Genomic DNA, 114,186 nt, shown 5'->3' with positions numbered 1-114,186 from the left:
AGCAACGGCAGGAAGGCGGCAAGAGTCGTGGCGGTTGAGGCGATGATCGGCCAGGCCATGCGTTTGGCCGCTTCCGAATAAGCGATGCGCCGATCCAGTCCTTCAGACAGTTTCCGGTCCGCATATTCGGTCACCACGATGGCGCCATCGACCAACATGCCGACCGCGAGGATCAGGCTGAACAGGACGACGATATTCACCGTCAGCCCGAGTGAGGAGAGGGTCAGGATGCCGAGCAGGAATGAGCCCGGGATGGCAATACCCACAAGTGCGGCGGAGCGATAGCCGAGAGCGCCGACAATAACGATCATGACCAGCAGGACGGCACTCAGAACGTTGTTCCGGAGATCGGTCAGCATGGTCCGGATCTGGCCGGATTTGTCCTGGCTGAAGGTCGCGGTAACGCCGGCGGGCCAGGTTTTCTGGGTTTCGGCAACGACGGCGCGAACGTTCTCGACGGTCTCGATCACGTTTGTACCGATCCGCTTTGTTACCTCGATGCCGATCGCGGGTTTGCCCTCAAGCCGGGCGTGGGTCTCCCGATCCTTGAAGCCGCGTTCGACATAGGCGATGTCCCGGACCCGGACCACGGCATCGCCGTTCGTCTTGATCGGCTGATCGAGGATGTCCTGCAGGTTCTCGTAGAGGCCGGGTACTTTGATGGGGAACCGGCCATTGCCGGTATCGAGCGTTCCGGCGGCTACCAGCTGGTTCGAGCGGGCGACGATCTCAAGCACTGACGACGCATCGATATTGTAGCTGTCGAGGCGGAGCGGATCGATGATGATCTCCACCAGTTCCTCGCGCTCGCCGGTGAGTTTCGCCTCAAGCACGGAGGTGATGCCCTCGATCTCGTCACGGAGAGTGCGGGCGAGATGCAGCATCGTGCGCTCGGGCAGCTCGCCAGAGAGAGTCACAACCAGGATCGGGAACAGGCTCACATTGACTTCGTGAACCGTCGGCTCGTCCGTTTCCTCGGGCAACTCCGGTTTGGCGAGATCGACTTTCTCGCGGACGTCCAGCATTGCCTGATCGGCATCGAACCCGGCCGTGAACTCCAGCGTAACGTTCGCGCCGCCCTCAAAAGCGGTGGCGCGCATTTCCTTCACGCCTTCGATGCCGCGCAGCTCGGATTCCATCGGTTTTAACAGAAGTCGCTCAGCATCCTCGGGCGAGATGCCGTCGTGTTTCATCGAAACGTAGACGATCGGGATATTAACGTCCGGATCTGCCTCTTTCGGAATGGTCACATAGGCGACCGCTCCTGAAATCAGGATAAGGACCAGCACCATCAGGGTGGTGCGGCTGCGGTGCAGGGCGGCGTCGATCAGCGCATGCATCGGGCGATCCTCAGCTTGCTTTGGCGCCGTCGGTACCGACGGCGGATTCCGGGACGGCCCGCACGGTCTCGCCATCGGAGACGAATTCCTGACCGACCGAGATCAATAGGGCGCGCTCCGGCAGGCCGGTGACGTAAGCCCAGTCCGCATCGCTATCGAGCACATTCACCTTGTTGAAGCGGACGATGTTGGACGCATCGACTGTCATTACCCCGAGCTGGCCATCGTCGTTCAGCGTGAACACGCCGGCGGTCAGTTTGTGGGCGGTAACTTCCGGCAGCGGCAGGATGACACCGGCCGTGATGCCGAGTTCCAGATTCCGATCCGGATTGAGGACCTCGAGTTCCACCCGGAACGTCCGGGTTTCGGAGTCGGCGGCGGCGGAGATGTAGCGGATGGTTCCGGTGAGATCGGTGCCGTCGAGCAGTTTTGCCTTGCCCGGTTGCCCGACCGCGAGCTTGATCCGTTCCTGCTCGGAGACCTGGGCGACGACGAGTATCGGGTCGAGGTCGTAGAGGGCTGCAACCGGATCACCGCTCTGCAAGACGTCGCCAAGTTCTACATAGACATCGTCGAGCACGGCATCGAATGGCGCTGAAATGGTAAGGCGCCGGATTTCCTCTTCGATCTTGGCGAGTTCGGCCTTGGCCTCCTGCAGGTCCGCAAAGGTTTCGGCGCGGGTGGTCTGTGCCTGAAAGCCCTTGTTGGCGAGCTTGTCGGCGGCATTGAACTGGGTTTCGCGCTGCACGATCCGGGCTTTCGCCATCTGCCGTCTGGCTTCCCGGTCTTCAGGGTCGAAGCGGATGATCGGAGCGCCTTTCTTGACATGGTCGCCGTCCTTCGCGCCGAGCGCGACGACCTTGCCGAGGATCTGCGCTTTCAACTCGATCTCGCGGGAGGGGGCTGTTCGGCCGGTGATAATCACAGCGGAGCGGTAAGGCTCCGCGACGCTTTCGCGGACGCGTACCGCTGCCATTTCAGAGGCTGGTGCCGCAGTCTTGGACTTCGCAGCATCCTCGCCTTCGGTCCGGGCCCCGTTTGCGAACTGGCCTGACAGAATCCATGCGGCGGTACCGACGGCGATGACGGTGGCCAGCAGGATGGAATAGTTGATTCTCATAGGACCTCAGCGGGGCTGTATGGTTTTGGAGCGCACGCGCGCGTTCTGATCGATCGGTGAAGCGGCCTTTTACTCAGCGGCATGTCGCGTCTCCGCGCTGAGCTGGGCCAGAAGCGTGTCGCGATTGGCCCTCATATAGTCGGCGGCGGCGCTGTAGATCGTACTACCGAGACCTCGGACGAAATTCATGCCGGGATCGGCGGCACAGTTCGGATTGAACTCGTCGAGCTCGCATTGTTGGGAATCGTAGAATGCGATCCGTTCATCGATCAGCCGGGCGATTTTCTCCGGGGTCTGATAGCGGGCGAAGAAAATCAGGAAAAATAGATCGGAACGAACCTGGTCCGGCTCCGGCTCGATCTCGCACGCGCGGCGGAGGGCCGTCTTGCCGGCCTCGGTCAGGGAATAGACTTTCTTGTCCGGCCGGCCATCCTGCGCTTCTTCGCTAACCGTTACGAGGCCTTCTCTGGCGGCGCGCGTCAGGGCTGGATAGATGGCGCCAAGAGAGGCTTTCTGGAAATGCGCGAACGGCCCTTCCGCGAACTGCTTGCGGATCTCGTAGCCGGTTGCGTCCCGTCGGCTGAGTACCGCGAGACAGAGAGTCTTTACGTCCATGAACAGGGCCAAACTATATCGGTCTGATATATAACGGACCGATATATGGGGGCTATACCTGTAGATGGAAGGAAAAAGTTTCTGAGCAGCTAGACGATGCAGGATTGCGCACGTTTTGTGGCCTCAGGGCAACAGACCCGGTATCAGAAGGTTTCCTTCCAGGGTCGCAGTTCGATCTCCCAAGCCCAGCTTGAGCGTGGTTGGCGGTGGAATTGCAGGTAGTTTTCGGCGATGGCGTCCGGATCGAGCAGTTTGTCCTCGCCGGGTTTCTCCCGTTGATCGTTTTCGGTCCGGATTCCGCCATCAATCACGAAATGACCTATATGGATGTTCTGCGGGTGCAGTTCGCGCGCCATGGATTGCGCGAGACCCCGCAGCCCGAATTTGCCTATCGCGAAGGGTGCGGATTGCGGGTAGCCCTTGACCCCGGCCGACGCGCCGGTCAGCAGGATCGTCCCGTGCCCGGCCTTCAGCATACGTCTCGCTGCTTGCTGGGCGACCAGGAAGGCGCCGTGACAGGTGACTGTCGTGGCGGCGAGGACGTCGTCCGGATCGAGATCGACAATCGGCCCGCGGGCTCGCTTCGAGGCATTGAACACGACAATGTCAGGCCTGCCGAGCGCGCCATCCATCCAGTCGAACAGGCTGGCGACGCTTGTCTTGTCGGAGACATCGCAAGCCTGCGTCAGGGCGCCGGTCTCTGACGCCAGACCGGCCAGTTTGTCCGTGTCACGGGCCGCCAGCGCGACTTTCATGCCGTTTGCTGAGAAAAGACGGGCGAGGGAGGCGCTGAGACCGGCGCCGGCTCCCACGATCAGGGCTGTTTCGCTCATGGTCCATCCAATCGGTTCGGACGGTGCCGGGCCGGATCGCCGCTACCTCTTCGGTCTCGACGGTCCCGGCCTGATTACCGGCCAGGGTTCGGGAAATTCGCCGACCGGAACCTCGATCAGGGTCGGACGCCCGGCGGCGAAACCTTCCTCGATCTTCGTCCGCAGCTCGGTCGGCGTGGTTGCGCGCAAGCCTAGCGCACCGCAGCTTTCGGCGAGCTTCACGAAGTCGGGATTGGTGAACTCGCTGCCGATCACCCGGTTGTCATAAAGCTCTTTCTGCATCCGCATCACGTTGCCGTAGGCACCGTCTGCGAAAACCACGGCAACGACATTGATGCCGTGATGCACGGCGGTCGCAAGCTCCGGCATGGTGTACATGAAGCCGCCATCGCCGTTGATCGACAGCACCTGCTTGTCCGGGTGTGCGACCTGAACGCCGAGTGCGGTGGCATAACCGTAGCCGAGCGTACCCTGATAGCCGGGCGAGACCAGCGTGCGTGGGCCGTAGGTCGGGAAGCCGACGCGGGAGGCGTAGGCGACCTGGGTAAATTCATCGACCAGGAAACCGTCTTCAGGCAGGGCGGCGCGGATAGCGGCCACCCATTCCATCTGCGGGCCGATTTTGGCTTCGAACTGCGCCTGGAACTCCGCCTTCAGGGCTTCCATTTCCTCGGTGCGTGACGGCCGCGCGCGATTATGTGCCGGGATCTTGCCGAGCAACGCGCGGGTCGCACCCGCCGCATCGGCGACGATGCCGATATCGGGCTTGCCGACGCGGGTCAATTCGGTCGGGTCGATATCGACGTGGATGATGGAGAGCTGTTCATCCGTGCCCCAGGTCATGCGCTCGTGCTGCAGGCGGCAACCGATGGAAATCACCACGTCCGCATCGCCCCAGAGCCGGTTCCCCGCGGGATGGTGCAGGGAAAGCGGATGTCGGTCATCCAGAACGCCCTTGCCGTTCATGTAGGAAACCACGGGCGCTTGCAGCATCTCCGCCAACGCGCGGATCTCTTCGGTCGCTTCGTAGGCACCGCCGCCGACGAAGATCATCGGGTTGCTGGCCTCACCAAGCATCCGGGCGGCATCCGCGATCAGATCCGGATCTGGCTCGGGAGGCTCCGGGACCACAGTCGGCGTGATCGGGCCAACGGGAGCTTCCAGATGCAACTGGTCCAGCGGCATTTCGATACCGACCGGGCGTGGACGGCCGCTCCAGAGCTCCCGGAAGGCCTGATCCATGACGGCGGGGACTTCGGAGGGGTGATTGATCCTGTGGGACCACTTCGTCAGCCGTTCCATCTGGCCGAGCTGATCCGGGATCTCGTGCAGCATGCCAAGGCCAAGGCCGATGGTATTGCTCGGGATCTGCCCGGTCAGCGCGAGGACGCGGGCATTGCAGCCGTAGGCGGTGGAAAGCGCGGCGAAAGTGTTCAGCAGACCGGGACCGGGGACAACCGCATAGGCACCGACTTTGCCTGTCGACTGGGCATAGCCGAAAGCCATGTAGGCCGTACCCTGTTCGTGCCGGGCATTGATCACCCTGAGACTGTTTCGGGCGTCATACAAGGCGTTGAACAGCCCGTCGAGCTGGATGCCGGGCAGGCCGAATACCGTGTCGATACCGTTCTCCGTCAGGGCGCGTACCAACGCCGTGCCGCCGGTCATGGAACTGGATGCGGTCATGTTTCCTCCCTGTGGCCGGTGCCGGTCTATTGCCGGCATTCAGCGGCCTTTATTGCGGATCAGCCTCCATTGTGGATTGCCGTCCAGACCTTTTGTGGCGTCATCGGAATATCGATATGTTTGACGCCGTATCCCGCAAGCGCATCGATCACCGCGTTCATGATCGGTCCCGGCCCGCCAATTGACGGTACCTCACCGACGCCCTTCACACCGAGCAGGCTGTTCGGTGACGGCGATGCTGCCCATGAATGATCGATGAACGGCACGTCGTCGGCGCGCGGGAAGGCATAATCCATCAGAGACCCGGTCAGCAGCTGGCCGGAGTCCGGGTCGTAGACGCTGCCTTCCATCAGAACCTCACCGATGGCCTGGGCAATGCCGCCGGTCACCTGTCCGAAGGCGAGGGGCTCGTTCACGATCCGTCCGAGATCGTCGACACCGACGAAACGGTCGACGGCAACATGGCCGGTGTCCGGATCGACCTCGACCTCAACGACATAAGCGCCGTTCGGGAAGGTGGTGTGCTTGCCTTCGAAATCCATCTCGCCGACGCAGCCGCCACGCAGGCCCGGCTCCAGCGTCTCTGCCGGAATATCGCCCATGCGAGCCATCAACTCAGGGAAAGATATCGCCTTGTCCGTGCCCGCCACTTTGAAGGAGCCGGCCTCGTATTCTATGTCCTGAGATGCGGTTTCCATGAGGAGCCCGGCCAGTTTCTTGCCGTTTTCGACCATCTCGACCGCCGCCCGATGCACGGTGTTGGCCGCGATCGGCATCAGACAGGACCCGCCGGTGCCGCCGCCGACCTGAAGGTCGTCACTGTCACCTTGTTCAACGATGACCTGCGCGGGGTCGATGCCGAGGGTTTCGGCCGCGACCTGCGCCAGTGTCGTCTGGTGACCCTGGCCGGAATCCTGGGTGCCGGTGCGGACCCGGACCTTGCCGTCGTCGGTCAGCTCGACCTTGCTGCGCTCGGCGGTTGAGCCGCCGGTCGCATGTACATGGATGCCAAAACCGATGCCGCGTTTCTTGCCGGCAGTCTCGCTCGTCCTGCGGCGGTCGGCGTAGCTCGTGTAGTCTGCCTTGGCGAGCGCTTTCTTGAATATCTCGGGATAGTCGCCGCCATCGTAATCCTCGCCCATCGGCGTGTGGAACGGCAGGTCGGCAGGCGTCATCAGGTTCTTGGCGCGAATCTCCGCCCGGTCGAAACCGTGCTTGTCGCAGGCATAGTCGATCAGACGTTCCAGCGTGCCTGCGCTCTCCGGTTTTCCGGCGCCGCGATAGGCATCGGTCGGCGTGGCGTTCGTGAACACGGCCTTTACCCGGTATTCGGCGGCTGTGATCTTGTAGCAACTGGTGAAGACCCGGACAGCGCCCTTGGTGACGATAGAGGGGTTAACCGCGTTGAGAAACGCGCCCATATCGGCCAGCGCATCGATCCGGAAAGCGGTGATCGTGCCGTCCTTTTTCAGTGCCAGCGTCGCCCGGTCGAGGCGGCCGCGGCCCGGTGCGTCGGCAACAAAGCTCTCGGTGCGGTCCGCTATCCATTTCACGGGCCGTCCTGTCAGGCGGGCGGCGAGCAGGCAGAGGATCTGCTCCGGATAGGGCCAGATTTTTACGGCAAAGCTGCCACCGACATCGTTGGTGATCACCCGCATCTGGGTTTCGTCGACGCCGAGCGCTTCGGACATGGCCGCGCGCAGCATGACGACGCCCTGGCTCGGTGTGTGGAGTGTGTATTTTCCGGTCTCACTGTCGAACGCGCCGACGCAACCGCGCGGTTCGACCGGCGCAATCACGGCGCGCGGATGGTCGACGGTCAGTTCCACGACATGGTCGGCAGCGGCGATCGCTTCATCGACTTCGCTGCCATTGCCGATACGCCAGTCGAAACTGACATTGCGCGGCGCCTCGTCCCAGATCTTGGGAGCGCCGTCCGAGACGGCATGGGCGAGATCGGTGACGGGCTCCAGATCCTCATAGTCGATATTGACCAGCTCGGCGGCTTCGAGTGCGGCGGAAATCGTTTCGGCAACGATGAAGGCAACCGGTTGACCTGCGTATTTGGCAACACCCTTCGCCAGCGCCGGGCGTTCTGGCTCGATCATCGGCTTGCCTTCGTGCCCGACCATGGGCATGCGGGACCGCATCGGCCCGATGTCTTCGCTGGCCAGATCGTCCGCAGTTAGAACGGTCAGAACGCCGGGCACGGCCTTTGCGTCTTCGACGGCGACAGAAAGGAGTCGGGCATGCGCCATGGCAGAGCGTACGACGACCGCATGCGCGGCGCCTTCCGGGAACAAATCATCCACATAGCAGCCGTGCCCGGTGAGCAGCCGGTCATCTTCGCGTCGCAACATGTCTCTATGATCTCGTTAATTCGTGGCTGGACTGTCATTATGTCACACGCAAATATACATGCGATCCAGCATTTCTTAACATCGCAATAGTAAGGCTTGGTTGTGAGCACAGAGAATATCGGTGAATTAGAGCATGGGTGATTCGGACAATAGTTCAGCAGCGCTGGATGCTCTGCGGGCGCAATTCGATCAGGCGATGTCGGAGCCGGATACGGTTAAGCGTTTCCGCGTCCTGTTGGATGTCACGGACGGAGCGCGGCATCTGCGGTCGAAAGTCGACAAGAGCCTGAAGGAACACCAGAAATCAGAAACCTTTCTGGAAGTTGAAAAGCGGTTCGTGACCAAGCACGAGACCAAGCTGGACGCTCTTGCCCAGGGGTTCTTCAATTGTTATGCGACTCCCGGGAAAGCACGCGCAGCGCTGGATCAGCTTTGTGACAATTACGATACCCAGTATGTCCTCGACGTGGTTGCTCTTGGTGTCTGGCGGCTCTCGAAGCCGCTTGGATTCGATCTGTTCGGGATCAAGAGCGAGGCTCGCCAGGTGGCCGAGGCATTCTATGAGAAAAATCTGCATCCGGCGCTTGAGCAAGCCATACCGGATCACGGAGATTATCTGAAACTGAAGCGTCTCAATGTGGAGGAGCGCTACGGAAAAGTCCTTGAGGATATCGAGATGTGCCGGAAGGCCGCGGCGGCGATCGAGGTGGTTCTGAAAAAATACCGGGACCGGTTCGCAACCGAAGCGAAGTCAATGTCCGAGGAAGATGTCGAAAAGCTTTCGCCTGCGGAGGCGGTCGAACGGGTGAAGGCTCTCCCCCTGAAAATGCAGGAAGCGATCTTTGAAGCGCAAAAAGAGGCTCTCGCCGCCAAGCCTCGCGCCGCGCACTAACCCTGGCGCCTGCCCCGGGTGAGTTCCTGGACCCGGTCGAGAGGAACCTCGACCGGCAAGTCCAGAAGCATGAAGGACAGGGTCTTGCCATGCAGATCCAGGTTGAGCGTGCTGTTCACACCGCCTTCGAGCGCATCGTCGATAACGAAATTCAGTGCCGGAAGGTTGGGCAGCTCATAGCGGGTGACAGCGCTCGCTCCCTTGTGCGCGAAGAGCGCGAGGACCCGCTCCTCGGTAACCTGATCCAGCAGTAGGGAATAGGCCGCTTCCGTATAGGGGATGACGCTGATGTTCGAGCGGTTTCCCTTGTCGCCGCTGCGCCCATGCGCAATGTCGTGCAGGCGAAGGCGGAGGGTGTCGAGAACCACGGTCATGCGCCGGCTCCGATAAACTGAACGCTGGGCGAAAGCCTGTTCCTGTCGACCAGGATTGATGCGGTGTGGATCTGTGCCGTGATGTTGCGTCTGAAGCCGCCACCGCCGGCGGGGCCGGAGCAATAGAGGCTCAGCACCTCGTCCGCGAGATCTTCGGCAACCTCGCGGGAATGACAGGAAACAGCGGCACGGACCCGGTAATCGCCGTCCGCTGCGGCTGTACCGGCGCCGGGGTAGGGCGCGCTGCCACCATCGAAAGTGCTTGATGTGCCAATGATATCGAAACGGTACTCGGCATTGCTTCCGCGTTCGCGGGCCCGCTCGCTCAGGACTTCCCTGGCAAGCTCTGCGCGGGCCAGAGCGTTCGGCCCCGCATAACTGATCTCAGCCTCGCCGAGCCAGCCGCCATCGAAACTGATCGTGGTCTTCAATGTATCCGGCCGGGCCTTGCCGCGTGCGCCGGAGACAGCGACAACGTTCTCGCTCGCTTGCTCGACTGACACTCCTGAGATGTCGAGCACAACGTCCGCCGTCAGATAGGCGGAGGGATCGTGCATCTCGTAGAGGATCTGTTCCTTGACGGTCGCCGGTGTCACGCAGCCGCCTGTATTGTCCGCCTTGCCAACCCGGATTGCGCCCTCGCGGGAGATCGTGGCGATGGGAAAGCCGACATGGGCAAGGTCGGGTACGTCCTTGAAACCGGGGTCGGCGAAATAGGCGCCGGTTACCTGGGCTCCGCATTCCAGCAGATGTCCGGCCAGCGTTCCGGCGGCGAGTGCGTCCCAATCCTCTTCCGTCCAGCCGAATTCGTGGATCAGTGGGCCGAGTACCAGGGCCGGGTCCGTGGTCCGTCCGACCACGACGATATCGGCGCCGCCTGCCAGTGCCTCGGCGATCGGGCGAGCGCCGATATAGGTGTTGGCTGCGACAATCCCGTCACCGATAGGCAGCCCTTCGATGGTCTTGTGGCTGCGGATTTCTTTTTCGTCCATCACGGACAGAAGGTCGTCGCCGGAGACGACGGCGATGCGCGGGTGGCGGCAGCCGATCTCTTTGGCGATCTCCAGGATCCGCCTGGCGCCTCCGGCCGGGTTCGCGGCTCCAAAGTTGGAGACGATGCGGATGTTATTTGCAAGGCAGCGCTCCAGCACCGGCCGGACATAGGCCTCCAGGAACGGTGAGTATCCACGCTCCGGATCGCGTTGTTTCTGCTTCTGCGCAAGCGCCAGAGTGCGTTCCGCAAGTGTCTCGAAAATAAGGTATTTCGGGCCGTCGCGGGTAGCGAGTGTATCAACCACGGGGCCGCCGGCATCCTTCCGGTCGCCGGCAAAGCCGGCGCCACAGCCGATATGAACGAGATTTTTGGTCATCAGTCTTTCGCTTGGCAGGGTGGGGGGCAGACTGTAGCGTCTGCCGGACGATTTTTACCAGTCTTCAAATCAACCAGTGCGGGGAGAGCGGTTATGCCGGGACGCGCAGATCGCGTCAGAGAGAGTGCTGCCGCAGGTCCGTTTCGCGATTTTCCCGAGCAAGGCGCGGTGGTTGTTTTCGATCTTGAAATCACAGCCTGGGAAGGCTCGCTCGCCCGGGGCTGGAGCAAGCCCGACGAATTCATGGAAGTCGTCCAGATTGGTGCGGTAAAGATCGACGCTGCGATGCCGATGGCGGAGCTGGCGAGCTTCGAGATTCTGGTGAAGCCCGAGAAAAATCCGGTGCTCTCCGACTATTTCATCGAATTGACGGGGATCACCAATGCGGATCTCTCTCGTCACGGCGTGCCGTTCCAGGATGCTCTGACCCGGTTCGCCGATTTTATCGGCGATACCGGCCTCGTTGTGTCGAACGGAAATGACTGGTGCGATCTCGTCCAGAATGCAGATTGGGCCGGTATGGCATGGCCGTTCAAGGATGATCTTTTCGCCAATATCCGTCCGCGTATTGCCGGGGCGTTGGGGCTGCCAGAAAGCCAGACCGTGAGTTCGACCTTGCCTCAGCATCTCGGCCATAAGGCCATGCCGGGCGCCCATACCGGGCTCGGTGATGCGCGGGCTATTGCTCACACAGTTCGAGATCTCAGAGCACAGGCGCGTCTCTGAGTCGCGGGACGCCGTTTGTGTTCTTAATCCTTTCACCTGCAGTCGGCAGGCGCATACTATGCGAGAGCACTATGCATGGGACTGATTGGGGCAGATGATGAGTTCGGATAATTTCGATTTGGGCGGCGGTTCCGTCAACGCGGACGAGATCGGCCGGATCGGGCTGTTTCTGGATCTCGGGGAAGAAGAGCGTGCGGCAATAGCGTCTCTTTGCCGTAAACGACGGTTCGTGGCAGGCGAGGTTGTTATCGCCAGGGAAGGCGATGACCACGACGTCTATTTCATGTTGGAAGGCTCCGCCGACGTCCAGAATCACACGATTATAGGCGATGCGCTGAGGCTCGACCGGCTCGGGGCCGGAGCTTATTTCGGTGAGCTTTCGGCACTGGATGGCGGTCCCCGGTCTGCCGAGGTCCGGGCGACAAGCGATTGCGTCGTTGCGGCGATGTCACCGAGCGACTTCCGAAGCATGTTGTCGGAATATCCCTCGGTGCTGGTTCTGGTGCTTCACAATCTGGCCCAGATGATCCGCAACTCGAACCTTACGGTCCTGCAGCACGCGACCATCTGAGTAGTTGCGGTCAGCTCTCGTCTTCGGCGGTATCGTCGTCGCGACGACCGTCGGCCGAGCGGGTGAGGCGTCCCATCAGCTGCTCAAGGGCAGCGTGCAGGTTGCGCACGCCCGAGCGGGACATGATCATGCGGGACACGACGGCATGCTCGACCTGAGAGCCGTCGATGTTGAAACGTGTGTTCACCAGATTGATCCGAACGACACCGTCCCGCACCATGGCACCGATGACTCCGTCGACGAAGATATCCTGGCATTCCGGGGCAATCACGATGTTCGGCTGCTGTCCTGCCGCCTGACCGCCGGTGGTAGTGTTCGAAGTATCGCTCATTGAAATTCGCCCGACATAATTTTGTGCCAAATTCGATCTAATACCGATAACACGTTGCCACCGTTGGCGGAAGATCGTTAGGGCAATTCCCGGACGATTGCGCGAGGATTGCCAAATAATCCTCTGCGGCGCAGACTCTGGACCACTTTGACTGCTACGTCCCCCGCCTTGGAGAAAACCCATTCTTCCGCAGTCTTTTCTGGACTGGCGCGTCCTGCTTTTGACGTCCGTGTGGGCCGGCTCCGTTGCCGGGCTCTTCCTTTCCGTCCCCATGCTCGATCATATCGTTGCCGGTGGCCTGTTGCTTTTTGTGCTTGGCACGTTGCCGCAAGCCCGGTTGGAGACGAAAGTACTCGTCGGCATCGGCACGGTCGCGACGCTGATCCTGATTTCCACCGTTGCCGATCCAGAAGCCGTCTGGCGCGGGCTTGAGCGCACGCTGATTTTCGCCGGGCTGCTACCAACACTGAAGATGACGCGGGAAGTCGCCCGGCTGATGCCGTCCGTGCGGGCGAGCCAGAACAGACTGGCAGCGCTACCGGACAGCGCTGCGGATGTTGGCATCACCATCGGGGCGACGGTCTTCGGTGCGGTTCTGAATACCGGCTCTTTCGCCCTGGTCTCCGCAGTGGTACCTGCCAATGCAAGCAAGGAACGCCGCCGTTCTGCGGCGTGCGCATCGATGCGGGGGATGAGCATCGCCGTGCTTTGGTCGCCCTTTTTTGTCGGGTTTGCCGTGGCCGGTACCTATCTGCCGATGGTCGAACTCTGGGAGATCATTCCACTCGGCTTCGTCTGCGTTGCCATATCCGTCTCAATCGCACTTGCCATGTTCGCCCGGCCATTCAGCTTTGCGGCGGTCGGCGCTGCCCTTGCCTGCCTGAAGCCGATTGCATCGCGATTGGGGATTGCCGCCGGTACGGTCATTCTGGTCGGGACCGTCACGCCGCTCTCGACACTCGGCTCCATTCTGGTGGTGATGCCGTTGCTGTGCATGTTGCAATTCTTCCGCCGGCCGGACGCTTTACGCCCGGTTCTGGAGAAAACGGCGGAAGGGATGAAGGAGCTCGGGGACGACCTGGCACTTGTCGCCGTTGCCATCGTGGTCGGCACCGTTGCGGGAGAGGCCGATGCGGTGATTGTCCATGTCGCGCCGCTGCTTGAAGGCGGATTGCCGGCGCCGGTCCTGTTGGCCCTGATGATCGGCATACAGCTTGTGCCGGCCATAATCGGCATTCATCCGATCATCACCGGGACCATCTTCCTCGCCGCCCTGACGAGTCTGGATCACGGTGTGCTGCCGCTGGCTCTCTATGAAGCCATGCTCGCGGGATGGGGGCTCGGGGCCATGGTGTCCATAGCCTCGCTCTCCGTGGTCACGGCGAGCTCTATGTTTGATGTGCGGCCGACGCGCGTCGCTCTTGGTCCGAACCTCGCATATGTTTTCGTCGTCTGGGCCGTACTGGTGCCGATCCTCAGTATCCTGCACTACACCCTGATCTGAGGTGCTCTTATCCGAAACTGGGGCAGGCTATTTCGCCCGGCGCGTCATCACCAGGAAGACAGCGGAGACCACGGCTACGAGGGCGGCATAATCGACAATTCCGGGGACGGTGCCGAAGATCAGCGCATCTGCGGCAACGCCGACAACCGGGACCATCAGTGTGCCGACGGTGGAGACAACAACCGGCAGCATGGTCACCACGTTGAAATAGGCCCAGTAACAGAAGATGCCGGTGATCGTCATGTTGTAGACGAGGCCGAGCGTGGGCACGAGGGTGACACTCTCCGGCATGTTCTGATAGTCCCAGAGAAGCGCGATCACGGCGATGGGCAGCGCGCCGAGCATCTGCTGCCAGCCGGTAAGCACGGTCACGGACATGGAAAAACGGAAGTATTTCACCGCCGCCGTGCCGGTGCCCCAGCTGATCGCGGCGAGGACGACAAGCGCCGGGCCAAGCGGGTCGCCCGATATGGCGCGGTCGTCGCCGAAAAATAGCAGGCACATGCCGACAAGGCCGAGCCCAAGTGCGAGAATCGATCGGGCGCGCAAGGGCTCCTTGACGAGCCACGCGCCGGTCAGGGTCGCCCAGAGCGGCATGGTGTAGGCCAGAATGGCGGCGCGGCCTGATTCCATCAGATCGACGCCATACAGCACTGCAATGTTCCATACGGACATATTGAGCAGCGAGACGATTACCAGTCCCTTCCATTCCGCACGCGGCACGCGGAGTGTCCGGCCATTGGCTTTTGCCATGGCGAACAAGCCCAGAGCCGCCGAAATTCCCGCAATGGCGCGGAAAACGAAGGGCGGGTATTCGGCAAGGGATAGTTTCATCACCGGCCAGTTGAGGCCCCAGAGCAGGGCCAGCATGGCCAGCAAAAAGATCGCGAATGGCGGGATCGCTGCCGTTTTATGCGGCAAGGGTTGGTTCACGGGCGAAGAGCCCCTAACTGTGTGAAAGGCGAAAGAAGATAAAGTTTGCTAACCCATTTGTTGCTTGAGTGCCAGACTTCTAAACCCCTAACATCCGCGCGAGAGATTTCGGCCGCTGCGCCCGCAACGGCCTGACGAGGAGGGACTACATGGTAAAATTCGGCATTGGTCAGGCGATCAAACGCGTTGAGGACCAGCGGCTGCTGACGGGGCAGGGCAATTACACGGATGATGTCACGCCCGACGGCACGGCCCGGGCCTTCATCCTGCGCTCGCCTTATGCTCATGCGCGGATCAACGGGATCGACACGGCGGACGCGGAAGCGGCCCCCGGTGTCATCGCCGTTCTGACCAACAAACATGTGAAGGAAGACGGGCTGGGCGATCTTCCCAGTCTGGCGCCTGCACCGAACAAGGATGGAAGTGCGCGAGCCGATACGCCGCGTCCGATCCTTGAAGGCGATACGGTCCGTCATGTCGGCACACCCGTCGCCATGGTGATCGCGAAAACGCTGGATCAGGCACGCGATGCGGCAGAGCTGATCGATGTTGATTACGAGCCGCTGCAATCCGCAACCGATACCGAAGGCGCCACCAAGCCGGGTGCGGCCCAGCTCTATGAGCATATCCCGCACAATGTCTGCTTCGACTGGCACAAGGGCGACCTTGAGACAGCCGAGGCCGCTTTCATCCGGGCGAAGCAGGTCGTTCGCACCAAGGTCGTCAATAATCGCATCATCGTGAATTCCATGGAGCCGCGTGGCGCCATCGGCCTTTACGATGCGGAGACAGACCGCACGACGCTCTACAGCTCCACTCAGGGTCCGAGCTTCATCCATCCGATCCTCGCCGACGCGGTGTTGAAGATCGATAAGGAGAAGCTGCGCTGCATCACCACCGATGTCGGTGGCGGATTCGGTATGAAGATCTTCCTATATCCGGAACAGTGCCTGCTTGCCTGGGCCTCCCGCCGCCTGAAGATGGCGGTGAAATACACGCCGGAACGCTCCGAAGCCTTCATGAGCGACACCCAGGGTCGGGACAATGTCAGCTATGTCGATGCCGCGCTCGACGAGAACGGCAAGATCATCGGCATGAAGGTTGAGACATTCGCCAATCTTGGCGGTTATCTCTCGAACTTCGGCCCCTTCATACCGACTGAAGCAGGCACCCACATGCTTTCGGGTGTCTACGACATTCCGGTGATCTACGTGAATGTGAAGGGCGTGCTGACCAACACCACGCCGGTAGACGCCTATCGCGGCGCGGGGCGGCCGGAAGCGGCCTACCTGATCGAGCGGGTGATGGATAATTGCGCTGCGGAAACCGGTCTCGGCCGGGACGAAATCCGGCGCCGGAACTTCGTCACGCCGCAGCAGATGCCCTACAGCACCACGCTCGGCAACGTTTACGACACCGGCGAATTCCAGATCGTCATGGAGAAATGCCTCGCGAAGGCGGACTGGAAAGGATTCGCCGCCCGCAAGGCCGTGTCCGAGAAGGCCGGCAAGCTGCGCGGTATCGGTCTTGGCTACTACATCGAGAAATGCGGTGGCGGGAACCCGGAGACGGCGGATATCCGCTTCACCGAGGACAACAAGATCGAGATCTATATCGGCAACCAGTCGAACGGGCAGGGGCACGAGACCGCCTATGCCCAGGTGCTGGGCGACGTGCTCGGCATCGACGGTGAGGATATAAGGATCATCCAGGGTGATACCGACCGTACGCCTCCCGGTCTGACCGGCGGCTCCCGTGCTCTGCCTGTGGGCGGCGTCGCCGTGCTGCTCGGCGGCCGCGAGATCGTCGAGAAGGGCAAAAAGGTCGCGGCTCGGGTTATGGAAGCGGCGATTGAGGATATCGAGTTCACCGACGGCACCTTCACGGTCGCCGGGACCGACAAGACCATGTCGCTCTTCGACGTGAACCGCGAAGCCAAGACCGACGAGGAAGAGGGGCTCGACACGGTGCACAAGCGCACGCCGGAAGCGGCGACCTTCCCGAACGGCTGCCATGTCTGCGAGCTGGAGATCGATCCGGATACCGGCATCGTCGAGATCCGGAAATACAGCGTGGTCGACGATTTCGGCTCGGTCATCAACCCGAACCTGCTGGCGGGCCAGGTGCATGGCGGCGTCGGCCAGGGCCTCGGCCAGGCGCTGTACGAGCACACGATCTATGACGAGGAAAGCGGCCAGCTCGTGACCGGCTCGTACATGGATTACACCCTGCCGCGCGCGGACCATGTGCCGTGGGTCGATTTTGAAACCCACAATGTCTGGTGCACGACCAACCCTCTCGGCATCAAGGGTTCCGGCGAGGCGGGTGCCATCGGTGCACCGCCGGCGGCGATCAGCGCGGTCTGCGATGCGCTCGGCGTCACCAATATCGACATGCCGGCGACGCCGGAGAAAATCTGGGCAGTGGCCAACGCGGGCAAACTCGCGGCGGCCGAATAGGTCTCATTCTGAAAAGACGGTTGCGGAAACGCACCCGTCTTTTCTTGTATGACAGTTCAAGAATTCAAAAGGGGGGAAGCCATGACGGCACCGATCGAATGCTACACGTGGAAGACGTCGAACGGCCGCAAGATCACGATCATGCTGGAAGAGTGCGGTATTCCGTACAACCTGCACCCGATCAATATCGGTGAGGACGATCAGTTCACGCCTGAATTCATCGCGATCAACCCTAACTCGAAGATCCCGGCGATCATCGATCCGGACGGCCCGGGAGGGAAGCCCTACACGGTCTTCGAATCCGGCGCGATCCTGATGTATCTGGCGGAGAAGACCGGCAAGTTCATGCCGACCGACATGGCCAAGCGCTATGAGGTCATCCAGTGGCTGATGTTCCAGATGGGCGGCATTGGCCCGATTTTCGGCCAGGTGCATCATTTCAAGCGCGCCGCGAAAGAGAAGGTGCCTTACGGCATCGAGCGGTACGGCAAGGAATGCCTCCGCCTTTACGGCGTGCTGAACAGCCGCCTCGAAGGCCGGGATTATCTCGCCAATGACGAGGTCTCCATCGCCGATTTCGCAACCCTGCCCTGGGTGTTCCGCCATGAGTGGCAGGAAGTGGATCTGAACCAGTTCCCGAACGTGAAGCGCTGGTACGACGCGATGATGGCGCGTCCGGCCCTCAGCCGGGGTATGGAACTGCCCTGATCCGATACCGGATTCATGGTTAAAAAACGGGGTCGCGGCGGTATCGTCCGGCCCCGTTTCTGCATATAGTGCCGCCGCCCGCGCATTCCTCGGGAGGGAGGCGACAGGCTCGAAATTCACACCAGGAGGAGAAGGCCATGACCATCCGGCTTGGCGACATAGCGCCTGATTTCACGCAGGACTCCACGGACGGCAAGATCAATTTCTACGATTATGCGGGCGACAACTGGGTCATCCTGTTCTCGCACCCGAAGGATTTTACCCCGGTCTGCACCACCGAGCTCGGCTACATGGCCGGCCTGAAGCCGGAATTCGACAAGCGCGGCGTCAAGGTGCTCGGCCTTTCCGTCGATGGTCTCGGCGACCATGAGAAATGGGCCGACGACATCAAGCAGACCCAGGGCAACAGCCTGAATTTCCCGCTGGTTGCCGACCACGACAAGACGGTCGCCGGTCTCTACGACATGATCCATCCGAACGCGAATGACACGCTGACGGTGCGCTCTGTCTTCGTCATCGACGGCAACAAGAAAGTCCGCCTGATCCTGACCTATCCGGCCAGCACCGGACGGAATTTCGACGAGATCCTGCGCGTGGTCGATTCCCTGCAGCTGACCGACAAGCACAAGGTGGCGACACCGGTGAACTGGACCAGCGGCGACAAGTGCATCATCGTCCCGGCTCTGTCGAACGACGATGCCAAGAAGCTGTTCCCGGGCGGCTGGGACGAACAGCGCCCCTATCTGCGTGTGGTTGATCAGCCGGGCGCGTAATCAAAGACATATCGAGGAAAAGGGCCGGTTTGACCGGCCCTTTTTTTGTTTTTTGCATCATGATGGTGTTGTCACCCTGGTGAAGGCCGGGGGTCAGGAGATCATACGGCGGAGCACATGTTCTATGGATACCGGCCTCCGCCGGTATGACGATCGAATAGGTCTAGGTGAGGAGAAGGATTGTGAGCCAAATGAACCAGCCTATCCGCACGGCAGCGGATTTCGCCGTCGGTTTCATCGGCCTCGGCGGCATGGGGCGGGGGGTGGTGAAGAACATGCTGGCCGGAGGGGCGTCGGTCTCGGTGCATGATCTCGACCCGGAGGCGGTGGCGCTGGCCGTCTCACAGGGGGCGGTGGCCGAGCCGGACCTGGCGGCGATGGCGGCCAGCGTTGACGTTCTTGGAATCTGCATCACCACGGCGGAGGCGGTCCAGAAACTCGCTCTCGGGCCGGACGGCCTACTCTCCCGTATGAAGAAGGGTGCGGTCTTTCTCGATCACACGACGGTTTCTCCTGATCATGTAGACAAGATGCGGGAGGCCTGCGCCGCGCGCGGTATCGTTTATTGCGAGGCTCCAATGACCCGGACACCGGTCCATGCGGACCGGGGCGAGGTGAATATCCTGTTCGGCGGCACTGAGGAATTGCTGGAGCGGTTGCGTCCGCTGTTCGAGACCTATGCTGAGAACATCTTTCATGTCGGCCCCGCCGGACATGCGATCCGTCTGAAACTGATCCACAATTACATCGCTTTCGCCAATGTCGCTTCCTGGTGCGAGGGGTTCGCGCTCGCCGCCCGCGAAGGGCTCGACATGGACAAGGTGATCGGCATCATCTCGGCTGCCGGAGGCAAGTCCGGCATGATGGATCTCTACGGCGAGGCCACCCTGAAAAGGGACTTCACGCCGCTGATGTCGCTGGCTAACGCCCAGAAAGATGTCCGTTATTACGCGCAATGGCTAGAGCAGGCCGGGCTGCCGGGGTTCATGGCGGAGTCGGTGCACCAGACCTACGCGCTGGCATCCATCATGGGCTTCGAGGACGAAAGTTGCACGGCGGTAATCAAGGCTTATGAAAGACTGACCGGCGTTGAAGCGCGTTTGCCGGGGGCTTCGGAGGAGTAGGCTTGGCTTTCTCCTTCCCTTCCCAAACTCGTCATTTCCGCGTGTGCGGGAACCCAGGGAAGGCAAGTGCGGCCTTATGATCTTCTCGGTCCCGGCTCTCCGGCCGGGATGACGACTTTGGAAGAGCGGGGGGGCGCATGGAAACATCTCGCTCACGATAGTTTTTGCTGCGCGCGGAAGCACAAGGGACTAGGCCTTCCCTGTAGGGTTTTGTGCGTCTTCAATAAGGCGGAGATGATGGGGCAAGATAAGGCAGCAACGGACAGCGCGCGGGCGTTCTGGTCTCTCGGCGATGGCCAGGGCGAGATCAGGGCGGCGGTGCTCGACGCGCCGGGGCCGGATGACGTGGTGGCGGAGACCGTCTATTCAGCGGTCAGCAAAGGCACGGAGAGTCTTGTCTTCCGGGGCGGTGTGCCGGAGTCCGAGTGGGGCCGCATGGGCTGCCCGTTCCAGGAGGGCCAGTTTCCGGGTCCGGTGAAATACGGCTATGCCGCCGTTGCCCGTATCGCTGGCGGTACTGCACTGGAGCCGGGCACGCTGATCTTCGCACTCTATCCGCATCAGACCCGCTTCGTGTTACCCGCCGCCGCGGCTATCCCGGTGCCGGAAGGCGTAACGCCGAAGCGGGCCGTGCTGGCCGCAAATATGGAGACGGCGTTGAACGCGGTCTGGGATGCCGAAGCTGCACGCACCGGCCGGATTGCCGTCATCGGCGGCGGCATGGTCGGCTTGCTCACCGGCTATCTCGCCCACCGGTTCTGGGGGGCGGAGGTTTCTGTGTTCGATCCGGTGGAGAGCCGCGCCGCTATATGCGATGCTTTGGGGCTCCACTACGCGGAGACGGGCACGCAGCCGGAGAAATTCAGCCTGCTTTTCCATGCCAGCGCGACCGAGGCCGGATTGCGCACGGCTCTTGAGCTTTCGGCTTTCGAAGCGACCATTGTCGAGCTGAGCTGGTACGGGGACCGGGAAGTCTCCTTGCCGCTGGGCGGGGCTTTCCATTCTCAACGCCTGACCATCAAGGCGTCCCAGGTCGGCGCTGTGGCGCCGTCCCGCCGGGAGCAGGCGCGGCATGCCCAGCGTCTGGCCGAGGCGCTCACCCTGCTGGACGATCCGGCGCTCGACGTTCTTATCACCGACGAGAGTCCCTTTGAGGCTTTGCCAGACGTGCTGGCGGGACTTGTCTCCGGAGCACCGGAAACTCTCTGCCACCGCATCCGTTATTCTGACTGACCGGAGTTTTTCAATGTACGCACTCACCGTTCGCGACCACGTCATGATCGCGCACAGCTTCAATTCCGAAACTTTCGGGCCGGCCCAGCGGCTGCATGGCGCGACCTATGTGATCGATGTGGAGTTCCGCCGTGCCGCGCTGGACGCGGATAATCTGGTGGTCGATATCGGCGCCGCTTCGGAGCGGCTGAAGGCGGTGCTGGAGCCGCTCGGCTACCGCAATCTGGACGATCTGCCGGAATTCGCCGGTGAGAACACAACGACCGAATTCCTGGCCCGACACATCTTCGACCGGATGGCCGGCGCCATCGAGGCGGGAGAGCTTGGTGAGGGTGCGAAGGAACTCGCTTCCATGAAGGTGACTTTGCACGAGTCCCACATCGCCTGGGCCTCCTATGAGGGGGCGCTGTGAGCGCGGATCCTTTCAAAGGCTCGGAGCCGCCGGTTCATTTCATCGTGCCGGGTCCGCTGGAGACGCTGACCGGCGGGTTTATCTACGACCGGCACATGGTGGAGGGGCTGGAGGCAGCCGGACGCCTTGGCATGGTGCACGAGCTGGAGGGCAATTTTCCAAGGGCGGCTCCGTACGATGTCGCGGCCGGTGCGGCGGTGCTCTCCGGCTTGCCGGACCGGGTGCGCTGCGTCATTGACGGACTTGCCCTGACATCTCTCGGGCAGGCGGTTTTCCAGCATGCGCCAAGGCTCGATATCGTGGCCATGATCCACCATCCACTGGCCGACGAAACGGGTCTCAGCGAGGCGGAACAGACAGCGTTCTTCCAGGCGGAGAAAGCCGTGTTGCAGGAAGTGGCGAGGATCGTCGTTTCCAGCCGCCGGACGGCCGAACGGCTTGCCGATTTCGGCGTGCATCCATCTTCTGTCCATGTGGTTGAGCCTGGCATTGCCGATTGGGTTTCGTCGGTCGAGAACAAGCCGGCGGAGGGACCGCTGCGCATTCTCTCGGTCGGCACGATGACCCGGCGTAAGGGGCATGACATTGCTTTGAAGGCTCTCGCCGGCTGCCGGGATCTTGACTGGCAATTCGATATCGTCGGTGGCGCCCGCGATCCTGTTCACGCGGCGGAACTGGCGGCGCTTGTTGGTGAGCTGGAACTGGATGACCGTGTGTCTTTGCACGGTGAGATCCCGGAAGAGGATCTGGTGCACATGCACGCCGCGTCCGGCCTGTTCCTTTCTGCGTCTCACCATGAGGGGTTCGGCATGGCGCTTGCCGATGCGGTTGCCGCTGGTTTGCCGGTGCTGACGACTGACGCAAGCGCAGTCGCAGCCCCTGTCCGCGAGGCCGCGCAGATGGTTCCTGCAGGCGAGGTTGCAGTCCTCTCGGAAACGCTCCGGGGGCTGCTGCAGGACCCTGCTGCCAGACAGGAGCTGGCGGACCGGTCCCGGGCAGCGGCTATGAAGCTCTCGGACTGGGAACGTGCTGCGTCGGCATTTCAGCGGGCGGTGGATGGGGTGATCCTGCAGTGAGCGGGTTCTCGGATACCTGGCTCAGTGCCCGCGCGGCCTGGGACGGACCGGCCCGGAGCCGGACGGTTCAGGATGCTGTGATCGACTGGACCGGCAAACGCGCGCCGGACGGACAACGTCTGCGGATCGTCGATCTCGGGGCCGGGAACGGAAACAACCAGCGCCACCTCGCGCCATTGTTCGCGCAGCCGGTGGATTGGGTGCTGATCGACAGCGATCGGGATTTGCTGACTATTGCGGGGAGGAAGGCTCATCTGAACGTTGATGACACGCTGAATACCGACGTGTCGGACCTGGCGAGCGCCGACCTGGCAAAGCTCATCGCCGGGGCCGATCTCGTCACGGCGTCGGCTTTGTTCGATCTGGTCGCGCAGGGCTGGCTGGACCGTCTGCTCAATGCTCTGGCGGACGAGGGAGCTGCCCTGCTAGCCGTCCTGACCTATGACGGACGAATCGAGGCTGGCTCGGATGACGATGCTGTGCTGGCGGTTGTCAGGGATCTGGTCAACAAGCATCAACGGACGGACAAGGGGTTTGGCCCCGCGCTTGGGCCGGGCGCGCCGGAGGCGTTGTCCGCCGGTCTCGCCGCGCGTGCGTACGACGTACGGGAAGGGCAGAGCGATTGGATCGTCAGCGCAGGAGATCCGGGCGCATCGGCGCTGGTCGCCGGCTGGGCGGCTGCCGCATCCGAACTGGCGCCGGAGCGGGTCGATCAGCTTGCGGCCTGGGCAGAGGACTTGCTTGCGCGCCGGGCTTTGTCCATCTGTGTCGGCCATTGCGACCACTTCGCCGCGCCGCGGGCTAGTTGAGGCGACAATCGAACAGGGTGTCCACGCCGAGCGCGTATGTGCGGGTCTCGAAACGCCGTGCGTCCGCGAGTGTTTCGATTTCCGGCAAGTCAAGGCCGGGGCGGCCGGAGCCGATCAGCATGGGAGCGACGGCGATGTGAAGCCGGTCGATCAGGCCGGCGGTCATAAAGCGCGAAATCGTATTGCCGCCGCCTTCGATCAGGATTGTGCGCAGACCCTTTTTACGAAGCTGTTCCAGAAGCACGTTCGGAGAGACCTGTTCGGCATCGCCTTCCGGGGTAAGGACGGAGCAGTGTGGCGGCAGGCCGGATACACCGTGGCTGGTTACCAGAAAAGTTTCGGCGTCGGGCTCCGCCAGCAAGGCGTGATCCGCCGGCACGCGCCTGTTCGGATCGATTACCACACGGACAGGGTTTGGTCCGGAGACGCGTCGGGTCGTCAGTCGGGGATTGTCCAGTACGGCGGTATTGGCGCCGACAATCACGGCATCGGCGATGGCCCGAAGGCGGTGCAGATGGTCGAGACTCTCGGGACCATTGATGTAGTGGGAATGCCCGCTGGCCGTGGCGATCCTGCCGTCAAGACTCTGCCCAATCTGGGCGATGACGAGGGGCCGCTCCATGCAGTCCCGGGCAAGATCGTGGTAAAGCCTCCAGGGCACTCCACCGCTATCTGCTGCGTCCGCGTGGTCCGCACCGCTATCCTTGCCGAGCAAGGCAAGGATGCTGGACCAGTCACCGCTCATGGCGCCGCGCCGAAGATTTCGCCCTCTGGCAGCGGCCAGTCCGCAACATCGACGATCAGTTCGGCAAGCTGATCCGCATAGGCGGCGAGCAGGGTCGCGCCCTGTTCCGCTGTGGCCCGGCTGGCATTGCCGGTCGCACCGGCCGGGTTCAGATCCTCGGCATTCCAGGCGTAGCCTCCGGCACCGCTGAGGCCGAGACGCCGCGCCGTGCGAGCGCGCTGCGCCGCGTTGTTCGGAAAGTTCGCAACCTGGTCCAGACGCACCAGATCCGGGTGGAGCGCCAGCATCAGGGCGGTTTCGATCTGGCCGCCATGCAGGCCGAAGGCCCGCTCGTCCTCGGCGATCAGTTCCGGCGGCAGGTCGAAGCGGAAGCTGTTCGCGCGCACGGCCAGCATGCTCGCCTCAGTGCGGAGCCTTTGTGTCGTCAGGTCGACGATTTGCGGCTGGCCGCCATGGCTGTTCAGAATGATCAGCTTGCGCAAACCGGCCGCCGCAACCGAAAGGCCGATCTCCGTCCAGGTGGCGAGCAGGGTCTCGGCTTCATGCGTAAGGGTGCCGGCAAAACTCATATGTTCCGGGCTAAGGCCGACGGACTGGGAGGGGAGCTGGAGCAAATCGATATTCGGTGCAACCCGTTCGGCGGCCGCCGCGAGGATGCCTTCGCTAATCAGGATATCGGTCGCCAGCGGCAGATGTGGGCCGTGTTGCTCGATAGCGCCCACGGGGAGCACTGCGACGGTGCGCGCCGGGTCGAGCGCCGCTATATCAACGGTTGTCAGATGGCCCCACGTCCTGATTGGCATCCTGTTGATATTCCGGCTGTTTCGCCTGTGATGGTGGTTAGAACACATACTGCCGAGGCTGGTCCTGTCAAGTCGATGCACGGCAGCGTGATTCAGCATTTGTCATATATATGAAGCTGAACCGTCACGATCCAGAAGCAAAAGATTCAAACAAAAGAGTCTCCTTATTGTATGTTTGATAATTACTGGTAGTAAAAAGTAAATAATAATCCGTTATATTGTTGGTTGCGTGAATGAATGTTGAATTCATGGCGTTGTTATTGGCATGTCTTGGCACGGCAGGCGTTGGAACAATGTTAAGCTCACCTTTCCTTGCGGGAGCATATCTCGGCGTGCGGCGCCGCTGACGGGCATAAGGCCCGGCATCAGCGCTGCATGCTAGGGAACACCTAGTGCTTGTCGCAGGCTGGCGGCTCAAGCGCCCGGTCGTCCGCGCCGTGAATACGGACCAGAATTCGGCGCGGCAAGCTGCGCTGCTGGCGACTGCGCAGCTTCTCGTCGCGGCTGCGGTCGAGAGGTTTCGCTTTCAGCGGGTCTACGCTGTCGGTATCCACGGTCCGGATGCCCTGGCCAAGATCGTCGAACCCGATCAGATGCAGCGTCCAGCCTGCCTTCCGCCAGGTGATCCGAGCCTCTGCTGGTGTGGCCTGCGGCGTCAGACAGGTCTCATCCGGCTCTCCGAATGTGGTGACCAGGTTGTTTTGAATATTCCCGGCGCTTTGCCTGGTTGCGGTCGCATGCCGCCGTTCGAGCAGAATTTGCTGCAAAGTATCGGCATGATCGAACTGCAGATAGATGCGGAAGCTGGAGCTGAACGCCTCGGCCTCCGGCACGACCAGCAGGCCTTTCAGGCGGCCGAAATTAATGCCGGGAACCAGTTTCTCAGCCTGTGGCATTGCATTCGTCGCATCGCTCACCGTCATACCGAAGGTAAGGCGCGAGAGGGGCGGCGGCAGGCCCGGGCCCGGTCTCTCGGCTGCTGCGGGCTGGCTCGCCATGATCAGTGCGAGAGACAGAAGCGCGGCGGCAACCGGCCGCATCTTATCTGAGACCGGCGCGCATCAGGCCGCGCTTCAGACCGCTGAACTGGCCAATGGCGGCGAGACCTGCCTGACGGATCAGTTTCTGCGGTCCGGCCGGACGGGTGGCGACACCGGCAAGTGCGCCGATGGCGGAAAGGCGGCTGGCAACGTCCACCTGGCGGCGGGGCGCATAGGCGTCGAGCACATCCTGGCTGCCGATATCTTCGCCATTGGCGGCGGCAGTGGCGAGGAGTGACCTCAAGGTCATGATGTCCCGAACGGACATATTCCAGCCCTGGGCGGCGATTGGCGGTGCAATATGCGCGCTTTCGCCGATCGCAATGACTCGTTCCCGTGCCGGTTGAGGCGTAAAGCCGAGCGCCAGGGGGAAGACGGCTTTCTGACCGGTGAACGCGATATGGCCGAACGTGTCCTGCCGGCGTGTCAGTTTGCGCTCGATCGCCTCGTCGGAATGGGCGGCGAGGGCGGCGATCTCGCCCGGAGAGGCGATGGTGATCAGGGAGGCGTCATGTTCCGCGACGGGGATCAGGGTGAGGGTGCCGACGTCGTCATAGCGCTCGATACAGAGGCGCTCGTGCGGGTGTTCAAGCCGGACCGGCACGCAGAGGGCGCTACGCCCGAGCGGCTTCTTGCGCATCCGGATGCCGGCGGCCTCTCGCGCGATGGATTGCAAACCATCGGCGGCAACCACCAGCCGGGCTCTGATTTCCCGGCCGTCGTCCGTTTCGATCCGGACGCTGTCTGCCGACGTCTGGACCCCGGTAACCGTGGCTTTGTGTTGCCGCACATCCGGCATGACATCCATCAGATCCCGGATGAACAGGTTCTGGGCCAGGAATGGCTCGCCTGCATCCGCCGCCGTGAACAGTTCCGAGACCGTGCCAAACGGTCCGGTTGTCTCAATCCTAAGATCCAGAAGCGGGGTCGCCTTTGTTCGGACATCGATACCCAGCGTATCCAGTGAATCGACGCTCGACGGCATCAGAGCCGTGGTGCGCGGGTCGGCTGTACGGTCTGCATCCGGTCCGACCATCACCACATCCCCCCCGCAGTCGCGAAGCGCATGGGCGGCGAGACGGGCGGTTGGGCCATTCCCTATGACGGCGATATCGACGAGCATTGCAGTTCCTTTGTAGCGTTCGCCAGTTTCGGCCCGGAGTCAGTAATCTGCAAGTATTCGCGACATGATCCACTCAATCCCGTAATGGTTGATATTAATAGGATAATTTTAAGGTATATTTAGTGCGCATCAGGTGCGAAACTCGCACTGAGAGCCGTTTTTGCAGTCAAAAGCAATAAATTGAATGTCGCTAAAAATCCACCTATGACGATCACGGGAAAATTGAATGTTTCGGCGCAACATGGTATGGTTGCTTATCTGAACGCCAATTGCCCAAATCAATAAAGGCAGCGACGCAAAGCTTCGGCGGAGCAGTACGCATCACGGCGGTGCTGAATTCGGCACAGCAGAAAGCTTTTAGACACTGCGGTTCATTCTGAAGGGAAAGGGATTCCCTGTCCGGATAGTCGCGTGGATACACAAACTTTCGATTCTGGGACGTTAACACGGCATGGGGGTGTGGATATGAAGAACGCGGCCAATCGTCAGATCGACGACTTGTCTGAGGACGCAACGTTGACGACGGATAGGGATGACGCGGATCGGGGCAAGACAACCTCGAATAACCCGGTCGACGTGTTCGTGGGTGCCCGTCTGCGCCGCCGACGTAAGGAAATGGGGATGACCCAGCGCATCGTTGCGCAGAAGATCGGCGTTACCTCCCAGCAATATATGAAATATGAGCGCGGGGATAACCGGATTAGCGCATCGCGTTTGTTCGATGTGGCCTCCGTTCTGAATACACCGGTTTCTTTTTTCTTCGACGAGATGGACGAGCAGACGATTGCCCAGTCCCCAGCGCGCCTGATGGGTGCCGAAGGCATGGCGCCGCCAATGGCCAGCACGCACGATGTCGAGGTTGATTCACCGCTGGCACGCCGTCAGGCGAATGAGCTTGTCCGGCTCTGGTGTGACCTGCCGGAGCATGCGCGGACCCGCATTGTCGATCTGGTGCGGACGATGTCCGAGCTGGCCGATCAGGGTGGCGATACCGACCGGGTTTGATACGAGCTCCGGCGTTGAACATGTAAATGATTAAAGAAATTGCCGCCTTGGCGGCAATTTCTGTTTTCGGGTACTGCCGTCGCTAACCGGATCGGCCTGTAACGCCGGCTCAGTCTGCAATGATGGTGTATGCGTCTGCCAGGTGATGCTCTTCCAGATTGTCGCCGGGACCGACCCGATCAACGATCAGGAAGTCAGTCGGTCCCGTCAGCGGTGCCAGCACGCCGTGCCAGCAATTCATCTTGTACTGGATGCCCTGGCTGCCATTCGTCAGGAACGCGCGCGGTGTGCCGGGCGTGCCGTCCCTGTCTTCGGCGACGATAACCAGAAACCGGGTGCCGGCCATCGGCACGAAAGCCTGGCTGCCATGGGGGTGCCGCTCCATCATGCCGAGGGAGAGCGGCAGGGCGACGGCCTCGCTGCGTCCGACGCTCAGGCTGACAACACCGTCCGTATCCGTCTCCGGCCGGGCGAGATCGTGATGGCGGCCGCAGAGCCCGGCATTGATCATGAAGTCGGGCGTACCTGTTGCTTCCAGCACGGCGCCGAACGGTGCGAAAGCCTTCGCCGTCAATGGCTCGGCCCGGATGGTCCGGCTCATAGCCCGAACCCACCGACGCCGGTCAGCTTCGGATGCCGGTGCATGTCCTTGTAGAGCAGATAGCGGAACGGCTCCGGCCCGGCCGCGTAGCAGGCCTGCGGGCAGAAGGCACGCAGCCACATATAATCGCCCGCCTCGACCTCCACCCAGTCCTGGTTCAGCTTGTAGACGCCCTTGCCGTGCAGCACGTAGAGGCCGTGCTCCATGACGTGGGTTTCCTCGAACGGAATGGTGCCGCCCGGCTGGAATGTGACGACGGTGATATGCATGTCGTGCCGCAGATCTTCCGGGTCGACGAAACGCGATGTCGCCCAGCGGCCTTCGGTATCGGGCATGGCATTGGGGGTGATGTCCCGGTCATTCGCGAACAGCGGCTCAGGAGTATCGAGCCCGTCCACGGCCTCGTACATCTTCCTGATCCAGTGAAACTTCGCCGTCTCGCTTCCCCGATTGTGCAGGGACCAGCCCGATGACGGCGGCAGGAAGCCGAAACCGCCCGGCTCCAGCACATGGTCCGCTCCGCCAATGGTGACCGTGACCGCGCCTGAAACCACGAACAGCGCGCCCTCTGCGCCGGCTTCCGGCTCCGGTCTGTCCGAGCCGCCGCCGGGGCCGACTTCCATCACATAATGCGAGAATGTCTCACTGAAACCGGAGAGCGGACGGGCTATGATCCAGCCGCGTGTGTCCTCCCAGAAGGGAAACCGGCTGGCGACGATATCGGTCATGACGCCCTTCGGGATCACTGCATAGGCGTCGGTGAAGACCGCCCGGCCGGTCATCAGCTCGCGCTGACCAGGCAGACCGCCTTCGATGGCGAAGTAGGACCCTGCGTCCTGTTTTTTGGTGCTCATGGCAGCAGATCCTTCAATCTCAACTCGGTGATGCGTTCGACCTGGCGGCAGGCCTCGGCCATTTCCGTCTCCCGGTCATTGCCGATGCGGCGCTGAAAGGCGGCGAGGATGCCCGCCTTGTCATGATCGCGGACGGCGATGATGAACGGGAAGCCGTGTTTCGCCACATATTCGGCGTTCAGCGCCTCGAAGCTGGACCGTTCGGCGTCGGTCAGGGCGTCGAGCCCGGCGCTGGCCTGCTCTGATGTGGAATTCTCGGTCAGACGTTTCGCCTGCGCCAGCTTGCCGGCAAGGTCTGGATGGGCGTTCAGCACGCCAAGCCGTTCCGCCTGGCTGGCCGAACGGAAGATCCGGGTGAGAGCGTTGTGCAGGCCGGTTGCAGTGTCGTGCGCCGGGCCGCGTTCCAGATCGAAGGCCTGCTCGGCAATCCAGGGAGAGTTCTCAAAGATGCCGCCGAAGCACTCGACAAACCGTTCGCGGGACATGGCGCCGGGCCGCTCCCAGCGCTTGTGCGGGAAATTGGCTTTCCAGTGCTCTGCGATCTCGATCCGGCGGGCAAACCAGACATCGCTGTGGGATTGCGCGTACTCGATGAACCGCTTCAGCCCGGCAGCCCGTCCGGGCCGGCCGGTGAGGCGGCAATGCAGGCCGACGGACATCATGGCCGGGCGACCGGCTGCGCCTTCCGCGTAGAGACCGTCGAAACTGTCTTTCAGATATTGGAAGAACTGCTCGCCGGTATTGAAGCCCTGCGGTGTTGCGAACCGCATGTCGTTGGCGTCGAGCGTATAGGGAATGATCAGCTGATCGTGCTCGCCCGCTTCCATCCAGTAGGGCAGGTCGTCGGCATAGCTGTCGGAGATATAGTCGAAATCGCCCCGCGCGGCGACGAGCCCGACCGTGTTCATGGAGCAGCGACCGGTATACCAGCCGCGCGGCGCCTCACCGGTAACTTCGGCGTGCAGGCGGATCGCTTCCACGATCTGGGCCAGCTCCTCCGCTTCGGTCATGTCCTTGTGCTCGATCCATTTGAGCCCGTGCGAGGCAATCTCCCAGTCGGCCTCCTGCATCGCCTTCACCTGCGACGGACTGCGGGCGAGCGCAGTGGCAACGCCATAAACGGTGAGCGGGATGCCGGCCTCGGTGAACAGCCGGTGCAGACGCCAGAACCCGGCCCGGGCGCCATATTCGTAGATCGATTCCATATTCCAGTGCCGCTGGCCTGGCCAGGCGGCGGCTCCGACGATCTCCGAGAGGAAAGCTTCGGAGGCGTCGTCCCCGTGCAACAGGTTGTTCTCGCCGCCTTCCTCGTAATTCAGGACGAACTGCACCGCGACCTTCGCACCGCCCGGCCAGGCGGCATTCGGAACGGTCTGGCCATAGCCTTCAAGATCGCGCGGATAGGTCCCCATATTTTTTCCTCTCATGCCTGCGGGCGCCATCGTTCCAGAGAACCGCCCGGCGGACATTCAACAAAATTTTGAAAGAGTCTTATGACAAGCCCCCTTTCATATACAATTCCTAGACAATCTAATTCAGTCAAAGAACGCGGTCGTGCAAAGACTGCAACCGGGATCAACCCGGCAAAACAGGGGCAGACTTGCTATGGCGTCAGGACGATTGACGACTCATGTGCTTGATCAGGCGGCAGGGAAGCCGGCGGCGGGGCTGAAGATTGAGCTTTTCCGGCTGACCGGTGGCGTGCCGCAACCGGTCTCGCACGCGGTGACGAACGCGGACGGGCGGACGGACGGCCCGATGGCGCATGGCGAGAGCTTCACGCCCGGCGTCTATGAACTGCTTTTCCATGCTGGCGATTATCTGAAATCGGCGGGCCATGTCGGAGACGGCATCCTGTTCCTTGACACCATTCCGCTGCGTTTCGGTATCGAGGATGCGGAACAGCATTTTCATGTGCCTTTGCTGCTCTCCCCCTACGGCTACGCGACCTACAGGGGGAGCTGACGAGTGACGATGGCGCGGGGCGAAATCCGGTTTCTGCTGAACGACCGCGAGATACGTCTCGGGGCGGTCGGGGCCGGTGACACCCTGTTGGACCATCTGCGTCTCGATCAGCGCTTGCGCGGAACAAAGGAAGGCTGTGCCGAGGGCGATTGCGGCGCCTGCACCGTTCTGGTCGGTCGGCGCGCCGGAGGCACGATCCGGTATGAGACCGTGAATGCCTGCATCCGGCTGCTCGCCTCGGTCGACCTCTGTCATGTGGTCACGGTGGAGTATCTGCGCGGCCCGGAGGGCGGGCTGCATGCAGTGCAGCAGGCCATGGTCGATCATCACGGCAGCCAGTGCGGCTTCTGTACGCCGGGTGTCGTGATGTCGCTCTACGCGCTCTGGATGGAAGCGGGCTGCACGTCCGTGGAGGCCGTGGAAACCGCGCTTCAGGGCAATCTCTGCCGCTGCACGGGATACGAGCCGATCATCCGCGCGGCGCTTGAGGCTAGCAAGACTGCACCCGACGGAGATTTTCTCGTTGCCGAGCGGGCGCGTGTGCTGGCGCAACTGGCCGGGATGAATGACGGCGCGCGGGTCATGGTGTCACGTGACGAGAGCACCGCCATACTGCCGGCGAATGCCGGCGACCTGGCGTTGATTCTTGGTGAATACAAAGACGCCACCATCGTTGCCGGGTCCACCGATGTCGGGCTCTGGGTGACCAAGCATATGCGCGACATCTCCCCGGCGATCTTTATCACCCACCTGGAAGAGCTGAAACGGATCTCGGTGGAAGAGGGCATCGTGACGCTGGGCGCCGGTGTCAGCTATTCCGATGCGGCGCCCGTTATCGCCGAGCATTTTCCGCACCTGCCGGAGTTCTGGAGCCGGATTGGCGGCTGGCAGGTGCGCAATATGGGGACGGTCGGCGGGAACATCGCCAACGGCTCCCCCATCGGCGATACGCCGCCGGTGCTGATTGCGCTCGACGCCGAATTGACGCTGCGCCGGGCAGAGGGCAGCCGCCGTATTCCGCTGGAAGATTTCTTTATCGACTACGGCAAGCAGGACCGGGCGCCGGACGAGTTCGTTGAGGCGGTCCATATACCGCTGCGCGCCGCCGGATCGCTGAATGCCGCCTACAAGATATCGAAGCGCCGGGATGAGGATATCTCGGCGGTTTGCGGGGCGTTTTCCCTCGTCGTGAAAGACGGGATGGTGACAAGCGCCCGGCTGGCCTTCGGCGGCATGGCGGCAACGCCGAAACGGGCGACCAGCGCCGAGGCGGCCCTCGTCGATCAGCCCTGGAGCGAAGCAAGCGTGCGGGCGGCGATGGCGGCTTTGTCTGATGACTTCTCGCCATTGTCCGACTGGCGGGCCTCGGCAGAGTATCGCAGCCGGGTGGCGGCGAACCTGCTGCTGCGTTTTTATCTCGAGACGACCGGCAGCCAGCCGGCACGGTTGAGCGCATGATGGATGGCGGACGGCAAGACGCAGGCACGAGAGTGCGGGGCGGCGTCCATAGCGCCGAGCGTCATGACTCGGCTCACAAGCATGTCACCGGCGCGGCGGAGTATATCGACGACATGGTGGAGCCGGTCGGCACCCTGCACGCATATCTGGGCCTCTCGGAAGCCGCCCATGCGGAGATCGCGTCCATGGATCTTGCCGCCGTCCGGTCGGCGCCCGGGGTGGTGGATGTGCTGACGGCGGCGGATATCCCGGCCGTGAACGATGTCAGCCCGGTTCATGCCCATGACGACCCGGTCTTCGCCGAGAAAAAGGTGATGTTCTGGGGCCAGCCTGTTTTCGCCGTGATCGCGGAGAGCCGGCTGCAGGCCCGCCATGCGGCGGCGCTGGCCCGGATTGAATACCGCCCGCTCGACGCCGCTATCGATATCGAAGCAGCCATCGCCGCAGGATCCGAACTCGTCACCAAGCCTCTGAAACTTGAGCGCGGCTTCGTCGACAAGGCGCTGGCCGATGCCCCGCACCGGATTGCCGGAAGCATGGAGATCGGCGGCCAGGATCACTTCTATCTGGAAGGTCATATCGCCTTCGCCATCCCGGGAGAAGACGAGACCGTCACCATCCATTCCTCGACCCAGCATCCGAGCGAGGCGCAGAACCTCGTCTCCGAGGTGCTGGGGGTGGCAGCGAACGCGGTCTCCGTACAGGTAAGGAGGATGGGCGGCGGGTTTGGCGGCAAGGAATCACAGCCTGCTCTGTTTGCAGCCGTCGCGGCGCTGGCGGCAAAGCGGCTGAACCGTCCGGTGAAGATCCGTCCGGACCGGGATGACGACATGATCGCCACCGGCAAGCGGCACGATTTCAAGGTCGCCTATGATGTCGGTTTCGATGATGAGGGGCGCATTCTCGGCGTGGAGGGTACATACGCCGCACGCTGCGGCTTTTCCGCCGATCTTTCCGGCCCGGTGACCGACCGGGCGCTGTTCCACGCCGACAACGCATATTACTTCCCGCATGTCCGGCTGAAGTCCATGCCGCTCCGGACCAACACTGTTTCCAACACGGCCTTTCGCGGTTTTGGTGGGCCTCAGGGCGTGCTCGGGGCGGAGCGGATCGTCGAGGAGATCGCCTATGCTCTCGGGAAGGACCCGCTGGAAATCCGCAAGGCGAATTTCTACGGCCCGCCGGGCAGGGACGTGACGCCGTATCACCAGACGGTGACGGACTCGATCCTCGACCGGCTGGTGGGGGAGCTTGAAGAGAGTTCCGACTATCAGGCGCGACGCTCGGCCATTCTGGACTTCAACAAAAAAGGCGGTGTGATCCGCAAGGGCATCGCCCTGACGCCGGTCAAGTTCGGTATCTCCTTCACCGCGACCTGGTTCAATCAGGCAGGCGCCCTGCTGCATGTCTACAGGGACGGATCGATCCATCTGAACCATGGCGGCACGGAGATGGGGCAGGGGCTTTTCACCAAGGTCGCGCAAGTGGTCGCCGACTGCTTCCAGGTGGATCTCGATCGCATCCGGGTCAGTGCGACCTCGACGGAAAAGGTGCCGAACACTTCCGCGACGGCCGCCTCTTCCGGCTCTGACCTGAACGGCATGGCGGCGCAGGACGCGGCGGAGCAGATCAAGCAGCGGCTCATGGAGTTCGCTTCTGAGAAATGGTCGGTTTCGGCAGAAGAGGTGACATTCGGTCCGGGCGGCGTGTGTGTCGGCTCCAAGACCGTCCCGTTCGATACGCTGATCGCCGAGGCCTACATGGCGCGGGTGCACCTCTCCGCCGCCGGTTTCTACAAGACTCCCGATATTCATTGGGACCGGGAAGCGGGCAAAGGCCGGCCTTTCTATTATTTCGCCTATGGCGCAGCGGTCTCCGAGGTCTCCATCGATACGCTGACCGGCGAGTACCGGATCGAGCGTACCGACATTCTGCATGACGTGGGGAAATCCCTGAACCCGGCCATCGACAAGGGGCAGGTCGAGGGCGGTTTCGTGCAGGGGGTCGGCTGGCTGACGACTGAAGAGCTCTGGTGGGACGACAAGGGGCGGCTGCGCACGCATGCGCCGTCGACCTACAAGATCCCGCTCGCCTCGGACCGGCCACGCATCTTCAATGTCGCGCTGGCCGAATGGTCAGAGAACAAGGAACGCACGATCCGCCGCTCCAAGGCGGTGGGGGAGCCGCCGCTGATGCTCGGTATTTCCGTGCTGGAAGCGATTTCCATGGCGGTGGCGAGCGTTGCCGATTACCGGGAATGCCCACGGCTCGACACACCGGCGACACCGGAGCGGGTGCTGATGGCGGTGGAGCGGCTGCGGGCACATGGGGGAGCTGAAGCATGAGCACACCGATTTCTTTCTTCACGAGCACTCCGGCCGCAATCCGGTTGGAGCTGGTCACCGTCAGAGGCTCCGCTCCGCGCGCCGAGGGCACGGTGATGTATGTCTCGGCCGAACGGATCGAAGGCAGTATCGGTGGCGGCCGGCTTGAGTTCATCGCCATAGAGGCGGCGCGGGACATGCTGGAGGCGGGTTCCCGGGAACGGCGGCTTGAAGTCCCCCTCGGCCCGGAAATCGGCCAATGCTGTGGCGGCTATGTCGCGATCGCCATGGACTTGCTGGATGCTTCCGCCCTTGGAGCGGAAGAGGCGCGCAGGGCGGCTGACCGGAATGCATTGCCGTCGGTCTATATTTTCGGCGCCGGTCATGTCGGCCGGGCACTGACGGACAGTTTCAGCCTGTTGCCCGTTCAGGTCACGCTGGTGGATGAGCGGGAGGAGGAGTTGGCATTGTGCCGCGCTCCCGTTCGCCAATGTCTGACGCCTCTGCCGGAAGCCGAAGTGCGCGCCGCGCCATCTGGCAGTGCCTTCATCGTGCTGACCCACGATCACGCACTGGATTTCATCATCACGGCGGAAGCTCTGATGCGCGGCGATGCGGCCTATGTCGGGATGATCGGATCTGATACGAAGCGGGCCTCGTTCGAGCGCTGGTGCCGGAAAAGCAGCGCGCCTGTGGGGCGGACAGAGCATCTGGTCTGTCCGATCGGAGCACAGGGCAGCGGCGACAAGCGGCCTGAAGTGATCGCGGCCTTCGTTAGCGCCGAGGTGATCGCGCGATTGACGCCGGTAGCCGGTCCGGTGGACCCTCAACTGGAGCTGCTGGGGAGCGGGGGACTTGAATGAGTGACGGGACGACGCGCCGTCTGGATCTGAAAGGCATTACCAAGGCCTTTCCGGGCGTGCTTGCCAATGACGATGTCAGCTTTTCCGTGGCGCCGGGGGAAATCCATGCGCTGCTGGGGGAGAATGGCGCAGGCAAGTCGACGCTGGTGAAGATGATCTACGGCATCATGCAACCGGATGCTGGAGAGATCCGATTCGACGGTGAGCTGGTTCATGTCGCCAGCCCGAAAGCCGCCCGGGCCATGGGCGTCGGCATGGTGTTTCAGCATTTCTCGCTGTTCGAGCCCATGACCGTTCTGGAGAACATCGCTCTCGGTCTGGACGAAGCGATCTCCTATGCCGATCTTGAGGCCCGTATCCGGCAAGTGCTCAAGACCTACAACCTCTCGCTCGACCCGCACCGTACTGTGGCGACGCTCAGCGTCGGCGAACGCCAGCGCATCGAGATCGTCCGCGCTCTGTTGCTGGAACCTCGTCTGCTGATCATGGACGAGCCGACCTCAGTGCTCACACCGCAGGAAGTGGCCCAGTTGTTCGATACACTCCGGGCGCTGGCCGCGCGGGGCTGCTCCATCCTCTATATCAGCCACAAGCTGCATGAGATCGTGGAGCTCTGCCATTCGGCGACCATCCTGCGCGGCGGCCGGGTGGTGGCGGAATGCGATCCGCGCGCTGAATCCTCCCGCAGCATGGCGGAGATGATGATCGGCGGTGCGCTGAAGGAAATCGAAAAGGCGGCAGACCGGAGTTTCGGCGTCGAGCGGTTCATCGTCGGCGGTCTGTCCCTGGAAGCCGATGACGCGTTCGGCACCTCCCTGAAAGACATCAGTTTCTCTGTCCGGGCAGGCGAGATCTTCGGCGTTGCCGGTGTCGCCGGGAACGGTCAGAACGAGTTGATGCTGGCCCTCAGCGGTGAACGGTCGGTGGAGAGCGCCGGTGCCATCTGTATCGACGGCAATCCCGTCGGCACGCTCGACGCGGAAAAGCGCCGCCGATATGGGCTCTGCGCCGTGCCGGAAGAGCGTAATGGCCATGGCGCAGTGCCGGGTTTCTCGCTCTCCGACAACGCGATCCTGACGGCCCGGACCCGGAAGAACATGGTGCGGTTGGGTGTAATCGATGCTGGCGTTGCGGAGAGCTACACGAACGAGGTCATAGGCGGTTTCGCTGTGAAGACAACCGGCGCGAAAGCGCCGGCGAGTTCTCTTTCCGGCGGTAATCTGCAGAAATTCATCATGGGGCGGGAGATCATGCAGGCGCCTGACGTGCTGGTGGTCTCGCAGCCGACCTGGGGCGTGGACGCGGGCGCAGCGGCGGCAATTCATCAGGAGCTGGTCGATCTGGCCGCGCGCGGCTCCGCCATCGTGGTGATCAGCCAGGATCTGGACGAGCTTATGGCGATTTCCGACACCATGGCGGTGATGAACGAAGGAAAGCTCTCTCGCACCCTCGCGGTCGGGGAGGCTTCGGTCGACGAAATCGGCCTCTTGATGGGCGGCGTACATGGCGACCCGGACGCAACGGCGGATTATACGGGAGCGACACATGCGGCTTGAGCTGGTCAAACGCAAACAGCCCAGCCGCCCCATGCTCTACCTGACACCGGTCTTCTCGGTGCTGCTGACCATGGTTGTGGGCGCGACGATCTTCTCGTTGCTTGGCTATGACGGGCCGGGCGCAGTCTGGAACATCTTCTTCGTCCCGGCGCTCGATCCGAACAAATGGCAGGACCTCGGCATCAAGGCGGCGCCGCTGATCCTGATCGCCATCGGGCTTTCCGTCGGCTTCCGGGCCAATGTCTGGAATATCGGAGCGGAGGGGCAGTATGTCATCGGCGGTCTGGCCGGCACCGGCGTGGCGCTTGCCACCTGGCAGATGGAAGGCTGGTGGATTTTGCCGCTGATGTGCCTCGCCGGTGTAGCGGGCGGCATGCTCTACGCGGCAATCCCGGCATTCCTCAAGACAAAGCTGAACGTGAACGAGATCCTGACCAGCCTGATGCTGACCTATGTCTCGGTCCAGTTGCTCTACTACCTGATGCGTGGCCCCTGGAAGGACCCGGAAGGCTTCAACTTCCCGCAGAGCCGGATGTTCACCGACAGCCAGATGCTGCCGGAGATCGGCAATACCTTCGTGCATTACGGTGTGCCGATCGCTTTCATCGTGGCGCTGCTGGCCTGGTTCATCCTCTCCAAGACCGTGTTCGGTTTCGAGATCAGGGTGGTTGGCGCGGCGCCCAATGCGGCCCGGTATGGCGGCTTCAACCGGACCCGGACGATCTGGACGTCATTGCTTGCCGCCGGCGGGCTCGCGGGATTTGCGGGCATTCTGGAAGCGGCGGGGCCTTACGGGCAGATGGTGCCGCAATTCCCGACCGGCTACGGCTTCACGGCAATCATCGTCGCCTTTCTCGGCCGTCTGCATCCGGTCGGCATCATGCTGGCGGCCATCATCCTCGCCATCTCCTATGTCGGCGGGGAAATCGCGCAGTCTTCCATCGGCCTGCCGAACGCGGCCAGCGGCCTGTTTCAGGCGATGATGCTGTTCTTCCTGCTGGCGACCGACATTCTTGTGAACTATCGCGTCCGCTTCAGCGGTGTGCGGAGCGGGGGCGCGGCATGAACGAAGCCATCCTGATAGCGATCCTCGTCACCGTCGTCGGCGCGGCAACGCCGATCCTGCTGGCCGGGCTCGGCGAGCTGGTGGTGGAGAAGGCAGGTGTGCTCAATCTCGGCGTCGAGGGCATGATGCTGGTCGGCGCCGTCACCGGTTTCGCCGTCACCACCATGACCGGCGCCACCTTCATCGGCATCGTCGCGGCAGGGCTGGCGGGCGCTGGTGCCTCGATGATCTTCGGCTTCCTCACTCTGACGCTGACCGCGAACCAGGTCGCCACCGGTCTCGCGCTCACCATTTTTGGCGTCGGCCTGTCCTCGCTGATCGGTGCCGGGTTCGTCGGCCAGACGGTGACGGTGATCGGCCCGCTCTTCCCGCCCGCACTGGCAGAGCATGAGCATCTGCGCATCCTCTTCGGCTACGATCCGGTGGTCTATTTTTCCTTCGCCATGACCCTCGTTGTTGCCTGGTTCCTGCGCCGGACCCGGGCAGGCCTCATCCTGCGCGCAGTCGGCGAAAATGACGCATCCGCGCATTCTATCGGCTATTCGGTGATCGGCGTGCGCTACATGGCCGTCGCCTTCGGCGGCGCCATGGCTGGCATCGGCGGCTGCTACTACTCGCTGTTCCTTACCCCGATGTGGGCGGAGCGCCTGACGGCAGGGCGCGGCTGGATTGCGCTGGCGCTGGTCGTGTTTGCTGCCTGGAAACCAATGCGGCTGCTGGCAGGCGCTTACCTGTTCGGCGTTGTCATGACGCTGGAGCTGCATGCCAAGGCGGCAGGTTTCGAATATGTCCCGCCGGAATTCCTGGCGGCGATGCCGTATCTCGCCACCATCGTCGTGCTGGCATTGATCTCCCTGCGGAAATCCGTCGGCGCGCAAGCACCGGCCTGTCTGGGGAAACCGTTCAAGCCGTCGACCTAGACGATCAGCTCACGCCACGTCGGTCCGGTACACCAGGAAATAGGTGTTCCGTGCGAGACGGTCGTAGAGGCCTCGCGCGGTCTGGTTTTCTAATTGGGTGTGCCAGTAGATGTCTTTGACACCACGCGTCCGGCAGGCATCGGCGACACCGTCGATGAGCTTTCGCCCTACACCGTGACCGCGCGCGGCTTCCACCGTGAACAGATCCTGCATGTAGCAGGTATCCGCAATATGGATCAGGTTCCGATGGAAAACGAAATGGGTCAGCCCCAGCAACGCGCCGCCGAGATCTGCGACCAGTCCATATACCGGTTCCTCATCGGACATCAGGCGCTTCCAGGTGGTGGCGACAATCTCACCATCCAGTGCTGTATCGCCTTCGCGCCCATAGAAGGCGTTGTATTGCGCCCATAGATCTCGCCAAACCGCGCGATCATCGTGCTGCAGGGGGCGGATTGAAACTGGGGCTGCGGGCATTGGACATGAACCTTTGTTTGATGCGGTGGATCATCGACCCCGATTTTATGCGCTGATGTCTTTCATCATTCCCTCGACCCTAGCCTTGCATTTCTTCGTCATGAAATCGACGAACAGCCGGATCTTCGGGTCGAGCAGGCGACGGTGGGGGTAGAGGCAGGATAGGGAAGACGGAGGCGGCGGGGTTTCCTCAAGGATCTGTACCAGCGCGCCGCTCTGGATGTGGCTCGCGACCTCGAAATAGGGTTTGTTGACGATACCGCGCCCGGCCAGCGCCCATTCGGTCAGCACGTCGCCTTCGTCAGCGTCATAGGGGCCACTGACGTTGAAGCGGGTCGGGCCGTTCGCGGTCTCCAAGGTCCAGAAATATTCCTGCGTGCCCGGAAAGCGCAGCAGCAGGCAGCGGTGGTTGTCTTCTGTCAGCGCTTCCGGCGATTTGGGTGTGCCGAAATGGTCGAGATAGACCGGCGCTGCACAGAGCACGCGTGGGCAGTCCATGATCTTGCGCGCTTTCAGACTGGAATCCTCCGGCGTGCCGAGCACGATGGCGACATCGACCCGCTCATCGAAAATATCCACCTTGCGGTCCGACAGCCGGAGCTGGATGGCGAGATCCGGATAGAGATCGTTGAATTCCGGCACCAGCGGGGCTACTACGCGGCGGGCGAGGCCGAGGGGGGAGAGCACTTTGATCGCGCCACGCGGATGCTGGGAATAGTTCGCGACGGCGGCTTCCGCCCGGTCCAGTGCCTCGATGATTTCCTTCGCATGATCGTAGTAGAGCCGCCCGGCCTCGGTCGGCGCGATCTTTCGCGTGGTCCGGTTGAACAGGCGGATACCGAGACGGTTTTCAAGATCCAGTATACGATTGCTCGCAACCGCCGGGGTCAGGCGAAGATCCCGTCCGCCCGCTGTGATGCTGCCGAGTTCTACGGTGCGGACAAAGACGCGGATGCTGTCAAGATAGGGCATGGCTGCCTCTGATTTTCAATGAAACGTATAAAGTAAACAGGAGATATAGAGGTTTTGAAAGGGCGGTGGATTTGCCAGAGTGGCAAGATGCCGATCTGATGGGGGTATCAATGCTCGAGCTGCTGCCGAATTCGGCGATTATCTGGGACTGGGCTGCTTTCGCGGCACGCTGGCTGCATGTCATCACCGCCATCGCCTGGATCGGCTCGTCCTTCTATTTCATCGCCCTCGATCTTGGCCTGCGCAAGGCGGCTGGTTTGCCGGAAGGCGCCCATGGCGAGGAATGGCAGGTGCATGGCGGCGGCTTCTATCACATCCAGAAATATCTGGTGGCCCCCGCTGCCCTGCCGGAGCATCTGACCTGGTTCAAGTGGGAGAGTTACTGGACCTGGGTGTCCGGCTTTGCGCTGATGTGCATCGTCTATTACGGCGGGGCGGAGCTGTTCCTGATCGACCGTTCTGTGTGGGATGCGGAGCCCTGGATGGCGGTCGCAGCCTCCGTCGCTTCGCTGGCATTGGGATGGACTGTCTATACCTTCGCCTGTCGTTCACCGCTGGCGAAGAACCCGACGCTGCTGATGGTCATTCTCTATTGCGCGCTGGTGGCGCTGGCCTGGGGCTTCACCCAGATCTTTACGGGGCGCGCCGCCTTCGTTCATCTGGGGGCGATTACGGCAACCATCATGTCCGCCAACGTCTTCATGGTGATCATCCCGAACCAGAAGATAGTCGTCGCCGACCTGAAGGCGGGCCGGGTGCCGGACGCGAAATACGGCGCCATCGCCAAACTACGCTCGACCCATAACAATTACCTGACGCTGCCGGTCCTGTTCCTGATGCTGTCGAACCATTATCCGCTCGCTTTCGCGACGGAGTACAACTGGGTCATTGCAAGCCTGGTCTTCTTGATGGGCGTCACCATCCGGCATTTCTTCAACTCCATGCATGCGCGCAAGGGCCAACCCTGGTGGACCTGGGTGGCGACGGCCGCGTTGTTCCTCGCAATCGTCCTGCTCTCCGCCGCCGGACCAAAGCAGACGGAAGAAGAGGCAGCCGAAGCTATGACGCCGGAGGCAATACGCCTTGCCGCCTCGCCGCATTTCGAGACGGTCTATGAGGCCGTGCTTGGCCGCTGCTCCATGTGTCATGCAAGCGAGCCTGCCTGGGACGGTATCGCCGCGGCACCGAAAGGCGTGCTGCTGGAGACCGAGGCGCAGGTCGCCGCTCATGCCCGGGAGATCTATCTGCAGGCAGGCCGCAGCCACGCCATGCCGCCCGCCAATGTCTCTTACATGGAGCCTGCGGAGCGGGCGCAGATCGTGCTCTGGTTCGAGGGCGACAGCCCGGTGGTGCAGTGATGCCTGATCGTATTCTGAGAGGCCGGATCCTCAGTTTCCGGGACGAGCCGGCCAGCTACGACGATACCGCGTCCTTCCGCTATATCGAGGATGGCGGCATCCTCATCCGGGACGGCAAGATCGTCGAATGTGCGGATTTCGCGACGCTGGTAGCGGACGGGCCGGAGATCGTCGATCATCGTCCGCACCTGATTGTGCCGGGCTTCATCGATGCGCATGCCCACTACCCGCAGATGCAGGTGATCGCTTCCTGGGGCGCGAAGCTGCTCGACTGGCTGGAGAAGTATACCTTTCCAGAAGAAACCAAATTCTCCGATCCGGATCATTGCCGCCGCATCGCCGGACATTTTCTCGATACGCTGACGGCGCACGGCACAACAACCGCTGCGGTCTATTGCACCGTACATCCGCAGTCCGCCGAAGCCTTCTTCACGGTTGCGGAAGAACGGGGTATGGCAATGATCGCCGGCAAGGTGATGATGGATCGTCACGCGCCGGACGCGCTCTGCGATACGCCGCAATCTTCCTATGACGATACCACGGCCCTGATCGGCAAATGGCACGGCCGGGGCAGGGCGCAGTACGCCATCACGCCGCGCTTCGCCATCACCTCCACACCGGAGCAGATGGAGATGGCTGAAGCATTGGTCCGCGAGAACCCGGACTGTTACCTGCAGACCCACCTCTCCGAGAACAAGGCCGAGATCGCGCTGACCCGGGAACTCTATCCGGAAGCGCGGGACTATTTCGACGTCTATGAGAAGTACGGTTTGCTCGGCGAACGCAGCCTGTTTGGGCACGCCATTCACCTCACCCACCGGGAGCGGGACCGGATGGCGGAGACCGGCTCGGTCGCAGTCTATTGCCCGACCTCGAACATGTTCCTCGGCAGCGGTCTCTATGACGAGGCCGGGCTGAAGGAAGCGGGTGTCCGCCGGGCCATCGCGACGGATGTTGGTGGCGGGACCAACTACTCCATGCTGCGAACGCTGGACGAAGGCTACAAGGCCCTGCAATTGCGCGGCCAGAATATCGACCCGCTGCGCAGCTTCTACTGGGCCAGCCTCGGCAATGCCCGGGCGTTGCAGCTGGAAGACCGTATCGGCACGCTGGAGCCTGGCACGGATGCCGATATCACGGTGCTCAACAGCCGGGCGACGGATGTCATGACATTGCGTATGGAAACAGTAGGCAGCCTGCAGGAAGAGCTATTCGTCCTGCAGACACTTGGAGACGATCGGGCGGTGGCCGAAACCTACATCGCCGGACGTCCGGCGAAGCATGGATCGGAAGCTTAGGCTTTTTCGGCCAGGTAGGCTTTCAGGATATCCATTTGCCGGTGGTTGGTCAGATCCTGGTTGGCCTCAATCCTCCAGAATTGGGTTGCCCAGTTTCTCCCGGAATATTCAGCGATATGGATCGTATAGAGATTGAGCTTGTCACCTACCTTGAGCGGGGTCCGGTGGAGCCACAGCGTACAGTTCGGTGATTTCAGATCCCTTGCCTCGGCCGACCAGCACATGCGCGGGGGCGGTGGTGCATAGTCCGTTTTGATGAGATCGGAAGCCGTGTGATTTGCCCTGAATACTTCTGTTTCCACCCGCGAAAGATACTCGTGGCGACGGATGTTCCATTTGTTTTCGATCAGATTGTCCAGAATTCGCGTCGTATCGGAACCGCTCACGGTTCGGAGCAGGCGGCTGATCGAGTCGGACGAACTCTCCGACGGACGGTGCATGTGGAATAAGCGGGGCAGACAGGCATTGCAGTCGCGCTCGAATGCGCTGATCCAGTCTTCCGGCAAGGAAGAGGCGATACGTCGCGCAAGCTTCAGCGAGGGCGTCCAGCCGGGCTCCATGATGCGGTGGACCTGACTGGGAGATGTCCCCGTGGTCAGCGCAAGTTTGTAGGGAGAGAGGCCGTTCTCGACGATCCATCGCCGGGCCATCTCCGTAATCTTGAAGATCTCAAATTCGATGGTGTTGAGCGCCTGCGAGGTAGGGGTCGTGTTGGAAGGTTGCAGGCGGTGTTCATTCACTCGAAATGGGCTGTCCGCCCATTCCTTCAGCGTCTTGGTCAGAATACTGAAATCGTGAACTGACGAAATTCTGGGTTCTTTTCGAGAATCCACTGCCTGTTCGCCCGAGCTTTCCCCAGAGCTTAATTCCGCAGGCGAAACTTTAGTACGCAAACAGGAATCTGAATCGTGCAACGATCCCTTGCTCATCACTTTTCCCCATTCTGGCTCTGTGCAGTGACGCGCCTATGTTCGTGCCCTTCTGGACACGGTAGTGAGTTTACCACCTTTAAGGTAAATGCATTTTAACCGAGACTGGCTGTGAGAGCAATCAAAGCGGCCTAAAATCCGCAGAAATTAGGCGCTTCAACCATCAAATCGTGAATTTATCTTTAAAATCAATGTAATTTGAATATATTTTGGGCATACCTTGTTACGCCGGAGGGTGTGCCCTTTGCATGACCGGTGAAATTATCTGGTCCGAGATGTGGAAATCCCAGACAGCGCCGCGGTCCGATGCGCCGAACTTTTTGATCAGATCGGGCAGTTGCGAGAGGTCCGTGACTGTCTCGCCATGCAGATCGAATCCTTTCGCGATACCGGCAAGATCCGGGCGGCCGAAGACGGCACCGGCGTCGGATAATCCCTCGGAGCGCAGCTTGTGGATTTCGGAGCCGTAGGCGCCGTCATTCAAAACGCAGATCAGCACCTTCATACCGTGGCGCCGGATCGTTTCAAGCTCCTGGATATGCATCAGCAGGCTGCCGTCTCCGTCGAACATGACGACCGTTTCGTCAGGCTTGGCCGCAGCGACGCCGATGGCAAAGGAGATGCCGTTCCCGATAGCTCCGAACTCGCGGATGGTGTGGAAGCGTTCGACAGGCCGCTTCGGCATCTGGGCAAAGAAGTAAGAACAATGGCCGGAAGAATTCACCGCTTCCCAGTCGATCGGCAGGGCATCGTCCAGTGCCGAGGCCACGTCGCGCGGGTCGAGCAGGCCCTGTTCTGCCTGGAAGTCGGAGCTGTCCGGCGGGGTGTCCTTGATCCGCTTTGCAAGTGCGGGGCTGCGCCAGCTATCGGCATCCTCCGCGCGTGGCTCCAGCGCGTCGGCCAACGCCTTGACGGATAGGGCGGCGTCGCCGCGCAGATGCGTGTCCGCCGGTACCCGGCCCTGACTGAGTGCGACGGGGTTGGTGTCGATCTGCAGGACATGCGCCTGCCCGTAGAGCTTGCCGCCATCAGCATTATGGTGTGCGAGGCTGGCTCCGACGGCAACGATCAGGTCGGCTTCGGCGAAGCATTCCCGCGTCACCTGACTTGAGAAGCCTCCCGCGATGCTGAGATTGAACGGGTCATCATGGAACAGCCCGCGTGCCGGCAGGGTGGTCGCGAGCAGACCGCCGCACTTCTCGGCAAGGGTACGGCAGGCCTCACCGGCACCGGCTGACCGGACTGCGCCGAAACCAGCCATGACGATTGTCTTTTTTGCACCGGCGATCAGCGTGGCCGCTTCCGCCACATCGTCGGGGTGCGGCGGCATTGGACGCATTTTCGGCAGGACGTCACGTGAGGGAGCGGGCAGCTCATCCGCGCCGGTCCAGTCTTTGTTCTGCAGGTCGAACGGGACGCCGAGCACCACCGGGCGCATTTCTTCCCGTGCCTGCACGAAGGCGTCGCGGATCTGACGCAGCATGCGGTCCGGGTGATGCAGGGCATGATAGGCGGCGCCGCACGCGGTGACGAAGGGGGCCTGATCCAGTTCCTGATTGTACCAGTTGTTTCGAAGGGGTGACTCGCCGGCGAAGACCACGAGCGGGATATGCGCGCGCACGGCGGCGGGCAGGGCGGTCATGATCTGGGTCAGGCCCGGCCCGCAGGTCACGCTGGCAACACCGACCTTGTCCAGCGCCCGGGCATAGGACATGGCGGCCGCGACCGCGCAATGTTCATGCCGGACATAGACGAAATCCGCACCCAGCTCCGCGAAATAGGTGGCCCAATTCATGTTCGCATCGCCGAGCAGGGCGAAGCAGGTATCCACCTCTTCCTGACGGAAGGCTTCCGCCAGGATCTGGTAGGTTTTTTTCGCGGTCATCTTGGTATTTCCCCCGGGGCAGGCCGTGTCAGCCATAATGGTGCGTCGAGCATCGCGCTGCCGGAAAAAGCGCGTCTCGGCCATGTTGTTTGAATCTTATTGAATTGTATACAATTTCGTCAAGCAAACTGCGGCAGACGCCTGTCCCGCGTCTGGGCTGGTCGCGTTATCGTGTGGGTCGGAGTGCCGGATGCCTGGAGAGAGCGGAGCCGTGTTTGGGCACGGCTCCGAGATTAGTGTGGATCAGGCGACTTTGACGGCCATGCTGCCGAGTCCGTCGACACTCGCCTCCATGACGTCTCCCCTGGAAACCGGGCCAACGCCTGAAGGAGTTCCAGACAGAATGACGTCTCCGGCCCCGAGTTCGAAGAAGCGCGACAGGTAGGAGATCATTTCGGGAACCTTCCAGATCATCTGGTTGAGGTCGCCTTCCTGGCGCAACTCGCCATTGATGCTCAGTGCGACACGGCCCTGGTCCAGGTGCCCGACCTTCTCCACCGGATGCACCGGGCCAACCGGAGCGGACCGTTCGAACGCCTTGCCGATTTCCCAGGGGCGGCCCATTTTCTTCTGCTCACCCTGCAGGTCCCGGCGCGTCATGTCGAGGGACAGGCCGTAGCCATAGACATGATCGAGCGCGTCTTCGAGCGCGATGTTCGTGCCGCCCGATTTCAGGGCTACGAGCATTTCCATCTCATGGTGAACGTCGGAGGATTCCGGCGGGTAGGGGAATTCGCCAGAGGGATCGAGGTTGTCCGGGTTTTTCTGGAAGAAGAAGGGCGGCTCGCGGTCAGGGTCATGGCCCATCTCGACTGCGTGAGCCGCATAGTTACGGCCGATGCAATAAACGCGGCGCACGGGGAAGAGCGCGCTTGAACCGGCGACCGGTATGGCGACCTGCCGGGGTGTTTCTATGACGTAATCAGGCACGCGTACCTCCATTGTTCTGTCGAGCCAGGGGCAGAATTAAGCTGGCCCGAATAAAAAATCAATCTCAACCAATTTAAAATTTAGGGTATTTTTCTTCCGTTTAGGGAATTGATCTGGCATATTCGAACCAATATGGACAAATTGGTCAACCAGTTTGAGGTGGTGAGGTGCTGAAAAGGTTGGAGCCCTTCGAGCGGGAAGATCCGGTTTCGGTCCTGCGGAACTTTATCTCGGGCGGCGGCTATGCTCCCGGTGACCGGCTCCCGGCCGAGCGGGAGCTGATTGTCAGCCTTGATATGAGCCGTGCAACCTTGCGCAAGGCACTTGATGTGCTGGAGCGTGACGGAACCATCTGGCGTCATGTCGGCAAGGGTACCTTCATCGCCAGTCAGGGTGGCCCGGACGGTGCCGCCCATCTTCTGGAGCTTGGTCGCCACTTAACGCCGGTCAAGATGACCCGGGCACGGCTTTGCATAGAGCCGGCAATCGCTCGCGAGGCGGCGATCAATGCGTCGCGGGAGTCGATCCTGACCATCAATACGATCAAGGACCGGGCACGGAACGCGACAAGCTGGGCCGATTATGAAGCGGAAGACGATCATCTGCATCGCGCGATCGCGGTAGCCACGGACAATCCGTTGCTGGTCGGCATATTCGATCAGCTCAATCAGGTGCGCCGTGCCGTTGCGCTCGGCAATGTCGTGCGTGGCTCGGAGCGTCCGCCTGAAAACCATTCCAGTTTTACCGAGCATGAGCGGATTACAGCGGCCATAGAGTCGCGGGATCCATCTGGTGCAGAAGCGGCGATGCGGCAGCATATCGCGTCCGTCTCCGCGCGTCTTTTCGGGGAGGACTGACCGCTTAACTCAAAAGGTCTGTTTACGGCAAAGAGGGGAAAACCCCCAGCCACGGGAGCTCTGTCTCGAAAGTGAACAAAGGGAGGAAACAATGAATAGAATTTTCAAAGCGGCGATCGCGTTCTGCCTCACCGTTCCATTCATCACCATGATGACGGTCTCGTCTGCCCAGGCGGACAAGATCCGCATTGCCCTTGCCGAAACGCCGTCGGATGAGCTTGCGGCATTCTTCGTCGCTCTCGACCGGGCCAAGGCAAACGGTCTCGACTACGAGTGGACGGCATTCTCGGACGAGGAACTGGCTATTCAGGCCGTTCTCAGCGGCCAGATGGATATCGGCTTCGGCACGCCCTATGCGGCGATGCAGCGCTCGCGGGCGCCAATCCGGATCGTTTTCCAGCTCTCCAAGCTGAAGTTCTTCCCTGTGACCTCGAAGAAATACAGCAAGCTTGAGGATCTGAATGGCGAGCCGATCATGCTGCATTCTCGCGGAGGCGGGACGGATTCGATCGCAAACGTGATCGAGGACAAGCTCAACATGAAGTTTGGCAAGCGCTCCTACGTGCCCGGCTCGTCGAACCGAATCGCGGCGCTTATCGCCGGTCAGACGGACGCGACGATCGTCGATCTTTCGAACAAGAACAAGCTGATGAAGCTGCAGGGCGACAAATTCAACGTGCTGCCGATGTTCGAGGTCGATGCCAGTGACGAGGCCCTGTTCGGAAACCTCGACTGGATCAAGGCGAACGAGAAGGACGTCGATGTCTTCGTGAAGGCGCTGCTCAGCGTCTGGCGGGACATGCACAAGGATCCGACGATCATCAGCCGGGAAACCAATCCCGACGGGCCTATCGGGCAGCTGCCGAAAGAGATTCTCGACAGCCTCGACGGGTTCTATGCGGATGCCGTGGCGGGTGGTCTCTACGATCCGAACGGCGGCGGGCGCAAGGCCGCACAGGCGGACATGGAATGGTACTCGGCCGCGGGGCAGCTTACCGGCGGTCTCGCGTCATTGAAAATCGAGGACTTCTGGTATCTGAAGCCGCTCGACGACGCGTCGAAATAATCCCTGTTTGCGGTCGCCGGGCGTTGTTCTCGGCGACCGCGTTTTTTTGATCGAACCATCTGGAGCGGTCGATGACCGGCTATCGCTCACTTTTTCTGAAGGTGCTGTCCGCCGTACTTGTGTTCGGCGCTTGGGAGATCGCCGGCCGGATCCCGGTCAGCTATTCCTTCCCGACATTCCTCGATACCATGTCGGCGCTGGTTGCCCTGACACTCGACGGCACCATGCTCCGGGCCTATGCGGAGACGCTTCAACCGCTTGCGGTCGGGATCTCGATTTCCGCCGTGTTCGGTATCGGAATCGGGCTGTGGGTCGGGCTGAGCGCGCGCTTCGACTGGCTTTTCTCGCCGATCTTCATCGTCATGCAGGCGGCGCCCCTGGCGGCTCTTATTCCCTTGCTCGTGATGGCCTACGGAGTTGGCCTGACCTCGAAAGTGTTCGTGGTCTGCATCATGGCAATGCCTGTGATCGTACTGAATACAGGGGGCGCAGTCCGCAACACGCCCTCGTCCTTGCAGGAAATGGGGCGCTCCTTTCTTGCCCGTGAAGACCAGATCCTCCTGAAGGTGATTATCCCGGCGGCATCGCCAGTCATCTTTTCGGGCCTGCGTCTTGGTATTTCAGCGGGCTTTATCGGCGCCATCCTGGCGGAGTTGAAGATCACGCCGACCGGGGTCGGCGACATCATTACCTACAGCCGCTCGATCGCCGATTATCCCAGCATGTATGCGGCCATCTTCTCGATCATCCTTTTCGCCGTGCTGTTCCTGAACCTGGTTGAACGGCTTGAAAATGTACTCTTCAAAGGAAACGACCGTGGCTATGTCTCAGATTAGCGATAGGCCGGACAGTGCTTCAAAGCCGGTGCCGGAGAACGCGGTTGCGGCGCGCAATGTCTCGAAGAATTACGGCGACGTTGAAGCCCTGCGCGATCTGTCGCTCGATTTTCCGCGCGGTCAGCTGACGTCGCTGCTTGGCCCGTCCGGCTGCGGCAAGACAACCCTGCTGAAGATCATCGCGGGTCTCCTGGAGCCATCATCAGGCGAGATCCTGGTCAATGGCGAGCTGGTCGATGGACCCGGTCCTGACCGGGCGTTTGTCTTTCAGGACTTCGCCCTTCTGCCCTGGGCCAGCGTGATCCGGAACGTCGCCTTCGGCCTGGAACTCAGAGGGGTTGCCAAGTCGGAGCGGGAAGCGATTGCCGAACGCTATATTAAAGATGTCGGTCTCGCCGGTTTCGAGAACAGTTTTCCGCATGAACTCTCTGGCGGCATGCGCCAGCGCGTGGGTCTTGCACGGGCGCTCTCCGTCGATGCGCAGGTCTTGCTGATGGACGAGCCGTTCTCGGCCGTCGATGAACAGACCCGGCGCAAGTTCCAGGAAGATCTGCTCAATCTTGTGGCGAACGAGAACAAGACCTTCATCTTCGTGACCCACTCGATCGAGGAGGCTGTCTATGTCTCCGACCAGATCGCCATCCTGCTGCCCCGGCCGAGCCGGGTTTCGGAAATCATCCGGCCGTCCGGGATCCGCGGCAAGGGCGCCGACAGCATCCGGCGCGATCCGGAATATCTCGATATCGTCGACCGGATCTGGGCGTCCCTGCGCAGTTATGTGGAGTAAGGGCTGAAATGAAACTTTTCGGCTATACGCTTCCCGGCATGTCGTCGCTGATCCTCTGGGGACTGCTCTGGGAGATCGTCGGCAGACTCGATGTGACCTTTTTCGTGCCGCCGCTTTCCGAGGTGGTGAGCACCCTGATCTCCGTTATCGGGACCCCGGCATTTTTGAAGGCCCTGTACGAAACGGCCTACGCGTTCTTCGCCGGTGTTTTCTTTGCCGTCTTCATCGGTATTCCGACGGGCATCCTGATGGGCAAGAGCCGCCTGCTCGATGAACTCCTGCTGCCCTGGGTGAACATGTTCCTGAGCGCGCCCCTGACGGCATTGGTGCCGGTGCTGATGGTCCTGTTCGGTTTCGGCATGAAGGCGATCATCATCACCACCACGCTGTTCGCGATCTGGATCATCATCCTGAATTCCCGCGCCGGCGTGCTGCAGATCAACCGGTCTCTGGTGGAAATGGCCCGCTCTTTCGGGGCGTCGCCGCTGGACGCCTTTTTCAAGATCTATTTCTGGGCCGCCCTGCCGGAAATCCTGGGCGGCGTGCGGATCGGCGTGATCCGAGCGGTCAAGGGCGTGATCATCGGCCAGCTGCTGATCTCCATCGTCGGCTTCGGGGCGCTTTTCGAGCTTTATGCGAACAACTTCCTGATGTCCCACTTCTGGGCCGTGCTGATCGTGCTCTTTGCCCTCGCCTTCACGATCTCGGAAAGCCTCTCCTATCTTGAGCGCCGGGTCTCCTATTACGCGGCGAAGCGCTAAGGCCGGGCGAAACACGCGCGTCCAGGCCGATTGACTGCATGACGAAATATTGTATACAATCCTTCCAAGAAGGCCGCTGACCGGTATCGCTTGATGCTTGGCCGAACGGCCCGCCGAAGGAGAGAAACCCTGTCTGAAATTACCAATAAAGTGTGGGATGTCGTCGTTGTCGGCGGTGGAAATGCAGCCTTGTGCGCGGCCATCGAAGCGGCCGAGGCCGGCTGCCGGGTGATCATCCTCGAAGGCGCTCCGAAGACCTATCGAGGCGGCAATTCGCGCCACACACGGAACTTCCGCTGCATGCATCAGGGGCCGCTTTCGGTCCTGACGGATAGCTATGAAGAGGACGAGTATTTCAACGACTTGCTCCTCGTGACCAAGGGCAATACGGACGAAGACCTGGCCCGGCTGGCGATCCGTACCTCGGAGGACTGTCTGCCGTGGATGGAAGCGCATGGTGTCCGGTTCCAGCCATCGCTCTCCGGCACCCTTTCGCTGGGGCGAACGAACGCCTTCTTTCTCGGCGGCGGCAAAGCTCTTGTGAATGCCTATTACAACACGGCCGCCGATCTCGGTGTTGAGGTGGTCTATGAGGCCCAGGTGAAGCATGTCGAAATTGAAGGCGGCCGGTTTCAGGCGGTCGATGTCGAGATCGCGGGCGCTGCACCTTGCCGGGTAGAAGGCCGCGCCATCGTGCTCGCTTCCGGTGGTTTCCAGGGCGATATCGACTGGCTGGCCCGTGCCTGGGGCCCGGCGGCCCGGAATTTCCTGATCCGGGGTACGCCCTACAATCGTGGTGTCGTTCTGAAGGACATGCTGGATCAGGGCGCTGACAGCGTTGGCGACCCGACTCAGTGCCATGCTGTCGCTATCGACGGACGGGCACCGAAATTCGACGGCGGTATCGTCACCCGGCTCGATTGCGTGCCGTTCTCCGTTGTCGTGAACAAGGATGGCGAGCGGTTCTACGATGAGGGCGAGGATGTCTGGCCGAAGCGCTATGCCATCTGGGGCCGTCTCGTCGCCGCGCAGCCCGATCAGGTTGCCTATTCGATCATCGATGCGAAGAGCAGCACGCTCTTCATGCCCTCGGTTTTCCCGGCGGTGCAGTCGGACACGCTGGAGGGGCTGGCGGAACAGATGGGTCTTCCCGCCGCGAGGGTGCGCGAGACCGTCGACGCCTTCAACGCGGCCTGCAGGGAGGGCGACTTCCATCCGACAGAGCTGGACGGTCTGGCGACCGAAGGTGTCGAGCCGCAGAAGACCAACTGGGCCCGGCCGATCACGGAGCCACCTTTCTACGGCTATTCCCTGCGCCCCGGTGTCACCTTCACCTATCTCGGGCTGAAGGTGGACGAGACCGCGCGGGTGACCATGGAAGGACAGAAACTTGAAAATGTCTGGGCTGCGGGAGAAATCATGGCCGGAAGTATCCTGGGCGAGGGCTATCTCGCCGGTTTCGGCATGACCATCGGCACTGTGTTCGGCCGGATTGCCGGGCAGGAAGCCGCCAAGGGTGCAACCCGGGGAGTGAACAGCAATGCCGCTTGATCACGCGACACAGACTCCGGCCTCAGATACTCCGGCCGCAGACACCCTGACCGACGAAGCGCGCCGTCAGATCGAGATCTGCAATGCCTGCCGTTATTGCGAGGGCTATTGCTCGGTCTTTCCGGCGATCACCCGGCAGCGGGCCTTTGCTGATGGGGACATCACCCAGCTTGCCAATCTCTGCCACAATTGCCGGGGCTGCTATTACGCCTGCCAGTATACCGAGCCGCACGAGTTCGCCATAAACCTGCCGAAAGCGCTGGCCGAGGCGCGGGCGGAGAGTTGGGAACGGTTTGCCTGGCCGGGCTTCCTGGCGGGCCCGTTTCATCGCAGTGGCGTTGCCATCGCGGTGGCGCTGATTGTCGGCCTGGCAGCATTGTTCTGGGCGGCGCAGGCCTTGAAGCCCGATGGCGGGGAAGGGTTCTACGCAATCCTGTCCCACACTATGATGATCACGATCTTCACACCGGCTTTCCTGTTGCCGCTGCTGGCGATTTTCGTCGGCTTGCGCGCCTACTGGAAGGAGGTCGGCGGAGAGCCTGTCAGCCTTGCTCATCTGAAGGCGGCCTTCGTGGACGCGGCGAAGCTGAAGAACCTCTCAGGCGGCGCAGCGGAAGGCTGCAATTTCGAGAAGGGCGACCGCTTCACCAATGTCCGGCGCTGGCACCATCAGGCGGTGATGTATGGCTTCCTGCTCTGCTTTGCCTCCACAGGTTCGGCGACGCTGATGCACTATCTCTTCGACATGCCGGCACCTTACGGGCTGTTCTCATTGCCTAAGCTGCTCGGTATCCCGGGCGGCCTTTTGCTGACACTTGGCGGCCTTGGCATGGCGGTGCTGAAGACACGCGGCGAGAAGGACCTGGGCGCGCCCGCGCTCTGGGGCGGCGAGATGGCTTTCGTATTGCTGTTGAGCTTCACCGGAGGCAGCGGTCTCGCCCTCTATGCCGCGACCGGCACGGCGGCGGTGCCCGTGCTGTTGCCATTGCACCTCGGCGCCGTGCTGACCTTCTTCCTGCTCACACCCTATTCGAAGATGGTGCACGGTTTCTTCAGGCTGGCGGCTCTGGTGCGCGACGCGCAGCAGAAGTCCTAGACCCTATCCGGAAAAGAAAAGCCCCGCACCATTCGGTGCGGGGCTTTTTGTATGCGTTTGAAAGCGGTGTTTCTATTCCGCCGCCATCTTCGTCGCGTCCAGCTTTTCCAGGACCTTGGGCGGGGACATCGGCAGGCTGTAGAAGCGGATGCCGAGGGCGTTGTAGACGGCGTTCCGGATCGCTGCCAGCGGCGGGACCAGCGGGACCTCGCCGACACCACGGACACCTTGCGGGTGTTTCGGGTTCGGGACCTCGATGATCACGTTGTCCAGCATCGGCACGTCGGAGCAGACCGGCATGCGGTAATCCAGGAAGCCCGGATTATCGACCTTGCCGTCCTTGTTGTAGATGTATTCCTCGTTAAGCGCCCAGCCGATGCCCTGCACGGCACCGCCCTGCATCTGGCCTTCGACATAGGCCGGATGGACCGCTTTTCCGACATCCTGGAACGAGGTGTACCGGATCACGCGAACGATCCCGAGATCGACATCGACCTCGACGTCGCAGACATGCGTCGCAAAGCCGCCTTCGGCCCCGGCGGTGTTGAGCTGGACGCCCGCACCGATCGGCCCGCCGGTCTCATTCGACCGTGCGGCCAGCTCCTTGAGTGTCAGAGGCTCGAACTTGCCGGCATTTTCTCCAGCCGGGCGGGCTGCGCCGTCCGACCAGGTGACGGCTTCGGCCTCGATGCCCCAGATCTTGGCTGCGAGACCCCGAAGCCTTTCGATCACCTGTTCCGTCGACTGGGTGACCACCATGGCCGAGGCAAACAGCACGCGGCTGCCGCCGGTCAGGTTGCTGTAGCCGATGGTCGCGGTGTCGCCGATCAGGACCGAGACCCGGCGATAGTCGATGCCGAGCAGTTCGGCGGTGATGTTGGCGATTGAGGCACGGGAGCCGCCGATATCCGGATGGCCTGTGGTGACGACGACGTTGCCGTCCTCGGTAATGTTCACCTGGGCGCTCGACTCGCCGCCGGCATTGAACCAGTAGCCGCTGGCAACGCCGCGTCCCTGGAACTTGCCGAGAGGTGCCTTGTAGTGCTCATGCGCGAGCGCGGCCTTCACCGTCTCGGCATAGCCCATGACCGGATAGACCGGGCCGTGTGCTGCCTTGGTGCCCTGCTTTGCCGCGTTCTTCAGACGCAGCTCAAGTGGATCGATGCCGATCTCCTCGGCGACTTCGTCCAGCACGCTTTCAACCGCATAGGCGCCGATCGGCGAGCCCGGGGCCCGGTAGGCTGCGACTTTCGAGCGGTTCGAGACCACGTCATAGCCGAAGGAATGGACGTTCGGGATATCGTACGGCGCGAAGCAGCAGCCGCAGGCGCCGCGTATCGGTGCGCCCGGGAAGGCGCCGGCCTGCAGGTAGTGCACAGCCTGCGCGGCCACGATGGTGCCGTCTTTCTTGGCGCCGATCTTGACCATGCTCTTGGCACCGGAGGTCGGCCCGGTCGCCCGCATGACTTCCTCGCGGCTCATCACCATCTTCACTGGCCGGCCCGACTTCTTCGACAGCATGGCTGCGACGGGTTCCAGATAGATAATGGTCTTGCCGCCGAAGCCGCCGCCGATCTCGGCCGGGATCGCGCGAATGTCGCTCTGCGGAATACCTGTCAGGAACGCGGTCATGGCGCGGACCATGAACTGGCCCTGGCTGGAGCTCCAGACCGTCATCTTGTCATCGGGGGTCACGTTGACGAGGCAGGCATGGGGCTCGATATAGCCCTGGTGCACCGGCTTCGTATCGAAGCTGCGCTCGACAATCACATCGGCTTCGTCGAAACCGGCATCGATATCGCCCAGCGTGTGCTCAAGCGTGCCGGCAATGTTGGACGGCTTGCCTTCGAACTCGATGAAATCGTGCAGGATCGGGGCATCGTCGGCAATGGCGTCGTCGATCTCGATGGCCCAGGGCAGGACTTCGTAATCCACTTCAATGAGCTTGCAGGCTTCCTCGGCGATGGCGCCGGAAGTTGCCGCAACCGCTGCGACCGGATGCCCGTGGAACAGGGCTTTCTCGCGCGCCATGACGTTGCGGCACATCCAGCGCATGTCCTGAATGCCGAGCGGCACCGGTGTGTGAACGGAAAAGTCGACGATATCCTTGGCGGTGACGACGGCCTTCACGCCGGGCAGTGCCTCGGCTTTGGAGGTGTCGATGGAACGGATGATCGCATGGGGATGCGGGCTTCGCAGCACCTTGCCCCAGATCATGCCCGGCATGTTGGTGTCCGCCGCATAGGCGGCCTTGCCGGTTACCTTGTCGGCGCCGTCCGGACGGATCGTGCTCGTGCCGATCCATTTATTTGAAATCTCGCTCATACTGACTCTCCCTGCGGTCCGGGGCTTTCTGCTGCCCCGTTCATCCCGACTATGCCGACCGTCACTAGACGATCCCGGCAAAATTCACTGTTCGCTTGTGGAAGCGTACACGGTCTTCGCGCTTCTGAACAAGGTCGGGAGCGCGAAGGGAATGTGCCGATTTGCGCAATGGCCGGATTAAGGGGCCGGAGAGAGGATCTGCTCACTCACAGAAGGCTTAAACCTCAACCTCAATCCGCCCGATCGGGTTGGAGCAGCAGGCGAGGATATAGCCAGCCTCGATATCGTCTTCCGAGATGCCGCCGTTATGCACCATGTGCACCTCGCCGGAGAGCTTCTTGATCCTGCAGGTGCCGCAAACACCGAAGGTGCAGCCGGACGGGATATTGAGTCCGGAGGCCTTGGCGGCGGCGAGCACCGTGTCGGTCTCTGCGCAATGCCCGGTAACACCGGAGGCGGCGAAGACGATTTCCGCCCTGGCGCCTTCCTCGGGAACCGTATCGTCCAGCTCCGGGATATCCTCTTCCTTGGCGACCGGCGCATGGAAGCTTTCCTGATGGTAGTGCTCCATGTCGAAACCGAAGCCGGCAAGCGCATCGCGGACGGACTGCATGAAAGGCTCCGGGCCGCAGCAGAAGACTTCGCGCTCCAGGTAATCCGGCGTCATCAGGCCCAGCATGAGCTGGTTGAACATGCCCTGGTATCCGGTCCAGGGACGGTAGATATCAGGCTCCTCAACGACGAACTTGAGGTCGATACCCGGGTCCCGGCTCGCCATATGTTCAAGCCGTTCGCGGAAGATGATCTCCGACGGACGCCGGGCGCAATTGATCAGCACCACGTCCGAGCGGGTACCGAGATCGAACATGTAGGTGCTCATGGACATCATCGGCGTGATGCCCGAGCCAGCGGAGATGAAGAGGTATTTTTCCGCCGGATGCTGCGCCATGCAGAACAGGCCGGCTGGGCCGATTGCCTTGATCTTCATGCCTGGAGCGAGATTGTCGATCATCCAGCGGGTGCCGACACTGGTTTCCTGCGCCTTGGCGGTGATCGAGATCGAGCGCGGCCGGGAGGGCGAGGAGGAGATCGTGTAGGTCCGGTGAACCGGGCCACCCGGTACCGGAATTTCGAGCGTCAGGAACTGGCCTGCCTGAAAGTCGAACAAGGCTCCGGACGGGGCCCGGAAGGTGAACGTCGCTGTATGCGGCGCCTCCGGCAGTATGGAGACACATTCAAGCGGCTCGCTGTCGTGCCACACGCCGGCATCCAGAATGGGGGATGGCGCGGCCATTAATTACTCCGCCGCCAGCATGGTCGGACGCAGGCGATCGCCCATTGCATTGCAGTACCAGTCCACGAAGGAAATCACGCCACCTTCCTGGGTACGGGAATAGGGGCCGGGCTCGTAGGCCGGCGAGTTGATGCCATGCTGGTTGTCTTCGACCACACGGCGGTCTTCGTCGTTCGTTGCGGTCCAGACTTCGGTCAGGCGTTTCAGATCGTAGTCCTCGCCCTCGACCGCATCCTTGTTGACCAGCCACTTGGTGGTGACTTCTGTTTCGGTCGGTCCGATCGGGGTCACCCGGAAGACGATGGAATGGTCAGCCAGGAAGTGGTTCCAGGTTGTCGGATAGTGAAATTTCAGCAAAGTGCCGGCTGACTTGTCGGCGATCCGGCCGAGGAACTTGCTGACCGCAACCTTGCCGTCCATCGTGTAGCTTTCGGCGCCCTCAAGCAGGGGCATCCGGGTCACCCGGTATTGCATGTTGTCCGACATCTGGAAGCGGGACGGAAAGCCTTGCGCCTCCATTCGCTCGAAATGTGTCTGCAACTGCAGTGAAATCCCGTCGACGCCGAAAAGCGTCGGATCTTCCGGAAAGGTACGGCACAGGCTCGGGTGGTTTCCGCTACAGTGATAGCATTCGCGGTTATTCTCCCAGACCAGCTTCCAGTTGCCTTTCTCGATGATGCTGCTTTCGTGCGCGACCTTGGCGTTGCTTAGATCGTGCGGGGCAAGATAGGGCTGAACAAGATCGGCGAAGGCGTCGAAGTCGGGCGCGTCGTCGGCGAGGCAGATATAGACGAGGCCGGAGAGTTCGCGGCAATGCACAGGCTTCAGACCGTGCTGCGAGGCGTCGAAATCAGGTCCCATGTCCCTGGCCCAGAGCAGCTTGCCGTCGAGCTCGTAGGTCCACTGGTGATAGGGGCAGACCAGTTTCGGGGCATTGCCCTTGGCGGCCTTGCAAATTACCGATCCGCGGTGCCGGCAGGTATTGTGGAAGGCACGGATCACGTTGTCAGCGCCGCGCACGATGATGACGCGATAATCGCCGACCTTGTGGGTGACATAACTGCCGGGTTTTACCAGCTCGCACGCCGGGATCGCGAACAGCCACTCGCGATACCAGATCTGCTCCATGTCGAGCCGGAAGATATCAGGGTCACCGTAGAAGGGCTGGGCCAGACTGTGGCCGCTTCGGCGCTGGTTCAGCAGGGCCAGCATGTAGTTGCGCGCGCTCATCTCTCATCCTCGCACCTTGGACGATGGAATTAGAGCATGAGAGAGAGGGCAGCATTCGTCATGGGAACGACATTGCTGCGTCGCAAAATAAACATTCGGAATATGTTTGAAGACAGCCGCCGCGGAGCGCCGTTACGGGCCCGCGGCGGTCTTGCCAATAAGTCTTTATTCGGCGGCGCCGCGCAGGTCTGCGGCGGTTTCCAGAACGGCACGGACAATCTTGTCATAGCCGGTGCAACGGCAGAGATTACCGGCGAGCCAGTACCGCACTTCGGTCTCGCTCGGGTTAGGGTTCTTCTTCAGCAGGGCATCCGCCGCGACCAGAACGCCGGGGGTGCAGATGCCGCATTGCAGCGCAGCCGTTTCGAGGAACTTCTGCTGCAGCGGATGCAGCGCTTCGCCCTCTGACATACCCTCGATGGTGCGGATCTCATGACCCTCGGCCTCTGCTGCCAGCATCAGGCAGGAGCAGACCAGCCGGTCGTCCAGGGTGACGCTGCAGGCGCCGCAATCGCCGGAGCCGCAGCCTTCCTTGGAGCCGGTCATGCCGAGATTGTCCCGAAGCACGTCCAGCATGGTCTCGTAAGGCTCGCAGAGGAATTCCGTCGGCTCGCCATTGATGGTGGTGGTGATATGCATCTTGGCCATGTGCTCAGCCTCCCTTGGCGCGTTCGGCGGCGATGGCGGTGGTGCGTTTCAGCAGCACACCCGCGACTTTGGTGCGATAGGCAATGGTCCCGCGCTTGTCGTCGATCGGATTGCAGGCGGCGCTGCACGCGGCAGCGGCCTTGTCCAGCGAGGCATCGTCCAGCTTGGTCAGGACCAGGGCCTTGGCGGCATCTTCGACCAGCAGCACGGTCGGGGCGACGGCGCCGAGGCTGACACGGGCCGCGGTGCAGGTGTCGCCATCCATGGTCAGGCTGACAGCGCAACCGACGACGGCGATATCCATTTCCGTGCGCGGGATCATCCGCAGATAGGCGTCGCTGGAATGTGCGGGGCGAGGCGGCAATGTGAAGCTGACCAGAATTTCGCCGGGGGCGAGGCTGGTTTTGCCGGGGCCGGTCGGGACTTGTTCGACCGGTATATTGCGGCGTCCGTTCGGACCCTGAACCGTCGCGATCGCACCGGCAGCGACCAGGCCGGGAATGCTGTCGGCAGCAGGTGAGCCGTTGCAGAGGTTTCCTCCGGCGGAAGCGCGGCCCTGAACCTGTGTCGAGCCGATCAGGTTGAGGCCTTCAAGCACCCCGGGCCAGACCTTGCCGAATGTCGGGTGCTCTTCCAGAACGGCGCCGGACACGGCAGCGCCAATCCGGAAACCGCCCTCCGGCGTTTTCTCGATCACACTCAGTTCCGCGACTTTCTTGATGTCGACGATCAGGCCGGGCTTGACCATGCCCGCGCGCATCTGCACCAGCAGATCCGTACCGCCAGCCAGAATGCGGGCAGCGCCTTTCGCCGCAGCGTAAGCGCCGACCGCTTCATCCAGCGTCGACGGCGCTACATATTGGATATCTGTCATAAAGATTTTCCCAGCGTCGTTCCCCATTCCACACACCGGTTCCGCCACCACATTGGCCGGGAGCGATTTCTTCCGATACGTGAATTAGGGAAGGCTACACGGCGGGAGGGGCTCTGAACAACCCCGACGCGCGGGACCAGTCCTGTGCGAGGTGGGCAACAGTTGATGTCACCCGCAAATTCATGCGGCGACCTGCACGTCCAGCAGAACCTGCCGGCGCTCCTTCGTGGCGATGGAAATGGCGCGTTCCAGCGCGGCGGGCAACTCGTCACCCCGTTCGACCCGCTCGACATGCGCATTGCTGGCGCTGGCCGTCTGCCGGAAATCCGGGCTTGGCGTCAGAGCCGTCAGCGGTACCTCGTTCGACTTCGCGGCATGGCCGTCCGGATAGAGGCCGACGACCGATTGCCGGACGGCGCCCCATTCGTGGTTGTTGAGGATCAGCGTGATAACCGGCAATTCCAGTGCTTCGGCGATCTGGTGACAGACCGTCGGGTTCGAGAACATGTAAGAGCCGTCGCCCATGGTGGCGACCACAAGCCTGTCTGGATCGGCGAGCTGCGCCCCAAGGGCTGCAGGCAGCCCCCAGCCGAGACCGCCCGAATGGGGTTCCTGGAAGAAGGAGTTCAGCTCGCGGCGGCTGAGGAAGCCGAGCATGGTGCCGAGCTCCGAATAGACGGTGGACGTGCGACCTTCGAGTGCCTTGCCAAGGCAATGACTGACCCATTGCTTGGTCATGGGGCCGCTGTTTCCAGCTTCGGCGGTGCGCACCATATCCGCCCGGGTGGCGGAGGATGCTGCCGCTATCTGCTCCCGGCGGTCGCGGATTAGGGCCTGGTTTTTCGGTTGCGCGTCGAGCGCGGCGGCGAGTGCCGGGATGGTGTCCGCGCTCTCACCCGCAAGGGTTATGGCGGATTTGAAATTGCGTACGGGGAAGCGGGAGAAGATCGGATCGGGACCGAGATTGATGACGGTCGCATCGCTGCGCGGTTTGTGGATGTCCGGCTGCCAGGGGGCGAGACTGTCCAATATCAGGATGACGTCCGCCTCTTCGATCCATGTCGAGGGGTTCGGGCCGACATGGCAGTCGTGATCCGTCGGCAGCGCCAGCTCGACAGCCCAGTAGGAGCAGACCGGGATGGCCCAGTCCGAGACCATCTGTTGGAAACGGGCAAAGCTCGACGCATCGCCGGCGCCGCGTTGAGCAATGATCAGCGGCTTTTCTGCATTGGCCAGAGCCATCGCGGCCGCCTGCAGGCTGGAGGCTTCGGGCATGATCCGGGCAGGCGCCAGAGCCCCGTCGGCGGTCAGGCCGTCGGCAGAGATTGTCTCGCACAGGGCTTCCCGGGGCAGGGAGAGATAGGATGGGCCTTTCGGCGTCGAGTTCGAGATGGCGTAGGCTCGGTCCATCAGCTCGGTGATCTGTTCCGGATAGCGCAGTTCGAAATCCCACTTGCAGCATTCCCGGACCATGCCGGCCTGATCCCGCATTTCCTGGCCCCAGCCGATCGGCACGGTGCGGGCGCCGAACCGGCTGTGCTCGGTGATCGGTGTGCGGCCGGACATCAGCAGCATCGGCACATGGGCGCAGGCTGCGTTGATGGCGCCGGTGACGCCGTTCGACAGGCCGACATTGGTGTGCAGCATGACGGCGGGGCACTTGCCGGAGAGCTGGTAATAGCCGTGCGCCATGCTCATGGCCGCGTGCTCGTGCGGGATCGTCAGTGCCTGCGGCAGGGCGATGTCCTTTGCCTTAGCTTCGGCGAGGCCTTCGATGATCGGCGGGAAGTCTGTGCCCGAATTACAGAACACGTAATCGATGCCGAGCGCCTTCAGGCGCGTGAAGATGGCGCCGCCGGCGGTCATGGTTTCGCGCGAGCCTGACATTGTTCCTCCGGATATTATTCTGCTCTCGGTCTTTCGCCGAAATGCTGCTGTTCAGTGAAGTATTGATCGGAATGATCTGATTGACGACGGAAAGAGGGCGGGCAGAGTTTGCCCGCCTTCTTCAGGTTCACGTCGGTGCCAACTCAGACGTCGAAGAACACCGTCTCGTTCTCACCCTGCAGAATGATGTCGAACTTGTAGGCGCCGTCGCCGGTCTTCTGGGCGATCAGGGTCGGCACCCGGTTCTGGTGTTCTATCCGCGTCAGGATCGGGTCCTTGGCGTTGGCGTCGGCCTCGTCCGGGAAATACATCCGGGTCTGCAGGCCGATATTGATGCCGCGGGCGACCACCCAGAAGGTGATATGCGGTGCCATCATGCGGCCATCCGGGAACGGGACCGCGCCGGGCTTTATGGTCTCGAAAATCCACTCGCCGGTCCCGTAGTCGCCGGCCTTGCGGCCCCAGCCGGTGAAGTTCGGATCGGCCGTACCGCGATGTTCCTCCGGGCTGGGATAGAGCCCGTCCGCATCAGCCTGCCAGATCTCGATCATGGCATCCTTCAGCGGAGTACCGGTGCCGTCATAAACGGTACCGGAAACTTTGATCCGCTCTCCCTTGGTCTTCTCGTTGACCATGGCTGTCCCGAGATCCTCGGGATAGACGCCTTCGATGCCGCAGAAATTCGGCACGCAGCCGATATGGACATACGGACCGGCGGTCTGGCTCGGGCTTTCCTTCAGACGGTTGAGCGACTGCATCAGTTCCCCTCCAGCTTGTTTTCGAACAGGGTCGAGCGTTTGCCGCGCAGCACCATGTCGAATTTGTAGGCACGGGCATCCATCGGGATCGTGCTGTCCATGTCGAGCAGCGCGATCAGGCTTTCGATGCCGTCACTATGGGGCACCGTATCGACGATCGGGCATTTCCAGATCATCGGATCGCCCTCGAAATACATCTGCGTGATCAGCCGCTGGGCGAAACCCTGGCCGAACAGCGAGAAGTGAATATGGGCCGGGCGCCAGTCATTGCCCCGGTTCGGCCAGGGATAGGGGCCGGGCTGCACGGTCCGGAACTCGTAAGAGCCGTCCTCGCCGGTGATGCAGCGCCCGCAACCGCCGAAATTCGGATCCAGCGGGGCGATATAGCCTTCCTTGGCGTGCCGGTAGCGGCCACCGGCATTGGCTTGCCAGAACTCTACAAGCACGTTCGGCACGCCGCGTCCGCTTTCGTCCAGCACGCGGCCATAGACGATGATGCGTGGGCCGATGGCGCTCTCGCCCGACTTGGCGAAATTCAGGATCAGGTCATTATCCAGAGCGCCGATCATGTTGTGGCCGAAGACCGGACCGGTGATCTCGCTGAGGGTCTGCGGCATGGACAGCAGTGCCCGGCTCGGCGAGCGGGCGACCGAGGTCTTGTATTGCGGCGTCAGGGCTTCGGGCTGCCAGGCCCGGTCCCGGGCGAAGATCCCGCCGGCCGGCCTTTGGTTGCTAAGACTCATATCTCCACTCCCATCTCTCCATAAGTCTTCTTGATGATTTTCAGTGCGTGGTTTGCCGCGGGTACTCCGGCATAGACAGCGACATGCATCATCGCTTCCCGAAGGTCTTCAGGAGTTGCGCCGGTGTTCGCCGTGGCGCGGACATGCATGGCGACTTCGTCCCATTGGCCGAGCGCGGCCAGCAGGGCGAGGGTGATCATTGAGCGTTCGCGTTTTGTCAGCTTGTCGCTGGCCCAGACCGTGCCCCAGGCGCCTTCTGTGATGAAGCTCTGGAACGGCTCGTCGAATGCCGTCTTCGCCGCTTCGGCCCGGTCCACATGGGCATCGCCCAGCACCGAGCGGCGGATCTTCATGCCATTGTCAAAGCGTTCACTCATAGCGTCGTCTCTTCCCGATTTTGTGGTTTCTGTTTTTGTCTGTTCAGGCCGTCACCAGGGTGAGGGCGGGATAGCGGGCCTTGATCCGGTCGTCGTTCATGGCGACTTCGAGATTGCGCCGGGCAAGGCGGGCATGCTCGCGGGCAAGGGCCTCGGCCCGGCTGCCCTCGCGCAACTCAATGGCCTCCACGATGGCCCGGTGTTGAGATTGCGCCAGAACCAGAGAGCCATGAAACTCCGGCAGATCCCGTTGCACCATAAGGAGCGCGTTCGGGCTGGCGAAAGGCAGGGCGGTCAGCCGATCAAGCTCCCGTGCGATTACGGAACTGCCGCAGCTTTCCTTCACCAGCTCATGGAAGACTGCATTGCAGGCGGTAAAGGCTTCGTGATCGAGGTCTTCACCCGGGACCTGAAGCAGCGCATCGATCTCCGACAGCAGCGTCCTGAAGGACATGGACTGGGCCGGGGAAATGCCCCGCTCGGCAGCGAGGCGCGCGGCGGTGCCTTCAAGCACACCGCGCAGTTCGATGGCATCGAGAATATCGTCGGTCGCGAATTTGCGGACGGCGAAGCCGCCGGACGGAATGGCATCTACCGCGCCTTCCTGCTCAAGCCGGGCGAGTGCCGCGCGTACCGGGGTGCGGGAGAGTTGCAGCCGCTCTGCAATGGCTGGCTCGCTTAACCGGGCGCCGGGCTCGAAGACGCCCGAGAACAGAAGCTCTCTGATGCCGGAGAGTGCACGCTCCGACTGACTCTGCCCCCGTTCCTGACTCTCGCTTTCCATCATCGCCGGTTCCTGATTCGATCTGATGAGGGAGGATAGTATGTGCTGCAGGAAAAGATGTATACACAATGGAAATATAAAATCACGAAACATAACAAAAACAGGCATGTTTATGATCGGTTTTGTTTAAGGTGTATACATTACGGCTTCGTTAGTGGCGTTTGCGATGTTTGAAAGCTGGCGCGCTCGCACGTCTTCCTCTTGCTGAGGTGCGGCCTCGGTGCCGTGCGATCAATCCGGCTGAAGGCGCGCAAAAAATAAGGAAATTGAGCTGTTTGCTTGATGGACACACCCTCCAAAGGCTGTGCCTACTTTGACGCTCCGCAAGCATTCATAAATAGTCCTCGGCGATGAAAAACTATTCAACTATCATGTGTTAGATCGCATCGTTAGGTCGCCGTGTGAGCGCTGGAATGAGTCTCTCGACAAAGAATTTGCGACTGCGTCCGGTCATCCTGACGTTGTTCATCATACTGACGCTGCCGGTGTTCCTCACCATCGTGGCAGTGAACTACGTTTCGAATCAGGAAGCGGCGCATATCCATGCGGAGGAGCTGCTTTACCGGTTCAATAACGAGGCAATCGACAATATCGAGCAATTGTTCGAGCCCATTAAGTCGCTGATCCGCAGTGCGGCAGCGCTCGGCGGGGAGCAGCCGGAGTTTTACGAGGCGAACGGCTCGATTACCTATCTCCACAGCATCCTGCAGCACAGCGATGTCATCATCAGTGCCTATGTCGGGCTGGAAGACGGCTCGTTCCGGCAAGCCCGGCAGATCGATCCCGAAGTCGAGGTGCAAGGCAAGCTGCCGCCGACAGGGACGCGCTACGCCGACCGCTGGATCGGGCGCTCGTCCGGTGAGGTGCCAGTCGACCATTATGTTTTCCTCGATGCCGGCCGGAGTGAAATCGGCCGTTCCGAAAAAGGCACCTCCTACGATCCACGAGCCCGGCTCTGGTATGAAACCGCCCTGGCATCTGGCGGGATGTCCGTCAGCGATGTCGATGTTTTCGCCGTGCTGGACCTGGTTGGCTTCACCGTCGGCGCGCCCTTCTACGGGCAGGACGGCAACGTGCGCGGCGTTGCGGCTGCCGACATCACCCTGGACGGAATGTCGGATTATCTGGCCGCGAGCAATATCAGCTCGGGCACTGTCTCCTTCATCCTCGACCATCAGGGCGGTGTTATCGCCAATTCGCGGCAGGAAAAGACTTATGGCAGCCGGAATGGCCGCCCCGAGCTCATGCATGTGACGTCGCTCGGCGACGATCTGCCGGCTGTTGCCTTCAGCCTGCGACCGCGTGACCGCGAGGGGATGTATACGATTGAGCATCAGGGCCGGGAATATGTCGCGAGCCTGACGACATTTCCGGCATCTTTCGGCAAGGCGTGGCAACTGTTCGTCGTTACGCCGCTTTCTGATTTCACCAGCACGCTGGAGAAGCGGAACAGGCAGCTTTTCATATTCGGCCTGATCGCCATCCTGGTGCAGATCATCATCATCTACTTCCTGTCCGGGGTGATCTCGGCGCCGCTTGAGAGGCTCGCGGTCAAGGTGATGAAGATCAAGGACCTCGAGGTCGAGAGTCCGCTGTCGCTGCAGACCCCGATCCGGGAGGTCGCATTGCTCGGGCGCGCCATAGACACGCTCGATACAACGGTTAAATCCTTCGCATCCTTCGTGCCTGTCGATCTGGTGCGTCAGCTTCTCGACACGGACCAGAAGCTGGCGCTCGGCGGTTACAACAAGTTCCTCACGGTGTTCTTCTCCGATATCGAGGGGTTCTCGACCCTTTCGGAATCCACGCCGTCGAAACAACTCCTGCAGCGGGTCTCGACCTATCTCGAGGCCGTGACCCGGGCGACCAAGCTGGAAAGCGGCACCATCGACAAGTTCATCGGCGATGGGGTGATGGCGTTCTGGGGCGCCCCGAACAGGCTGGACGATCACGCCATGCACGCCTGTTTCGCGGCTCTCAGGATCCAGCATGAGATGGCGCGCCTGAATGCAGACTGGACTGCGCAGGGCATGCTGCCGCTGAACATCCGTATCGGCATTCACAGCGATGCGGTTCTGGTCGGCAATATCGGGTCCTCGGACCGGATGAACTATACGGTCATGGGGGACGGCGTGAACATCGCCGCCCGTCTTGAGGGCATCAACAAGGATTACGGAACGCGGATCTGTATCAGCCATACGGTATTCAAGGAGGCCGGTGACCGGCTGTGTGTCCGGCCAATCGACGAGGTTGCGGTCAAGGGGCGGCGCGGCAAGGTGCCGATCTATGAGCTGGTCGGTGCCTACGATCTTGAACCCGCCTTCGAGCCGGATGAGCGTCTTGTCCGGCTATGCAGCATGACACGCGATGCCTACGAGGCACTGGTCGCCGAGGAGCTGGATCTTGCGCTGGCACGCTACAGGGCGATCCTGGCCGAATATCCGGATGATACGGTGGCTGCGGAAATGGCACGCCGGCTCGCTTTGAGATTGGCAAAAGACGCAACACCCACAGAAATTTCAGATTGAGCAATGTCTGTATTACCAGAGATTACCGTTGCGCCTTCAGCGCTTCGACCGAGCGAGTATACGGCGGCCCTGATACATGCCCTGCATCTCAATATGGAGCGTGTCCGGGACGCGCACGCGCTGGAAATGGGGTCTGGAAGCGGTGTCGTTCTGGCAGCTCTGGCGCGTCTGGGGGCGGCCTCGCTTTGCGGCGTCGATGTTGAGCATGACGCGGTCGCTGCGGGGACCCTGTTGCTTCAGGATCTCGGGCACGGACAGCGCAGTCAGATCCATCGTGGTGACATGTGGCAGCCGGTCGCTGGCCAGCGCTTCGATCTGATCGCTGCCAACCTGCCGCATTTCGCCATGGAAGATCACGAGATCCCGGGGCGCCATACGACCTGGAGCGCGGGTGGGCCGGATGGCCGCAGGCTGCTTGATCCGTTTCTGGCTGGGCTGCGTGATCATCTGGGGGAAGGTGGCCGCGCGGTGCTGACCCATAATGGTTTCGTCGGCCTCGATGCATCGCGGGAGGCTGTCGCAGCACACGGGCTGACACTTCGTATCGTCAAGTCCGTGCTGGTGTCGATCGATCAGGATAAGCTCGCCCTGATGACTCCGTCCGTGCTGCGGGCAGAGGAAGGGAAATCGATCCATCGCTATGGGCCTTACGCATTCGCTGATATGCATATTGTTGAAATTGCTACCGAAGATCGGGATTCGCATGCCGGGTAAATGGCGTTTTCTGCTGCTCGTTGCCGGGCTGCTGGTAACGGGCGTTGCTCCGGCGCTAGCGGAGATGCCGGACGCGGCGCTCGGACGCTTACTCGATGAGGCCCGTGTTGAGGCTGAAACGCCCGGGGCGTGCGAGAAGCCCGACACCGACCGTCTCGTTCGTATCTTTTGTGACGGCAGGATCAGGGCGGGTGTCCGCGAAAAGTATCCGCTTTTCGGCACGCGCGAGGGCGATGAGCGTTTCGGATATGATGTGGACGTTGCCCGTGCCGTTGCAGCTAGGCTTGGTGTCGCGCCGGTATTCGTCAGGGTAAAGGCGGCAACCCGTATCGTCCTGCTTGATGAAGACAAGATCGACGTGGTTCTGGCGACCATGGGACACAACACCCAGCGAGACAGCCAGGCTCGTTTCATCCGCCCGCACTATTACCAGTCCGAGACCATTCTGGTCGGGCCGAAAGAGCTGCAGGTCGCGGGCTGGAAGGATATTGCCGGACGCAGCATTTGCGTGACGATAGGCAACGGCTCCAATGCCCAGATGATCTCGCATCAGGCCCGCCTCATGCTGTTCGAGGAGGCGGCGGTTCTCCCTGTTCGCCTTGCGGATGAGACATGCATGCTGGCAGCGCAGGACAACAGTTTCTTTGCTTCCTACTTCACCGATGAGGAATTTGCCCACCGCTTCGAGCCGAAGTTCGGTTTCGCGCAAGTACCCTGGGGCATGGGGGTGGCGCGCACCGGCAGTGACAGGCTGGCAGAGGTGCTCGACCTTATGAGCCAGACCTTTCACCGTACGGGCGTGTTCCTCGAAATAGGGCTGAAGAACACCATCGCGGCCGGCTTCCTGGAGCGTCAGAAAGAGGTTTGGGCCCGCCCGGAGTGCAATACTGCTGAAGGCAACACAGATTCGGCATGTGTTCTGCCGCCGCTCGATGCGGCACTGGAGCTAACGTCGTTCGTCGGAACTGTGGTTGCGGTGGAACAATGGATTGCAGATCGGACGGGGCTGTCGGTGTCCCTGCCGATGTTAAAGACTGTGCCCGCCTGGACGTTGTTCCAGAGAGGCATTTTCAATTCGCTTTATCTGGTCGTTGGCGCGCTGGGCGCGACGCTCTTCTTCGCCCTTCTCCTGGGAGCGCTGCAAAGCTCGGAAAATTCTATTGTCCAATGGGTCTTCAAGGCTCTCACCGTGATCCTGCAATCCTCGCCCGTGGTGTTGACTGTGGTCATCGCGGCAGCGGTGGCGCAGGAATTCTTCAGCTATTCGTCCGTGGTCGCGATTGGCGCTGCCATCGTGGCTCTGGGCCTGATGAATGGCAGTAACGCAGGGCAGGCCATTGGCGAGGCGATGCACACACTGCATGCGGAGAACGCGGGTAAGGATGTCGCCGAGACCAAGTTGTTCGGCCGTGCCGTAAGCCGCTCGGCGACCCAGATCGTCTCGTTCCTGATCAATGCCGCTAAGGGCACACCCGTCGCCGCCTTCATCGGCGCGCCGGAGTTGCTGAGTGCCCTGACGGATATCACCTCCTTCGCGAGCGGCAGGGCGACGACTTATACGATCCTGCTGATCTTCTACGTCCTCGTCGTCATGATCGTGGTCTGGCTTTGCGGCCGGTTGCGGGTGGCTCTGGAAAGGAGGCACGCGTAATGACCCAGTTTCCGGATCTCTACGAGTTTCTGCCGCAGTTGCTTGCCGGCATGGTGGTGAATTTCGAGATCGCCTTCATCGCGCTGGTCATCGGTCTCGCCCTCGGTGGATTGCTCTGCTTGCTTAGCCTCTCGGGCGGTGTTTTCAAGGTGATCGTCGCCGCTCTGGTCGGGGTGATGCGGGCGGCCCCAACCTTTGTCGTCATGTTCTTCCTGCTGAACGCGATCCCAAGTGGGACGGCGATCACCATCGGTGAGCTGAGCATCGGTCTGGCGCCGTCGCCGCTGATGGCGGTGGCTCTTTCTCTCGTGCCTTATTCCGCATCGTACGTGGTGGATAACGGCATCGAGGCGGTGATGCAGTTGCGCCGCGGATCGATGCTCGGAGCACTGCTGTTCCTGCCGAACATCACCCGCGCCTTCTTCGTGCTGGTGATGTCTTCCAGTACAGGGGCGGCTATCGGTGTGACCGAGGGGATTTCGGTTATCCTGCGCGCCACTGCTCCGATGACATCGCTTGCGGACAAGATGGTGCTGTTTGCCATCGGCATTCTGTGCTTCGGGCTAACCCTGCAGGCGGGCTTTTTCCTGATGCGGGTGCTGCAACGCCGGCTTGGCCGCAGAGCTGTGCCGGTCAGCTAAGCCGACGGGGCAAGCGGCTCTCCAGCGGCGTGCATGAGGCAGCGGTCCCAGTGCGGCTCGCCGCCGAAATACTCGACCAGGACATCGATCAACATGCGGACCTTGCCGGGAACATTCGCGCCCGGCGGCCGGATTACGTAAATCCCGAATTCCGGCGTCGGAAAGTCCGGCAGTACAGGCTCGACGGCGCCGCTCTCGATTGCGTCGGCCAGCATGAAGGTCGGGGCCGAAGTAATGCCCAGCCCTTCGATCGCCCAGGCGAGCAGCGCATCTCCATTGTCCGACCGCAACCTGCCTGACGGACGAACAGAAACCCATCTGCCGCCGCTTCGGAGTGTGAGATCCGGCTCGGCGCGGCCGGTATAGATCAGGCATTCGTGACTTGTCAGGTCGGCTGGCTTCTGTGGCCGGCCACGACGGTCGAGATAGTCCGGGCTGGCCACCAGAACGGAGCGTGCCGGACCGATCCGGCGGGCGATCAGGCTTGAGTCCTGCAATTTACCTATGCGTATGGCGGCATCGAACCGCTCGGCGATTAGATCAACCCTGCGGTCGCTGAAAGAAGCGTCGATCTCGAGTCGGGGATGGCGTTTTGCGAGCTCGGCGAGGACCGGCGCGACATGTCTGATGCCAAAGGATGTTGGTGCCGACAGACGCAGGCAGCCGACCACTTCACCGCCGTGCTGGGCGACGGCTTCCCGCGCATCGTCATATTCCGCGAGAATGCGCTCGCAGCGCATGGTGAATTCGAGTCCGGCCTCGGTCGGGCTGATCCCGCGCGTAGTGCGGCTGAGCAGCACGGTACCGAGATCCGCCTCGATGCGGGCGATGCGGCGGCTGACGATGGATTTGGATATTCCGAGATAGGTCGCTGCCCGGTTGAACCCCCCGTTTTTCACCACTTCGAGGAAGCAGCGCATGTCCTCGATTTCGATCATTTGAGTGTTCCTCCAGAAGCAACAGTTCGATCCTCTGGGCGCGTATTCCGGACCGCATGACGGATCACTACCTTACTGGAAACACCCTGACCAGCAGACATTGGATCCAGATCATGTCGACCATTCTCGTTCTCACCAGCAGCGCCCTCGGCGATGCCTCCACTTCCGGACTGCTTATTGATGAAGCGGTTGCAAAACTTCAGGCCCAAGATCCGGGCGCGACCGTCATCCGTCGAGATGTTGGCGGGTCTCCGCTACCGCATCTTACCGAAAACACCGTCGGGATCATTCGCGGCGCCGAGGCGACAAATGACGAGCAGGCGGCCGCGAAAAAGCTGGCTGCCGAACTTGTCGGTGAGTTGATTGCTGCCGATACCGTGCTGATCGGGGCGCCGATGTATAATTTCGGCATCACCTCGACCCTGAAGACATGGTTCGACCATGTGCTGCAGGCGGGTGTGACGTTCCGCTATACCGAGAACGGCCCGGAGGGCCTGTTGAGCGGCAAGCGGGCGATCGTCGTCGAGACCCGTGGTGGCCTCTACAGCGAGGGGCCGGCCCAGGTAATGGATGCGCAGGAGCCGCATCTGCGCGGCATGCTCGGTTTCATCGGGATTTCCGACGTGACCTTCGTCCGTGCCGAGAAGCTCGCCTTCGGTGACGAGGCCCGCGAAGAATCCCTGACCGGTGCCCGCAAGGCACTGGATGGCGCGTTCTCTGCTGCTGCGTGATTTGAAGTCAAGACAGCCGCCGGAGAGCTCCGGCGGCTGCTTTTGTTTATCTACTGCTTCAGGCGCGGCTTCTCGAGATTCGCGAGATCGCAATGCGCGTCCGCCATGGCTGAGAAGTCCTGTTTGCCGAAGCCCCGGGCGCGGGCAGCCGTGAACATCTCCCGCGCGGCGGCGGCCATCGGCATCGGTACTTTGGCGGCGTTCGCGGCCTGGATGATCAACGACAGATCCTTATGGGCGAGATCAATGGTGAAGCCCGGCGCGGTATCGCCTTTCAGCACCTTGTCCGGCCAGTTGACCTTGAGCTGACCGTTCACTGCCGTCGTGCCGTAGATCACGTCCAGAGTCCGTTCGAGATCAAGCCCGAAGCCCTGCGACAGGGCCAGCGCCTCGGCGTTGAACTGGCAGGACGCGACGGCGAGGAAGTTGTTCACGAGCTTCGTGCGGGTTCCGGTGCCCACTCCGCCGCAATGATAGACGGTGGTTCCCATGGCTTCGAGCATCGGCTTCACCCGCTCGAAATCTTCCGGCTCGGCACCGACCATGAAGAGGGATTCACCCCGGTCCGCATGCTGGGCGAGGCGCCCGACCGGTGCGTCGACAAAGCTCAGGCCCTTTGCCTTGGCGGCTGCCGCGAGTTCGTCTGTCGTCTCCGGATCGACCGTGCTCATGTCGAGGATGAGGGCGCCTTTCGGGGCGTTCGCGATAATCCCGTCCGGCCCGGCTACAACCTCACGCACAACGGGCGAGTCGGGCAGCATGGTCACGATCACCTCGGACTTGCTGGCGACTTCGGCGACGGTTGCTGCGCTCGACGCCTGCAGCAGTTCGAGCTCCTTCACCGCATCCTGATTGATGTCGTTGACGACCAGCCGGAAACCCTTGCGGCAAAGGTTGGACGCCATCGGGCGTCCCATGCGGCCAAGTCCGATAAAACCGACAGTCATTTGGTTTCTTCCTCCAAGAAGATGCCGAGACCGTGCGGCTGGTTCAGCCTTGCCGGTCTTCATGCATTTGATTGAGCGCGGCGGAGGGATCCGCCGGTATCGATGGGTGAAGAATTACCACGCCATGGGGCGGGCGGTCATTGGCCGGAAAGCGCAGGGCGTCATTCCGCCATGTCACGACCTGCGAGTGCTCAGGCGCGCTTCATCAGGTCCCGCTCGTCCCGCCATGCCCACCAGCGGGACATCAGGTCGGCCACTTTCCGGGAAAAGGGCTTGAAAGGGACCTTCTTGAAGGGAAGGTCGTCGAAGGCGGTCGCCGCATCCGCCTCGCCGAGGATCCGGCGGGACAGCTTCATGGCAAAGTAGAGGCTTCGGGTGACGCCAGAGCCGCAATAGCCGCCCGCGAGCCAGACGCCGTCCTCGAAACCGAGGTGAGGGGAGTGGTCCGGGGTATAGGCGACATCGCCGTACCAGACATGTGCGGCGCCGATGTTTTCAAGCTGCGGGAATACGCGGAGAGCAGCTGTCCGGATGGCGGCGGCGCGCACCTCCGGCGTGCAGCCCGGCTCTCCCATGCGGCCGCCGAAAATGAAGCGTTTTCCGTCCGGCGAAGGGCGGAACCACATGAAGATGCGAGCGGATTCGCCGAACATGCGGCTTTTCGGCGTCAGTTCGGCCATCAGATCCGCCGGAATTTCCTCGGTGGCGATGGCACCTGTCCGGATCTGCACCACGCGCTGGTGCATTGCATTGCTGCGGCGGTCGGCATAGCCGTTGGTCGCAACCAGAACGTCGCGGGCCTTTACCACTGTGTCTGTGCAGAAGATCTCCGTTTCCGTGCCGTCGCGGCGCATGCCCTTGACGGGCGTCGAGGGAAACAGCATCGCTCCGGCTTCGATTGCCTTCTCGGCCAGGGCATTGACGAGCTTGCGCGGGTGAATGCCCCCATCGCGGTGGTAGACCACGCCGCCATCGAAGAAATCCGTGCCGATCTCGGCGCGCTGGTTTTCCTTGCCGATCATCTCGAACGGCAGGCCAACGGCCTTGTTCAGCTTCTCGCATTCCCGCGCTGTCGCATCATAGCCAGCGACGCTGCGGGCGCCCCGGAAGCGGCCGGTCATTTGCAGATCGCAATCGAGCTTTTCTTCCGCGACGAAGCGTTCGAAATAGTCGAGCGCGTTCATGCCCTCCTGCATGATCGCATGGGCTTTCGTCTCGCCATACTGGGAGGTCAGACCGGCGATACCGAGCTGATGAAAGCTGGGGCCGACCATGCCGCCGTTGCGGGATGAGCAGCCATGGCCGATCTCTTCCGCGTCAAACACAGCGACGGAGCGGCCCGCCCGTGCCAGATGGATGGCTGCGGCAAGCCCGGTATATCCAGCGCCGACGATGGCCACGTCGACACGCTTCGGCAGCGTGCTTTCTGTTGTGGTCCGGGCCGGACTGGCGCTTGCGTTCCAGTAGATACTATTGCTTGCCATGGCTCAGTCCTTCACGGTCCAGCTATCCCGGTGCCTGGCGGTGGGGAACCTGTCCTCGAGACCCAACTCCGCGATCCGCTCGATGCTTGCCTCGAAAAGATTGCGCATGATGGGCATGGTTTCCGGCTCCAGCGCAACGCGGCGGATGGTGTCCTCGCGGCCCTGATAGGCCTCGTACAGGGTACGCAGATCGGCAACGGCGTCAGTACCGGATATATCGATCCGCAGATCGTAAGTGTCGATGCCGTGCTCTCCGGTAACACGCAGGGCCGCCGAGCGGAGCGGGCCGAGGATTTCGCCACCGCTGTCGCGTCCGGCTTCCAACGCCTTCATCAGCCGTTCGGCGAGCGGCAGGGAAGGATCGCGGGAGAAGGCGTCGGCCATCTTCTGGGTCACTTCCGGGTTGGCGAGGATATTACCGAGTGCGAGACAGTTTCGGCCGACCGTATGGGAGTAGATCGAATACATCCGGCGACCATGATAGGCGGCGGCCCGGCCATCGGAATCGAGCGCACCGATCTGGCGCCACTCGATATCGGCGGTGGAGGCGCAAACCTCCGAGACGACCGCATCCGCCGCAGCGCCCTTTGAAAGCAGAGAGATGCCGAGATCGCCGAGACGGCTGTCGGTCCGGTGCTGGGACAGCATGGCGCCGCGCCCGTGGGAGAGACGCACGCAGCGCGACCCGACGGCCAGGTCGGAGGTGGTGATGGCCGCGCCATAGCAGCCAGTGCGCTCGCAGCGTCCAATGATCGAAAAGGTCATGTAGTCCCCCTTGGCTCCCGCCGGGCGGGATTATTTTTTTTCAGGCCGGGTCGGTCGCCGGAAGCGGCACGCCCCTGTCTTCTGCTTCGAACCGCTGCCACATCGCCTCGGTCGCGTTCTGTGCTTCCGTCACGGCGGCCTTCTCGTCGACGGTCAGCAATTCCCTGTCCCGCATCAGGAACCGGCCGTCGACCATGGTATCGGTGACAAGTCCCGGGTGTCCGTAATGCACCAGATTGGAGATCGCGGAAAGCCGTGGCGTCATGGCGGGGGTCATCAGGTCGATCATGGCGAGATCGGCCTTCATGCCCGGCGCGATATGACCGATGCCCGGATGATCCAGCGCGCGGGCGGCATTCACGGTGGCGTAATTGTAGATATCGTTCGGCGTCGGCACGACCGAGCGGCCATAAGCGCCGCGATGCACGATCAGGCCGAGCTTCATGGCGTGGAACATGTCCTCGGTCATGTTGTCCGTGCCGAGCGCGATGTTCACACCGGATTCGAGGATCGCCTTGATCGGCAGGCTGTGCGGGCCCTTGGCGGACATAGAGGCCGGGCAATGGGCGAAATGGGTGCCGGTCTCGGCCAGGATCTGTACGTCCTGCTCTGTGCAGAAGGTCCAGTGCACGGCGAGCAGATCGTCGCCGAGGAAGTCGTTGCGCTGGAGATATTCCGTCGAGGTGCAGCCATGCAGGCTTTCGACCTGTTTCTTCTCGCTGATGATCTGGCTGAGATGCACTGTGCGGCGCAGGCCATGTTGCCCCGCGAGCTTCTTCAGCTCCGCCAGCATCCACGGGCTGCAATTGTCCGGTGCGTGAGCGGAGATCATCACCCGCACCCGGTCATCCTCGGTGCCATGGAAGCGCTCGATCAGATCGCGGGTGCGGCTAAGGAAGGTCTCGCCGAATTCCCGGTCGAACCGGTAGGTTCCGCTGCCGACCTCGGTAGTCACAGCGTCGGCGCAGCTTTCGGCGAGCCAGAGCCGCAGGCCGGTATCGACCATCGCTGGTGCGTAATCGGCCACGTGACGCAGCGGGTCGACGATGGTCGTGGTGCCGGAACGGATTGCCTCGGCGCAGGCGAGGCGGGCGATGGCGGCTCGTTCCTGCGGCTCCAGCAGATAGGAGGCTGGAACCATGTACTGGTAGACGAGGTTGCCCTCGATATCCTCGACCGTGCCCCGCAGCACAAGCAGCACCGCGTGGGTGTGGGCGTTTATCAGGCCGGGGGTGACCAGTCGGTCAGTCATGTCGACGGGTTCGAAATCCGCGAAGTCGGTGCCGTTCAGGCTGTCGGCTATGGCAGCGATCCGGCTGCCGTCGATGGCGATATGGCCCCGGCGGATTTCGAGCTTTCCATCCGCGCCATGGTGGACATAGCGGGCATCACGCAGCAGCAATCGGCTCATATCATGCGGTCTTCTTGCGCAGGGAAACGGCGGCAGTGGCAATCAGGGAAAGGACAACGAGGAAGGTGGCGACCGCCGCGATGGTCGGATCGATACTCTCCTGAATGCCTTCCCAGATCTGTTTCGGCAGCGTGTTTACAGTGCGGACGGTGAGGAACAAAACGCCGACGATTTCATCGAAGCTGACGATGAAGGCGAAGATGCCGCCGGTCAACATGCCGGGGCGGATAGCCGGAATGATCACCGAGATCACCGTTTGCCAGACCGAAGCGCCGAGGCTCCGCGCGGCCTGGGTAATGCGGCGGTCAAGATTGGCCAGCGCTGTGAAGACGGAGATCGAGACGTAGGGCAGCGCCAGCAGGGTGTGGGCCAGGATGACGCCGAAATAGGTGTCGATCAGATCGAGCTTTACCCAGAACCGGTAGAAGCCGAGGGACTGGACCACGGGCGGTACCAGAATCGGCACAATCAGGACCCAGCGGGCGATGGTCGAGGCCCGGCTGGAAATCAACCAGCAGCCGATGGAGAAGGCGGTGCCGAGGACGGTGGCGGCGATCGCCACCGCGACGCCGATCCAGATACTGGTCCAGGTCGCACCGAGCCATTCGGCAGAGCTGAAATAGTTCTCATAGTGCTGCAGGGAAAGATGCTCTTTCGGCAGGCCGATATAGCTGGTGTCGGTCAGCGAGATCGGAATGACCACGAGCAGCGGCAGCAGCAGAAACGCGAGGACGGCCCAGGCCCCTGTATTGAAGAAGATGCGGAACGGCGAGGTCTTCATCAGTTGCGCTCCAGCAGGGCCGACTTCAGGTTCACGAAGCGCGCCGCGATGAGCAGGACCAGGGCGGTCGCGACCAGCAGGGCCACCGAAAGCGCCGAGCCGAGGCCCCAGGCCAGGAATTCCTGGATCTGGTAGGTGATATATTCGGAGATCATCAGCACGCGGCCGCCGCCAAGCAGTGCCGGGGTGACGAAGAAGCCGAGCGAGAGCACGAAAACCAGCAGCGCGCCGGAAAACACGCCAGGCAGCGTCTGCGGAAAATAGACCGAGCGAAAGGCCGTCCATTCGCTGGCGCCGAGGCCGCGTGCCGCATCCGTATAGGAACGCGAAATGCCGCGCATGTTGGCCAGCATCGGCAGCACCGCGAAGGGCAGCATGACGTGAATCATGGCGATCAGTACGCCGAGTTCATTGTGCATCAGGCGCAGCGGGCTGGTGACCAGTCCGATATCACGCAGGGTGTCGTTTACCAGACCGGAACGGCCGAGCAGTATGATCCAGCTGAAGGAGCGGATCAGAACCGAAACCCAGAAGGGCAGCAGCACCAGCGCCATCATCAGGGGCGTCAGGCGGCTGACGAAGTTCGAGATCGCATAGGCGACAATATAGCCGAGCAGCAGGCAGCCGACGGTGGTGATGGCGGCGACGCGGAAGGTCAGGATGAAGCTGGTCTTGACCGCGTTCGACTCCGTCATCTTGACGTAGTTGCCGAAACCGGTGGCCGGTTCGGTGAATGAAATCTCCCAGATGCCCAGAACGGGCAGGATGTAGAAGATCACCATGATGGCCAGCGCGGGCAGCACTAGCATCCAATAGCGGATCTGGTCGTTCAGACGCGGCATGTCGGCTCCGGACGGGGAAGGGTCATAAAGGAACGGGGCGGCTCCTGGAGGGAGGCGCCGCCCCGCCCGCCGGACGGCTTAGTTGATAAGCGCGTCCACGTAGAGTTCTTCGGCCGAGATCTGGTTCTTCGCGTACCAGGTGTCGTTGTACATAATCTGGGTGGCCAGATTTTCCGGGCTCGACGGGTTCCATTTCTGCATCGAGTCAGGCACCAGGGCCGCAGCGGCGGGGTTGGCCGGACCGCATCCGATCATCTCAAGCCATTTGACCTGCAGTTCCGGCGTCTGGGCGTGGGCGATGAACTTCATCACCTCTTCCGTGCCGGCCGGGTTGCTCTTCGGGACAACCCAGATGCCCGGAGCGACGACGCCGCCATTGAAGGTGACGGTGAAGCTGCCTTCTTCCATCTGGTCTTTCAGCAGATGGGCGCGGGTTGACCAGATATTGCCGATCGAGACTTCTTCCTGCAGGAACAGGTTCTGGCTGTCGCTGCCGGAGCCCCAGACGATGACGTGCTCGCGGAGCTGACGGAAACGGTCGATGGAGGCCTTGATGCCGTCATCGGTGCCGAGGGCTTCGTAAACGTCCTTCGGAGCAACTCCCATGGACATCGTGGCGCTTTCCAGCATGCCGCGGACCGACTTGCGGAACGTCCGCATGCCCGGGAAGTCTTTGACGTTCCAAACATCTTCCCAGCTCTGCGGAACATTACCGCCGAGCAGTTTCGGGTTCGAGGCCAGCACGTAGGAATAGACGTAGTTGCCGACACCGTTGTTGTAGACGGCGCCGTCGAGCACCTTGGACTTGTCGACGATGCTGTAATCGATCGGCTGGGTGACACCAGCCTTCTCCAGGATCAGCGCCGAGCCGGCGCCGCTGTCGCAAAGATCCCAGACCACCGCGTTGCTTTCGACCATCGCGCGGATCTTGCCGGCGGACGGGCCGGCGCCGTCCACGGTGACCTTGATGCCGGTTTCCTTGGTGTAGGTATCGCACATGACTTCCTGAAGGATGTCCTTGGCTTTACCGCCCCAGTTCACGACGATGATTTCCGTCGTCGCGGCCATTGTCTTGCCGCTAAGCGCCGGCAGGATACCCAGCGCGCCCATTGCGGCGATGAAGCCGCGACGGGTTAGCAAACCCTGCTTGTAGCGCTCTACCGCGATCTCCGCGATATCGGCCTTGGCTTCAAAATCTGTTGTTTCGGTCATGTCTTTCTCCATTTCGATGACCCCCCTGTTTCTTGCTTTTGCGAGGCGTTGCTATTCAGCCTCGAGAATCACACAGGCATCCGCGTCCCAGCCGAAGCCGAGCTGGAGGCCAGGGTTGGGGTTGATGCCGGATTTCCAGGTCGGGCAGGAGACGAGGATCTGCCCCAGAACAGAATGGGTGAGGAGCACCTGGCAGCGTTCGCCGAGATAGCTCACCTGCTTCACCGTACCGGTCAGGAATTCCTTGCCGGGCTCCGTCAACCGGATCCGCTCTGGCCTGAGGGCGATTTCGGCACTGTTGCCGACGGTCCCCGAATGACCGGTTGCATCCACCGGGAAGGCCGCTTCGCCGGCGACGCATTCGAGATGATCGCCCTCGCGGCTCTTCACCTTGACGCTGAGGAAATTCGACTTGCCGAGGAAGTCCGCGACGAAACGGGTCCGCGGCTTGTTGTAGAGTGTGTCCGGGATGCCGGATTGCTGGATCTTGCCATCCTTCAGGATGACGATCCGATCGGACATGGAGAGGGCTTCGTCCTGGTCGTGGGTTACGTAGATGAAGGTGACGCCGAGTTGGTCGTGCAGGGCCTTCAGCTCCCACTGCAGGTCCGCGCGGAGTTTCTTGTCGAGCGCGGAGAGCGGCTCATCCAGCAACAGCACCTGAGGCTTGAAGGAAAGAGCACGGGCCAGGGCGATACGCTGCTGCTGCCCGCCGGAAAGCTGGCTCGGCATGCGGTCGGCATAAGCGCCCATCTGCACCAGTTCGAGGCATTCATCGACCCGTGCGCGGATCTCGCTCGCCGGGCGTTTGCGGATTTTCAGGGGGAAGCCGACATTCTGCCGCACAGTCATCGTCGGGAACAGGGCATAACCCTGGAAAACCATGCCGAAATCGCGGTGCTCCGGCGGCTCGTTCGTGATGTCGCGGCCGCGCAGGGAAACACTTCCCTCGGACAGGTCCGTGAAGCCGGCAATCGCGGTCAGGAGCGTCGTCTTTCCCGAGCCGGACGGGCCCAGCAGGGTCAGAAACTCACCCTCGGCGACATCCAGATCGACATGATCCAAAGCATGGACCGGTCCGTAGCGCTTGACCGAGTTTCGGATGGAAAGAATCGGATTGCTCATAGAGTGCAGGCGTCCCGTCTGTATGGGCGGCCGGGAGCGGTTCGGCCAGGATCGGGACGGAGCAGATCATGCGGGTCTAAAACCTGAAAATAATATTTTGCTCCTGTTTTATAATGTCAGTTTATAGGTGTTGGCTTGGTCGCTGGAATGTCGTGATTTTTCAGAAAGTCGCTGAAGAACCTCTGGAACTGGAGTGCCAGGTTCGATGTCGGGAACAGGTTGCAGGAAATGCAATGAAGGCTGAGGGGCAGGACGGGATGGGTCGGACGGGCCGAGAGCGTGGTGAGGTCCCGGCCGAACAAGGCAAAGCTGTCCACGAGGGCAACACCCAGCCCGGCGATTGCCATCTCCAGCGCGGTCGCAGTGTGTCGGACTTCACAGAAATAGCGCCGTTCCAGACCCTGTTTCGAGAAAACCGTGTCGATGATCTGGCCGAGCGGAGTGCCGGCTGCGTAGGAGATATGTTTCACGTGATTGAGGTCGGTGACGTTCACCCGTTCCGACAGGGCCATTTCATGATCGATCGGGCAGACGCACATCATCCGGCCTTCGGCAACTGGGCGGACGGACAGCATGGAATGGCGGGGCGGGGTGATGGAGAGGCCGAGATCGGCCCGCCCGCTGACCAGTTTCTCGATATTCTCGTCGATGCTTCCAAGCTCGATTGACAGCTTCAGCTTCGGCTTGTTCCTGACGAACTCGGCAATCACGCGCGGCAGGATCCCATGGCCGATCGATGGCGTGGCCACGAGATGGAGCCGGCCGACCGTGCCACCGCGCAATTCGTTGATGATGTTCTCAACGCGTTTCTGCTGCATGAAAAGATACTGCGCTTCTTGCGCAATATGCTGGGCCTCGCGGGTCGGTACCAGCCGGCCCCGTTCGCGCACGAAAAGAGGAAAGCCTACCAGATCCTCGGTGTGACGAATCATGTTGCTCACAGCCGGTTGGCTGACATTCAGGAGGTCCGCGGCCCGTGCCGTCGTGCCCACTTCGATGACGGTGCAGAGCACTTCGAGCTGGCGTGCATTGATCATGGCAATAATTTCACCTTATTAAGTCGCCTGCCAATTTTATTTCACGGTGATACTTCGCTCGTCTAGCACTTCATGTGTCGGAGCCGAAGAGGAGGGCTTTCATGAGCCGGAAAGAAGTATTCGCCGTCGCCCAAATGGGCCCTGTCCACCTTCATGACACGAAGGCCCAGGTGGTTGCGCGCCTTGTTGAAATGCTGCGCGAGGCCCACTCTCACGGCGCCCGCTGGGTCACCTTTCCGGAACTGGCCCTGACCACGTTTTTCCCGCGATACATCTATGACAACCCGGAAGAGTACGATGTCTTCTTCGAGGAGGGGTTGCCTTCACTGGCGATGCTGCCGCTGTTCGAGGAAGCCAAGGCACTCGGCATCGGCTTCTATCTCGGCTATGCGGAAAAGCTGGAAGAGGGCGGCCGGACCCGGCGCTTCAATACCTCTGTTCTCGTTGGTCCCGACGGTGCGATCCTCGGCAAATATCGCAAGATCCATCTTCCGGGCACGAAAGACCCGATCGGCGATCGCGAGTTCGAACATCTGGAGAAGCGCTATTTCGAGGTCGGCGACCTCGGGTTCCCGGCATTCAAGACCCCATCGGGCCGCTTCGGCATGTGCATCTGCAACGACCGGCGCTGGCCGGAGACTTTCCGCGTCATGGCACTGCGCGGGGCAGAGGTCTTCATGCTTGGCTACAACACACCGACGCGGAACATCCATCATCCGGAACCGGCACATCTGCGTGAATTCCATAACCGGCTCAGCCTGAAATCCGCCGCCTATCAGAACGGCGCCTGGGTCATGGCGGCGGCCAAATGCGGCTCCGAGGACGGTTTCGCGATGATCGGCGGTTCCGCCATCGTCGCGCCGACCGGTGAGGTCGTGGCCCGCGCCGTTTCCGAGGACGATGAGGTTATCGCCTATAACTGCGATCTCGACCTTGGCGCTTATATTCGCCGGTCCGTCTTCGATTTCGCACGGCATCGCCGGATCGAGCATTATGGGCCGATCACCGCGCAAACCGGCATTGAGGTGACGGAATGACCTTTTCTCTCGCAGGACGCTGCACGGAAACCGGCCGTATAGGGTTTGCCGTTGCCACTTCGTCCGTCTGTGTCGGTGCTCGTGTGGGCGCCATCGTCGACGGCTGTGTCGTCTTCTCTCAGGCGCGTACGGATCCGCGTCTGCACGCGGTCGGGATCGCGGCCTGGCAGAAGAGCAAAGATGCTGCCGAAACGCTGGCTGCCATGCGCGCGGCGGCGACGGCACCGCACTGGCGCCAGCTCGGCATCCTGACATCGACAGGAGCGCCGCTACATTATACCGGGGCATCCTGTCTCGATCATTGCGGTGGGTGTGAGGGGGCTAACAGTCTCGCGCTCGGCAATTTCCTCGGCTCTGCCGATGTCCTGCCCGAAATGGTCCGCGCCTTTGAAGAGGCAATGGGTCCGCTTGAGGAGCGTCTGCAGGCGGGTATGCTCGCTGGCGAGGCTGCCGGCAGCGAACGTGAACCGCTGCAATCGGCCGGGCTGAAGGTGCTCGGCGACGAAGGATTGATGGATGCGGACATCCGCGTCGATTTCTCGACCGATCCGCTGAAGGATCTCGGCGTTCTCTGGCGGGACTGGGCCCCTAAGGCTGCAGCCTATCGGCTCCGGGCGACTGATCCCGACGCGGCGCCGTCGTCGGCCGAAGTCGAGGGTCGCCAGGCGTAACCGGCGATCCGGAACCAGCTCAGACCGTGCGCGATGCGGGGAAGGTGATCGTCACTATCGTGCCGCTGCCTGCCGTGCTGTCTACTTCCATACTCGCCTCATGTGCCTCCACATGTGCCTTGACGATGGCGAGGCCGAGTCCGACTCCCTCGCCGGAACTGGTCATCGCACCGGGCCGTTGCCAGAAGGGTTGGGTGATGCTTTCGATCAGCTCGGGCGGAATCCCAATGCCTTGATCCTGGATCGAGAGGACAATCCGTCGCTCGTCATCGAGCATACTGTGGATTGTTACTTCCGATCCGGAAGCGGAGAATTTCACGGCGTTCGCCAGAAGGTTCTGGGCGATCTGGTATAGCATCTGCGGGTCGGCCCGCAGGGCGGGCAGAGGGTTTGTCAGGTCGAGTTTTACGGAAACAGCATGTTCGCGTGCGGCTGGTGTCAGGTCGGTAACCGCCGCATGGATTGTTTCCGTCAGGCTGGTCACGGAGTTTTCTATCCGGGACTGGAGTTTTTCCAGGCGCGCGAATTCGAGGATCTGCTCGATCATTTTCAGCAGCCGCGAACCACTGTCCGAAATATCGCTGGCATAGTCGACGTAGCGCTGGTTCCCGAGAGGCCCGAATGGCTCGCCCCGCATCATGTCGGCAAAGCCGATGATCGCGTTCAGCGGTGTGCGTAATTCGTGGCTCATGTTGGCGAGGAACTGGGATTTGGCGAGGCTGGCCAATTCAGCCTGTTCCTTCGCGGCCTTTAGTTCGATTTCGCGGTTTTTAAGCTCCGTGATATTCGAATAGACGCAGACCATGCCGCCTTCCGCCGTCCGTCTTTTGTCTACTCGAAACCACTGGTCGTCGTCCGTTTTCAGCTCATAGGGTTCGACGGAAGAGGCGAAATGGCGAAGCCTGTCATCGAGCCAGGTTTTCGCCTTTTCATCGTCTGCGAGGGACACACCGCGGCAGACGAGATAGTGCTTCAGCAGATCAGCATAAAACACGCCGGTGACGGCAGCATCCCCGGCACCGCCAAGCATCCTGCGGAAATGATCGTTGCATAGGATCAGCTGTCGGTCGGGTGAGTACAGAACAAAGCCGTCGGAGATCGCATCAATACCTTCGCGCAGGCGATGGGAGGCGCGTTCAGCGGACTCCTCGGCGGATTTGCGGTCGCTGATATCCCGCAGCACCAGGACGAAAACGCGGTCCGGACCGGCAATGGATTCCGCGAGGGTGATTTCGGTTGGGCGAATGACGGAGGAAGTTTCCGGATCCAGTATTCCTGTCTCGATTGTCGTTGGCTCGGCGGCTGTTTTCCGCAGAATGTCCGCCGGGGCTGCCGCGAGTCCGCAGGCCCAGTCGCCGGAAAGGCGCCCGCCGATGGAATGTCCGATAAGCTCAGTCGCGGGGATGCCGAATATCTGGCCCGCCGCCCGGTTTGCCGTGCGGACTTTGGCATCTCCGCCAATCGTCACGATGGCATCGAAACTGGCGTCGACGACCTCCCGGAAGTAGGTGTCATGCTGTTTCAGTGATGTTTCGTTGCGACGGCGCAAGAGCGTTTCGCTGCGAAAATCGGCAAGCACAAAATTTCCGGTCAGCATCAGCACGGCAATAACGGGGAAGCTTGAATCGATCAAAGCCCCGCTGGTGCCGTAGGCGGCAACGGAAGCTGTTATCAGGACAGCGACAGTGGCAAGAGCGGTAGCGGGCTTCCAGGCCAGGGGCGTGCGCGGCAGAAGCCATGTCAGCAGAAGCCCCAGGACGAGTGCGGCGGTAATTTCCGCCACAGCGAGGCTCCGGTCTCGCAACGGTGTCCGCCCGGTCACAATCGTATCCAGGGCGAGAGCCTGCAGATGCAATCCGGACATGGTGTCTCCCGCGCCGGAACGGACTGTCTCCCCGACGCCGGAGGCTGACGTTCCGATGACGACTATACGTCCGGCAAGCTCTCCATCCGGTACGTTGTTCCGCAGGATCTCATGCGCTGCAAGCCTGCTGATACGTTCCGGGACGGCCGTATCGATCCAGATCCGGCCCATGCGATCCGTAGGCACGAACAACGGCCCAATGGATATTCCGGACATCCCCAGTGCGGACGGAACTTCCAGCAACATGCTGGTCTGGCCGAGCGCGACCCGAGCCGCTTCCAGGGCAAGGCCAGGCGCGAATGTCTCTCCGACGCGAAAGGCTGCGGGAACCCGCCGTGCGGCGCCGTCGGGCTCGGGGAGCAGATTGACAATCCCTTCGCCGACGCCTGCCGGGCCGATTGGCGCGACACTTTCTATGATACCGGAAATGCCGGGAAGCGCGCCGACGTCTGGAGGGCCACGAACAGCAAAGCGCCCGGGTCGGCTCTGGGCTGTGGCCACTGGGTGGCCGGGTGTCTGGGCTGCGGCCGCAGTGACGGTGGGAATGGTCTGCATGGCGGCTGCGAGTGCAACATCGTAGCTGCCGAGGTCCGACAGATTGCGGCGCAGGTCTGGCCCCAGCCCGGGGAGAGTGGCCGCCAGATTCTCGGGTGACATACGGTCCGGCTCTGAGAACAGGATATTAAAGACGACCATCGCCGCCCCGGCTTCGCGCAGGTGGTCCACAAGCTCGACATAATATCTACGCGGCCAGGGCCATTGGCCGAGATGGGCGAGGCTTTCGTCATTAACGTCGACCGCGACGACAGGGGACGCCTCGGTGTGCGGAGCCCGCGTCTGAAGCAGCAGATCGAAACCCCATAGCCTCAGGACCTGGACCGGCGTGACGTCGAGAACGCGGAGGAGGACCAGCAAGAGCAGGAGGCCGCTGCCGATAAGGCGGCTCTGTCGGATCAGGCGGCGCGGCTGCCCGTCTTCCGGGCCGTCGAGCCACGGAAAGTCGCTTTGCTCTTCAGGCTTCTTGAAGCCTGTAGTGCTGCCTCTGCTGCCTTCCATTCATGCCTCATGGAGGCGCCATTGACGACCGCGTTGCGATTGCCTCTGTGCGTACTCTCTGTTGTTTGCCCGGCCGGTTTCCGCTCGGACCCTAGCGTCAAGTGAGGCGCAGGTGAACCAGAATAGCGGGTACTGGCGGGTCGCCACATCCTCGTCGGGGTTGAAACGGGGCTATGGTGTCAAAGGACCTTATCGAATGACGATTTCGACACGCCGGTTACGGGGCTCGGACACTCCGTCCGCCGTGGGGACGACAGGCGCCCGTTCGCCATAGGACTCCACCGTCAGCACTTCTTCCGGAACCCCAAGATTCAGGACCTCTTGTCCGACGATGCTCGCGCGATCAAGGGCAAGCCGGTCGTTGAAATCCGCTGAGCCGGAGCTGTCCGTGTGGCCGGAGACTTCCACCTGAGGCAACTTGCGCTGGCTGATTGTCTCCAGAACCTTGTCGAGCAGGATCAGGGATTCGGGGGTGAGAACATCTGTGCCCTGTTCGAAATAGAGCATGAACGTCACCGGTGGGGTCGGACCGGCGGCAATCGCCGCGCCGAAAACAACCCGGACATCGTCCGGCGCGAAAGTACCGGTAGCCTTGGGCGCGGCATCTGTCCGGGCAACCAGGGCGCTGGCCCGGGAGGTGTCAAGAGTGACGGAGCCCTGCTGGTTTTCAACACGGATCACACCGAGCTTTCCGTCTTCCTCCGGCAGCAGGACAACAAGCGCGCCTTTGACGGTGGCTTCCACATCCGAAAGGGCCGCAAGGAACATCTCCCGGCACTTTGCGATGTCGTCTGGCTGGTGCCCCTCTTCGAGTTCCTGCATCCAGCAGTCGAAACCGCCCTGGGCACTGGCGCTGCTCGATCCTGCGACGGAACGGGCGCCGGCAGCGAACAAGGCGGTCAGTTTATCTCGTGCTTTGTTAAGCTCCTCTCGGCCCGCCGGATCCAGATCCCTCTGGTCCATAGTCTCGGGCTCGACCATCTCGCCTTTGCCGGCGCGGATGGCGCGGTCGTAGAATCTGGCAGTGTCCGGCCAGTCATATTCGGCGCGTTCAAGGTCGCCGAGCGCCACATATTCCCCGCTGAGACTTTGCAGGAACTGGGAGTCCGGCGGCGTCATGCCCGCCAGCTCTTCCGTGTCGTACGGGCCGATGGCACAGGCACTGACGGAAAACGCGAGCAGCAGGGCCGCGAAGCCGGATCGTACGGTGCCGTGGCGTTTTGAAGTCGGGGTCTGCATGAACATGTCCTAGTTCCCCGCGCCGGCCGGAACGCGGACCGCGAAGCGGGTTCCGCGAACGGCAATGACAGACAGCGGTGTCTCGATACGGGTTTTTTCAGGTGCGATATGGCCGATCCGGCCGGACTGGTACACCATCGTGCCTTCGAGAATTTTCCCGAAGAAACTGAAGCTGTTGCGTTGCGGTGCGAATTCGAACTCCGCGAACTCGAAACGGGAATTCGGGCCGAGGGAAATCAGTGTGCCGTCATTCAGGGTGACCCCGAGCGCGCCGTTTGGTCCGGTCAGCAAGATATCCTGGTGCTGCACGTCCAGCCCCTCGCTGGCGGTCATCATCGTGCCGCCCCGCTGCACCGAGGCCTCGCCGCTGGAAACCTTTATCGTGCCGATTGCCGGGCCGGTGCCTTGCGCGGAAGCTCCGCCCGCGAGCAGTAACAGTATGAAAAATCCCGTCAGAAATCGCGTCACCCGGGCCCCCGCCACATATCTGATTGTCATTTGGAAACAACCACGGAGTGTGAGGATGAAGTAGGAGCGTCGTCAAGCTCGCCTGCGGAAAAACTGTGGGTTTATTATACTGTGAATGCCGTATCCGGGCATGGGATAGCGTTTCTTCCAATAACGTCCCGTGCACATTCAATAGTGCCGAATGAATTATGTTGGCGGGGCGCCTGCCGCCCTGATGGGAGAGTTAATTCGTGGAACTCACGCTCCGCAATGTCCGTCTCGCGGCGGAACCCGCACAGGTGCTTGATGTCGGCGTGGACAACGGAAAAATCGCCGCGATTGGCGGCGAGCTGCCGGACGGCTCCCTCACGCTCGATCTTGAAGGCCGTCTGCTGCTGCCGGGTTTCGTCGAGACCCACATACATCTCGACAAATCCTGCATCCTGCACCGCTGTACCTCCGAAAAAGGGGATCTGGCCGAGGCCATAAGCGAAGTGGCCCGGCTGAAGTCGGGCTTTACCGAACAAGACGTAGCCGAAAGGGCAGGGCGAACGCTCCGGAAGTGCGTTGTGAATGGCACAACCCGAATGCGCACTCATGTAGAAGTCGACCCGGTCATCGGCTTGCGCGGTTTCGACGGCGTGATGCAGGCGATTGCCGATTTCGCCTGGGCAATTGACGTCGAGATCTGCGTCTTTCCGCAAGAGGGATTGCTGAACAATCCGGGAACCGAGGATCTGATGGTCGCGGCCCTGAAGGACGGTGCAGGATGCATCGGGGCGGCACCCTATACAGACAGCAGTCCGCACGGGCAGATCGACCGGATCTTCGAGCTTGCACGGGAGTTCGATGTCGATATCGACATGCATCTCGATCTTGCCGCCGATCCGACGGAACTCGACGCCGATTACGTTGCGCGCAAGGCCGACGAATATGGCTGGGGCGGACGAGTTGCGGTCGGACACGTCACCAAGTTTGCCGCCATGCCACCGGAGAGCTTCGATGCGCTGGCCCGGCGGCTCGCCGGTGCAGGCGTTGCGGTCACGGTCCTGCCGTCAACGGATCTGTTCCTGATGCATCGCGACCACGATCACTCCGTCCCGCGCGGCGTTACGCCGCTGCACCGGATGCTGGGCCACGGGGTCAATTGTTCGCTCTCGACGAACAACGTCCTGAACCCGTTCACGCCCTATGGCGACTGCTCCCTGATCCGGATGGCCAATCTTTATGCCAACATCGCGCAGATCGGGCAGACGGACCTGCTGGCGGAATGCCTGAACATGATCTCGACCCGGTCCGCCGCGCTGATGAATTTGCAGGATTACGGCATTGAGGTTGGCAAAACAGCGGATCTTGTCGTGGTCGACAGCATTGACCCTGCCATGGTGGTGGCCGAGCTGGCACAGCCGATGTTCGTCTTCAAGGCCGGAAAGCAGACAGTGACGCGAGCCCTGCCGGAGTTGCACGCGCCGAAGTGAGACGGAAATTCAGGGCTCTATTGGTCGCCGACCATCGCTGCTCCGACGGCAAGCTCCAGGATCTCGGTGGTGATTTCGGATTGCCGTGACTGCCGTGCATTGCTCTGTAGAGCAGTCAGCATGGTTGAGATATTGTCGTGTGCCGTCTGTGTAGCCGAGAGCCGGGCGGCATTTTCAGCGGATATTGACTCCACCGCCGCTTCAGTCAAGCGTGCGAAGACATACTCTTCCGTCAGTTTTTCAAGCAGCTTTGCCGGGGCCATGTTGTGGAGCGGAGCTTGATGCTTCTGCTTTGTTTGCCGGATGCGGACATCGAGCGGAAGCAGCGGCCGGCGCTCAACGGTCGACGCGGTGCCTTGCCTCGAGGAGGAATATATAGCCTCCACACGGGTGATCTCGCGTGCAGCGATCTGGCGAAACAGCTCTTCGGATAAACGCTGTACCACCGCCGACACAGCATCCGGCCGGGTCGCCATCGGTCCAAACCAGGCTGGGGTGCGGTTCATCTCCGTCGCGCGTGCCGCGCCGCGGCTGCCGAGCACGAACAGTTTGTCCCGCGGACCGAGGGCATTCAGTGCCGCCTCCACAACTCTGTCATTGAAACCGCCCACGAAGCCGTGTTCGGACGCGCAGAGGATGATGGCGGTCGGGCCCGGCTTTGCTTCCGGTTTATCCGTCCTGCCATGCACCATGGAGAGTGTGTCGGCGATTCCGCCGGCGACAACCTCGGCATATTGCCGAATACCGGGAACCGCACGCTGCGCTTCCCTGAGGCGCATGCCGGAGAGCGACCGCATGGCCGCGATGATGTTCTGCAGATCTCCCATGCCGGAAATCTGCGCCTCGATCTCTGCGAGGCGGGTCATCTTGTGTCCGCCGGGGCCGTTCCGCGTGTCGATGCCGCCAGAGCGGCGATGCCTTCATGCAGGCGCTGGCGCTGCTGGTCAGTCAGGGACTTGGCTTGATCGTCGAGCGTGAGGATGTCCGGAGCGTCCTGAACGAGCCAGGAAGACAGGGCGTCCCGGAACGCATCGATCCGGTCCATGGGGGCGTCGTCGAGCAGATTTTCGGAGAGGGCGAAGAGCAGGGCAACCTGTTCTCCCAGCGGGAGCGGGGCGAACTGGCGCTGGCGCAGTATCGCGCGGATCCGCCGTCCGTGTTCGATGCTCTTCCGGGTGCGGTCATCGACCATGGTGCCGAACCGGGTAAACACCTCAAGTTCGAGAAACTGTGCGTAGTCCAGCCGCAGGCTCGCCGAGAAGGCCTTGATGACCGGCGCCTGGGTCTTTCCGCCAACGCGGGAGACGCTCTTGCCGATATCGACAGCTGGCTTCTGGTCTTCGTGGAACAGGGAGGGGTCCAGATAGATCTGGCCGTCCGTGATGGAGATCAGGTTTGTCGGGATGTAGGCGCTGATATTGCCGGCCTGGGTCTCGGCGATCGGCAAGGCTGTCAGCGAGCCGCCGCCCCGTTCCGGTGAGAGCCGGGCAGCGCGCTCGAGCAATCGCGAATGGATGTAGAAGATGTCGCCCGGATAGGCTTCACGTCCCGGCGGTCGGCGCAGCAACAGCGAGACCTGACGGTACACCGCGGCATGCTTGGTCAGCTCGTCCATGATCAGCAGGACGTCGTGCCCCTTGTTCATCCAGTATTCGGCCATGGTGCAGGCGGAATAGGGCGTCAGCCATTGCAGGCCGGGGGGAGCATCGGCCTCGCCAACGACGAAGAGGCACCGCTCGGGCGCGCCGTAGCGCCGCACCGCATCGATCACCTGGGCGACGGTGGAAGCCTTCTGGCCAATTGCGGCATAGACGCAGATCACGTCGCTGGATTTTTGATTGATGATGGTGTCGACCGCAACGGCTGTCTTGCCGGTTCCGCGGTCGCCGATGATCAGTTCGCGTTGACCCCGGCCGAGCGGGACCATGGCGTCTATCGCAAGCAACCCGGTTGCCAGGGGGCGTTCAATCAGGGCGCGGTCAATGATTGGCGGGGCTGGCTGCTCGACAGGGTTGAAGGCGGCTTGCGCAATTGGCGCACCGTCGTCGAGGGGGGCGCCAAGGGGATCGACGATCCGTCCGAGCAGGGCGTCTCCCACCGGCACCCGCGCAACTTCTCCAGTGCCGCGCACTTCGCTTCCGGCAGAAATCAAGGCGGGGTCGCCAAGCAGCACGCAGCCGATTTCCGTCTCTCCGAGACTGACGACGAGCCCCCTTACACCGCCCTCGAATACCAGCAACTCATCCAGCCGGGTCTCCGGCAAGCCGGAAACCGTGGCGACGCCGTCTCCGGCGCGCAGCACCCGGCCGACGGGCTCGACCCACGGGGTCATCGAGGCGTCCTCGATATGCGCCCGGTTCTTTGCCGCCCACCGGCGCAGGTCGTCAGCGAGCGTCGGCATCGGCGGTCATCTCCACCCGCATCGCGTTCAGAGTGCCGCGCCAGGAGAAATGCAGAATAGCGCCAGGGAAATGCAGCTCTACACCGGCGATAAGGTCCGGGTCATGGGCGAACTCGATCTCCAGGTCGTCTCCAAGGATAGCAATCAGGCGCTCTCTCCATCGCTCCATACTGGCCTTCGGTAAGGGAATGGCGCCGATCACCCGTAACCGCCCCGTGCTGGCCGGGCCGACGAGCAGGGCGTCACGTTTGCCGGGTTCCAGGGCGTTCAGATGATTTTCGATGCGGTCGAGCCAAGTTGCCATCCTCAGGTCCGCCGGTACCTCCTGCAGCAGGCGCCGTGCGACGTCCATCCCGAGATCGAGCGCGATCTTCCGCGTCTCGCCCGCAGCTGCGTCGCGCTCGGCCTGCAAAGATTTCCGGGCCTGCGTTTCAAGCTCTTCCGCATCGTGTTCGGCCTGGGCAAGGCGCGCCGCTGCCTGTATCTCCGCCTCGGTTCGGGCGGCGGCGAGCACGGCTTCACGCTCGGCCTCGGTTTCGGATCGCGCCGTGTGAATTCGTTTCAGCTCGGACTGTGCTTCCTGCTGGATACGCTTTGCTTCGGCGTGTTCCTTGTCGATGTCGGCCCGGCGCGCGTCGACGAACCGCAATACCGGCTTGTATAGAAATCGATGCAGCAGCCATACGAGGATGACGAAGTTGACTGTCTGCAGTCCGAAGGTCCACCAGTCGAACGACATGACTATCCTACGTAAGGATTTGCGAACAGGAGCAGTAGGGCGATGACGAGACAGTAGATCGCAGTTGTCTCGATCATTGCCAGACCGACGAACAGGGTTCTGGATATGGTTCCTGCGGCTTCGGGCTGGCGGGCAATGGCGTCCATCGCCGCGGCAACCGCCCTCCCTTCGGCGAGAGCCGGGCCGAGTGCGCCGAACGAGACGACGAACGCGGCGGCGAATATGCTGATAAATTCGTGGTCCACATTACCTCCTCAGGTCTGTTGCTGGGCGTTGATGGCCGCCCCGATGAAGACGCCGGCCAGAACGGTGAAGATATAAGCCTGAACCAGTCCCAGAAGCAGCTCCAGGGCCATGAGCGGGATTGGAACGAAGAGCCCCGCAAGGGCGAGCACCAGCGCAATCATGAATTCGCCGCTCATCACGTTCCCGAAGAGCCGTACCGTCAGCGAAAGCGTACGGGTGAACTCCGACAGCAGATTGAGTGGCAGCATGATCAGCTTCGGCTTGGCAAACCCGGCCAGATAGCCGAGTAGTCCCCGGGCGCGGATGCCGTAGAAATGCACCGACACAAAGACGACCGCTGCCAGAGCCGCAGCAGTTTCTATCCTGGCGGTGGGGGCTTCCATGCCGGGCAGGATGCTGGTCGAATTGGCGCTGGCGATGAACAGGAACAGCGTGGCGAGCAGGGGCAGCAATGACCGTGCGGACTTGCCCGCAACCTCACTGATCTGTTCCAGAATCCCGACAACAACGGTTTCGAGTACGGCCTGCAGGCGGCCGGGTTCCCGGCCGAGCCTTCGCGTCAGCAGCCATGATCCCAGCGGCAGCACCAGCATGAGGCCCCAGGTGGTCACGACGGCCTGGCTGATCGGGATCGGGCCGATATGGAACAGGATCGTGCTGGTCAGGGGCGATGCATCCATCATCCGGCTCTCCTTGCGCGACGCGTTGTTATCAGGCGTGCGCCGAGAAAACCGGCAAAGCCGCTGAGCAGCATCACCGGGCCGAACTGCGCGAGTACGGTCAGCAGAGCGATGGCGCCGCCGATCCGCAACACGGTCAACCCGACAACCCTGGCTGTGTGCCGTGCGCCGACCAAGGCGTCCACCGTCCGTCCGAGGGCGAAGAAATAGGCGAGGCCCAGAGCCATGCCTCCCGCGGCTACGGCGAGGGCAAGGGCGCCTGTCGTGATTGTGTCCGCTCCGTTCATTCTTTGTGCATCCTTGACCAGGCGAGCCAGCAACCGAGGCTAAGCCCCAGGACCAGAAGTCCGAGGGTCCAGAACACGCCGCTCGCAAATATACCGTCCATCCAGCGACCGATGAAAACCCCGATGAGCGGCGGGATTACGATCGTCCAGCCGAGGGCACCTATCATCGCCAGATTACGGGCGATGGACCGTTCGCCTTCGCGTTCCCAGAGCGCGCGCCTCTCCTTTCGGGTGCGCACCGCCTTTTCCAGCTGGTTGTTCTGATCCTGCGCGCCGCTCATACGCCCTCCTCGGGCAGACTTCCTGGCGCAAGGCTCTGGCCTGGAATGCCGGACGCGTTGGGCCGCAAGGCGGTGACGATCTGCTGAATCGCTGCGAGATAAAGCCTGTGCGCATCGGTTCTGGCGGACTTTTCCTCAGAGACGTGGCGCCGGAAACGGTCAAGGACCTCGGTCTCCAGGTGCTGCAGATCGTCTCCCGGCACGGCCTCGCGCGTGGCTATTTTGATCGATGCCCCGTCGCGCACGTTCAGCATGCCGCCGCGGACCGCGACATGGTGCTCGGCACCGTCCGCATCGCGCCAGGTCACGACCGAAATCGCGAGTTCGGTCAGAAAGTCCGCATGCCCGGGAAGAAGGCCGAATGCTCCGGTTTCGTCCTCCGCCCGAAGGTGGCTTACATCGGCTCCGTCGACGACGATCTCGAGCGGCGTGGCGATTGTCAGGTTCATGATGCCTCTGCCCTGGCGTGCGTGTCTTCGAGGGAGGCTTCTCTTCTCCGTGCCTCATCGAGATCGCCGACCATATAGAGGGACCGTTCGGCCCAGTCGTCTGTTTCGCCGTCCAGAATGGCGCGGCATCCGGCAATCGTGGCGTCCAGCTCCACCGCCCGGCCCGCCTTCCCGGTGAAGGCGGTGGTGACCATGAAAGGCTGGGTTAGGAACCGCATAAGCCGGCGGGCCCTACCGACGAGGCGGCGGTCTGTCGCGCTCAATTCCTCAATCCCCAGCAGGGCGATGATTTTTTGCAGGTCGCGGTAGTGAGCGATCGCCTTTCGGACCTCTTGAGCGGTCGTGTAGTGCAAGTCGCCCACCAGGCGTGGATCGAGGAGGCTTGAGGTCGAGGCGAGCGGCTCGACGGCGGGATACATGCCTTCGCTTGCCATCTCCCGCGACAGCACGATCGAAGAATCGAGATGTCCGAAGATCTCGGCCACGGCCGGGTCGGTGAAATCGTCCGCCGGAACATAGACTGCCTGGATCGAGGTGATGGCTGCTCCGGGAACGGAGGCGATGCGCTCCTCGAACTCGGCAATCTCGCTGCTCAGGGTGGGCTGGTAACCGACACGGGACGGAAGGCGCCCCAGCAGACCGGATATCTCTCCGCCCGCCTGGACCAGACGGTAGACATTGTCCACCAGCAGAAGAACGTTTTCATGGATGTCGTCGCGGAAGTGCTCCGCGATGGCGAGCCCGGTCAGCCCCACGCGCCACCGCGCACCGGGCGGCTCGTTCATCTGCCCGAAGACCAGGGCTGTGCGGTCCAGCACTCCGGACTGCCGCAGTTCCAGCAGGAGCTCATGGCCCTCGCGCGAGCGTTCGCCGATACCGGCAAAGACCGATATGCCGGAATGCCGTTCAACCGTGGTCCGGATCAGTTCCATGATCAGAACCGTCTTGCCGACCCCGGCCCCGCCGAACATGGCGGCCTTGCCGCCTTTGATCAGGGGCGCAAGCAGGTCGATGACCTTGATGCCTGTGTGAAACATTTCGGGCTGATTGCCCTGCTGTGACAGAGCCGGTGCAGGGCCGTGGATCGGCTTTCGGGGCACGTCAGCGGGAAAGGGTGCGCCCGCGTCCACAGGCTCGCCAATGACGTTGATGAGGCGGCCGAGAACCGCCTCTCCGACAGGAACCTGAAGGGGGGCGCCCGTTGTCTGGACCGGTGTTCCGCGTTTCAGCCCGGCAGTATTCCCCAGCGCGACAGCGCGAGCGGTTACGGCATCGAGATGAATCTGGATTTCAGCGATCAGGGACGGGCCCGAATCTTCTGCAATCGAAACGGCGTCGCCAAGCGATGGCATCCGGTCTGGTGGAAACCGGATGTCGATCACCGACCCATGGATCGCAACAACCTCTCCGGCCGCAGAATGCGATTGGGAATCTTCGATCGCTTTGTCGTGCACACCCAAACCCCAATGTCCGGTACGTCGTTCCGAGCGCTGACGATAGGTAGAGAGTGTGCCCGGAACGTAAGCCGATTGGTATCAATATGATCCAGATCACGACACGGGGCATTGATCCTTATCAATCGTATGGGGGCATCCGGGCACGGCCGCGTTTTCAGCCTCTCCTGCTCAGGTGACGGCGATGCGTGCGCTTCCGAAGCTGCACGCATCGCCTGTTCGGCCTATTCGATCACCACGAATGTGCGGACCTCGATGCTTTCTCTCGCTGGGGTGTCGTCGGTCTGGGTCGGCAGGGGGAACGCACTGTGCGGTGTGAATTGTGCGCGGCCGTCCTCGATGCTGTCCCAGCCCTTGATCAGCAGCACCTCGTCCCGGGTCATTTCGGGGACGTAATACCAGCGCTGATCCTTGTCGTGGGACAGGTGATAGATCTCGCCGACCCGGTCCGGGAAGACCTGATCCGTCGCGACCAGGTCTGCCGCCTTGACGCTGGTTGCGTCCGCAAGGGCAAGGGGGGAGCGCTGCACCGGTCCGCGGATCGGCCGCCAGACATTGACCTGGAGGATGCGCGCACCGGAATTCAACAGGCGGTCGAACGCGTCGGCACCGAACACATCGCGGGCGCGCTGCGGGCCGCTCTTTGCCGTGTAATCCACATGGATGCGCGGCGCCGGTCCACGGTTGCCATCCTTGTTGCTGGCGCCTTTACCGCCATCCGAGCGTCGGGTGGCATCGAAGATTGCGACCTGAGTGGCGCCGAATTCTTCTTTCAGGAGGCTACGGATTTCAGTGAAATAGCCGGTCTCTACAGCATCGTCATCATAGAGATCCGCGATGTCTGTCGGCACGGTCCGGAGCACGAAACCTTCCTTGTCGAGGGTGAAGGATCCGGCATGTGGCCGCATATCCGCAACCAGAACATCGTGGTCCTCGACCGTGAAGTGGAAGTCAGGCGCACCGCCGGTATAGGCCGCGCTGTAAAGAGCCGGCTTCTCTGCCTGGGGCACAATGAATGTCAGCGGCGCCACGACATTCTCGGCGCTTTCTGAAGCTGGGTTGTTGATGTGGTCCTGAACAACGTTCGCCATCTTCCGTCTCCTCCTGGCCGTCGCTTGCCGGCCTGTTGTGATGGCACTTCAGATAGACCCTGAAAGCGCGTGACACAAAAGAGAAGAACTCAAGATTACTTGAGAAAAATTTAAGAGAGATATCGATTTTACGGTTTGGCGTGTTGAAGCACCGCGCGGCTTGCGTCGGCCTGCTCTAGCAGCCAGCGTTTCACCCGCAGCGTTCGTGCGGGTGGAGGAAGATTTGCCGGTAGACAAAGGTAGAATGCGGCCCCGGAAGGAGCTGTTGCGCCGAAAGGTGTCACCAGAGCGCCGCTGGAGAGACGTTCTTCGATATAGGGCGAACGACCGATGGTTATACCATGCCCGGCTTCCGCGACTTGAAGCCCCTGTTCGATCGCGTCGAGTTCCAGTGCGCCCCTCAGGTCCGGCGGGGCCAAGCCACGTGCCTTGGCCCATTCCTGCCATTCATCCGGAATGCTGCGAATGACGATCAAGCGTGATCGCTTCAGCACGTCTTCGATATTTACCTCGTCATCCGGCACGTAACCCGGCGCGGCAACTGGTGTCGCATGGTCGTCGAAGAGGAAGGTTTTATCGACATTCTGCCAGTTTCCCCGGCCGTATCTGATGGCAATGTCCACCTGGTCGCGCTCTAGGTCGATCACTCTGGTCGTCGGGACAAGCTGGATGTCGAGATCAGGATTCGCAACTTCGAACGCGCCGAGGCGCGGAAGTAGCCATGTCGCCGCCATCGACGTCGGCAGTGTGAGCCTGACAACGGCCCGGCCATCGGAAGGCAGGACGGCTTCGGTTGCCGCTTCGAGTTCCCGGATCGCCGGGTCTATCCGGGCGAGATATCGGGTTCCGGTTTCCGTCAGGACGAGTCGCCGGCTCGTGCGGTCGAACAGTTGCGCCCGCAGCAAGGTCTCCAATTGCCGGATCTGATGGCTGACCGCGGACTCCGTAACGCCAAGAGCGACAGCGGCATCCGCGAGCCGGTCATGCGTTGCCGCAGCACGGAATGCGAGGAGCGAGCGAAAGGGGGGAACGCGCGTATTATGCAAAGCCATTGCTGAAATGTACCTCAAGTGATGTGCCGTGCCGAGCCTTTCATGAAGCGATCTGATTTGCGATGGAGGCTGTGCGGCATCTGCGCCTGATGGTGCATGGGGACGGTGGCGCGTTGCCGGAGACGGCAGAAACGGGGGGGGGGCTTGTCGATGGAAAGCGACATGAAAAATGACGGAAATCAGAAAGGTTTATTTGTTCCATCTCATTGAAAAAATGGAGAAATAATGTGTTGTTTAAATGGGTTTGGCCTGATGTTATCGAGCGTGTGAAATCGAGTGTCTGGCGGACATGAAGATTGCGGGAGTTGGCTCCTTTTGGTGTTTTCCGATGGCCTTATCGGACCTGCTGACCAGCCGACTCTTTTCGAATTCTGATCAGGGCTTGGGTCGTATATCAGGCGATGGACAATGATTTTCGGGGAAATTGGGACACAGAGCTGGCGCTCGAAAACCCGCGCCTGCAGGAGTTTTTTTCGTATTGGCAGCAGAAGGCCAGACCGGAAGGCCTGCCTGCCCGTAGCGATTTCGACCCTGTGGAGATGAAGGGGTTTTTGGGGCACCTGTTCCTGGTCGTCCCGGAGCCTGAGATCGATGATTTTCGCTATACGCTGATCGGAACGACGATCACCAGTCAGGTCGGGATCGACAATACGGGGCGCACCGTGGGGGAGGTATTCGGAGCGCCTGGCCTGAAGCTATATCGTAAAGTTCGGGACGAGCGCGCCCCTATCAGGGTGCATGGGACGGTGGAATGGCGCCGTAAGGAATTTCTTGCTTATGAAAGCGTCCTGCTGCCGCTTGCGGACGATGCTCAAAGTGTGGACCATTTCGTTGGAATGATGGTTTTTGGACCTGCTGCGAGCTGAGTGCGCGGATCATGAGAATTCGATCGACCTGTGGCTGATCAACTCTACAATCGTTAGCAGATGCGTCACGAGCCCGTCAGGGCCGGACAAGGGCAGAACGACCTCATCGAGTTTCTTGAAGTCTGCTTGAGGTCCTACATATTCGACAGGGCGGCGAACAGGGCGCCCCGATCGGACGGCGAGACGAAGGTTTTCGATGAGCGGACCGTCCGGCTCCACGTGAGGAAGGTCCCGAATTAGACGTCCTGTGTAGTTCTCGAAGAAGAATGACCGGGCAACATCCCCAATCACCCTGAACCGAAAATCCTGCCCCCCGTCGATAACGCCCATGAAGACAACGTGCGGCAACAGGCGTGGGATATGGCAAGGGTCGAATTCAGCGCGCGCGGGTGTGCAGGCTGCGCCACCAATTCTGTCCCAATAGGCAAGGGCCTCATCCACCACGGATTTAGTCATTAGAGGTCTTTTGTCGTCAGTTGTGAAAGAAGTGTGTGAAGCGCAGATTATTGGACATTAAGCCAAATATATTTCGAAATTGATAACATCATTGCATGTGTTGCCGCTGCCGTCGGTCTGTTCATATGAAAATTGAATTGGCTATTTATTTCATTATTCGAAATGAGTGATTGAGCATTTCTGTGGTGGAATACATCCAATTCTGCTAGGTCAGCGCGAACGCGACCATCGCGGAGTGGATGGGTCTTCGGCGACTTCAGGCCGGTGGCATTAAAATCCGCGATAATGCTTTGACAGACGCATAGGCAGGCTTTCCAGTGTCTTCGAATCCCAAGAAAACCGAAAACCGGTACGTCAACGATCTGCGTCGGTTCAGCTATTTTCAGTCCCAGTTTTTTGACCTCAAGGGGGTGACCGTCCCACTTGGTTTGTCGGTCATATTCCTGACCCTAGTCGGCCTTTATGTCGCGAGCGCGCAGCACGGCATTAGCGAAGATTGGCTGATCGTCGTTGTTGCGGCGATTGTTGGCGGTTACATGGCGCTGAATATCGGCGCCAACGATGTTGCCAACAATATGGGCCCCGCGGTTGGCGGCAAGGTGCTGACCGTCGTAAGCGCTATCCTGATCGCGGCTGTGTGCGAGACTGCCGGCGCCTTGCTGGCGGGCGGTGACGTGGTGAAGACTGTCTCCAAAGGGATCATCTCGCCAGGTGACAGTGTCAGCGTTGGCGAATTCCGTGACCTGATGCTGAGCGCGCTGTTCGCTGCCGCGCTCTGGATCAATTTCGCAACCATTCTGAATGCCCCCGTATCGACGACCCATTCGATCGTGGGCGGTGTTCTCGGAGCGGGAATTGCGGCGGCCGGATTTGGCCTGGTGAACTGGTCGACCATGGCGGCTATTGCCGCAAGCTGGGTCATATCTCCTGTATTCGGCGCTATGTTCGCGGCGGCGATCCTGTTCGTGATCAAGAAAAAGATCCTCAACGTCGATGACCGCCTGACGGCTGCCAAAACCTGGGTGCCCATCATGATCGGTCTGATGGCGGCGGCCTTTGCGGCCTATATGGCGATGAAAGGCCTCAAGAAGATTTGGCATCCGTCAGTCATTGAGGTTCTGGTTTATTCGGTCTTCGCTTTCTTTGCGGCGTACTTTTTGTCCCGGCCGTATATCGCTCGTCGCGTGGTTTCTCTGGAAGGTTCCAGAAAGGACGTGAACTCGCTGTTCGATCTGCCGCTGATCGCCGGTGCGGCACTTCTGTCTTTTGCGCATGGCGCGAATGACGTCGCCAATGCCGTTGGCCCGCTTGCCGCCATCGTCTCGACGGTTGGCGAAGGGGCCGGGATCGGAAGCAAGGTGACTATCCCGCTCTGGGTCATGGCGATCGGAGCGTTTGGTATCGCACTTGGACTAGGCCTGTTCGGGCCGAAGCTTATCGCTGTCGTCGGTGAGAAGATCACGCGGCTGAATTCGCCGCGGTCCTACTGTGTTGCCCTGTCAGCGGCTGTCACGGTGTTGATCGCGACCACGCTCGGCCTCCCGGTCAGTTCGACTCATATTGCGGTCGGCGCTGTGTTCGGTGTTGGTTTCCTGCGCGAGTTCCTGGAGAACCCGAACAAGCGACGGGTGCGTCCCGGGCACAAACTGAATGATACAGCTGAAGAGGCTTTTAACAGCCGCGACTACAAATCGGTGCGGCGATTGGTTCGGCGCCGGTTCGTGCTGTCGATCGCGGCCGCCTGGATCATCACTGTGCCGGCATCAGCTCTGGTTGCTTCTGCGGTTTATGCTCTCTTGCAGCTTCTCTGATCCAGCGTCCGAGAGAGTCAAATTGCCCGAGGACGAGATGAAAATCCTCTGGATATGCGACCCGCGGTGCATCCTCTAACAGGGCCCAGTGCCGCTGGCGGAATTTCTTTTCGGGCCAGTCCTCTGCCTGCTCGGTGACAAGAAACGGGAAATACGTTACCGGAATTTCGAGCTTGCCGGTATCCGACAGCTTGGTGACGACGTGGGTCATCGGAAAGTCTTCGAGGACCACCCCGCGAACTCCGGCTTCCTCGAAACCTTCCCTCAGGCACGCGTCCATGTGGCTTTCGCCTTTCTTCCGCTTACCCTTTGGCAATATCCATCTACCACGCGTCTGAGACGTGACGAAAAGAATGGCCAGCAGATCATCTCTGATGTCGAACGGGATGATTCCAACGCGATGCATTTGTTTGTCCTTGTTCCGGGCTTCTTGCACTCAAACGATGTTCAAATTGACCTTGGGAATGGTCATCAGGGCCCTGTCGTTCGGCCGCATGGGCTTGAAGGCGATCAGGTTTACCTGCATTTCCGCCACCAGATTGCGCTCCGTGTTGATCCGGTGCATCAGCTCTTCAGCGGTATTCGATCCGGCGACGCTCTTCGGGATGAGGAAGGTGACTTCGTCGGTACCCCAATCGCCGCGATAGCCGTAGTCCGCGAAATTATAGAACGGCTGCTGGAAATAGTCGAAGCTGCGAATGAAATAGGGCCGCTTGTGGGTCGGATCGGCCCAGGCCATGTCGGTCGCGCCGAAAGGCAGCTTGAGATCGAACCGACAATCGTTTTTCGCGATCCGCCACATCTCCTGCATGAATGGCAGCACACGGTCGATATGTTCGATCAGATGCGATGCATGGATCTCTTCGACTGAATCGTCCGGGAGCGGAAACGGTTCGATCCCGCATGTCTCAAGATCGTAAATTACGTCGACGCCCGGCCCGGGCATGATGTCATGATTTACCCAGCCGTCGCGGATCACCTTGCCGCAGCCAAGATTGAGCTTGAGTGCCTGCTGCGCGCCTTCAGGCTGCGATTCTGCTTGTGAAACCACGTTCTGCTATCCTCTCGAATCAGCCTTCAGTGTGCCTTTAGAGCTTGAAACGTACAATGAATTACGGACGGTACTTGTCAGACGAACATGTTGAATTTGCGGAGGCGGTGCCGTTCAAGCATTGCGTCTGGCGCAACACGCAATGGCGTCGCGGTACCGGAAATGCTCAGCAGGTATGCGCGCCGGAACGCTGTACATCCGGCGCTTACACGCCTATGTTGCGCGCCACTTTAATTCGATCACGCGCGCAAGGCGCCGCACTGCCGATCCCACCGGGGGAAACATGGTTCCCGAACGGTCGATCGCAGGCATTCCGAAAGACATGACATGACAGAATTTGAAGGCGTTGTTCCGGCGCTCGGTAAAGCATTGGCGAAGCGCGGTTACGAGACGCTGACCCCGGTTCAGCAGGCGGTCATTACCAACGAAATGCAGGATGCCGACGCTCTGGTCTCGGCTCAGACTGGCTCCGGCAAGACGGTTGCTTTCGGGCTGGCCATGGCACCGACCCTGCTGGGCGATGCCGAACGCTTCGAGCGGGTATCCTCTCCAGTTGCCTTGGCTGTCGCACCGACCCGCGAGCTGGCCCTGCAGGTCAAGCGAGAGCTGGAATGGCTCTATGAATTCACCGGCGCCTCGGTGGTGTCCTGCGTCGGCGGCATGGATATGCGGACCGAACGCATGGCGCTGCAGCGTGGCGCACATATTGTCGTCGGTACGCCCGGACGATTGCGCGATCATGTCGAGCGCCGGTCGCTGGACATGTCTGGCATGAAAGCCATCGTGCTGGACGAGGCCGATGAGATGCTCGATCTCGGCTTCCGGGAGGATCTGGAGTTCATCCTGAAATCCTCGCCGGAAACCCGCCGGACACTGATGTTCTCGGCCACTGTGCCCCGGACCATCGCCTCTCTCGCCAAGCGTTATCAGAAGGATGCGGTTCGTATCTCCACGGCTGGGGAGCGGAACCAGCATGTCGATATCGAATACCGGGCTCTGGCCTGCGCGCCGAATGATCGGGAAAACGCGATCATCAACGTGCTGCGGCATTCGGATGCGGTCACGACCATCGTTTTCTGCAGCACCCGTGCGACAGTGAACCATCTGACCAGCCGCTTCACCAACCGGGGCATCTCGGTTGTCGCTCTGTCGGGCGAGCTGAGCCAGAGCGCGCGAACCCACGCCCTGCAGGCGTTGCGGGATGGCCGGGCGCAGGTCTGTGTCGCCACCGATGTGGCGGCCCGCGGAATCGATCTGCCGAACCTGGAACTGGTGATCCATGCGGATCTGCCGAAAAACCAGGAATCCCTGCTGCACCGGAGTGGTCGTACCGGCCGGGCCGGGCGCAAGGGTGTCTCCACCCTGATCGTACCCTATTCGCGCCGGCGCCAGACCGAGCGCATGCTGTCCAATGCCAATATCAAGGCGACCTGGGGCAAGCCGCCGACCGCGGACGAGATTCTGGCGCTGGATCGCAAGCGTATTCTGGAAGATGCGGATCTGAGCGGCGAGACCACTGAGGAAGAACGCGCTTTCGCGGCGGAGCTGCTCTCTCGTTATGACGCCGAGGCCGTTGCCATCGCCTTCCTGCGCAAGCGCATGGCCGGGCTGCCGGCACCCGAAGAGCTGATGAACGATCCCTCGGGCGGTGAGCGTTACGACCGTGGAGACCGCGGGGATCGTGGCGACCGGGGCGATCGTGGCGAACGCGGTGAGCCGCGCAAGCGCCGGCAGGATTTCGAGGACGGTGTATGGATCCGCCTCTCGGTCGGTCGGAACCACAAGGCGGAAGCGCGCTGGCTGTTGCCGATGCTGTGCCGCACCGGCGACATCACCAAGTCTGATGTTGGCGCGATCAAGATCCAGGAAACCGAAACCCACGTCGAGCTGCACCCCAAGGCAGTCGACAAGTTTCTGGCGGCGGTTGGCCCGAGCCGCAAGGTAGAGAAGAGCATCACGGTGGACCGGATGTCCGGCGCCCCTGCTGAACAGGAGGCGTCGTCGGAGCCGCGTGCCCCGCGTCCGCCCCGCAGGCCTCGGGCCGATGCGGAGCCGGGCGATCGTCCGATGAAGCGTCAGCGGGACAAGCGCGCGCCTCAGGGCCGCCCTGCCGCGGACGTTGTCACGGAAGCCGCTGACGCGGCGCCAGCCTCGGCTCCCGATGCGCGGCCGGCTCCGGATTACAAGGCAAAGAAGCCCAGAAAGCCGAAGGATGGCGCGGGCAAGCCGGGCGGGAAATTCGGCAAGCCGCGTGAGGGACATGCAAAGCCCGCACATGCGAAATCCGGTGACGGAAAACCGGGGCATGCCAAGTCCGGCAAACCGAAAGCCGGAGAGGGCAAACCGGGTAAGCCGAAAGGCAAGTCCGGGACCAAGAAACCGCACCGCAAGGGTGAGTCCAAGCCGAAGGCGCCGTGGGTCGATTAAGGCTGACAGAGCCGCAGGGGTTTGCCAGGCGCCAATATGATCACCGGCCTGTGTGATCGCTGGCCCATATGATCGCTGGTAAGTGGTTACAAAGAGCGGGTAAACGAAATCAGACAAGCGCTGGACTTCTGTCCGGCGCTTGTTTTGTTTCCGCTCCATCGCAGGCTCGGATATTCTGGTCTTATCCGCAGGTGCAATCTGGACTTATGGTTCGCGCCGCGACTGTGTAATTCTGCGAGCTGACGATTTCATTTGGCCGGCATTTTCCTGCGGCCGGACCCTGGAGACCCTGCGCCATGAGCACCACGCAATTCGAAAACGATCTTTCCGATGTCGTCGCCTCCGACAAGGCGCATGTCTGGCATCATCTGATGCAGCACAAGATGTTCGAGACGGTAGATCCGAAGATCATCGTCGAAGGCAAGGGGATGCGCGTCTGGGATATCACCGGCAAGGAACATCTCGACGCGGTGTCCGGCGGCGTCTGGACGGTGAATGTCGGCTATGGCCGCGATACCATCGCCGACGCGGTACGCGATCAGCTCGTGAAGATGAACTATTTCGCAGGCGCCCTCGGTTCCGTTCCGGGCGCCCGTTTCTCCGAGCGCCTGATCTCCAAGATGCCGAGCATGACCCGCGTCTATTATTCGAACTCCGGCTCGGAAGCGAACGAGAAGGCCTTCAAGATGGTGCGCCAGATCTCCGCGCAGCACCATGGCGGCAAGAAGTCCAAGATCCTCTATCGGGAGCGGGACTATCATGGCACGACCATCACCGCCCTCTCGGCAGCCGGTCAGCCGCAGCGTCAGGCCCATTACGGCCCGTTCACGCCGGGCTTTGTGGAGGTGCCGCATTGCCTCGAATATCGCAACCAGTATGGCGTGGTTGAGAATTACGGCGAGCGTGCCGCCGATGCGATCGAGGAAGTCATCCTGCGTGAAGGCCCGGACACCATCGGTGGCCTCTGCCTTGAGACCATTACCGCAGGCGGTGGCGTCATCACCCCGCCGAAAGGCTATTGGGAGCGGGTCCAGGAGATCTGCACCAAGTACGGCATCCTGCTCATTCTCGACGAAGTGGTCTGCGGCGTCGGCCGGACTGGCGAATGGTTCGGCTATCAGCATTACGGCATCAAGCCGGACATCGTCACCATGGCGAAGGGCGTTGCCTCGGGCTATGCGGCAATCTCCTGCACCGTGACCACCGAAGCGGTCTTCGATCTCTTCAAGGCCGACGCGTCCGATCCGATGAGCTATTTTCGCGATATCTCGACCTTTGGCGGCTGCACCTCCGGCCCGGCCGCGGCGCTTGAGAACATGCGGATCATCGAGGACGAGAAGCTGCTCGAAAACACGACCGCCATGGGCGCGCGTCTGGAGCAGAATCTGCTTGCGCTGAAGGACAAGCATCCGGTGATCGGCGACGTGCGCGGCAAGGGCCTTTTCTGGGGTGCCGAACTGGTCGCTGACCGGGAGACCAAGGAGCCGGTGGACGAGATCAAGGGCCAGGCCGTGGTCGGTCACTGCAATGCCGAGGGCGTGCTCATTGGCGTCACCAACCGGTCGATCCCGGGCTACAACAACACGCTCTGCCTGTCCCCGGCACTGATTGCCACCAAGTCGGACATCGACCAGATCACTGGCGCCATCGACAATGCCCTGACGGCCGTGTTCGGTTCCGGAAAATAAACGCTCCCGGCTGCCGGTGTTCCGCTGATGGGTATCAAGGCGACACAGTTTCACCTCGATCCGCAGTTCGGCGGAACACTGCAGAAACAGATCCAGCAGATGGTCAGCCAGGGAATCCTGGTTGGCCGTTTCCTGCCGGGGGAAAAGATGCCGTCGAGCCGCATGCTGGCGCAGCAGCTCGGCGTGAGCCGGGTCACGGTGACGTTGGCCTATGCGGAACTGGTGGCAAGTGAGTATCTGACGTCCCGGGGCAGATCCGGCCACTTCATTTCCGAGAACGCGCCGCGCCCTCCCGACTACAAGCTCGGCGATACGGCGCGGGTCGAGACAGTCGACTGGCAGCGGGCGCTCGGGGCTCATTATTCCGATCCAATGAATCTGTTTCGGCCGCCGGACTGGCGCGACTACGAATTCCCCTTCATTTACGGACAGCCGGATCCAAGTCTGTTCGACCATGACAACTGGCGCCGGTGCGCTTTGGAAGCGCATGGCCGCAAGGACTTCGAAGAGGTCACGGCGGACCGGTATGAGCAGGACGATCCGAAGCTGATCGAATATATCGTGCGGAACGTGCTGCCGCGGCGAGGGATCTCGGCCCGGCCCGAGGAAGTCCTGCTCACGCTCGGCGCCCAGAACGCCATCTGGATCTGCACGCAGCTGCTGCTCACAGGGGATCGCACGGCGGTCATCGAGAACCCCTGTTATCCTGGTCTCAGGAAAGTGCTGCGGCATAGTTCCTGCCGGACCGTGCCGATCGATGTCGACGAGAACGGTCTGCCGCCGGAACGGTTGCCCGATCAGCTCAGCGTGGTCTTCACGACGGCAAGCCATCAGTGTCCGACGAATACCACAATGCCGATGAGCCGGCGGTTGGAGCTGTTGCGGCTGTCGTCAGAGCGCAATTTCATCATCGTTGAGGACGATTATGAATTCGAGATGTCCTTCGCTCAGCAGCCGACACCCGCACTCAAGTCGCTCGATCGTGCGGGTTCCGTGATCTATATCGGCTCCTTTTCGAAATCCCTGTTTCCCGGCTTGCGGCTCGGCTACATCGTTGCTTCGCCGACCTTCATCCGGGAGGCGCGGGCGCTCAGGGCCATGGTGCTGCGGCATCCGCCGGGAAGCGTGCAGCGCACGACCACGTATTTCCTCTCCCGGGGCTATCATGACCGCATGGTCAATCGCATCGGCAAGGCCTACGGCCGCCGCCGCGCCGTGATGGAAAAGGCGATCCGTGAGTGCGGTCTCGAGGTGGCTGGAACCGGCGGTTTCGGCGGCTCCAGTTTCTGGATGAAGGCGCCGGACGGCGTCAATACCGCGGAGCTGGCGCTATCGCTGCGCAGCCAAGGCGTGCTGATCGAACCGGGCGAGGCCTTCTTCGACGCAGCGGACGAGAACGTCCAATATTACCGACTGGCCTATTCCTCGATCCCCTCCGCCCGTATCGCCGAAGGTATCGAGCGCATCGCGGCGGTGCTGAGAAAGTGATCTCTTACGATCCGTTCGTGTCATCACTCCGTGGGTGCGAGCACCCGCATTCTGGTCGGAACGGTCGGTGTTTCGAAGGTGCCGACATGATAGGCGTGGCACTGGGTGCAGGTATCTCCGGCGCGCCCCGGCGTGTGGCATTCAGAGCAGGTGGCGACAGTCGGTGACGCGAAACCCGCTACGATTTCGGCGTGCGGATCGCTCTGGCGGTACTGGTCCTGGAATGCGGATACGGATCCTGTTCCTTTTGGCCGGATCACGGTGTGGCAGGTCTGACAACCACCGGACTCTGCGATGAGGCTGAAATGTGGCCTGTGGGAGAAGCGCACGAAATCCCGGGTGGCGGGATCGTGGGAGGCGGGGTGCCAATTGACGAATCCGGTTCCGTCCTCGCCGCGGTCGATACTGTGACAGCGCAGGCATGTGCCCGGCGCCTGAGCACCGGCGAAGGTGGCCAGCAACGCGCCATCGCCGTCCTGCTGTGACGGGGCCGCTGCGAGGTCGATCCAGGCCTGCATGAACGGATCCGCGTGCCCTGTCGGCCGGTACAGCAGAGCGAAATCATTACGATACCAGCCGCCGGCCCGCATCCAGTCTTCGGGAGAAACGTTGGGCTCAATCCGCGTTGGCGGCGGGGCGGTCTCGGCCCGGGTGACGGGAGATGTCGGCGCCAACTCCGGTGGAGGCGCGAGGGCATTGCTCGTGCCGGTCAACGGCAATGCCAGGATATCGGACTGATCCGTCGATGGTGCGGCAAGGATGTCAGACTGGTCCGGCGCGGGCGCGAGAATGTCGGACTGATCCGTTGATGGCGCCGCGAGAATGTCCGATTGGTCCGGCGCGGGCGCGAGGATGTCGGACTGATCCGTTGTTGGTGCAGCAAGGATGTCCGATTGGTCTGGTGCAGACGCAAGGATATCAGATTGACCGAGCGACGGAGCGGGGGCAGGGGGGGCGCTCTCTGCCGATGCCGGGCCCGGTATCATCTCCGGCAGTGTCGGGAGCTGTCCGGCCAGCTCGCTTGCCAGCGTCGGGAACCAGTCTCTGGCTGCTGCCTGCAGCACTTCCATTGGCAAATGGCCGAGCATGGTGCCGGTCTGATCTGTGCTTACTTGCTCCGAAGCCTTGTCCGTTCGCCCATTCGCCAGCCGCTTCTCCGCTGCCTGGACGCCATCTGCGAGCAGGTCGCCGATCAGGTGCTTGACCGCGAAGGCGACCTCCGTCACCGCCCTGATGTCGTCCGGTTCGGCGTCACGCAGATCCATCGGGTCCAGTCCGTCCATCCGCTCAAGAGCGAGCGCTACGGAGCTGTCATCCTCCAGCAGACGCCGCATGAAGGGGGTGAGCGGTTCCTCCGACCATTTCGGCCAATCGCCGATATCGACGCCGCGGGCCTTCAATTCCTGCAAATCCAGACCCGGTACCGTCAGGAACGCGACCCCCTTCGGACCGATCGCGCCTGCACCGGATATGTTGTCCTGGTGGCAGGATGCGCACATGGTTTCGAATTTCTCCGTCTGCATGGCCCGCCCGTCGTCCGACGGCAGGTGGCAGGACGTGCAGGTTTCCGGCGCCTTGCCCGCACTCTCGGTGGCACCGAAATGCCGGTCCAGATGGGCGGCGTGGTCGAAAGCGATGCGGAGGCGGCGGTCGAACAAAGTCTCCCCGAATTCCGGGTGGCCGTCCCCGAACGCGCTGAATTGCACGGCGTGACAGGTCTGGCAGGCACCTTCCGGCATCTCGGTGAGGCTGGCGTCTACGCCGCTATGCTCACGGTGACAGGTTGCGCACCCGACCGTGGATGTTGGCGTGCCGGTATCTGTGAAAAGCCATCCGGACAGTTTGAATTCCAGCGGTTGCCCGGCTCCCTCTTTGGTGTGGCGCTGCAATGCCGCGTCTGTCAGGGCGGCGGTCGTTGCCGGGGGGCGGGAGTGTGCGCGCTCTGCATGTGGGCCGAGTTCGTGGCAGGAGCGGCAGGTGTGGTCTCCGTTCATCTCCTGCGACATTCCGACAGCGGTCATCACCCAGCCTGCGGGGCCTTCGTCGAAACCCTGATGGCAACCGGCGCACCCGCCGACCACACTGTGCTGGAAGGTAAGCGGCCCGGGGGACAGCAGGGCTTCCCGGTCGGTGCCGGAAAGCGCAATCATGACCAGACCGATCACGGCGACGACGACCAGCCGCGTTACACGGCGACGCAGTGCGCTGAGACTGCGCACAGGAACACAGGGCGGGCGCTGGACCGAGCAACGACCGTCGGGCGCCGGTCCGGCGTCGCAGGGGCCGCCGGCACTTTGCGGGCGGGTGCAATGCCAGCGGTCTCCCCGGCGTACCGGCGCACAATCGGCCATGCCGCGGCAGGCACCGGCGGCATCAGGCCCGTGCGGGCAAGGCTGACCGAGGGCGAGCCGGCCGCACCGCCATTGCCGGTCGGGGCGGTCGTAGGAGGACATGCCGCTATTGGTTCCCGTTGTACTCATGACGGTCCCACCTCGAAGGCGTGCGCCAGAACCGCATGGACCGCGATAAGGATCAGCAGGCCGTAAGCGAGCGGCACATGCACAAACAGCCAGAGCCTGAGCGCCGACTGGGCGGCAAACTGGTAGTCGAGGTCGTCCTTGGTCTCGACCAGTTCCGACAATCGGTTGAGGATTTTGTGCCCTCGAGCATCCACATAGCGGTGCAGCGACTGGATCTGTTGCTGCTGCAGGCGCAGATGGCCCTGGTATCCGGTCAGATGGGCGAGCGCGTTGCGCGGGCGCTGGAAATACGCGCTTAGCTCTTTCTGATAGTAGTCGGCGATGGTGACCGATCCGGTGTCGCGGGCAGAGGATATGGCCAGAGCCTGCGCCTCGGCGGCGATTTCCGCGCGCCGGGTGGCGATGCGGTCGTAGAGCTCACGCGCACCGTGATCGCGCATGCGCTTCGGCAGAACCCTGCTCAGCCAGATGCCCGCCGTTCCGCTGATCGTGACGGCGACGAACGGAATCCAGAGCGCGATCTCAAGCGGACCATCCGGCAGACCGGCGCCCGTGTGGGTCAGGAACACCGCAACCGCAAACCAGCCGCCATAGATATGCACCTGCTCCCAGTCCGACGCGCTGCCAAGAGGCAGGACGGGAATACGGCGCCGCAGATTGAACAGTGCCAGCCCTACGATCAGCCCGAACAGGGTCCAGCCGGTGACGAACCGTATGTCGTGCAGGGTTGCCTCGGCCAGATGGGTAATGGCGACGAGGAGCACGGCGGCGCCGACGACGAGGGCCGTGTTGCGCGCCCGGCGTCGGGTGAAACGGGTCAGCGACGCAGCCATGCGACCAACTCTCCCGGGTTACTCATGTCGAGGCGCGCCAGTGCGTCGTTCGGGCAGGCGCGCTGGCATGCAGGGCCGCCGAGCTGCCCGGCACAGAGGTCGCACTTGGTCGCCCGGCGGATTGCCGCTCCGGTCTCGCGGTCGGTTATGACGGTGCCCGCTTTGTCGGCGATCTCGACCATGACGATGTTGCCGTACGGGCAGCTCCGCGAACAGGTTCCGCAGCCGATGCAGGTATCGTCGTTGATATGGACATCGCCAGAGGACAGGTCCCGGTGGATCGCGCCGGTCGGGCAGCCGATCAGGCAAACCGCATCGACGCAGTGCATGCAGGCATTGGCGATCATGACATCGTCGTGGGACGGACCCTGGCGCACGAAGCGCGGGTTGCCGTCATGGGTTGCGGCGCAGGCCTTTACACAATCGTCGCAGCCGGTGCAGCGGTCCAGATCGATCACCATGGACTGGGTGCCGTTGATAATCCGCTCGTCGATCAGGAAGTCGACCAGCGGCTGCTCGATCCCGGTTGCGCTATCATCGCGCTTCCAGACCGGTGTCGAGCGCATGTCCGCATCCGTGATCGGCGGCAGCAGGTGCTCTGGGATGGTCGGCAGGACGTAGCGCTCCATCACCACGGCGGGCACGCGGAGAATATCCAGATAGCCGATCGCGCGCAGGCTGTTACGCAGTGGCACCGATTGGTTCCCGCGCCATTGCCTGACCAGTTCCTCCAGGCCGAAGACGTCATTGTTCTTCAGATACCCGGCCGTCCGGTCACCGTGATCGAGATGCTCGGTCACCCTGGCGAAGCCGGCGCGGATCATGATCAGATCGTCAGTGAGACTGCCTTCTTCCGCGATCAGCGGTTCTCCCGCCAGGGATCCGTCGTTCTCGGCCGGCAGCTCGCCTGTGGGAAACAGCTCCTGGGTGCCATGGTTCTCGAAACGGATTTCCTGGGCGACGAGGGCGATGGTCGCTTCGTCCAGATGGGCAAACAGGGGGCTTTCCGACAGATGGGCGAGAAGGCTGCGGGTGCGGTGCAGGTGGTCGACCCTCTCGCGCAGGTCCGGATCGCGGGCGCGCAAATCACGCAAGCCCTGCCAGCGCAGCTCAACCAACTCGCAGTCCGTATCGGCGACCACAGTTGCCGTGCGCGGTGAGCGCGACAAGGCGGAGATTTCCCCGAACATGTCGCCATGTTCGAGCAGGGTGACAGAATGTTCCGCGATGACCCGCTCGATATCGGGCAGATAGGCGCGTCCCCGGTCGGAGCGCAGATGTACCGCGCGGGCAGATGGTGACAGGGTCCGTGTCTCGCTTTCACGCGAATTGCGCCATAGCTGGGCCAACGCGTTCCAGAACGGACGGCGCGCGCGGGGCGGAGGCCGCCCGACTTCCGGCAGATAGCCGTAGAGCACGTTCACCGCGCCGGACAGGATGACGAAAACCGAATTACCGTAATCGCCTTCGAGCACAACGATGTCGCCGCGCTGATAGCGGTTTATGCGGGCATCGTTGCGGACGATATCCGGCAGCGACTGGCCCGGCGGAAACCGGTCCGGATCGAGGTCGCGGAACACCGGTGCCGTCAATATCCGCTCGACATCCGCCGTCGACAGTTCGGGGTCGAACGGATTATCCCAGCGCCGCGGACGGCTGATCGCTGTTGTCTGGGCGGACATCAATGCGGCCCTCAGCGGGCCGGAACTCCCTTGTAGGCGGATTCCTGCGGCAGATACTTGTCGATCGCACCGAAGCTGCTGCCGTCATACTTGCCGGCGATTTCCCGGGTGAGGGCGCCGACCTTGTCCGCCACGGCCGAAAGGGCCGCGTCGTTGTTGAGCTTGAGGCCGGCACTGTTCGCCACCGTCCCCATTTCGGTCAGCTCCGCGATCTTCAGGAAACCCTCGAGTGCGGCGATTGCCTGGCGGGCGGCCTGAGCGCGCTTGGCCATGGACACTGCGTAGTTGGCCTTCTGTGTCGCCTTGCCGACGGCCCGCAGCGCCGTTTCCAGCTCGACCGCACGGCCAACGACGAACATCAGGCGCTTGTCGTTCAGGGACGCAGCCGCGTTGCTGGCTCCCTTGTTGTGCCAGGTGTTATGGCGCACCTCGCCCTGGGACCAGGCGACCAGCTCGAATGGGCTGCCGGCCTTGTGGCCGCCCACATTCACCAGCTTTTCTTCCGGCACCACATGGCAGGAGAAACAGTTCTTGGCCCAGCGATACATGTCCTTCGGACGGATCATGCCGGCGGCCTCGGACTTCTCCCAGCGGAGAGCGATCTCCTCCGGGGTCTCCTGACCCTCCTTCTTGCCGCTGAAGCCGCTATGTATCGGCTGCCACGCGCTGGCTGCCCCATGGCAGCTTTCGCAGGAAATACCGGCTACTGGCTCAAGATCGCCGCTGGCGGTCTCCGCCGTCGAGAAATGGCAGTTCAGGCAAAGGCTCTCTGACTTGATGCGGCGCATGCCCATGCGCTCGGCGATGTCGCTGGCTTCTTTCCTGCGAGT

At 61.7% G+C, this 114,186-nt stretch carries 105 protein-coding genes (2 of these 105 only partly in view); 42 read left to right on the top strand and 63 right to left on the bottom strand.

Translation table 11 applies throughout. The features are described 5' to 3' along the window. The 6 genes from K328_RS23240 to K328_RS0109280 all read right to left on the bottom strand — a co-directional run. Positions 1-1,340, bottom strand: the start of a protein-coding gene (locus K328_RS23240; protein WP_051284683.1) for an efflux RND transporter permease subunit. Its footprint begins 1,843 nt before the window's first position; the window shows 1,340 of its 3,183 coding nt (coding positions 1-1,340); its start codon is at positions 1,338-1,340; its stop codon lies beyond the left edge, outside the window. A gap of 10 nt (positions 1,341-1,350) precedes the next feature. Continuing rightward, positions 1,351-2,460: an efflux RND transporter periplasmic adaptor subunit gene (locus K328_RS23235; RefSeq protein ID WP_051284682.1), complete on the bottom strand. Its 1,110-nt coding sequence runs from the start codon at positions 2,458-2,460 to the stop codon at positions 1,351-1,353. 69 nt (positions 2,461-2,529) lie between these two features. Beyond that, on the bottom strand, positions 2,530-3,075 hold the full coding sequence (locus K328_RS0109295; protein WP_028465752.1) for a PadR family transcriptional regulator: 546 nt from the start codon (positions 3,073-3,075) through the stop codon (positions 2,530-2,532). A gap of 143 nt (positions 3,076-3,218) precedes the next feature. Beyond that, positions 3,219-3,908 (bottom strand): SDR family NAD(P)-dependent oxidoreductase, encoded by a 690-nt coding sequence (locus K328_RS0109290; protein ID WP_028465751.1) that lies wholly within the window; start codon positions 3,906-3,908, stop codon positions 3,219-3,221. A 42-nt stretch (positions 3,909-3,950) separates the two neighbouring features. After that, the gene (locus tag K328_RS0109285; protein ID WP_028465750.1) at positions 3,951-5,594 is read right to left on the bottom strand and encodes a thiamine pyrophosphate-dependent enzyme; all 1,644 of its coding nucleotides are present in this window, start codon (positions 5,592-5,594) and stop codon (positions 3,951-3,953) included. A gap of 59 nt (positions 5,595-5,653) precedes the next feature. After that, positions 5,654-7,954 (bottom strand): xanthine dehydrogenase family protein molybdopterin-binding subunit, encoded by a 2,301-nt coding sequence (locus K328_RS0109280; protein WP_028465749.1) that lies wholly within the window; start codon positions 7,952-7,954, stop codon positions 5,654-5,656. A gap of 133 nt (positions 7,955-8,087) precedes the next feature. On the opposite strand from K328_RS0109280, the gene K328_RS0109275 reads away from it, so the two are divergent. After that, positions 8,088-8,846 (top strand): hypothetical protein, encoded by a 759-nt coding sequence (locus K328_RS0109275; RefSeq protein ID WP_028465748.1) that lies wholly within the window; start codon positions 8,088-8,090, stop codon positions 8,844-8,846. Here K328_RS0109275 and K328_RS0109270 read toward each other — a convergent pair. Both K328_RS0109270 and K328_RS0109265 read right to left on the bottom strand, forming a co-directional pair. Further along, on the bottom strand, positions 8,843-9,220 hold the full coding sequence (locus K328_RS0109270) for an AtuA-related protein (RefSeq protein WP_028465747.1): 378 nt from the start codon (positions 9,218-9,220) through the stop codon (positions 8,843-8,845). The two genes, K328_RS0109275 and K328_RS0109270, sit on opposite strands and share 4 nt — an antisense overlap. Beyond that, on the bottom strand, positions 9,217-10,590 hold the full coding sequence (locus tag K328_RS0109265) for an acyclic terpene utilization AtuA family protein (RefSeq protein WP_028465746.1): 1,374 nt from the start codon (positions 10,588-10,590) through the stop codon (positions 9,217-9,219). The genes K328_RS0109270 and K328_RS0109265 overlap by 4 nt, the downstream gene beginning before the upstream one ends. A gap of 93 nt (positions 10,591-10,683) precedes the next feature. Between K328_RS0109265 and K328_RS0109260 the strand changes: the two genes are divergently transcribed. Both K328_RS0109260 and K328_RS23230 read left to right on the top strand, forming a co-directional pair. Continuing rightward, positions 10,684-11,316, top strand: coding sequence for a 3'-5' exonuclease (locus K328_RS0109260; protein WP_051284680.1), 633 nt, complete (start codon positions 10,684-10,686; stop codon positions 11,314-11,316). A 94-nt stretch (positions 11,317-11,410) separates the two neighbouring features. Beyond that, entirely contained in the window at positions 11,411-11,887 is a 477-nt protein-coding gene (locus tag K328_RS23230) for a cyclic nucleotide-binding domain-containing protein (protein ID WP_051284679.1), read from the top strand. 10 nt (positions 11,888-11,897) lie between these two features. Here the strand turns inward: K328_RS23230 and K328_RS0109250 are convergent, their stop codons facing one another. After that, a complete protein-coding gene (locus K328_RS0109250) occupies positions 11,898-12,218 on the bottom strand; it encodes a hypothetical protein (RefSeq protein ID WP_028465744.1) in 321 nt (106 codons plus the stop codon). A 220-nt stretch (positions 12,219-12,438) separates the two neighbouring features. Here K328_RS0109250 and K328_RS0109245 point away from each other — a divergent pair, with 220 nt between their 5' ends. Continuing rightward, positions 12,439-13,722, top strand: a complete 1,284-nt coding sequence (locus tag K328_RS0109245) for a hypothetical protein (protein ID WP_156901215.1) — start codon at positions 12,439-12,441, stop codon at positions 13,720-13,722. A gap of 27 nt (positions 13,723-13,749) precedes the next feature. Here the strand turns inward: K328_RS0109245 and K328_RS0109240 are convergent, their stop codons facing one another. Continuing rightward, a complete protein-coding gene (locus K328_RS0109240) occupies positions 13,750-14,655 on the bottom strand; it encodes a DMT family transporter (RefSeq protein WP_028465742.1) in 906 nt (301 codons plus the stop codon). 149 nt (positions 14,656-14,804) lie between these two features. Between K328_RS0109240 and K328_RS0109235 the strand changes: the two genes are divergently transcribed. The 8 genes from K328_RS0109235 (at position 14,805) to K328_RS0109200 (ending at position 23,249) form a co-directional block, all read left to right on the top strand. Beyond that, a complete protein-coding gene (locus K328_RS0109235) occupies positions 14,805-17,114 on the top strand; it encodes a xanthine dehydrogenase family protein molybdopterin-binding subunit (RefSeq protein ID WP_028465741.1) in 2,310 nt (769 codons plus the stop codon). A gap of 81 nt (positions 17,115-17,195) precedes the next feature. Next, a complete protein-coding gene (locus K328_RS0109230; RefSeq protein ID WP_028465740.1) occupies positions 17,196-17,822 on the top strand; it encodes a glutathione S-transferase family protein in 627 nt (208 codons plus the stop codon). Positions 17,823-17,959: 137 nt separating this feature from the next. Beyond that, positions 17,960-18,595, top strand: a complete 636-nt coding sequence (locus K328_RS0109225) for a peroxiredoxin (RefSeq protein ID WP_028465739.1) — start codon at positions 17,960-17,962, stop codon at positions 18,593-18,595. Positions 18,596-18,786: 191 nt separating this feature from the next. Beyond that, a complete protein-coding gene (locus K328_RS0109220; protein WP_028465738.1) occupies positions 18,787-19,719 on the top strand; it encodes an NAD(P)-dependent oxidoreductase in 933 nt (310 codons plus the stop codon). A gap of 237 nt (positions 19,720-19,956) precedes the next feature. Further along, on the top strand, positions 19,957-20,952 hold the full coding sequence (locus tag K328_RS0109215) for a zinc-dependent alcohol dehydrogenase (protein ID WP_036553279.1): 996 nt from the start codon (positions 19,957-19,959) through the stop codon (positions 20,950-20,952). 13 nt (positions 20,953-20,965) lie between these two features. Further along, on the top strand, positions 20,966-21,364 hold the full coding sequence (locus K328_RS0109210; RefSeq protein WP_028465736.1) for a 6-pyruvoyl trahydropterin synthase family protein: 399 nt from the start codon (positions 20,966-20,968) through the stop codon (positions 21,362-21,364). Then, complete coding sequence (locus tag K328_RS0109205) at positions 21,361-22,440, top strand: glycosyltransferase family 4 protein (RefSeq protein ID WP_051284678.1); 1,080 nt, start codon at positions 21,361-21,363, stop codon at positions 22,438-22,440. The genes K328_RS0109210 and K328_RS0109205 overlap by 4 nt, the downstream gene beginning before the upstream one ends. Next, positions 22,437-23,249: a class I SAM-dependent methyltransferase gene (locus tag K328_RS0109200; protein ID WP_028465734.1), complete on the top strand. Its 813-nt coding sequence runs from the start codon at positions 22,437-22,439 to the stop codon at positions 23,247-23,249. The genes K328_RS0109205 and K328_RS0109200 overlap by 4 nt, the downstream gene beginning before the upstream one ends. Here the strand turns inward: K328_RS0109200 and K328_RS23225 are convergent. The 4 genes from K328_RS23225 to K328_RS0109180 form a co-directional block, all read right to left on the bottom strand. Continuing rightward, positions 23,242-23,994 (bottom strand): RibD family protein, encoded by a 753-nt coding sequence (locus K328_RS23225; protein WP_084608184.1) that lies wholly within the window; start codon positions 23,992-23,994, stop codon positions 23,242-23,244. The two genes, K328_RS0109200 and K328_RS23225, sit on opposite strands and share 8 nt — an antisense overlap. Beyond that, a complete protein-coding gene (locus tag K328_RS0109190) occupies positions 23,991-24,797 on the bottom strand; it encodes a creatininase family protein (protein ID WP_036553278.1) in 807 nt (268 codons plus the stop codon). Before K328_RS0109190 ends, K328_RS23225 begins: the two co-directional genes overlap by 4 nt. Positions 24,798-25,186: 389 nt before the next feature. Then, a complete protein-coding gene (locus K328_RS0109185; protein WP_028465732.1) occupies positions 25,187-25,837 on the bottom strand; it encodes a hypothetical protein in 651 nt (216 codons plus the stop codon). Position 25,838: 1 nt separating this feature from the next. After that, positions 25,839-26,960 (bottom strand): FAD-dependent monooxygenase, encoded by a 1,122-nt coding sequence (locus tag K328_RS0109180; RefSeq protein ID WP_028465731.1) that lies wholly within the window; start codon positions 26,958-26,960, stop codon positions 25,839-25,841. 465 nt (positions 26,961-27,425) lie between these two features. On the opposite strand from K328_RS0109180, the gene K328_RS0109175 reads away from it, so the two are divergent. Next, positions 27,426-27,965: a helix-turn-helix domain-containing protein gene (locus K328_RS0109175; RefSeq protein ID WP_156901213.1), complete on the top strand. Its 540-nt coding sequence runs from the start codon at positions 27,426-27,428 to the stop codon at positions 27,963-27,965. Between the two features lie 109 nt (positions 27,966-28,074). On the opposite strand, the gene K328_RS0109170 is transcribed toward K328_RS0109175, so the two are convergent. Genes K328_RS0109170 through puuE form a run of 3 tightly spaced genes read right to left on the bottom strand, consistent with a single transcriptional unit; the run spans position 28,075 to position 30,832 of the window. Continuing rightward, positions 28,075-28,566 (bottom strand): ureidoglycolate lyase, encoded by a 492-nt coding sequence (locus K328_RS0109170; RefSeq protein ID WP_028465729.1) that lies wholly within the window; start codon positions 28,564-28,566, stop codon positions 28,075-28,077. Next, entirely contained in the window at positions 28,563-29,420 is an 858-nt protein-coding gene (locus K328_RS0109165) for a bifunctional allantoicase/(S)-ureidoglycine aminohydrolase (RefSeq protein ID WP_028465728.1), read from the bottom strand. The genes K328_RS0109170 and K328_RS0109165 overlap by 4 nt, the downstream gene beginning before the upstream one ends. Further along, positions 29,417-30,832, bottom strand: a complete 1,416-nt coding sequence (gene puuE / locus K328_RS27155) for an allantoinase PuuE (RefSeq protein WP_028465727.1) — start codon at positions 30,830-30,832, stop codon at positions 29,417-29,419. The genes K328_RS0109165 and puuE overlap by 4 nt, the downstream gene beginning before the upstream one ends. 208 nt (positions 30,833-31,040) lie before the next feature. Here puuE and uraH point away from each other — a divergent pair, with 208 nt between their 5' ends. Genes uraH through K328_RS0109125 form a run of 7 tightly spaced genes read left to right on the top strand, consistent with a single transcriptional unit; the run spans position 31,041 to position 39,572 of the window. Next, complete coding sequence (gene uraH, locus K328_RS0109155; RefSeq protein ID WP_425411513.1) at positions 31,041-31,385, top strand: hydroxyisourate hydrolase; 345 nt, start codon at positions 31,041-31,043, stop codon at positions 31,383-31,385. A 9-nt stretch (positions 31,386-31,394) separates the two neighbouring features. Beyond that, complete coding sequence (xdhA, locus tag K328_RS0109150; RefSeq protein ID WP_028465725.1) at positions 31,395-32,843, top strand: xanthine dehydrogenase small subunit; 1,449 nt, start codon at positions 31,395-31,397, stop codon at positions 32,841-32,843. Then, positions 32,840-35,188, top strand: coding sequence for a xanthine dehydrogenase molybdopterin binding subunit (gene xdhB / locus K328_RS0109145; RefSeq protein ID WP_245577430.1), 2,349 nt, complete (start codon positions 32,840-32,842; stop codon positions 35,186-35,188). The genes xdhA and xdhB overlap by 4 nt, the downstream gene beginning before the upstream one ends. Continuing rightward, positions 35,185-36,030, top strand: coding sequence for a xanthine dehydrogenase accessory protein XdhC (gene xdhC, locus K328_RS23220; protein ID WP_051284676.1), 846 nt, complete (start codon positions 35,185-35,187; stop codon positions 36,028-36,030). The genes xdhB and xdhC overlap by 4 nt, the downstream gene beginning before the upstream one ends. Next, positions 36,027-37,586, top strand: coding sequence for an ABC transporter ATP-binding protein (locus K328_RS0109135; protein ID WP_028465723.1), 1,560 nt, complete (start codon positions 36,027-36,029; stop codon positions 37,584-37,586). The genes xdhC and K328_RS0109135 overlap by 4 nt, the downstream gene beginning before the upstream one ends. Then, positions 37,576-38,652 carry an ABC transporter permease gene (locus K328_RS0109130; RefSeq protein WP_028465722.1) on the top strand — a complete coding sequence of 359 codons (1,077 nt, stop codon included), beginning with the start codon at positions 37,576-37,578 and terminating at the stop codon, positions 38,650-38,652. The genes K328_RS0109135 and K328_RS0109130 overlap by 11 nt, the downstream gene beginning before the upstream one ends. After that, positions 38,649-39,572, top strand: a complete 924-nt coding sequence (locus tag K328_RS0109125) for an ABC transporter permease (RefSeq protein WP_028465721.1) — start codon at positions 38,649-38,651, stop codon at positions 39,570-39,572. The genes K328_RS0109130 and K328_RS0109125 overlap by 4 nt, the downstream gene beginning before the upstream one ends. A 9-nt stretch (positions 39,573-39,581) precedes the next feature. On the opposite strand, the gene K328_RS0109120 is transcribed toward K328_RS0109125, so the two are convergent. After that, entirely contained in the window at positions 39,582-40,049 is a 468-nt protein-coding gene (locus K328_RS0109120; protein WP_028465720.1) for a GNAT family N-acetyltransferase, read from the bottom strand. A 45-nt stretch (positions 40,050-40,094) separates the two neighbouring features. Beyond that, entirely contained in the window at positions 40,095-41,021 is a 927-nt protein-coding gene (locus K328_RS0109115) for a LysR family transcriptional regulator (protein ID WP_028465719.1), read from the bottom strand. 71 nt (positions 41,022-41,092) lie between these two features. On the opposite strand from K328_RS0109115, the gene K328_RS0109110 reads away from it, so the two are divergent. Together K328_RS0109110 and guaD are read left to right on the top strand one after the other, a co-directional pair. After that, on the top strand, positions 41,093-42,379 hold the full coding sequence (locus K328_RS0109110; RefSeq protein ID WP_281169428.1) for a urate hydroxylase PuuD: 1,287 nt from the start codon (positions 41,093-41,095) through the stop codon (positions 42,377-42,379). Further along, positions 42,379-43,677: a guanine deaminase gene (gene guaD, locus K328_RS0109105; protein ID WP_028465717.1), complete on the top strand. Its 1,299-nt coding sequence runs from the start codon at positions 42,379-42,381 to the stop codon at positions 43,675-43,677. The genes K328_RS0109110 and guaD overlap by 1 nt, the downstream gene beginning before the upstream one ends. Here the strand turns inward: guaD and K328_RS0109100 are convergent. The 3 genes from K328_RS0109100 to K328_RS0109090 all read right to left on the bottom strand — a co-directional run bounded on the left by K328_RS0109100 (position 43,674) and on the right by K328_RS0109090 (position 47,421). Continuing rightward, positions 43,674-44,606, bottom strand: a complete 933-nt coding sequence (locus K328_RS0109100; RefSeq protein WP_156901212.1) for a hypothetical protein — start codon at positions 44,604-44,606, stop codon at positions 43,674-43,676. The genes guaD and K328_RS0109100 overlap by 4 nt on opposite strands. Positions 44,607-44,829: 223 nt before the next feature. After that, entirely contained in the window at positions 44,830-46,491 is a 1,662-nt protein-coding gene (locus K328_RS0109095) for a thiamine pyrophosphate-binding protein (protein ID WP_028465715.1), read from the bottom strand. Positions 46,492-46,734: 243 nt separating this feature from the next. After that, entirely contained in the window at positions 46,735-47,421 is a 687-nt protein-coding gene (locus K328_RS0109090) for a fumarylacetoacetate hydrolase family protein (RefSeq protein WP_028465714.1), read from the bottom strand. A gap of 167 nt (positions 47,422-47,588) precedes the next feature. Here K328_RS0109090 and K328_RS0109085 point away from each other — a divergent pair, with 167 nt between their 5' ends. The 7 genes from K328_RS0109085 to tcuB all read left to right on the top strand — a co-directional run bounded on the left by K328_RS0109085 (position 47,589) and on the right by tcuB (position 54,375). Next, entirely contained in the window at positions 47,589-48,278 is a 690-nt protein-coding gene (locus K328_RS0109085) for a FadR/GntR family transcriptional regulator (protein WP_036553276.1), read from the top strand. A gap of 91 nt (positions 48,279-48,369) precedes the next feature. Continuing rightward, the gene (locus tag K328_RS23215; protein WP_084608183.1) at positions 48,370-49,344 is read left to right on the top strand and encodes an ABC transporter substrate-binding protein; all 975 of its coding nucleotides are present in this window, start codon (positions 48,370-48,372) and stop codon (positions 49,342-49,344) included. Positions 49,345-49,415: 71 nt separating this feature from the next. Continuing rightward, the gene (locus K328_RS0109075) at positions 49,416-50,180 is read left to right on the top strand and encodes an ABC transporter permease (RefSeq protein ID WP_084608182.1); all 765 of its coding nucleotides are present in this window, start codon (positions 49,416-49,418) and stop codon (positions 50,178-50,180) included. After that, entirely contained in the window at positions 50,167-50,967 is an 801-nt protein-coding gene (locus K328_RS0109070; protein WP_028465711.1) for an ABC transporter ATP-binding protein, read from the top strand. Before K328_RS0109075 ends, K328_RS0109070 begins: the two co-directional genes overlap by 14 nt. Before the next feature lie 8 nt (positions 50,968-50,975). Then, on the top strand, positions 50,976-51,728 hold the full coding sequence (locus K328_RS0109065) for an ABC transporter permease (protein ID WP_028465710.1): 753 nt from the start codon (positions 50,976-50,978) through the stop codon (positions 51,726-51,728). 150 nt (positions 51,729-51,878) lie between these two features. Next, positions 51,879-53,279, top strand: a complete 1,401-nt coding sequence (tcuA, locus tag K328_RS0109060; RefSeq protein WP_205620601.1) for an FAD-dependent tricarballylate dehydrogenase TcuA — start codon at positions 51,879-51,881, stop codon at positions 53,277-53,279. Then, positions 53,269-54,375 (top strand): tricarballylate utilization 4Fe-4S protein TcuB, encoded by a 1,107-nt coding sequence (gene tcuB, locus K328_RS0109055; protein WP_028465708.1) that lies wholly within the window; start codon positions 53,269-53,271, stop codon positions 54,373-54,375. Before tcuA ends, tcuB begins: the two co-directional genes overlap by 11 nt. A 72-nt stretch (positions 54,376-54,447) precedes the next feature. Here the strand turns inward: tcuB and K328_RS23210 are convergent, their stop codons facing one another. The 10 genes from K328_RS23210 to K328_RS0109005 all read right to left on the bottom strand — a co-directional run bounded on the left by K328_RS23210 (position 54,448) and on the right by K328_RS0109005 (position 65,298). Next, positions 54,448-56,700: a xanthine dehydrogenase family protein molybdopterin-binding subunit gene (locus K328_RS23210; protein ID WP_036553275.1), complete on the bottom strand. Its 2,253-nt coding sequence runs from the start codon at positions 56,698-56,700 to the stop codon at positions 54,448-54,450. A 217-nt stretch (positions 56,701-56,917) separates the two neighbouring features. Continuing rightward, positions 56,918-57,994 carry an FAD-binding oxidoreductase gene (locus K328_RS0109045; RefSeq protein WP_028465707.1) on the bottom strand — a complete coding sequence of 359 codons (1,077 nt, stop codon included), beginning with the start codon at positions 57,992-57,994 and terminating at the stop codon, positions 56,918-56,920. A gap of 3 nt (positions 57,995-57,997) precedes the next feature. Next, positions 57,998-59,224 carry an aromatic ring-hydroxylating oxygenase subunit alpha gene (locus tag K328_RS0109040; RefSeq protein WP_028465706.1) on the bottom strand — a complete coding sequence of 409 codons (1,227 nt, stop codon included), beginning with the start codon at positions 59,222-59,224 and terminating at the stop codon, positions 57,998-58,000. A gap of 165 nt (positions 59,225-59,389) precedes the next feature. After that, positions 59,390-59,872 (bottom strand): (2Fe-2S)-binding protein, encoded by a 483-nt coding sequence (locus K328_RS0109035; RefSeq protein WP_028465705.1) that lies wholly within the window; start codon positions 59,870-59,872, stop codon positions 59,390-59,392. 4 nt (positions 59,873-59,876) lie between these two features. Further along, on the bottom strand, positions 59,877-60,746 hold the full coding sequence (locus K328_RS0109030) for an FAD binding domain-containing protein (RefSeq protein WP_156901211.1): 870 nt from the start codon (positions 60,744-60,746) through the stop codon (positions 59,877-59,879). A gap of 180 nt (positions 60,747-60,926) precedes the next feature. Further along, the gene (locus tag K328_RS0109025; RefSeq protein WP_028465703.1) at positions 60,927-62,633 is read right to left on the bottom strand and encodes a thiamine pyrophosphate-requiring protein; all 1,707 of its coding nucleotides are present in this window, start codon (positions 62,631-62,633) and stop codon (positions 60,927-60,929) included. 143 nt (positions 62,634-62,776) lie between these two features. After that, a complete protein-coding gene (pcaG, locus tag K328_RS0109020) occupies positions 62,777-63,391 on the bottom strand; it encodes a protocatechuate 3,4-dioxygenase subunit alpha (protein WP_036553274.1) in 615 nt (204 codons plus the stop codon). After that, positions 63,391-64,134 carry a protocatechuate 3,4-dioxygenase subunit beta gene (gene pcaH / locus K328_RS0109015; protein ID WP_028465701.1) on the bottom strand — a complete coding sequence of 248 codons (744 nt, stop codon included), beginning with the start codon at positions 64,132-64,134 and terminating at the stop codon, positions 63,391-63,393. Before pcaH ends, pcaG begins: the two co-directional genes overlap by 1 nt. After that, entirely contained in the window at positions 64,131-64,511 is a 381-nt protein-coding gene (gene pcaC / locus K328_RS0109010) for a 4-carboxymuconolactone decarboxylase (protein WP_028465700.1), read from the bottom strand. Before pcaC ends, pcaH begins: the two co-directional genes overlap by 4 nt. A 43-nt stretch (positions 64,512-64,554) precedes the next feature. After that, positions 64,555-65,298, bottom strand: a complete 744-nt coding sequence (locus K328_RS0109005; protein WP_205620600.1) for a GntR family transcriptional regulator — start codon at positions 65,296-65,298, stop codon at positions 64,555-64,557. A gap of 410 nt (positions 65,299-65,708) precedes the next feature. On the opposite strand from K328_RS0109005, the gene K328_RS0109000 reads away from it, so the two are divergent. Genes K328_RS0109000 through K328_RS0108985 form a run of 4 tightly spaced genes read left to right on the top strand, consistent with a single transcriptional unit; the run spans position 65,709 to position 70,829 of the window. Then, positions 65,709-67,823, top strand: a complete 2,115-nt coding sequence (locus K328_RS0109000; protein WP_028465698.1) for an adenylate/guanylate cyclase domain-containing protein — start codon at positions 65,709-65,711, stop codon at positions 67,821-67,823. Positions 67,824-67,826: 3 nt separating this feature from the next. Further along, the gene (locus K328_RS25735) at positions 67,827-68,537 is read left to right on the top strand and encodes a methyltransferase domain-containing protein (protein WP_084608181.1); all 711 of its coding nucleotides are present in this window, start codon (positions 67,827-67,829) and stop codon (positions 68,535-68,537) included. Continuing rightward, a complete protein-coding gene (locus K328_RS0108990; RefSeq protein WP_028465697.1) occupies positions 68,527-70,188 on the top strand; it encodes a transporter substrate-binding domain-containing protein in 1,662 nt (553 codons plus the stop codon). Before K328_RS25735 ends, K328_RS0108990 begins: the two co-directional genes overlap by 11 nt. Beyond that, positions 70,188-70,829 carry a hypothetical protein gene (locus tag K328_RS0108985; protein ID WP_028465696.1) on the top strand — a complete coding sequence of 214 codons (642 nt, stop codon included), beginning with the start codon at positions 70,188-70,190 and terminating at the stop codon, positions 70,827-70,829. Before K328_RS0108990 ends, K328_RS0108985 begins: the two co-directional genes overlap by 1 nt. On the opposite strand, the gene K328_RS23200 is transcribed toward K328_RS0108985, so the two are convergent. Then, the gene (locus tag K328_RS23200; protein WP_036553272.1) at positions 70,826-71,767 is read right to left on the bottom strand and encodes a LysR family transcriptional regulator; all 942 of its coding nucleotides are present in this window, start codon (positions 71,765-71,767) and stop codon (positions 70,826-70,828) included. The two genes, K328_RS0108985 and K328_RS23200, sit on opposite strands and share 4 nt — an antisense overlap. Positions 71,768-71,880: 113 nt before the next feature. On the opposite strand from K328_RS23200, the gene K328_RS0108975 reads away from it, so the two are divergent. Next, a complete protein-coding gene (locus K328_RS0108975) occupies positions 71,881-72,498 on the top strand; it encodes an FMN-dependent NADH-azoreductase (protein WP_028465695.1) in 618 nt (205 codons plus the stop codon). A 50-nt stretch (positions 72,499-72,548) separates the two neighbouring features. Here K328_RS0108975 and K328_RS0108970 read toward each other — a convergent pair whose 3' ends face one another. The 9 genes from K328_RS0108970 to K328_RS0108930 all read right to left on the bottom strand — a co-directional run bounded on the left by K328_RS0108970 (position 72,549) and on the right by K328_RS0108930 (position 82,102). Then, the gene (locus K328_RS0108970; protein ID WP_084608179.1) at positions 72,549-73,508 is read right to left on the bottom strand and encodes an NAD(P)-dependent oxidoreductase; all 960 of its coding nucleotides are present in this window, start codon (positions 73,506-73,508) and stop codon (positions 72,549-72,551) included. 128 nt (positions 73,509-73,636) lie between these two features. Then, positions 73,637-74,929, bottom strand: a complete 1,293-nt coding sequence (locus K328_RS23195; RefSeq protein WP_051284673.1) for an NAD(P)/FAD-dependent oxidoreductase — start codon at positions 74,927-74,929, stop codon at positions 73,637-73,639. Positions 74,930-74,932: 3 nt separating this feature from the next. Further along, on the bottom strand, positions 74,933-75,694 hold the full coding sequence (locus tag K328_RS23190; RefSeq protein WP_051284672.1) for a DUF1028 domain-containing protein: 762 nt from the start codon (positions 75,692-75,694) through the stop codon (positions 74,933-74,935). 40 nt (positions 75,695-75,734) lie between these two features. Further along, positions 75,735-77,105: an amidohydrolase family protein gene (locus tag K328_RS0108955; protein ID WP_036553271.1), complete on the bottom strand. Its 1,371-nt coding sequence runs from the start codon at positions 77,103-77,105 to the stop codon at positions 75,735-75,737. A 1-nt stretch (position 77,106) separates the two neighbouring features. Further along, positions 77,107-77,886, bottom strand: a complete 780-nt coding sequence (locus K328_RS23185) for an ABC transporter permease (protein WP_036553270.1) — start codon at positions 77,884-77,886, stop codon at positions 77,107-77,109. Beyond that, on the bottom strand, positions 77,886-78,728 hold the full coding sequence (locus tag K328_RS0108945) for an ABC transporter permease (RefSeq protein WP_028465692.1): 843 nt from the start codon (positions 78,726-78,728) through the stop codon (positions 77,886-77,888). Before K328_RS0108945 ends, K328_RS23185 begins: the two co-directional genes overlap by 1 nt. Positions 78,729-78,806: 78 nt before the next feature. Beyond that, positions 78,807-79,940 (bottom strand): extracellular solute-binding protein, encoded by a 1,134-nt coding sequence (locus K328_RS23180; RefSeq protein ID WP_036553269.1) that lies wholly within the window; start codon positions 79,938-79,940, stop codon positions 78,807-78,809. A gap of 51 nt (positions 79,941-79,991) precedes the next feature. Next, positions 79,992-81,065 (bottom strand): ABC transporter ATP-binding protein, encoded by a 1,074-nt coding sequence (locus K328_RS23175; RefSeq protein WP_036553267.1) that lies wholly within the window; start codon positions 81,063-81,065, stop codon positions 79,992-79,994. Positions 81,066-81,181: 116 nt separating this feature from the next. Then, positions 81,182-82,102 (bottom strand): LysR family transcriptional regulator, encoded by a 921-nt coding sequence (locus K328_RS0108930; RefSeq protein WP_028465691.1) that lies wholly within the window; start codon positions 82,100-82,102, stop codon positions 81,182-81,184. Between the two features lie 101 nt (positions 82,103-82,203). Between K328_RS0108930 and K328_RS0108925 the strand changes: the two genes are divergently transcribed. Both K328_RS0108925 and K328_RS0108920 read left to right on the top strand, forming a co-directional pair. Then, positions 82,204-83,139, top strand: coding sequence for an N-carbamoyl-D-amino-acid hydrolase (locus tag K328_RS0108925; protein ID WP_028465690.1), 936 nt, complete (start codon positions 82,204-82,206; stop codon positions 83,137-83,139). Further along, on the top strand, positions 83,136-83,810 hold the full coding sequence (locus K328_RS0108920) for a DUF1028 domain-containing protein (protein WP_028465689.1): 675 nt from the start codon (positions 83,136-83,138) through the stop codon (positions 83,808-83,810). The genes K328_RS0108925 and K328_RS0108920 overlap by 4 nt, the downstream gene beginning before the upstream one ends. A gap of 19 nt (positions 83,811-83,829) precedes the next feature. Here K328_RS0108920 and K328_RS0108915 read toward each other — a convergent pair whose 3' ends face one another. The 3 genes from K328_RS0108915 to K328_RS0108905 all read right to left on the bottom strand — a co-directional run bounded on the left by K328_RS0108915 (position 83,830) and on the right by K328_RS0108905 (position 88,467). After that, a complete protein-coding gene (locus tag K328_RS0108915) occupies positions 83,830-86,730 on the bottom strand; it encodes a CHASE2 domain-containing protein (protein ID WP_028465688.1) in 2,901 nt (966 codons plus the stop codon). A 189-nt stretch (positions 86,731-86,919) separates the two neighbouring features. Continuing rightward, positions 86,920-87,975, bottom strand: a complete 1,056-nt coding sequence (locus K328_RS25730; RefSeq protein ID WP_051284671.1) for an OmpA family protein — start codon at positions 87,973-87,975, stop codon at positions 86,920-86,922. 3 nt (positions 87,976-87,978) lie between these two features. Next, entirely contained in the window at positions 87,979-88,467 is a 489-nt protein-coding gene (locus tag K328_RS0108905; RefSeq protein WP_084608177.1) for a FecR family protein, read from the bottom strand. Between the two features lie 200 nt (positions 88,468-88,667). Between K328_RS0108905 and K328_RS0108900 the strand changes: the two genes are divergently transcribed. Then, positions 88,668-89,894, top strand: a complete 1,227-nt coding sequence (locus K328_RS0108900; protein ID WP_028465686.1) for an amidohydrolase family protein — start codon at positions 88,668-88,670, stop codon at positions 89,892-89,894. 17 nt (positions 89,895-89,911) lie between these two features. Here K328_RS0108900 and K328_RS0108895 read toward each other — a convergent pair whose 3' ends face one another. From K328_RS0108895 to K328_RS0108845, 11 genes are all read right to left on the bottom strand, one after another. Next, positions 89,912-90,760: a F0F1 ATP synthase subunit gamma gene (locus tag K328_RS0108895; protein ID WP_028465685.1), complete on the bottom strand. Its 849-nt coding sequence runs from the start codon at positions 90,758-90,760 to the stop codon at positions 89,912-89,914. Continuing rightward, positions 90,757-92,295 carry a F0F1 ATP synthase subunit alpha gene (locus tag K328_RS23165; protein ID WP_051284669.1) on the bottom strand — a complete coding sequence of 513 codons (1,539 nt, stop codon included), beginning with the start codon at positions 92,293-92,295 and terminating at the stop codon, positions 90,757-90,759. Before K328_RS23165 ends, K328_RS0108895 begins: the two co-directional genes overlap by 4 nt. Continuing rightward, a complete protein-coding gene (locus tag K328_RS0108885; RefSeq protein ID WP_028465684.1) occupies positions 92,279-93,034 on the bottom strand; it encodes a F0F1 ATP synthase subunit B family protein in 756 nt (251 codons plus the stop codon). Before K328_RS0108885 ends, K328_RS23165 begins: the two co-directional genes overlap by 17 nt. A gap of 2 nt (positions 93,035-93,036) precedes the next feature. Beyond that, entirely contained in the window at positions 93,037-93,279 is a 243-nt protein-coding gene (locus tag K328_RS0108880; protein ID WP_028465683.1) for a F0F1 ATP synthase subunit C, read from the bottom strand. A 9-nt stretch (positions 93,280-93,288) separates the two neighbouring features. Continuing rightward, positions 93,289-93,963 (bottom strand): F0F1 ATP synthase subunit A, encoded by a 675-nt coding sequence (locus tag K328_RS0108875; RefSeq protein WP_245577428.1) that lies wholly within the window; start codon positions 93,961-93,963, stop codon positions 93,289-93,291. After that, positions 93,960-94,247: an N-ATPase subunit AtpR gene (locus tag K328_RS0108870; protein WP_028465681.1), complete on the bottom strand. Its 288-nt coding sequence runs from the start codon at positions 94,245-94,247 to the stop codon at positions 93,960-93,962. Before K328_RS0108870 ends, K328_RS0108875 begins: the two co-directional genes overlap by 4 nt. After that, positions 94,244-94,528 (bottom strand): AtpZ/AtpI family protein, encoded by a 285-nt coding sequence (locus K328_RS0108865; protein ID WP_028465680.1) that lies wholly within the window; start codon positions 94,526-94,528, stop codon positions 94,244-94,246. Before K328_RS0108865 ends, K328_RS0108870 begins: the two co-directional genes overlap by 4 nt. Beyond that, on the bottom strand, positions 94,525-94,977 hold the full coding sequence (locus K328_RS0108860) for a F0F1 ATP synthase subunit epsilon (protein ID WP_028465679.1): 453 nt from the start codon (positions 94,975-94,977) through the stop codon (positions 94,525-94,527). Before K328_RS0108860 ends, K328_RS0108865 begins: the two co-directional genes overlap by 4 nt. Next, positions 94,974-96,431, bottom strand: coding sequence for a F0F1 ATP synthase subunit beta (gene atpD, locus K328_RS23160; RefSeq protein WP_205620599.1), 1,458 nt, complete (start codon positions 96,429-96,431; stop codon positions 94,974-94,976). The genes K328_RS0108860 and atpD overlap by 4 nt, the downstream gene beginning before the upstream one ends. A gap of 224 nt (positions 96,432-96,655) precedes the next feature. Further along, a complete protein-coding gene (locus K328_RS0108850) occupies positions 96,656-97,522 on the bottom strand; it encodes a CmcJ/NvfI family oxidoreductase (protein ID WP_051284668.1) in 867 nt (288 codons plus the stop codon). 128 nt (positions 97,523-97,650) lie between these two features. Next, a complete protein-coding gene (locus K328_RS0108845) occupies positions 97,651-98,574 on the bottom strand; it encodes a LysR substrate-binding domain-containing protein (RefSeq protein WP_028465677.1) in 924 nt (307 codons plus the stop codon). A gap of 401 nt (positions 98,575-98,975) precedes the next feature. Here K328_RS0108845 and K328_RS0108840 point away from each other — a divergent pair, with 401 nt between their 5' ends. Continuing rightward, complete coding sequence (locus K328_RS0108840) at positions 98,976-99,440, top strand: PAS domain-containing protein (RefSeq protein WP_036553263.1); 465 nt, start codon at positions 98,976-98,978, stop codon at positions 99,438-99,440. 9 nt (positions 99,441-99,449) lie between these two features. Here the strand turns inward: K328_RS0108840 and K328_RS0108835 are convergent, their stop codons facing one another. After that, complete coding sequence (locus K328_RS0108835) at positions 99,450-99,896, bottom strand: PAS domain-containing protein (RefSeq protein WP_028465675.1); 447 nt, start codon at positions 99,894-99,896, stop codon at positions 99,450-99,452. A 317-nt stretch (positions 99,897-100,213) separates the two neighbouring features. Here K328_RS0108835 and K328_RS0108830 point away from each other — a divergent pair, with 317 nt between their 5' ends. Further along, positions 100,214-101,707 carry an inorganic phosphate transporter gene (locus K328_RS0108830; protein WP_028465674.1) on the top strand — a complete coding sequence of 498 codons (1,494 nt, stop codon included), beginning with the start codon at positions 100,214-100,216 and terminating at the stop codon, positions 101,705-101,707. Here the strand turns inward: K328_RS0108830 and K328_RS0108825 are convergent. Together K328_RS0108825 and K328_RS0108820 are read right to left on the bottom strand one after the other, a co-directional pair. After that, positions 101,646-102,143 carry an NUDIX hydrolase gene (locus K328_RS0108825; protein ID WP_028465673.1) on the bottom strand — a complete coding sequence of 166 codons (498 nt, stop codon included), beginning with the start codon at positions 102,141-102,143 and terminating at the stop codon, positions 101,646-101,648. The genes K328_RS0108830 and K328_RS0108825 overlap by 62 nt on opposite strands. Beyond that, positions 102,144-102,758 (bottom strand): class I SAM-dependent methyltransferase, encoded by a 615-nt coding sequence (locus K328_RS0108820; protein WP_051284667.1) that lies wholly within the window; start codon positions 102,756-102,758, stop codon positions 102,144-102,146. A gap of 327 nt (positions 102,759-103,085) precedes the next feature. On the opposite strand from K328_RS0108820, the gene K328_RS0108815 reads away from it, so the two are divergent. The 3 genes from K328_RS0108815 (at position 103,086) to pdxR (ending at position 108,361) form a co-directional block, all read left to right on the top strand. Next, on the top strand, positions 103,086-105,185 hold the full coding sequence (locus K328_RS0108815; RefSeq protein WP_028465671.1) for a DEAD/DEAH box helicase: 2,100 nt from the start codon (positions 103,086-103,088) through the stop codon (positions 105,183-105,185). Positions 105,186-105,481: 296 nt separating this feature from the next. Then, positions 105,482-106,873: an aminotransferase family protein gene (locus tag K328_RS0108810; protein WP_028465670.1), complete on the top strand. Its 1,392-nt coding sequence runs from the start codon at positions 105,482-105,484 to the stop codon at positions 106,871-106,873. Positions 106,874-106,900: 27 nt separating this feature from the next. Beyond that, positions 106,901-108,361 (top strand): MocR-like pyridoxine biosynthesis transcription factor PdxR, encoded by a 1,461-nt coding sequence (gene pdxR / locus K328_RS0108805; RefSeq protein ID WP_028465669.1) that lies wholly within the window; start codon positions 106,901-106,903, stop codon positions 108,359-108,361. 23 nt (positions 108,362-108,384) lie between these two features. On the opposite strand, the gene K328_RS0108800 is transcribed toward pdxR, so the two are convergent. The 4 genes in view from K328_RS0108800 to K328_RS23155 are tightly spaced (at most 11 nt apart) and all read right to left on the bottom strand, a layout consistent with a single transcriptional unit that may run on beyond the window. Further along, positions 108,385-110,841 carry a hypothetical protein gene (locus K328_RS0108800; RefSeq protein ID WP_156901210.1) on the bottom strand — a complete coding sequence of 819 codons (2,457 nt, stop codon included), beginning with the start codon at positions 110,839-110,841 and terminating at the stop codon, positions 108,385-108,387. Next, positions 110,838-111,674, bottom strand: coding sequence for a hypothetical protein (locus K328_RS0108795; RefSeq protein ID WP_028465667.1), 837 nt, complete (start codon positions 111,672-111,674; stop codon positions 110,838-110,840). Before K328_RS0108795 ends, K328_RS0108800 begins: the two co-directional genes overlap by 4 nt. Then, positions 111,659-113,356, bottom strand: coding sequence for a cyclic nucleotide-binding domain-containing protein (locus K328_RS0108790; RefSeq protein WP_028465666.1), 1,698 nt, complete (start codon positions 113,354-113,356; stop codon positions 111,659-111,661). Before K328_RS0108790 ends, K328_RS0108795 begins: the two co-directional genes overlap by 16 nt. A gap of 11 nt (positions 113,357-113,367) precedes the next feature. Continuing rightward, positions 113,368-114,186, bottom strand: the 3' portion of a protein-coding gene (locus tag K328_RS23155) for a cytochrome c family protein (RefSeq protein WP_084608223.1). The gene runs 201 nt beyond the window's last position; only the last 819 of its 1,020 coding nucleotides appear in the window; its start codon lies off the right edge, out of view — the gene reads right to left on this strand; its stop codon occupies positions 113,368-113,370.

Origin of the sequence: Nisaea denitrificans DSM 18348, from assembly GCF_000426505.1 — a bacterium.
Classification (GTDB): domain Bacteria; phylum Pseudomonadota; class Alphaproteobacteria; order Thalassobaculales; family Thalassobaculaceae; genus Nisaea; species Nisaea denitrificans.
This window is presented reverse-complemented; position numbering and strand designations above follow the sequence as displayed.

Excerpts from the sequence above, each read along its gene's own strand:
- K328_RS23235 (WP_051284682.1), bottom strand. The coding sequence starts at position 2,460 with ATGAGAATCAACTATTCCATCCTGCTGGCCACCGTCATCGCCGTCGGT.
- K328_RS0109295 (WP_028465752.1), bottom strand. The coding sequence starts at position 3,075 with ATGGACGTAAAGACTCTCTGTCTCGCGGTACTCAGCCGACGGGACGCA.
- K328_RS0109290 (WP_028465751.1), bottom strand. The coding sequence starts at position 3,908 with ATGAGCGAAACAGCCCTGATCGTGGGAGCCGGCGCCGGTCTCAGCGCC.
- K328_RS0109285 (WP_028465750.1), bottom strand. The coding sequence starts at position 5,594 with ATGACCGCATCCAGTTCCATGACCGGCGGCACGGCGTTGGTACGCGCC.
- K328_RS0109280 (WP_028465749.1), bottom strand. The coding sequence starts at position 7,954 with ATGTTGCGACGCGAAGATGACCGGCTGCTCACCGGGCACGGCTGCTAT.
- K328_RS0109275 (WP_028465748.1), top strand. The coding sequence starts at position 8,088 with ATGGGTGATTCGGACAATAGTTCAGCAGCGCTGGATGCTCTGCGGGCG.
- K328_RS0109270 (WP_028465747.1), bottom strand. The coding sequence starts at position 9,220 with ATGACCGTGGTTCTCGACACCCTCCGCCTTCGCCTGCACGACATTGCG.
- K328_RS0109265 (WP_028465746.1), bottom strand. The coding sequence starts at position 10,590 with ATGACCAAAAATCTCGTTCATATCGGCTGTGGCGCCGGCTTTGCCGGC.
- K328_RS0109260 (WP_051284680.1), top strand. The coding sequence starts at position 10,684 with ATGCCGGGACGCGCAGATCGCGTCAGAGAGAGTGCTGCCGCAGGTCCG.
- K328_RS23230 (WP_051284679.1), top strand. The coding sequence starts at position 11,411 with ATGATGAGTTCGGATAATTTCGATTTGGGCGGCGGTTCCGTCAACGCG.
- K328_RS0109250 (WP_028465744.1), bottom strand. The coding sequence starts at position 12,218 with ATGAGCGATACTTCGAACACTACCACCGGCGGTCAGGCGGCAGGACAG.
- K328_RS0109235 (WP_028465741.1), top strand. The coding sequence starts at position 14,805 with ATGGTAAAATTCGGCATTGGTCAGGCGATCAAACGCGTTGAGGACCAG.
- K328_RS0109230 (WP_028465740.1), top strand. The coding sequence starts at position 17,196 with ATGACGGCACCGATCGAATGCTACACGTGGAAGACGTCGAACGGCCGC.
- K328_RS0109225 (WP_028465739.1), top strand. The coding sequence starts at position 17,960 with ATGACCATCCGGCTTGGCGACATAGCGCCTGATTTCACGCAGGACTCC.
- K328_RS0109220 (WP_028465738.1), top strand. The coding sequence starts at position 18,787 with ATGAACCAGCCTATCCGCACGGCAGCGGATTTCGCCGTCGGTTTCATC.
- K328_RS0109215 (WP_036553279.1), top strand. The coding sequence starts at position 19,957 with ATGGGGCAAGATAAGGCAGCAACGGACAGCGCGCGGGCGTTCTGGTCT.
- K328_RS0109210 (WP_028465736.1), top strand. The coding sequence starts at position 20,966 with ATGTACGCACTCACCGTTCGCGACCACGTCATGATCGCGCACAGCTTC.
- K328_RS23225 (WP_084608184.1), bottom strand. The coding sequence starts at position 23,994 with ATGAGCGGTGACTGGTCCAGCATCCTTGCCTTGCTCGGCAAGGATAGC.
- K328_RS0109190 (WP_036553278.1), bottom strand. The coding sequence starts at position 24,797 with ATGCCAATCAGGACGTGGGGCCATCTGACAACCGTTGATATAGCGGCG.
- K328_RS0109185 (WP_028465732.1), bottom strand. The coding sequence starts at position 25,837 with ATGCGGCCGGTTGCCGCCGCGCTTCTGTCTCTCGCACTGATCATGGCG.
- K328_RS0109180 (WP_028465731.1), bottom strand. The coding sequence starts at position 26,960 with ATGCTCGTCGATATCGCCGTCATAGGGAATGGCCCAACCGCCCGTCTC.
- K328_RS0109175 (WP_156901213.1), top strand. The coding sequence starts at position 27,426 with ATGAAGAACGCGGCCAATCGTCAGATCGACGACTTGTCTGAGGACGCA.
- K328_RS0109170 (WP_028465729.1), bottom strand. The coding sequence starts at position 28,566 with ATGAGCCGGACCATCCGGGCCGAGCCATTGACGGCGAAGGCTTTCGCA.
- K328_RS0109165 (WP_028465728.1), bottom strand. The coding sequence starts at position 29,420 with ATGAGCACCAAAAAACAGGACGCAGGGTCCTACTTCGCCATCGAAGGC.
- puuE (WP_028465727.1), bottom strand. The coding sequence starts at position 30,832 with ATGGGGACCTATCCGCGCGATCTTGAAGGCTATGGCCAGACCGTTCCG.
- xdhA (WP_028465725.1), top strand. The coding sequence starts at position 31,395 with ATGGCGCGGGGCGAAATCCGGTTTCTGCTGAACGACCGCGAGATACGT.
- xdhB (WP_245577430.1), top strand. The coding sequence starts at position 32,840 with ATGATGGATGGCGGACGGCAAGACGCAGGCACGAGAGTGCGGGGCGGC.
- xdhC (WP_051284676.1), top strand. The coding sequence starts at position 35,185 with ATGAGCACACCGATTTCTTTCTTCACGAGCACTCCGGCCGCAATCCGG.
- K328_RS0109135 (WP_028465723.1), top strand. The coding sequence starts at position 36,027 with ATGAGTGACGGGACGACGCGCCGTCTGGATCTGAAAGGCATTACCAAG.
- K328_RS0109130 (WP_028465722.1), top strand. The coding sequence starts at position 37,576 with ATGCGGCTTGAGCTGGTCAAACGCAAACAGCCCAGCCGCCCCATGCTC.
- K328_RS0109125 (WP_028465721.1), top strand. The coding sequence starts at position 38,649 with ATGAACGAAGCCATCCTGATAGCGATCCTCGTCACCGTCGTCGGCGCG.
- K328_RS0109120 (WP_028465720.1), bottom strand. The coding sequence starts at position 40,049 with ATGCCCGCAGCCCCAGTTTCAATCCGCCCCCTGCAGCACGATGATCGC.
- K328_RS0109115 (WP_028465719.1), bottom strand. The coding sequence starts at position 41,021 with ATGCCCTATCTTGACAGCATCCGCGTCTTTGTCCGCACCGTAGAACTC.
- guaD (WP_028465717.1), top strand. The coding sequence starts at position 42,379 with ATGCCTGATCGTATTCTGAGAGGCCGGATCCTCAGTTTCCGGGACGAG.
- K328_RS0109100 (WP_156901212.1), bottom strand. The coding sequence starts at position 44,606 with ATGAGCAAGGGATCGTTGCACGATTCAGATTCCTGTTTGCGTACTAAA.
- K328_RS0109095 (WP_028465715.1), bottom strand. The coding sequence starts at position 46,491 with ATGACCGCGAAAAAAACCTACCAGATCCTGGCGGAAGCCTTCCGTCAG.
- K328_RS23215 (WP_084608183.1), top strand. The coding sequence starts at position 48,370 with ATGAATAGAATTTTCAAAGCGGCGATCGCGTTCTGCCTCACCGTTCCA.
- K328_RS0109075 (WP_084608182.1), top strand. The coding sequence starts at position 49,416 with ATGACCGGCTATCGCTCACTTTTTCTGAAGGTGCTGTCCGCCGTACTT.
- K328_RS0109070 (WP_028465711.1), top strand. The coding sequence starts at position 50,167 with ATGTCTCAGATTAGCGATAGGCCGGACAGTGCTTCAAAGCCGGTGCCG.
- K328_RS0109065 (WP_028465710.1), top strand. The coding sequence starts at position 50,976 with ATGAAACTTTTCGGCTATACGCTTCCCGGCATGTCGTCGCTGATCCTC.
- tcuB (WP_028465708.1), top strand. The coding sequence starts at position 53,269 with ATGCCGCTTGATCACGCGACACAGACTCCGGCCTCAGATACTCCGGCC.
- K328_RS23210 (WP_036553275.1), bottom strand. The coding sequence starts at position 56,700 with ATGAGCGAGATTTCAAATAAATGGATCGGCACGAGCACGATCCGTCCG.
- K328_RS0109045 (WP_028465707.1), bottom strand. The coding sequence starts at position 57,994 with ATGGCCGCGCCATCCCCCATTCTGGATGCCGGCGTGTGGCACGACAGC.
- K328_RS0109040 (WP_028465706.1), bottom strand. The coding sequence starts at position 59,224 with ATGAGCGCGCGCAACTACATGCTGGCCCTGCTGAACCAGCGCCGAAGC.
- K328_RS0109035 (WP_028465705.1), bottom strand. The coding sequence starts at position 59,872 with ATGGCCAAGATGCATATCACCACCACCATCAATGGCGAGCCGACGGAA.
- K328_RS0109030 (WP_156901211.1), bottom strand. The coding sequence starts at position 60,746 with ATGACAGATATCCAATATGTAGCGCCGTCGACGCTGGATGAAGCGGTC.
- K328_RS0109025 (WP_028465703.1), bottom strand. The coding sequence starts at position 62,633 with ATGTCAGGCTCGCGCGAAACCATGACCGCCGGCGGCGCCATCTTCACG.
- pcaG (WP_036553274.1), bottom strand. The coding sequence starts at position 63,391 with ATGCAGTCGCTCAACCGTCTGAAGGAAAGCCCGAGCCAGACCGCCGGT.
- pcaH (WP_028465701.1), bottom strand. The coding sequence starts at position 64,134 with ATGAGTCTTAGCAACCAAAGGCCGGCCGGCGGGATCTTCGCCCGGGAC.
- pcaC (WP_028465700.1), bottom strand. The coding sequence starts at position 64,511 with ATGAGTGAACGCTTTGACAATGGCATGAAGATCCGCCGCTCGGTGCTG.
- K328_RS0109005 (WP_205620600.1), bottom strand. The coding sequence starts at position 65,298 with ATGATGGAAAGCGAGAGTCAGGAACGGGGGCAGAGTCAGTCGGAGCGT.
- K328_RS0109000 (WP_028465698.1), top strand. The coding sequence starts at position 65,709 with ATGAGTCTCTCGACAAAGAATTTGCGACTGCGTCCGGTCATCCTGACG.
- K328_RS25735 (WP_084608181.1), top strand. The coding sequence starts at position 67,827 with ATGTCTGTATTACCAGAGATTACCGTTGCGCCTTCAGCGCTTCGACCG.
- K328_RS0108990 (WP_028465697.1), top strand. The coding sequence starts at position 68,527 with ATGCCGGGTAAATGGCGTTTTCTGCTGCTCGTTGCCGGGCTGCTGGTA.
- K328_RS0108985 (WP_028465696.1), top strand. The coding sequence starts at position 70,188 with ATGACCCAGTTTCCGGATCTCTACGAGTTTCTGCCGCAGTTGCTTGCC.
- K328_RS23200 (WP_036553272.1), bottom strand. The coding sequence starts at position 71,767 with ATGATCGAAATCGAGGACATGCGCTGCTTCCTCGAAGTGGTGAAAAAC.
- K328_RS0108975 (WP_028465695.1), top strand. The coding sequence starts at position 71,881 with ATGTCGACCATTCTCGTTCTCACCAGCAGCGCCCTCGGCGATGCCTCC.
- K328_RS0108970 (WP_084608179.1), bottom strand. The coding sequence starts at position 73,508 with ATGAAGACCGGCAAGGCTGAACCAGCCGCACGGTCTCGGCATCTTCTT.
- K328_RS23195 (WP_051284673.1), bottom strand. The coding sequence starts at position 74,929 with ATGGCAAGCAATAGTATCTACTGGAACGCAAGCGCCAGTCCGGCCCGG.
- K328_RS23190 (WP_051284672.1), bottom strand. The coding sequence starts at position 75,694 with ATGACCTTTTCGATCATTGGACGCTGCGAGCGCACTGGCTGCTATGGC.
- K328_RS0108955 (WP_036553271.1), bottom strand. The coding sequence starts at position 77,105 with ATGAGCCGATTGCTGCTGCGTGATGCCCGCTATGTCCACCATGGCGCG.
- K328_RS23185 (WP_036553270.1), bottom strand. The coding sequence starts at position 77,886 with ATGAAGACCTCGCCGTTCCGCATCTTCTTCAATACAGGGGCCTGGGCC.
- K328_RS0108945 (WP_028465692.1), bottom strand. The coding sequence starts at position 78,728 with ATGCCGCGTCTGAACGACCAGATCCGCTATTGGATGCTAGTGCTGCCC.
- K328_RS23180 (WP_036553269.1), bottom strand. The coding sequence starts at position 79,940 with ATGACCGAAACAACAGATTTTGAAGCCAAGGCCGATATCGCGGAGATC.
- K328_RS23175 (WP_036553267.1), bottom strand. The coding sequence starts at position 81,065 with ATGAGCAATCCGATTCTTTCCATCCGAAACTCGGTCAAGCGCTACGGA.
- K328_RS0108930 (WP_028465691.1), bottom strand. The coding sequence starts at position 82,102 with ATGATCAATGCACGCCAGCTCGAAGTGCTCTGCACCGTCATCGAAGTG.
- K328_RS0108925 (WP_028465690.1), top strand. The coding sequence starts at position 82,204 with ATGAGCCGGAAAGAAGTATTCGCCGTCGCCCAAATGGGCCCTGTCCAC.
- K328_RS0108920 (WP_028465689.1), top strand. The coding sequence starts at position 83,136 with ATGACCTTTTCTCTCGCAGGACGCTGCACGGAAACCGGCCGTATAGGG.
- K328_RS0108915 (WP_028465688.1), bottom strand. The coding sequence starts at position 86,730 with ATGGAAGGCAGCAGAGGCAGCACTACAGGCTTCAAGAAGCCTGAAGAG.
- K328_RS25730 (WP_051284671.1), bottom strand. The coding sequence starts at position 87,975 with ATGTTCATGCAGACCCCGACTTCAAAACGCCACGGCACCGTACGATCC.
- K328_RS0108905 (WP_084608177.1), bottom strand. The coding sequence starts at position 88,467 with ATGACAATCAGATATGTGGCGGGGGCCCGGGTGACGCGATTTCTGACG.
- K328_RS0108895 (WP_028465685.1), bottom strand. The coding sequence starts at position 90,760 with ATGACCCGCCTCGCAGAGATCGAGGCGCAGATTTCCGGCATGGGAGAT.
- K328_RS23165 (WP_051284669.1), bottom strand. The coding sequence starts at position 92,295 with ATGCCGACGCTCGCTGACGACCTGCGCCGGTGGGCGGCAAAGAACCGG.
- K328_RS0108885 (WP_028465684.1), bottom strand. The coding sequence starts at position 93,034 with ATGTCGTTCGACTGGTGGACCTTCGGACTGCAGACAGTCAACTTCGTC.
- K328_RS0108875 (WP_245577428.1), bottom strand. The coding sequence starts at position 93,963 with ATGATGGATGCATCGCCCCTGACCAGCACGATCCTGTTCCATATCGGC.
- K328_RS0108870 (WP_028465681.1), bottom strand. The coding sequence starts at position 94,247 with ATGAACGGAGCGGACACAATCACGACAGGCGCCCTTGCCCTCGCCGTA.
- K328_RS0108865 (WP_028465680.1), bottom strand. The coding sequence starts at position 94,528 with ATGAGCGGCGCGCAGGATCAGAACAACCAGCTGGAAAAGGCGGTGCGC.
- K328_RS0108860 (WP_028465679.1), bottom strand. The coding sequence starts at position 94,977 with ATGAACCTGACAATCGCCACGCCGCTCGAGATCGTCGTCGACGGAGCC.
- K328_RS0108850 (WP_051284668.1), bottom strand. The coding sequence starts at position 97,522 with ATGGCGAACGTTGTTCAGGACCACATCAACAACCCAGCTTCAGAAAGC.
- K328_RS0108845 (WP_028465677.1), bottom strand. The coding sequence starts at position 98,574 with ATGGCTTTGCATAATACGCGCGTTCCCCCCTTTCGCTCGCTCCTCGCA.
- K328_RS0108840 (WP_036553263.1), top strand. The coding sequence starts at position 98,976 with ATGGACAATGATTTTCGGGGAAATTGGGACACAGAGCTGGCGCTCGAA.
- K328_RS0108835 (WP_028465675.1), bottom strand. The coding sequence starts at position 99,896 with ATGACTAAATCCGTGGTGGATGAGGCCCTTGCCTATTGGGACAGAATT.
- K328_RS0108815 (WP_028465671.1), top strand. The coding sequence starts at position 103,086 with ATGACAGAATTTGAAGGCGTTGTTCCGGCGCTCGGTAAAGCATTGGCG.
- K328_RS0108810 (WP_028465670.1), top strand. The coding sequence starts at position 105,482 with ATGAGCACCACGCAATTCGAAAACGATCTTTCCGATGTCGTCGCCTCC.
- pdxR (WP_028465669.1), top strand. The coding sequence starts at position 106,901 with ATGGGTATCAAGGCGACACAGTTTCACCTCGATCCGCAGTTCGGCGGA.
- K328_RS0108800 (WP_156901210.1), bottom strand. The coding sequence starts at position 110,841 with ATGAGTACAACGGGAACCAATAGCGGCATGTCCTCCTACGACCGCCCC.
- K328_RS0108795 (WP_028465667.1), bottom strand. The coding sequence starts at position 111,674 with ATGGCTGCGTCGCTGACCCGTTTCACCCGACGCCGGGCGCGCAACACG.
- K328_RS0108790 (WP_028465666.1), bottom strand. The coding sequence starts at position 113,356 with ATGTCCGCCCAGACAACAGCGATCAGCCGTCCGCGGCGCTGGGATAAT.